The organism is Paracoccus versutus (assembly GCF_029909795.1).
Lineage (GTDB): Bacteria > Pseudomonadota > Alphaproteobacteria > Rhodobacterales > Rhodobacteraceae > Paracoccus > Paracoccus versutus.
This window is the reverse complement of the sequence record NZ_CP038196.1, coordinates 680,368-791,767: the sequence shown is the minus strand read 5'-3', so window position 1 is coordinate 791,767 and position 111,400 is coordinate 680,368. Positions and strand designations below refer to the sequence as shown.

General features: G+C 66.4%; 112 protein-coding genes, 1 tRNA gene, 2 pseudogenes and 1 riboswitch (2 of these 116 running past the window's edge). Of the genes and pseudogenes, 58 read left to right on the top strand and 57 right to left on the bottom strand.

Annotated elements, in window-relative coordinates; all coding sequences use genetic code 11:
• The 3 genes in view from deoC to E3U25_RS03890 are tightly spaced (at most 10 nt apart) and all read right to left on the bottom strand, a layout consistent with a single transcriptional unit that may run on beyond the window.
• Window positions 1-203, bottom strand: the beginning of a protein-coding gene (deoC, locus tag E3U25_RS03900) for a deoxyribose-phosphate aldolase (protein ID WP_116221142.1). The gene continues 742 nt to the left of window position 1, outside the view; 203 of the gene's 945 nt are visible here — the first part of the coding sequence; the start codon lies at window positions 201-203; its stop codon lies beyond the left edge, outside the window.
• 3 nt (window positions 204-206) lie between these two features.
• Window positions 207-866, bottom strand: coding sequence for a DUF1523 family protein (locus E3U25_RS03895; protein WP_036755708.1), 660 nt, complete (start codon window positions 864-866; stop codon window positions 207-209).
• 10 nt (window positions 867-876) lie between these two features.
• Window positions 877-1,158, bottom strand: a complete 282-nt coding sequence (locus E3U25_RS03890; protein ID WP_116221143.1) for a hypothetical protein — start codon at window positions 1,156-1,158, stop codon at window positions 877-879.
• A 104-nt stretch (window positions 1,159-1,262) separates the two neighbouring features.
• Here E3U25_RS03890 and E3U25_RS03885 point away from each other — a divergent pair, with 104 nt between their 5' ends.
• From E3U25_RS03885 to E3U25_RS03865, 5 genes are all read left to right on the top strand, one after another.
• A complete protein-coding gene (locus E3U25_RS03885; RefSeq protein ID WP_116221144.1) occupies window positions 1,263-2,531 on the top strand; it encodes an acetylornithine deacetylase/succinyl-diaminopimelate desuccinylase family protein in 1,269 nt (422 codons plus the stop codon).
• Between the two features lie 80 nt (window positions 2,532-2,611).
• Window positions 2,612-2,905, top strand: a complete 294-nt coding sequence (locus tag E3U25_RS03880; protein ID WP_036755717.1) for an FtsB family cell division protein — start codon at window positions 2,612-2,614, stop codon at window positions 2,903-2,905.
• 189 nt (window positions 2,906-3,094) lie between these two features.
• The gene (gene pdhA, locus E3U25_RS03875; RefSeq protein ID WP_036755720.1) at window positions 3,095-4,126 is read left to right on the top strand and encodes a pyruvate dehydrogenase (acetyl-transferring) E1 component subunit alpha; all 1,032 of its coding nucleotides are present in this window, start codon (window positions 3,095-3,097) and stop codon (window positions 4,124-4,126) included.
• A gap of 12 nt (window positions 4,127-4,138) precedes the next feature.
• On the top strand, window positions 4,139-5,509 hold the full coding sequence (locus E3U25_RS03870) for a pyruvate dehydrogenase complex E1 component subunit beta (RefSeq protein ID WP_116221145.1): 1,371 nt from the start codon (window positions 4,139-4,141) through the stop codon (window positions 5,507-5,509).
• Window positions 5,510-5,523: 14 nt separating this feature from the next.
• Window positions 5,524-6,828: a pyruvate dehydrogenase complex dihydrolipoamide acetyltransferase gene (locus E3U25_RS03865; RefSeq protein ID WP_116221146.1), complete on the top strand. Its 1,305-nt coding sequence runs from the start codon at window positions 5,524-5,526 to the stop codon at window positions 6,826-6,828.
• A 106-nt stretch (window positions 6,829-6,934) separates the two neighbouring features.
• Here E3U25_RS03865 and E3U25_RS03860 read toward each other — a convergent pair whose 3' ends face one another.
• From E3U25_RS03860 to E3U25_RS03850, 3 genes are all read right to left on the bottom strand, one after another.
• The gene (locus tag E3U25_RS03860; protein ID WP_114537230.1) at window positions 6,935-10,003 is read right to left on the bottom strand and encodes an efflux RND transporter permease subunit; all 3,069 of its coding nucleotides are present in this window, start codon (window positions 10,001-10,003) and stop codon (window positions 6,935-6,937) included.
• Window positions 10,000-11,166, bottom strand: coding sequence for an efflux RND transporter periplasmic adaptor subunit (locus tag E3U25_RS03855; protein ID WP_116221147.1), 1,167 nt, complete (start codon window positions 11,164-11,166; stop codon window positions 10,000-10,002). Before E3U25_RS03855 ends, E3U25_RS03860 begins: the two co-directional genes overlap by 4 nt.
• Window positions 11,167-11,235: 69 nt before the next feature.
• Window positions 11,236-12,018: a division plane positioning ATPase MipZ gene (locus tag E3U25_RS03850; protein WP_072460848.1), complete on the bottom strand. Its 783-nt coding sequence runs from the start codon at window positions 12,016-12,018 to the stop codon at window positions 11,236-11,238.
• A gap of 271 nt (window positions 12,019-12,289) precedes the next feature.
• Between E3U25_RS03850 and E3U25_RS03845 the strand changes: the two genes are divergently transcribed.
• Window positions 12,290-12,538, top strand: a complete 249-nt coding sequence (locus tag E3U25_RS03845; protein ID WP_036755737.1) for a hypothetical protein — start codon at window positions 12,290-12,292, stop codon at window positions 12,536-12,538.
• Window positions 12,535-12,741, top strand: coding sequence for a hypothetical protein (locus E3U25_RS03840; RefSeq protein ID WP_036755739.1), 207 nt, complete (start codon window positions 12,535-12,537; stop codon window positions 12,739-12,741). Before E3U25_RS03845 ends, E3U25_RS03840 begins: the two co-directional genes overlap by 4 nt.
• 123 nt (window positions 12,742-12,864) lie before the next feature.
• On the opposite strand, the gene rpmE is transcribed toward E3U25_RS03840, so the two are convergent.
• The 8 genes from rpmE to ffh are packed head-to-tail and all read right to left on the bottom strand — an operon-like array spanning window position 12,865 to window position 17,664.
• Complete coding sequence (gene rpmE / locus E3U25_RS03835; RefSeq protein WP_011750118.1) at window positions 12,865-13,086, bottom strand: 50S ribosomal protein L31; 222 nt, start codon at window positions 13,084-13,086, stop codon at window positions 12,865-12,867.
• Window positions 13,087-13,097: 11 nt separating this feature from the next.
• Window positions 13,098-13,478, bottom strand: a complete 381-nt coding sequence (rplS, locus tag E3U25_RS03830; RefSeq protein ID WP_024844932.1) for a 50S ribosomal protein L19 — start codon at window positions 13,476-13,478, stop codon at window positions 13,098-13,100.
• Window positions 13,475-14,347: a tRNA (guanosine(37)-N1)-methyltransferase TrmD gene (trmD, locus tag E3U25_RS03825; RefSeq protein ID WP_036755741.1), complete on the bottom strand. Its 873-nt coding sequence runs from the start codon at window positions 14,345-14,347 to the stop codon at window positions 13,475-13,477. Before trmD ends, rplS begins: the two co-directional genes overlap by 4 nt.
• Entirely contained in the window at window positions 14,344-14,847 is a 504-nt protein-coding gene (gene rimM, locus E3U25_RS03820; protein WP_036755743.1) for a ribosome maturation factor RimM, read from the bottom strand. The genes trmD and rimM overlap by 4 nt, the downstream gene beginning before the upstream one ends.
• Window positions 14,847-15,221, bottom strand: a complete 375-nt coding sequence (gene rpsP, locus E3U25_RS03815) for a 30S ribosomal protein S16 (protein WP_036755747.1) — start codon at window positions 15,219-15,221, stop codon at window positions 14,847-14,849. The genes rimM and rpsP overlap by 1 nt, the downstream gene beginning before the upstream one ends.
• 48 nt (window positions 15,222-15,269) lie before the next feature.
• Window positions 15,270-15,566, bottom strand: a complete 297-nt coding sequence (locus E3U25_RS03810) for a chorismate mutase (protein ID WP_036755750.1) — start codon at window positions 15,564-15,566, stop codon at window positions 15,270-15,272.
• Window positions 15,567-15,620: 54 nt separating this feature from the next.
• Window positions 15,621-16,163 (bottom strand): GNAT family N-acetyltransferase, encoded by a 543-nt coding sequence (locus tag E3U25_RS03805; protein WP_116221148.1) that lies wholly within the window; start codon window positions 16,161-16,163, stop codon window positions 15,621-15,623.
• A 4-nt stretch (window positions 16,164-16,167) separates the two neighbouring features.
• Window positions 16,168-17,664, bottom strand: a complete 1,497-nt coding sequence (ffh, locus tag E3U25_RS03800; protein ID WP_036755754.1) for a signal recognition particle protein — start codon at window positions 17,662-17,664, stop codon at window positions 16,168-16,170.
• A gap of 237 nt (window positions 17,665-17,901) precedes the next feature.
• On the opposite strand from ffh, the gene E3U25_RS03795 reads away from it, so the two are divergent.
• Window positions 17,902-18,471: a peroxidase-related enzyme gene (locus tag E3U25_RS03795; RefSeq protein ID WP_036755757.1), complete on the top strand. Its 570-nt coding sequence runs from the start codon at window positions 17,902-17,904 to the stop codon at window positions 18,469-18,471.
• Complete coding sequence (locus E3U25_RS03790; protein ID WP_116221149.1) at window positions 18,471-19,376, top strand: DMT family transporter; 906 nt, start codon at window positions 18,471-18,473, stop codon at window positions 19,374-19,376. Before E3U25_RS03795 ends, E3U25_RS03790 begins: the two co-directional genes overlap by 1 nt.
• 99 nt (window positions 19,377-19,475) lie before the next feature.
• Here E3U25_RS03790 and E3U25_RS03785 read toward each other — a convergent pair whose 3' ends face one another.
• Together E3U25_RS03785 and E3U25_RS03780 are read right to left on the bottom strand one after the other, a co-directional pair.
• Window positions 19,476-21,434: a protein meaA gene (locus E3U25_RS03785; protein WP_116221710.1), complete on the bottom strand. Its 1,959-nt coding sequence runs from the start codon at window positions 21,432-21,434 to the stop codon at window positions 19,476-19,478.
• A gap of 733 nt (window positions 21,435-22,167) precedes the next feature.
• The gene (locus E3U25_RS03780; RefSeq protein WP_116221150.1) at window positions 22,168-23,994 is read right to left on the bottom strand and encodes an ABC transporter ATP-binding protein; all 1,827 of its coding nucleotides are present in this window, start codon (window positions 23,992-23,994) and stop codon (window positions 22,168-22,170) included.
• Between the two features lie 761 nt (window positions 23,995-24,755).
• On the opposite strand from E3U25_RS03780, the gene E3U25_RS03775 reads away from it, so the two are divergent.
• From E3U25_RS03775 to E3U25_RS03755, 5 genes are all read left to right on the top strand, one after another.
• On the top strand, window positions 24,756-26,969 hold the full coding sequence (locus E3U25_RS03775; protein ID WP_281029271.1) for a TonB-dependent receptor: 2,214 nt from the start codon (window positions 24,756-24,758) through the stop codon (window positions 26,967-26,969).
• Between the two features lie 144 nt (window positions 26,970-27,113).
• The gene (locus tag E3U25_RS03770) at window positions 27,114-27,797 is read left to right on the top strand and encodes a Fe2+-dependent dioxygenase (protein ID WP_116221152.1); all 684 of its coding nucleotides are present in this window, start codon (window positions 27,114-27,116) and stop codon (window positions 27,795-27,797) included.
• A gap of 3 nt (window positions 27,798-27,800) precedes the next feature.
• Window positions 27,801-28,892 (top strand): alpha-hydroxy acid oxidase, encoded by a 1,092-nt coding sequence (locus tag E3U25_RS03765; protein WP_116221153.1) that lies wholly within the window; start codon window positions 27,801-27,803, stop codon window positions 28,890-28,892.
• Window positions 28,893-29,115: 223 nt separating this feature from the next.
• On the top strand, window positions 29,116-29,469 hold the full coding sequence (locus E3U25_RS03760) for a cupredoxin domain-containing protein (RefSeq protein WP_166435407.1): 354 nt from the start codon (window positions 29,116-29,118) through the stop codon (window positions 29,467-29,469).
• A 109-nt stretch (window positions 29,470-29,578) separates the two neighbouring features.
• On the top strand, window positions 29,579-30,052 hold the full coding sequence (locus E3U25_RS03755; protein ID WP_244294960.1) for an ABC transporter ATP-binding protein: 474 nt from the start codon (window positions 29,579-29,581) through the stop codon (window positions 30,050-30,052).
• Between the two features lie 34 nt (window positions 30,053-30,086).
• On the opposite strand, the gene E3U25_RS03750 is transcribed toward E3U25_RS03755, so the two are convergent.
• Window positions 30,087-31,174, bottom strand: a protein-coding gene (locus tag E3U25_RS03750) for an IS3-like element ISPbe1 family transposase (protein ID WP_076611590.1) whose coding sequence is annotated in 2 segments (ribosomal slippage) — window positions 30,087-30,919 and window positions 30,919-31,174 — 1,089 coding nt in all. Because the reading frame shifts where the segments join, the coding sequence is not laid out codon by codon here.
• A 104-nt stretch (window positions 31,175-31,278) separates the two neighbouring features.
• Here E3U25_RS03750 and E3U25_RS03745 point away from each other — a divergent pair.
• The 3 genes from E3U25_RS03745 (at window position 31,279) to E3U25_RS03735 (ending at window position 34,771) form a co-directional block, all read left to right on the top strand.
• A complete protein-coding gene (locus E3U25_RS03745; protein ID WP_244294961.1) occupies window positions 31,279-31,833 on the top strand; it encodes a TOBE domain-containing protein in 555 nt (184 codons plus the stop codon).
• 180 nt (window positions 31,834-32,013) lie between these two features.
• Window positions 32,014-33,045, top strand: a complete 1,032-nt coding sequence (locus E3U25_RS03740; RefSeq protein WP_116221155.1) for an extracellular solute-binding protein — start codon at window positions 32,014-32,016, stop codon at window positions 33,043-33,045.
• Window positions 33,046-33,124: 79 nt separating this feature from the next.
• The gene (locus tag E3U25_RS03735; protein WP_244294963.1) at window positions 33,125-34,771 is read left to right on the top strand and encodes an ABC transporter permease; all 1,647 of its coding nucleotides are present in this window, start codon (window positions 33,125-33,127) and stop codon (window positions 34,769-34,771) included.
• 18 nt (window positions 34,772-34,789) lie between these two features.
• Here E3U25_RS03735 and E3U25_RS03730 read toward each other — a convergent pair whose 3' ends face one another.
• Window positions 34,790-36,118: a sensor histidine kinase gene (locus E3U25_RS03730; protein WP_116221157.1), complete on the bottom strand. Its 1,329-nt coding sequence runs from the start codon at window positions 36,116-36,118 to the stop codon at window positions 34,790-34,792.
• Window positions 36,118-36,777, bottom strand: coding sequence for a response regulator (locus E3U25_RS03725; protein WP_036755782.1), 660 nt, complete (start codon window positions 36,775-36,777; stop codon window positions 36,118-36,120). The genes E3U25_RS03730 and E3U25_RS03725 overlap by 1 nt, the downstream gene beginning before the upstream one ends.
• A gap of 108 nt (window positions 36,778-36,885) precedes the next feature.
• Between E3U25_RS03725 and E3U25_RS03720 the strand changes: the two genes are divergently transcribed.
• The 5 genes from E3U25_RS03720 to E3U25_RS03700 are packed head-to-tail and all read left to right on the top strand — an operon-like array spanning window position 36,886 to window position 41,795.
• Complete coding sequence (locus E3U25_RS03720) at window positions 36,886-37,164, top strand: lipid-A-disaccharide synthase N-terminal domain-containing protein (RefSeq protein ID WP_116221158.1); 279 nt, start codon at window positions 36,886-36,888, stop codon at window positions 37,162-37,164.
• Window positions 37,161-38,726, top strand: coding sequence for an ArnT family glycosyltransferase (locus E3U25_RS03715; protein ID WP_116221159.1), 1,566 nt, complete (start codon window positions 37,161-37,163; stop codon window positions 38,724-38,726). The genes E3U25_RS03720 and E3U25_RS03715 overlap by 4 nt, the downstream gene beginning before the upstream one ends.
• Complete coding sequence (locus tag E3U25_RS03710) at window positions 38,723-39,502, top strand: glycosyltransferase family 2 protein (RefSeq protein WP_116221160.1); 780 nt, start codon at window positions 38,723-38,725, stop codon at window positions 39,500-39,502. Before E3U25_RS03715 ends, E3U25_RS03710 begins: the two co-directional genes overlap by 4 nt.
• Window positions 39,499-40,665, top strand: a complete 1,167-nt coding sequence (locus E3U25_RS03705) for a nucleotide sugar dehydrogenase (protein ID WP_116221161.1) — start codon at window positions 39,499-39,501, stop codon at window positions 40,663-40,665. Before E3U25_RS03710 ends, E3U25_RS03705 begins: the two co-directional genes overlap by 4 nt.
• Window positions 40,665-41,795 (top strand): NAD-dependent epimerase/dehydratase family protein, encoded by a 1,131-nt coding sequence (locus E3U25_RS03700; RefSeq protein ID WP_116221162.1) that lies wholly within the window; start codon window positions 40,665-40,667, stop codon window positions 41,793-41,795. The genes E3U25_RS03705 and E3U25_RS03700 overlap by 1 nt, the downstream gene beginning before the upstream one ends.
• 148 nt (window positions 41,796-41,943) lie before the next feature.
• Here the strand turns inward: E3U25_RS03700 and E3U25_RS03695 are convergent, their stop codons facing one another.
• Together E3U25_RS03695 and E3U25_RS03690 are read right to left on the bottom strand one after the other, a co-directional pair.
• Entirely contained in the window at window positions 41,944-42,099 is a 156-nt protein-coding gene (locus E3U25_RS03695; RefSeq protein ID WP_116221163.1) for an ATP-binding cassette domain-containing protein, read from the bottom strand.
• Window positions 42,100-42,830: 731 nt separating this feature from the next.
• Window positions 42,831-42,974: a hypothetical protein gene (locus tag E3U25_RS03690; RefSeq protein WP_342593589.1), complete on the bottom strand. Its 144-nt coding sequence runs from the start codon at window positions 42,972-42,974 to the stop codon at window positions 42,831-42,833.
• 324 nt (window positions 42,975-43,298) lie between these two features.
• Here E3U25_RS03690 and E3U25_RS03685 point away from each other — a divergent pair, with 324 nt between their 5' ends.
• Entirely contained in the window at window positions 43,299-43,961 is a 663-nt protein-coding gene (locus tag E3U25_RS03685) for a hypothetical protein (RefSeq protein WP_208861523.1), read from the top strand.
• Window positions 43,962-44,254: 293 nt separating this feature from the next.
• Here E3U25_RS03685 and E3U25_RS03680 read toward each other — a convergent pair whose 3' ends face one another.
• The 8 genes and pseudogenes from E3U25_RS03680 to E3U25_RS03645 form a co-directional block, all read right to left on the bottom strand.
• Entirely contained in the window at window positions 44,255-46,378 is a 2,124-nt protein-coding gene (locus E3U25_RS03680; RefSeq protein WP_116221164.1) for a helicase C-terminal domain-containing protein, read from the bottom strand.
• Window positions 46,378-47,481 carry a hypothetical protein gene (locus E3U25_RS03675; protein ID WP_116221165.1) on the bottom strand — a complete coding sequence of 368 codons (1,104 nt, stop codon included), beginning with the start codon at window positions 47,479-47,481 and terminating at the stop codon, window positions 46,378-46,380. The genes E3U25_RS03680 and E3U25_RS03675 overlap by 1 nt, the downstream gene beginning before the upstream one ends.
• Window positions 47,474-48,055, bottom strand: a complete 582-nt coding sequence (locus tag E3U25_RS03670) for a type I-E CRISPR-associated protein Cas6/Cse3/CasE (protein WP_116221166.1) — start codon at window positions 48,053-48,055, stop codon at window positions 47,474-47,476. The genes E3U25_RS03675 and E3U25_RS03670 overlap by 8 nt, the downstream gene beginning before the upstream one ends.
• Entirely contained in the window at window positions 48,052-48,777 is a 726-nt protein-coding gene (locus E3U25_RS03665) for a hypothetical protein (RefSeq protein ID WP_147304473.1), read from the bottom strand. Before E3U25_RS03665 ends, E3U25_RS03670 begins: the two co-directional genes overlap by 4 nt.
• Window positions 48,778-49,081: 304 nt before the next feature.
• Window positions 49,082-49,999: a MurR/RpiR family transcriptional regulator gene (locus tag E3U25_RS03660; RefSeq protein ID WP_244294965.1), complete on the bottom strand. Its 918-nt coding sequence runs from the start codon at window positions 49,997-49,999 to the stop codon at window positions 49,082-49,084.
• Between the two features lie 116 nt (window positions 50,000-50,115).
• The gene (locus E3U25_RS03655) at window positions 50,116-50,907 is read right to left on the bottom strand and encodes an ABC transporter permease (protein ID WP_036755798.1); all 792 of its coding nucleotides are present in this window, start codon (window positions 50,905-50,907) and stop codon (window positions 50,116-50,118) included.
• Complete coding sequence (locus tag E3U25_RS03650; RefSeq protein ID WP_208861524.1) at window positions 50,904-51,509, bottom strand: ABC transporter ATP-binding protein; 606 nt, start codon at window positions 51,507-51,509, stop codon at window positions 50,904-50,906. Before E3U25_RS03650 ends, E3U25_RS03655 begins: the two co-directional genes overlap by 4 nt.
• Before the next feature lie 707 nt (window positions 51,510-52,216).
• Window positions 52,217-52,314, bottom strand: a pseudogene (locus E3U25_RS03645) (IS5/IS1182 family transposase); the annotation flags it as partial.
• A gap of 245 nt (window positions 52,315-52,559) precedes the next feature.
• Between E3U25_RS03645 and E3U25_RS03640 the strand changes: the two are divergent.
• From E3U25_RS03640 to E3U25_RS03630, 3 genes are read left to right on the top strand one after another with little or no spacing between them, the layout of a single operon-like run.
• On the top strand, window positions 52,560-53,585 hold the full coding sequence (locus E3U25_RS03640) for an ABC transporter substrate-binding protein (RefSeq protein ID WP_116221168.1): 1,026 nt from the start codon (window positions 52,560-52,562) through the stop codon (window positions 53,583-53,585).
• Window positions 53,585-54,619 (top strand): FecCD family ABC transporter permease, encoded by a 1,035-nt coding sequence (locus E3U25_RS03635; protein WP_036755871.1) that lies wholly within the window; start codon window positions 53,585-53,587, stop codon window positions 54,617-54,619. Before E3U25_RS03640 ends, E3U25_RS03635 begins: the two co-directional genes overlap by 1 nt.
• On the top strand, window positions 54,616-55,380 hold the full coding sequence (locus E3U25_RS03630; RefSeq protein WP_116221169.1) for an ABC transporter ATP-binding protein: 765 nt from the start codon (window positions 54,616-54,618) through the stop codon (window positions 55,378-55,380). Before E3U25_RS03635 ends, E3U25_RS03630 begins: the two co-directional genes overlap by 4 nt.
• A gap of 429 nt (window positions 55,381-55,809) precedes the next feature.
• Here E3U25_RS03630 and E3U25_RS25010 read toward each other — a convergent pair.
• From E3U25_RS25010 to E3U25_RS03610, 4 genes and pseudogenes are all read right to left on the bottom strand, one after another.
• Window positions 55,810-56,084 (bottom strand): annotated as a pseudogene (locus E3U25_RS25010) (hypothetical protein); the annotation flags it as partial.
• Window positions 56,085-56,211: 127 nt separating this feature from the next.
• Window positions 56,212-56,964 (bottom strand): ABC transporter ATP-binding protein, encoded by a 753-nt coding sequence (locus E3U25_RS03620; RefSeq protein WP_116221170.1) that lies wholly within the window; start codon window positions 56,962-56,964, stop codon window positions 56,212-56,214.
• Window positions 56,957-57,997, bottom strand: a complete 1,041-nt coding sequence (locus tag E3U25_RS03615) for a FecCD family ABC transporter permease (protein ID WP_244294969.1) — start codon at window positions 57,995-57,997, stop codon at window positions 56,957-56,959. The genes E3U25_RS03620 and E3U25_RS03615 overlap by 8 nt, the downstream gene beginning before the upstream one ends.
• The gene (locus E3U25_RS03610) at window positions 57,994-59,037 is read right to left on the bottom strand and encodes an ABC transporter substrate-binding protein (protein WP_166435409.1); all 1,044 of its coding nucleotides are present in this window, start codon (window positions 59,035-59,037) and stop codon (window positions 57,994-57,996) included. Before E3U25_RS03610 ends, E3U25_RS03615 begins: the two co-directional genes overlap by 4 nt.
• Window positions 59,038-59,138: 101 nt before the next feature.
• Here E3U25_RS03610 and E3U25_RS03605 point away from each other — a divergent pair, with 101 nt between their 5' ends.
• On the top strand, window positions 59,139-59,885 hold the full coding sequence (locus E3U25_RS03605) for a substrate-binding domain-containing protein (RefSeq protein ID WP_166435410.1): 747 nt from the start codon (window positions 59,139-59,141) through the stop codon (window positions 59,883-59,885).
• On the opposite strand, the gene E3U25_RS03600 is transcribed toward E3U25_RS03605, so the two are convergent.
• The 13 genes from E3U25_RS03600 to E3U25_RS03540 form a co-directional block, all read right to left on the bottom strand.
• Complete coding sequence (locus tag E3U25_RS03600) at window positions 59,873-60,238, bottom strand: hypothetical protein (RefSeq protein WP_116221173.1); 366 nt, start codon at window positions 60,236-60,238, stop codon at window positions 59,873-59,875. The genes E3U25_RS03605 and E3U25_RS03600 overlap by 13 nt on opposite strands.
• A gap of 103 nt (window positions 60,239-60,341) precedes the next feature.
• A complete protein-coding gene (gene dmeF / locus E3U25_RS03595; RefSeq protein ID WP_116221174.1) occupies window positions 60,342-61,286 on the bottom strand; it encodes a CDF family Co(II)/Ni(II) efflux transporter DmeF in 945 nt (314 codons plus the stop codon).
• Window positions 61,287-61,311: 25 nt separating this feature from the next.
• Window positions 61,312-61,584, bottom strand: a complete 273-nt coding sequence (locus E3U25_RS03590; protein ID WP_036755880.1) for a metal/formaldehyde-sensitive transcriptional repressor — start codon at window positions 61,582-61,584, stop codon at window positions 61,312-61,314.
• A 283-nt stretch (window positions 61,585-61,867) separates the two neighbouring features.
• Window positions 61,868-62,392 (bottom strand): L,D-transpeptidase family protein, encoded by a 525-nt coding sequence (locus tag E3U25_RS03585; protein WP_116221712.1) that lies wholly within the window; start codon window positions 62,390-62,392, stop codon window positions 61,868-61,870.
• Window positions 62,393-62,414: 22 nt separating this feature from the next.
• A complete protein-coding gene (locus E3U25_RS03580) occupies window positions 62,415-62,888 on the bottom strand; it encodes a DUF411 domain-containing protein (protein WP_116221175.1) in 474 nt (157 codons plus the stop codon).
• 5 nt (window positions 62,889-62,893) lie between these two features.
• Window positions 62,894-63,511, bottom strand: coding sequence for an SCO family protein (locus E3U25_RS03575; protein ID WP_116221176.1), 618 nt, complete (start codon window positions 63,509-63,511; stop codon window positions 62,894-62,896).
• Complete coding sequence (locus tag E3U25_RS03570; protein ID WP_116221177.1) at window positions 63,493-63,969, bottom strand: copper chaperone PCu(A)C; 477 nt, start codon at window positions 63,967-63,969, stop codon at window positions 63,493-63,495. The genes E3U25_RS03575 and E3U25_RS03570 overlap by 19 nt, the downstream gene beginning before the upstream one ends.
• A 4-nt stretch (window positions 63,970-63,973) precedes the next feature.
• Entirely contained in the window at window positions 63,974-64,561 is a 588-nt protein-coding gene (locus E3U25_RS03565) for an SCO family protein (protein WP_116221178.1), read from the bottom strand.
• A gap of 11 nt (window positions 64,562-64,572) precedes the next feature.
• A complete protein-coding gene (locus E3U25_RS03560) occupies window positions 64,573-65,232 on the bottom strand; it encodes a DsbA family protein (protein ID WP_116221179.1) in 660 nt (219 codons plus the stop codon).
• A complete protein-coding gene (locus tag E3U25_RS03555; protein ID WP_116221713.1) occupies window positions 65,229-65,666 on the bottom strand; it encodes a disulfide bond formation protein B in 438 nt (145 codons plus the stop codon). Before E3U25_RS03555 ends, E3U25_RS03560 begins: the two co-directional genes overlap by 4 nt.
• A 163-nt stretch (window positions 65,667-65,829) precedes the next feature.
• Window positions 65,830-66,285 (bottom strand): signal peptidase II, encoded by a 456-nt coding sequence (lspA, locus tag E3U25_RS03550; protein WP_244294972.1) that lies wholly within the window; start codon window positions 66,283-66,285, stop codon window positions 65,830-65,832.
• Window positions 66,282-66,842 (bottom strand): methyltransferase family protein, encoded by a 561-nt coding sequence (locus E3U25_RS03545; RefSeq protein ID WP_244294974.1) that lies wholly within the window; start codon window positions 66,840-66,842, stop codon window positions 66,282-66,284. The genes lspA and E3U25_RS03545 overlap by 4 nt, the downstream gene beginning before the upstream one ends.
• Before the next feature lie 19 nt (window positions 66,843-66,861).
• Entirely contained in the window at window positions 66,862-69,075 is a 2,214-nt protein-coding gene (locus tag E3U25_RS03540) for a heavy metal translocating P-type ATPase (RefSeq protein ID WP_116221181.1), read from the bottom strand.
• Between the two features lie 93 nt (window positions 69,076-69,168).
• Here E3U25_RS03540 and E3U25_RS03535 point away from each other — a divergent pair, with 93 nt between their 5' ends.
• Window positions 69,169-69,603, top strand: coding sequence for a MerR family transcriptional regulator (locus tag E3U25_RS03535; protein WP_116221182.1), 435 nt, complete (start codon window positions 69,169-69,171; stop codon window positions 69,601-69,603).
• A gap of 99 nt (window positions 69,604-69,702) precedes the next feature.
• Here the strand turns inward: E3U25_RS03535 and E3U25_RS03530 are convergent, their stop codons facing one another.
• Window positions 69,703-70,284 carry a L,D-transpeptidase gene (locus E3U25_RS03530; RefSeq protein WP_338117741.1) on the bottom strand — a complete coding sequence of 194 codons (582 nt, stop codon included), beginning with the start codon at window positions 70,282-70,284 and terminating at the stop codon, window positions 69,703-69,705.
• Between the two features lie 203 nt (window positions 70,285-70,487).
• The gene (locus E3U25_RS03525) at window positions 70,488-70,928 is read right to left on the bottom strand and encodes a hypothetical protein (protein ID WP_116221184.1); all 441 of its coding nucleotides are present in this window, start codon (window positions 70,926-70,928) and stop codon (window positions 70,488-70,490) included.
• Between the two features lie 56 nt (window positions 70,929-70,984).
• On the opposite strand from E3U25_RS03525, the gene E3U25_RS03520 reads away from it, so the two are divergent.
• From E3U25_RS03520 to E3U25_RS03490, 7 genes are all read left to right on the top strand, one after another.
• Entirely contained in the window at window positions 70,985-71,458 is a 474-nt protein-coding gene (locus E3U25_RS03520) for a hypothetical protein (RefSeq protein WP_116221185.1), read from the top strand.
• Between the two features lie 122 nt (window positions 71,459-71,580).
• Window positions 71,581-71,748 carry a hypothetical protein gene (locus E3U25_RS03515; RefSeq protein ID WP_157034063.1) on the top strand — a complete coding sequence of 56 codons (168 nt, stop codon included), beginning with the start codon at window positions 71,581-71,583 and terminating at the stop codon, window positions 71,746-71,748.
• A gap of 55 nt (window positions 71,749-71,803) precedes the next feature.
• Window positions 71,804-72,760 (top strand): TniQ family protein, encoded by a 957-nt coding sequence (locus E3U25_RS03510; protein ID WP_116221186.1) that lies wholly within the window; start codon window positions 71,804-71,806, stop codon window positions 72,758-72,760.
• Complete coding sequence (locus E3U25_RS03505; RefSeq protein ID WP_140847959.1) at window positions 72,757-73,005, top strand: hypothetical protein; 249 nt, start codon at window positions 72,757-72,759, stop codon at window positions 73,003-73,005. The genes E3U25_RS03510 and E3U25_RS03505 overlap by 4 nt, the downstream gene beginning before the upstream one ends.
• A gap of 829 nt (window positions 73,006-73,834) precedes the next feature.
• The gene (gene ccrA, locus E3U25_RS03500) at window positions 73,835-75,124 is read left to right on the top strand and encodes a crotonyl-CoA carboxylase/reductase (RefSeq protein WP_116221188.1); all 1,290 of its coding nucleotides are present in this window, start codon (window positions 73,835-73,837) and stop codon (window positions 75,122-75,124) included.
• Between the two features lie 302 nt (window positions 75,125-75,426).
• On the top strand, window positions 75,427-76,788 hold the full coding sequence (gene gdhA / locus E3U25_RS03495; RefSeq protein ID WP_116221189.1) for an NADP-specific glutamate dehydrogenase: 1,362 nt from the start codon (window positions 75,427-75,429) through the stop codon (window positions 76,786-76,788).
• Window positions 76,789-76,878: 90 nt separating this feature from the next.
• Window positions 76,879-77,484 carry a gamma-glutamyl kinase gene (locus E3U25_RS03490; RefSeq protein WP_072462670.1) on the top strand — a complete coding sequence of 202 codons (606 nt, stop codon included), beginning with the start codon at window positions 76,879-76,881 and terminating at the stop codon, window positions 77,482-77,484.
• Here the strand turns inward: E3U25_RS03490 and E3U25_RS03485 are convergent.
• A complete protein-coding gene (locus tag E3U25_RS03485) occupies window positions 77,472-77,924 on the bottom strand; it encodes a type II toxin-antitoxin system RatA family toxin (RefSeq protein WP_036752698.1) in 453 nt (150 codons plus the stop codon). The two genes, E3U25_RS03490 and E3U25_RS03485, sit on opposite strands and share 13 nt — an antisense overlap.
• A gap of 58 nt (window positions 77,925-77,982) precedes the next feature.
• Between E3U25_RS03485 and E3U25_RS03480 the strand changes: the two genes are divergently transcribed.
• Window positions 77,983-78,171 (top strand): hypothetical protein, encoded by a 189-nt coding sequence (locus E3U25_RS03480; protein ID WP_036752516.1) that lies wholly within the window; start codon window positions 77,983-77,985, stop codon window positions 78,169-78,171.
• A 168-nt stretch (window positions 78,172-78,339) separates the two neighbouring features.
• Here E3U25_RS03480 and ypfJ read toward each other — a convergent pair whose 3' ends face one another.
• Entirely contained in the window at window positions 78,340-79,191 is an 852-nt protein-coding gene (ypfJ, locus tag E3U25_RS03475; RefSeq protein ID WP_116221190.1) for a KPN_02809 family neutral zinc metallopeptidase, read from the bottom strand.
• A gap of 127 nt (window positions 79,192-79,318) precedes the next feature.
• Here ypfJ and E3U25_RS03470 point away from each other — a divergent pair, with 127 nt between their 5' ends.
• The 4 genes from E3U25_RS03470 (at window position 79,319) to E3U25_RS03455 (ending at window position 84,424) form a co-directional block, all read left to right on the top strand.
• Window positions 79,319-79,915: a DedA family protein gene (locus E3U25_RS03470; RefSeq protein ID WP_116221191.1), complete on the top strand. Its 597-nt coding sequence runs from the start codon at window positions 79,319-79,321 to the stop codon at window positions 79,913-79,915.
• Window positions 79,916-79,967: 52 nt separating this feature from the next.
• On the top strand, window positions 79,968-80,462 hold the full coding sequence (locus tag E3U25_RS03465; RefSeq protein ID WP_036752529.1) for a disulfide bond formation protein B: 495 nt from the start codon (window positions 79,968-79,970) through the stop codon (window positions 80,460-80,462).
• 93 nt (window positions 80,463-80,555) lie between these two features.
• Window positions 80,556-83,297 carry a DNA gyrase subunit A gene (gyrA, locus tag E3U25_RS03460; protein ID WP_175562360.1) on the top strand — a complete coding sequence of 914 codons (2,742 nt, stop codon included), beginning with the start codon at window positions 80,556-80,558 and terminating at the stop codon, window positions 83,295-83,297.
• A gap of 56 nt (window positions 83,298-83,353) precedes the next feature.
• On the top strand, window positions 83,354-84,424 hold the full coding sequence (locus E3U25_RS03455; protein ID WP_116221192.1) for an AI-2E family transporter: 1,071 nt from the start codon (window positions 83,354-83,356) through the stop codon (window positions 84,422-84,424).
• Window positions 84,425-84,523: 99 nt separating this feature from the next.
• Here E3U25_RS03455 and E3U25_RS03450 read toward each other — a convergent pair whose 3' ends face one another.
• From E3U25_RS03450 to E3U25_RS03440, 3 genes are read right to left on the bottom strand one after another with little or no spacing between them, the layout of a single operon-like run.
• Window positions 84,524-86,947 (bottom strand): DUF3772 domain-containing protein, encoded by a 2,424-nt coding sequence (locus E3U25_RS03450; RefSeq protein WP_116221193.1) that lies wholly within the window; start codon window positions 86,945-86,947, stop codon window positions 84,524-84,526.
• Between the two features lie 8 nt (window positions 86,948-86,955).
• Window positions 86,956-87,987, bottom strand: a complete 1,032-nt coding sequence (locus E3U25_RS03445; protein WP_116221194.1) for a cysteine synthase A — start codon at window positions 87,985-87,987, stop codon at window positions 86,956-86,958.
• 46 nt (window positions 87,988-88,033) lie between these two features.
• Window positions 88,034-89,128 carry an NUDIX domain-containing protein gene (locus tag E3U25_RS03440; protein WP_116221195.1) on the bottom strand — a complete coding sequence of 365 codons (1,095 nt, stop codon included), beginning with the start codon at window positions 89,126-89,128 and terminating at the stop codon, window positions 88,034-88,036.
• A gap of 150 nt (window positions 89,129-89,278) precedes the next feature.
• On the opposite strand from E3U25_RS03440, the gene E3U25_RS03435 reads away from it, so the two are divergent.
• Window positions 89,279-89,368: transfer RNA gene (locus E3U25_RS03435), tRNA-Ser, on the top strand.
• Between the two features lie 100 nt (window positions 89,369-89,468).
• Here the strand turns inward: E3U25_RS03435 and E3U25_RS03430 are convergent.
• Window positions 89,469-89,633: a hypothetical protein gene (locus tag E3U25_RS03430; protein WP_166435412.1), complete on the bottom strand. Its 165-nt coding sequence runs from the start codon at window positions 89,631-89,633 to the stop codon at window positions 89,469-89,471.
• A gap of 162 nt (window positions 89,634-89,795) precedes the next feature.
• Between E3U25_RS03430 and E3U25_RS03425 the strand changes: the two genes are divergently transcribed.
• On the top strand, window positions 89,796-90,479 hold the full coding sequence (locus E3U25_RS03425) for a sulfotransferase family protein (protein ID WP_116221196.1): 684 nt from the start codon (window positions 89,796-89,798) through the stop codon (window positions 90,477-90,479).
• Between the two features lie 99 nt (window positions 90,480-90,578).
• On the opposite strand, the gene E3U25_RS03420 is transcribed toward E3U25_RS03425, so the two are convergent.
• On the bottom strand, window positions 90,579-91,805 hold the full coding sequence (locus tag E3U25_RS03420) for an OmpP1/FadL family transporter (RefSeq protein WP_208861525.1): 1,227 nt from the start codon (window positions 91,803-91,805) through the stop codon (window positions 90,579-90,581).
• Window positions 91,806-92,162: 357 nt separating this feature from the next.
• Here E3U25_RS03420 and E3U25_RS03415 point away from each other — a divergent pair, with 357 nt between their 5' ends.
• The 7 genes from E3U25_RS03415 (at window position 92,163) to E3U25_RS03385 (ending at window position 99,144) form a co-directional block, all read left to right on the top strand.
• Window positions 92,163-92,978, top strand: coding sequence for a DUF3100 domain-containing protein (locus E3U25_RS03415; RefSeq protein WP_036752587.1), 816 nt, complete (start codon window positions 92,163-92,165; stop codon window positions 92,976-92,978).
• 4 nt (window positions 92,979-92,982) lie between these two features.
• Window positions 92,983-93,480, top strand: coding sequence for a hypothetical protein (locus E3U25_RS03410; RefSeq protein ID WP_036752590.1), 498 nt, complete (start codon window positions 92,983-92,985; stop codon window positions 93,478-93,480).
• On the top strand, window positions 93,480-94,634 hold the full coding sequence (locus E3U25_RS03405) for an amidohydrolase (protein WP_116221198.1): 1,155 nt from the start codon (window positions 93,480-93,482) through the stop codon (window positions 94,632-94,634). Before E3U25_RS03410 ends, E3U25_RS03405 begins: the two co-directional genes overlap by 1 nt.
• 35 nt (window positions 94,635-94,669) lie before the next feature.
• Window positions 94,670-95,602, top strand: coding sequence for a LysR family transcriptional regulator (locus E3U25_RS03400; RefSeq protein ID WP_208861526.1), 933 nt, complete (start codon window positions 94,670-94,672; stop codon window positions 95,600-95,602).
• Window positions 95,603-95,665: 63 nt separating this feature from the next.
• Complete coding sequence (locus E3U25_RS03395; protein ID WP_116221200.1) at window positions 95,666-96,529, top strand: NAD(P)-dependent oxidoreductase; 864 nt, start codon at window positions 95,666-95,668, stop codon at window positions 96,527-96,529.
• A 10-nt stretch (window positions 96,530-96,539) separates the two neighbouring features.
• A complete protein-coding gene (locus E3U25_RS03390; protein ID WP_116221201.1) occupies window positions 96,540-98,084 on the top strand; it encodes an aldehyde dehydrogenase family protein in 1,545 nt (514 codons plus the stop codon).
• 166 nt (window positions 98,085-98,250) lie between these two features.
• A complete protein-coding gene (locus E3U25_RS03385) occupies window positions 98,251-99,144 on the top strand; it encodes a VOC family protein (RefSeq protein WP_244294976.1) in 894 nt (297 codons plus the stop codon).
• Between the two features lie 554 nt (window positions 99,145-99,698).
• Here E3U25_RS03385 and E3U25_RS03380 read toward each other — a convergent pair.
• Window positions 99,699-99,875 carry a hypothetical protein gene (locus E3U25_RS03380; RefSeq protein WP_166435414.1) on the bottom strand — a complete coding sequence of 59 codons (177 nt, stop codon included), beginning with the start codon at window positions 99,873-99,875 and terminating at the stop codon, window positions 99,699-99,701.
• A gap of 835 nt (window positions 99,876-100,710) precedes the next feature.
• Here E3U25_RS03380 and E3U25_RS03370 point away from each other — a divergent pair.
• From E3U25_RS03370 to E3U25_RS03340, 7 genes are all read left to right on the top strand, one after another.
• Window positions 100,711-102,123, top strand: coding sequence for a circularly permuted type 2 ATP-grasp protein (locus E3U25_RS03370; RefSeq protein WP_116221202.1), 1,413 nt, complete (start codon window positions 100,711-100,713; stop codon window positions 102,121-102,123).
• 14 nt (window positions 102,124-102,137) lie between these two features.
• Window positions 102,138-103,097 carry an alpha-E domain-containing protein gene (locus E3U25_RS03365; RefSeq protein ID WP_114536544.1) on the top strand — a complete coding sequence of 320 codons (960 nt, stop codon included), beginning with the start codon at window positions 102,138-102,140 and terminating at the stop codon, window positions 103,095-103,097.
• 12 nt (window positions 103,098-103,109) lie between these two features.
• Window positions 103,110-103,916 (top strand): transglutaminase family protein, encoded by an 807-nt coding sequence (locus E3U25_RS03360; RefSeq protein ID WP_036752622.1) that lies wholly within the window; start codon window positions 103,110-103,112, stop codon window positions 103,914-103,916.
• Between the two features lie 66 nt (window positions 103,917-103,982).
• Entirely contained in the window at window positions 103,983-104,708 is a 726-nt protein-coding gene (locus tag E3U25_RS03355; protein ID WP_036752624.1) for a proteasome-type protease, read from the top strand.
• Window positions 104,709-105,135: 427 nt separating this feature from the next.
• A riboswitch (cobalamin riboswitch) is annotated at window positions 105,136-105,348 on the top strand.
• A 200-nt stretch (window positions 105,349-105,548) separates the two neighbouring features.
• Complete coding sequence (locus E3U25_RS03350; RefSeq protein ID WP_116221203.1) at window positions 105,549-107,294, top strand: ribonucleoside triphosphate reductase; 1,746 nt, start codon at window positions 105,549-105,551, stop codon at window positions 107,292-107,294.
• A gap of 14 nt (window positions 107,295-107,308) precedes the next feature.
• Window positions 107,309-107,491, top strand: coding sequence for an anaerobic ribonucleoside-triphosphate reductase (gene nrdD, locus E3U25_RS03345; RefSeq protein ID WP_011749260.1), 183 nt, complete (start codon window positions 107,309-107,311; stop codon window positions 107,489-107,491).
• Window positions 107,484-108,107, top strand: a complete 624-nt coding sequence (locus E3U25_RS03340) for an anaerobic ribonucleoside-triphosphate reductase activating protein (protein WP_116221204.1) — start codon at window positions 107,484-107,486, stop codon at window positions 108,105-108,107. Before nrdD ends, E3U25_RS03340 begins: the two co-directional genes overlap by 8 nt.
• A gap of 107 nt (window positions 108,108-108,214) precedes the next feature.
• On the opposite strand, the gene E3U25_RS03335 is transcribed toward E3U25_RS03340, so the two are convergent.
• Window positions 108,215-108,910 (bottom strand): TetR/AcrR family transcriptional regulator, encoded by a 696-nt coding sequence (locus E3U25_RS03335; RefSeq protein WP_116221205.1) that lies wholly within the window; start codon window positions 108,908-108,910, stop codon window positions 108,215-108,217.
• 1,091 nt (window positions 108,911-110,001) lie between these two features.
• On the opposite strand from E3U25_RS03335, the gene dctP reads away from it, so the two are divergent.
• Window positions 110,002-111,042: a TRAP transporter substrate-binding protein DctP gene (gene dctP, locus E3U25_RS03330; protein WP_084196916.1), complete on the top strand. Its 1,041-nt coding sequence runs from the start codon at window positions 110,002-110,004 to the stop codon at window positions 111,040-111,042.
• 84 nt (window positions 111,043-111,126) lie between these two features.
• Window positions 111,127-111,400, top strand: the beginning of a protein-coding gene (locus E3U25_RS03325) for a GMC family oxidoreductase (protein ID WP_116221206.1). 1,358 nt of this gene lie beyond the right edge of the window; only the first 274 of its 1,632 coding nucleotides appear in the window; its start codon is at window positions 111,127-111,129; its stop codon lies off the right edge, out of view.

Sequence of the window (111,400 nt, the reverse complement as noted above, 5' to 3'; positions counted from 1 at the left end):
ACGCGATCGGGCGTATCGTCGCCCGCCAGCGTGGTCAGGTCGATGCAGCGCACCGCGTTCAGAAGCCAGGCCGCCTGCCATTCCTTTTTCAGGCTGCGGCGCGCGGTCAGGCTCGCGGCGCGGCGCTCGGCCGCCGGGGTGTTGACCTGGATGTTCTCGAACCAGTCGAGGCGAAAATCGGTGCCGGGGTTCTTGCGCTCCATCGCTCAGCGCCCCCGCAGCCCGTCCCACCAGCGCCGCATCCGCCCGCGCGCCCGGTCGCGCGCCGCGTCGGCGCGGGCGTCGAGCCGGTCCCATGCCTCGTCCGCCGAACGCACGGCCGGATCGATGGTGCGCTCGCGGAACTGGTTCCACATCCGCCAAAGCAGGAACAGCAGCGCCCCCAGGATCAGCAGGATGATCTGTGCCGCCCAGTTGAAGGGCTTCACCTCGGGCCCCGCCACCGGCTTGATCGAGATGGCGTTGGGATAGACCGAGAGCCAGGCGATGCGCCAGCCGTATGAGGTCACGCTGACCCATTCCGGGCTCGCCGCGGTCGAGCGCAGGTCGGTCGCCTGCGCATGCAGGTTCGAGCTGTCGTATTTGAAATAGGGCGGCCAGATCCAGCCGGTATCCTCGTTGCGATAGACATGGGGCTTGCCGTTCGGGCGCACCGTGTCGATGAAGCGCACGTCGCGCTGGCCTTGGGCGTTCTGCACCGTGCCGGTATCGGGCGAGGCATAGAAGAACGCATTGGCGCCGATGTCGGTCAGCCGGTTGTAGGTGTTGGTGATGCGGACCGTCTGCTTCGAGGGCAGCGTGTAGTCCAGAAACAGAAAGACCACGATCCCGAAGATCACCCCAAGGACGGTCAGGAACCAGCGCATCGGCGCCCCCTCAATAGTAGTTCACGATCACGATGATCACGATGATCGCGACCACCGGCAGGACCAGCACCAGCAGGGCAAGCCGCCCCCGCAGGGTCTTGCTGAAGCCCACCATCGAACGCCGCACGAACTCGGCGCGTTCCGGGGACGGGCCCGCGCGCTCGGGATGGCGGCGATCCCATTCCTTTTCAAGCTCCTCGCGCCGCAGGCTGCGGACATAGGTTCCGATGAGCAGGTAAAAGACCAGCTCGACGAGCAGGACCATGCCGATCAGGCGAAGAAAGGCGATCATCGGGCAGACCCTGGTTGCGAAAAGCCAGCCCCATGGAAGGCCGGCGCGCCGCGACTGTCAATGACCCCATTGCCGCGCCGCCGCGCCCGGCCTAGCCTTGCGCCATGGACGCCCTTGCCCTCGAGATCGAAAACCGCCGCGACGACCTGGTCCGCCTGACCCAGGATCTGATCCGCATCCCGACGCTGAACCCGCCGGGCCGCAACTATCGCGAGATCTGCGAATACCTGCAGGCGCGGCTGGCGCCGCAGGGCTGGGCCTGCGAACTGGTCCGCGCCCATGGCGCGCCCGGCGACAGCGAGGCCTTTCCGCGCTGGAACCTGGTCGCCCGCCACCGCGGCCGCCCGCCCGGCGAATGCGTGCATTTCAACAGCCATCACGACGTGGTCGAGGTCGGCCACGGCTGGAGCCGCAATCCCTTCGCCGCGGAACTGGACGGCGGCCGCATCTACGGCCGCGGCGCCTGCGACATGAAGGGGGGCTTGGCCTCCAGCATCATCGCCGCGGAGGCTTTCGTGGCGCTCTACCCCGACCATCCCGGCCAGATCGAGATCAGCGCCACCGCGGACGAGGAATCGGGCGGCTTCGGCGGCGTGGCCTACCTGGCAGAACAGGGCGCCTTCGCCCATGTCGGCCATGTCATCATCCCCGAGCCGCTGCACAAGGACCGCATCTGCCTGGGCCATCGCGGCGTCTGGTGGGCCGAGATCGAGACGCGTGGCCGCATCGCCCACGGCTCGATGCCCTTCCTGGGCGACAGCGCCATCCGCCACATGGGCGCGGTGCTGGAGGAAATGGAGCGCACGCTGTTCCCGCTGCTGATGACCAAGCGCACCGAGATGCCGGTGATCCCCGAAGGGGCGCGGAACTCGACGCTGAACATCAACTCGATCCATGGCGGCGAGCCGGATCTCGGCCCGGATTTCACCGGCCTGCCCGCGCCCTGCGTCGCCGACCGCTGCCGCATCACCATCGACCGCCGCTTCCTGATCGAAGAGGAACTGTCCGAGGTCAAGCGCGAGGTCACGGCGCTGCTGGAAAAGGTCAGGGCGGCGCGCCCCGGTTTCACCTACGAGATCCGCGACCTCTTCGAGGTGGTCCCCAGCATGACCGACCGCGAGGCGCCGGTGGTGCGCTCGACCGCCGCCGCCATCCGGCGGGTGCTGGGCCGCGAGGCGGGCTATGTCGTCAGCCCCGGCACCTACGACCAGAAGCATATCGACCGCATCGGCAAGCTGCAGAATTGCATCGCCTACGGGCCGGGCGTGCTGGACCTGGCGCATCAGCCCGACGAATGGGTGGGCGTGCAGGACATGCAGGATTCCGCCCGCGTCATGGCGCTGGTGCTGGACGACATCCTGCGCGGCGCTTAGGGGATTCCCCCGACGGGCCGCCTGTGGCATGATCCGGCCAAAAGAACGAGCAGCCCAACGAGCAGCCCCATGGCCCAAGCATGACCCAGCGCCTGTCGATCAGCGCCATCATTTTCTTCGTCGTGATGATCCTCCTGGGCGTCTATTTCGCCTATGCGGCGGTGCAGGGCCCCTCGGGCATCCTGCGCCGGGTGCAGCTGCAGGCCGAGACGCAGGAACTGGTCCAGCAGCGCGACAAGCTGCAGGCCGAGGTGGACCGGATGCGCAACCTGGCGCGGCGGCTGTCGGACGAATACCTCGACATCGACCTGCTGGACGAACGCGCCCGCGACGTGCTGGGCCTGGTGCGCGCCGACGAGATCATCATCCGCTGACGGGCCTCCGGTTTCTCCGTTGTCCAAATACCCCTGCGGCCGCGCCGCCGGCGCGACCGGCGACGGCTGGGGCAAGCGGCTTTCCGCATCTGCCCTCTGGACGGATGCACAACGCCGGTTTACTTCCCCCGAAAGCTTCGCCTAGAATTAGTTTAACGCTGAACTATCCCCGCCCCGAGGAGGAGGCCCATGGTCAGAAAGCCCGCAGCCAAGCAAAGCACGCCCAACGTGTCCAAGGATGAGCTGCTCAAATACTACCGCGACATGCTGCTGATCCGGCGATTCGAGGAAAAGGCCGGCCAGCTTTACGGCATGGGCCTGATCGGCGGCTTCTGCCACCTCTACATCGGCCAGGAAGCCGTCGTCGTCGGCCTCGAGGCCGCGGCGAAGGAAGGCGACAAGCGCATCACCTCCTACCGCGACCACGGCCACATGCTGGCCTGCGGCATGGAAGCCCGCGGCGTGATGGCCGAGCTGACCGGCCGCATCGGCGGCTATTCCAAGGGCAAGGGCGGCTCGATGCACATGTTCAGCCGCGAAAAGCATTTCTACGGCGGCCATGGCATCGTCGCGGCGCAGGTGCCGCTGGGCGCGGGCCTGGCCTTCGCCGACAAGTATCTGGGCAACGACAACGTCACCTTCGTCTATTTCGGCGACGGCGCCTCGAACCAGGGCCAGGTCTACGAGACCTACAACATGGCCGAGCTGTGGAGCCTGCCCGTCGTCTTCGTCATCGAGAACAACCAATATGCCATGGGCACCTCGATGAAGCGCTCGACCAAGTCGACCACGCTCTACGGCCGCGGCGAAGCCTTCGGCATCAAGGGCGAACAGGTGGACGGCATGGACGTGCTGGCGGTCCGGGCCGCGGGCGAAAAGGCGGTGGCGCATTGCCGCGCCGGCAAGGGGCCCTACATCCTGGAAGTCATGACCTATCGCTATCGCGGCCATTCGATGTCCGACCCGGCGAAATACCGCACCCGCGAGGAAGTGCAGAAGATGCGCGACGAACGCGACGCCATCGAACATGTGCGCGAACTGCTGCTGCAAGGCCAGCATGCCTCCGAGGACGACCTCAAGGCCATCGACAAGGAGATCAAGGACATCGTGAACGATTCCGCCGAGTTCGCCAAGGAAAGCCCCGAGCCGCCGCTGGAGGAGCTCTGGACCGACATCTACGCCCAGGACGTGCCGCAGGGCGGCGCGGAACAGAACGCCTGAGGGGAGGGAACCATGGCAACCGAAATCCTGATGCCCGCCCTGTCGCCGACCATGGAGGAAGGCACGCTGGCCAAATGGCTGGTCAAGGAAGGCGATAGCGTGAAATCCGGCGACATCATCGCCGAGATCGAGACCGACAAGGCCACGATGGAATTCGAGGCGGTCGACGAAGGCATCCTCGGCAAGCTGCTGATCGCCGAGGGCACCCAGGGGGTCAAGGTGAACACCCCCATCGCCGTCCTGGTCGAGGAAGGCGAATCCGTCGATGCCGCCCCCGCACCCAAGGCCGAGCCCGCACCCGCCGAGGCCAGGGCCGAGGCTCCGGCCACTCCCGCGCAGGCCGCGGCCCCCGCGCCGGCCCCGGTCGCGGACCAGTCGCCCGACTGGCCGGAAGGCACGCCGATGAAGACCATGACCGTGCGCGAAGCCCTGCGCGAGGCCATGGAAGAGGAAATGTCCGGCGACGAGACCGTCTTCCTGATGGGCGAGGAAGTCGGCGAATACCAGGGCGCCTACAAGATCAGCCAGGGCCTGCTGGACAAGTTCGGGCCCCGCCGCGTGGTCGATACGCCGATCTCGGAAATCGGCTTCGCCGGCATCGGCACCGGCGCGGCGCTGGCCGGGCTGCGTCCCATCGTCGAGTTCATGACCTTCAACTTCGCCATGCAGGCGATCGACCATATCATCAACTCGGCCGCCAAGACGCTTTACATGTCCGGCGGCCAGATGGGCTGCCCGATCGTCTTCCGCGGCCCGAACGGCGCCGCCGCCCGCGTGGCGGCCCAGCACAGCCAGGACTATGCCGCCTGGTATGCGCAGATCCCCGGCCTCAAGGTGGTGATGCCCTATTCGGCCGCCGACGCCAAGGGCCTGCTCAAGACCGCGATCCGCGACCCGAACCCGGTGATCTTCCTGGAAAACGAGATCCTCTACGGCCGCAGCTTCGAGGTGCCGGACCTGCAGGATTTCACCATCCCCTTCGGCAAGGCCAAGATCGTGCGCCCCGGCCGCGACGTGACCCTGGTCAGCTTCGGCATCGGCATGGTCCATGCGCTGGAGGCGGCCGAAAAGCTGGCCGCCGACGGCATCGAGGCCGAGGTGATCGACCTGCGCACCCTGCGCCCGCTCGACTACGGCACGGTAATCGAATCGGTCAAGCGCACCAACCGCTGCGTGACGGTGGAAGAGGGCTTCCCGGTCGCCTCGATCGGCAACCACCTCTCGGCCCATATCATGGAAAACGCCTTCGACTGGCTCGACGCGCCGGTGATCAACTGCACCGGCAAGGACGTGCCCATGCCCTATGCCGCGAACCTTGAGAAACACGCGCTGATCACCGCCGCCGAGGTCGTCGAGGCGGTGAAAAAAGTCACCTATCGCTAAGGGGAGGGCAGAAGATGCCGACTGAAATCCTGATGCCCGCCCTGTCGCCGACCATGGAGGAAGGCACGCTGGCCAAATGGCTGGTGAAAGAGGGCGACGAGGTCAAATCCGGCGACATCATCGCCGAGATCGAAACCGACAAGGCCACGATGGAGTTCGAGGCCGTCGACGAGGGCCGGATGGGCAAGATCCTGGTGGCCGAGGGCACGGCGGGGGTCAAGGTGAACACCCCCATCGCCGTGCTGCTGGAAGAGGGCGAATCCGCCGATGACATCGCCGCCGCCCCGGCGCCCAAGGCGGAAGCCCAGCCCGAGACGGCGAAAGCCGAAGCCGCCCCGGCAGCGACGGCCACCGCCGCCCCTGCCCCGGCCGCGCCGAAATCGGCCGAAGGCGGGCGCATCTTCGCCTCGCCGCTCGCCCGGCGCATCGCGGCGGAAAAGGGCATCGACCTTGCCGGCGTGACGGGTTCCGGCCCGCATGGCCGCATCGTCAAGGCGGATGTCGAGGGCGCGAAGCCCGGCGCGGCCAAGCCGGCCGCCGCCGAGGCGCCGAAAGCCGCCCCGGCACCCGCCGCGGCCGCAGCCCCGGCCGGCCCCTCGGCCGAAACCATCCTCAAGATCTACGCCGACCGCGAGACCGAGGAAGTGGCGCTCGACGGCATGCGCCGCACCATCGCCGCGCGGCTTTCCGAGGCCAAGCAGACCATCCCGCATTTCTACCTGCGCCGGTCCGCCAAGCTCGACGAGCTGATGAAATTCCGCGCCATGCTGAACAAGCAGCTGGACTCGCGGGGCGTGAAACTGTCGGTCAACGACTTCATCATCAAGGCCTGCGCCCTGGCGCTGCAAGAGGTGCCGGATGCCAATGCCGTCTGGGCCGGCGACCGCATCCTCAAGCTGAAGCCGTCCGACGTGGCCGTCGCCGTCGCGGTCGAGGGCGGGCTCTTCACCCCGGTCCTCAAGGACGCGCAGCAAAAGACGCTCTCGGCGCTCTCGGCCGAGATGAAGGACCTGGCCAACCGCGCCAAGACCAAGAAGCTCGCGCCCCACGAATACCAGGGCGGCAGCTTCGCCATCTCGAACCTCGGCATGTTCGGGATCGAGAATTTCGACGCGGTGATCAACCCGCCGCATGGCGCGATCCTCGCCGTCGGCGCCGGCATCCAGACCCCGGTGGTCGAGAATGGCGAGGTGGTGATCCGCAACGTCATGTCGATGACGCTTTCGGTCGACCACCGGGTGATCGACGGCGCGCTCGGCGCCCAGCTGCTGGAAGCCATCGTCGGGCACCTGGAAAACCCGATGGGCATGCTGGCCTGAACCCGGCTGCCAGGAACGAAGGAAAGGGGGCCCTCGCCGGCCCCCTTTTTCTTTCGTGTCCAAATATCCCGCGGGGGTCCGGGGGCGCGAAGCCCCCGGTCCGGCCTCACTCCCCGGCCGCCTCGGGTGCCGCGTTCAGCCCGATCCGCCGCCGCAGCCAGCCGCCGATGCGCACCTGCCCGCCATGCACGACGGAAAACAGCGAGGGCACGAACAGCAGCGACAGCAGCGTCGACAGCAGCAAGCCCCCGATCACCGCGATGGCCATGGGCGCGCTGAACTCCGCCCCCTCGCCGGTGCCGATGGCCGAGGGCACCATGCCCGCCGTCATGGCGATGGTGGTCATCACGATGGGCCGGGCGCGCTTGTGGACCGCGTCCAGGATCGCCTCGCGCTTCTCGACCCCGCGGTCTATGGCGCTGACCGCGAATTCCACCAGCATGATGGCGTTCTTGGTCACGATCCCCATCAGCATCAGGAAGCCGATCACCACCGCCATGCTGATGGAATTGCCGGTCAGGAACAGCGCCAGGATCGCGCCGCCGATGGCCAGGGGCAGCGACATCAGGATCGAGACCGGGGTGACGAAATTATGAAACAGCAGCACCAGCACGACATAGGTCAGCACCACGCCCGAAACCATCGCCACGGTGAAGGCCTGGAACACCTCGCCCATGATCTCGGCATCGCCCGAGGGCTGGATCTCGGTCCCGGCCGGCAGCTCGACCTGCTGCTGCAAGGCCGTGACCTGCGCGTTCACCGGCCCCAGCAGCGCGCCGCCCGCCAGGTTCGCCGATACCGTGGTGCGATAGCGCCGGTCGTAGCGGCCGATCTCGGTCGCCCCGGCCGAGATCGAGACATCCGCCACCACCTCCAGCGGCACCTGCCCGGCCGAGCTGGGCACCCGCAGGTTGCGCACCGTCATCAGGTCGCGCCGCGCCTCCTGGTCCAGCCGCACCATGATCGGGATCTGCTTGTCGCCGGTGTTGAACTTGGCAAGGTTCGATTCCGTGTCGCCCAACGTCGCCACCCGCAGCGTCGTCGCCAGCGCGCTGGCGGTCACGCCCAGCTGGGCCGCGACCTCGGGGCGGGGATGGACCTGGATCTCGGGCCGCTGCAGGCTGGCCGAGGATGTCACCCCCTCCAGCACCGGCAGGGTCTTCATCGCCGCCATCAGCCGTTCGGCCGCCTGGGCCGCGCCCGCCTCGCTGTCGCCCAGGACCGAGATCGACAGGTCGGCATTGCCCTCTTCGTTCTGGAAATTGATCCGCAGGTCGGGGATCTGCGACAGGTCGCGCTTCAATTCGTCCTCGATCACGAAGCTCGACCGCTCGCGCTCTTCCTTGGGGCCGTAATTGACCATCAGCTTGGCCTTGGCCACGTCGTCCTCGCCGCCGTTGACGAAGACCGAGCGCACTTCGGGCACCGCCTCGATGCGCTGCGAGATCATCCGCGCCGCGGCTTCGGTTTCCGACACCGTGGCGCCGGGCGGCAGCTCGATGCTGATCTGGCTGCGGCCGACATCCGAGGCCGGGATGAACTCGGTCGGCAGCAGCGTGGCGGAATAGATCGAACCGGCGAAGACCCCCAGCCCCATCAGCAGCGTCAGCCCGCGATGGCGCAGCGTCCAGGCCAGCACCGCCATCAGCCCGCGCAGCACCGGCCCGTCGCGTTCCTCGGCCAGGCGGGTGTTGTCGCGCAGGAAATAGGCGGCCAGCATCGGCGTGATCAGCCGCGCCACCAGAAGCGAGAACAGCACCGAGACCGCGACGGTCAGCCCGAACTGCTTGAAATACTGCCCCGGAATCCCGCCCATGAAGCTGACCGGGGCAAAGACCGCGACGATCGAGAAGCTGATGGCGATGACGGTCAGGCCGATCTCGTTCGCGGCCTCCATGCTGGCCTCATAGGCGGGAACGCCCATGTTGATGTGCCGCACGATGTTCTCGATCTCGACGATGGCGTCGTCGACCAGGATGCCGGTGACCAGGGTGATCGCCAAAAGGCTGATGCCGTTCAGCGTGAAGCCCAGCCAATGCATGACGAAGAAGGTCGGGATGATCGACAAGGGCAGCGCCACCGCGGCGATCAGCGTCGCGCGCCAGTTGCGCAGGAACAGGAACACCACCACCACCGCCAGCGCCGCGCCCTCGTAGAGCGTCTCCATGGTCGAGTGATAGCTGCCCGAGGTATAGGTGGTCGCATCGTCGATCAGGGTGATCCGGGTGCCGGGGTTGCGCGCCTCGATCTCGGCGATGCGGGCCTTGGTGCCGTCGCCCGCCTCCAGGTCGGATTCGCCCGAGGCGCGAAAGACGCCGAAGGCCACGACGGGCTGGCCGTCGAGCAGGGCGAACTTGCGTTCCTCGCTGGCGCCGTCGGTGACGCTGCCCAGCTGGTCGAGCCGCACCGTGCGCCCGCCCCCCTCGCCCGAGCCGATCAGGATCGGCGTCGCCGCCAGCCGGGCCACGTCGCCCGCCGATCCCAGCGCGCGAATGGAATATTCCGTGCCGGCCAGGTCGCCGCGCCCGCCGCCCATGTCGATGTTCTTGGCGCGCAGCTGCTCCGAGATCTCGGCCGCCGTCAGCCCGAAGGCCATGATGCGGTCCGGGTCCAGGTCCACGTTGATCTGCCGGTCGGCGCCGCCGATGCGGGTGATGCTGGCCACGCCCGGCACCGTGGACAGGTCGCGCGACACCACGTCGTCGACGAAATCCGACAGTTCCTCGATGCTCATGCCGGGATTGCTGACGGCATAGGTCAGGATCGCCATGCCGCTGACATCGACGCGATGGACCAGCGGCTCGACGATGGATTCGGGCAGGTCGGCGCGGACATTGGCCACCGCGTCCTTGACGTCGTTCACGGCGCGGTCGGTGTCGGTCTCCAGCTCGAACTCGACATAGATCCGCGCCGAACTGTCGGTCGCGGCCGAGGTGATATGCCGCACCCCGGTGATCGAGGCGATGGAATCCTCGATCGGCTGGATCACCTGCCGGGTCAGCTCGCTGGGCGCCGCGCCCGGCTGGTTGACCACCACGCTGACCAGCGGCAGGTCGATGTTCGGCATGGCCGTCACCGCCAGCCGGCTGAAGCTGTAGAACCCCATCATCACCAGCACGAGGAAGATCGCGATAGGCGGCACCGGATGGCGTATGGACCAGGCCGAGAAGTTCATGGCGCCGCCCGTACCTGGTCGCCGCTGCGGAAGAAGGCGCCGGCGCGGGCCACCACCGTCTCGCCCGATGCGACGCCCTCCAGGATCTCGCGCCGGCCCTGCCAGATCAGCCCGCTGCGGACCTCGCGCGTCTCGATCCGGCCGTCCTTGACCACCTGCACCCGCTCGCCCGAGGCATCGGCCAGCACGGCCGATGCGGGCACCGTCACCGCCTGCCGCCGGTCGGTGATGATCCAGCCGCTGGCGAACAGCCCGGTGCGCAGCCGCGGATCGGGGTCCAGCGCGATGCGCGCCGGCCCCAGCCGCGTCACCGGATCGACCGCCGCCGGCGCCAGCCGCAGCTTGCCCTCGACGCGGCCAAGGCCCGCGACCTCGATCTCGGCGGCATCGCCGGGCTTGAGCTGGCTCAGCGCGGTCTCGATCACATCCGCCTCAAGCTCGACCTCGCCGCCGGCGATCAGGGTGAACAGCGGCTCGCCGCCGCCGCCCGGAATGGCGCCTAGCCGGGCGGTCCGCGCCACCACCAGCCCAGCAACCGGGGCGGTGATGCGGGCATGGTCCAGGTTCAGCCGCGCGATGCGCCGCGCCGCATCCGCCTGCGCCACGGCCGCCCGCGCCACGCCCAGCCCGTCCGAGGCCGAGGCCGCCGCCGCGCGCGCCGAAGCCTCGGTGGCGACGGCCTGGTCCAGCACCGCCTGGCTGGCATTGCCGCTTTGCCGCAGGCTGCGGGTGCGCTCCAGCGCCGAGACCGCCTGGGTCAGGCTGGCCTGGGTGCTGGCGATCTGGCTTTCGGCCTGGCTGACACCGGCCTCGGCGCGCTGATATTCGGCCTCGGCCTGCGCCAGCTGCGCCGACAGCACATCCTCGGACAGCCGCGCCAGCACCTGCCCCGCCTCGACACGGTCGCCGACCTCGGCCTCGATGCTGGTGATCTCGTGCCCCGAGACGAGGGCATGGACCTGCACCTCCTGCCGGGCGACCAGCGAGCCCGAGACCGGCACCCGCGCCTCGATCCAGTCCTGCTGGGCCGTGGCCAGCGTGACCACGGGCAATTCGGACTGCTCGACCGCGCCCGCCGTCTCGGCCATGACCGGGCCGACCGGTCCCAGGGACAGGGCAAGCGCCAGCATCGCGATCCCGGTGATCCGGCAGGTTGCCGTCATCGTCCCCTCCAAACCAATCTGCGGCGCAACATAATGGCGCCGGCCATCGGCAACAATGCCGGCCGGGTTTCAGAACGAAACGCTGACGCCGGGTAGGTTCAACTCGCCGATCAGGTCGCGCAGTTCCTGCCGGGCGGCGATGTTGGACATGCTGAGCTGTTCCGTGCCGATGTCCTTGAGATCTAGCAGCGTCAATCCGCGCGGAAACAGCTCGCGGAAGATCACCCGCTCGGAAAAGCCCGGCGCCACGCGAAAGCCGATGCGCCTGGACAGGGTGGCGAGCGCGCCGCCGACCTTGCGCTTGTTGTGCATGGCCTGCGTGCCCAGCCGGTTGCGCAGCACCAGCCAGTCGATCGGCCCGGCCCCCGCCTCGCCGCGCAGCTGGCGAGCGGACCAGACCATCTCGGCATAGATCGAGGGGCCGAGGATCCTGCCCTCGGGCGACATCCGCGCCAGAAGGTCGAAATCGACGAAACTGTCGTTCATCGGCGTGATCAGCGTATCGGCCAGCGTATGCGCCATCTGGCTGAGCCGCGTGTGCGAACCGGGGCAGTCAAGCAGGATGAAGTCGCATTCCGCCTCGAGCGCGGCCACCGCCTGCGACAAAGGGTCCGGGCCGCCCTGGATCTCGGGCTCAAGGCGCCCGAGCAGGGGGGTGGGCAGGTCCAGCCCCTCGCGTTGGGCGAAGGCGGCACGATTCTCCAGGTAGCGGCCGAAGCTGCGCTGGCGCACGTCCAGGTCCAGCGCGCCGACCCGGTGGCCCATGCGGGCCAGCGCGGTCGCCACATGCATCGAGGTCGTGGACTTGCCCGAACCGCCCTTTTCGTTCCCGACCACGATGATATGCGCCACGAATCCCCCTGCGATGCCGGCCCGCGTCGCGCCGGACAATAGGCCGCGCTCGGCACGATGAAAAGCGCCGAGACCGGCCGAATCGCGGCCCGGCGCGCGCTTTTCGCTGCGGGACAGCCCTGCCCCGCCGGCCGTTCAACCATCTGTTCCAGCTTCATTCTTTCATCACGACAAAGCCGGTCGATATTTATCTTGCAAAAGACGATCAGCTATGTCGTTATATAGCCATGCCGGGATCTCCGGCCGGGTCAGTCAAGGGAAGGAGCCAAAGATGACCATGCTGAACCATCTGTCGGCTTTTGCCGATCGCGCGCTGCAGGCCGCCATGCCTGTCTCGCCTCGCTATGCCGTCAGCCTGATCGACCGGCGCACGGGCAAGCCGCATCGCATTTCCGACATTCCGCTGCGGCTGATCACCTGCGACCCCTTCGAGACCGCGCGCGACCTGATGCGCGACCGTGATCCGGCGCGCTGGGACACCGCCATCCATCGCCTCGACCGGAAAGGAGCGATCCAATGATCCACGCCGTTTTCTCCAAGCCGAACCGCGGCTATGCCACCATCGCGCTGTCGCCCTATCAAAGCGCGCAAGGCCCGGTGCTGCGCGAATATCGCGACGGCCGCGTGGTGATCGACACCGGCCGGGGCGAATTGACCGGCCTGGCGCTGAACCGCACGCCCAGCATGCCCGCCTGGATGCCGATCTTCGGCCTGGCCTATTGAGCCGCCGATCCGGCGCGGCCTGCCTGGCCCGACCGCGTCCCCTCCCCTGGGCCGCCCACCGCCCACGAACGAAAAACGCCGCCCCTTTCGGGGCGGCGTTTGCAAGTCCGGTCGGCAGCGGGATCAGAAGCCCAGGCCGGCGTATTTGTTCTTGAACTTCGACACGCGGCCGCCGGTGTCCATCAGCTTGGCCGAGCCGCCGGTCCAGGCCGGGTGCGAGTTCGGGTCGATGTCCAGCGACATGGTGTCGCCTTCCTTGCCCCAGGTCGAGCGCACCTGATAGGTGGTGCCGTCGGTCATCTTGACCTCGATCAGGTGGTAGTCGGGATGGATGTCTGCTTTCATGGCGCGTCTCCTCAGGCCTTGGCTTCGGCTTTGGGCTTGTAGTTGCTGACCTCGGCGATGCGGGCGGACTTGCCGCGGCGATCGCGCAGGTAATACAGCTTGGCGCGGCGGACGCGGCCACGGCGCACGACGGTGATCGAGTCGATGTTGGTCGAGTAGAGCGGGAAGACGCGCTCGACACCCTCGCCGAACGAGATCTTGCGCACGGTGAACGAGGCGCCGATGCCGCCGCCCTTGCGCGAGATGACCACGCCTTCGTACATCTGCACGCGCGTGCGGGTGCCCTCGGTCACCTTGTAGCCGACGCGAACGGTGTCGCCGGCCTTGAAATCGGGGATGTCCTTGCCGAGCGCGGCGATCTGCTCGGCTTCCAGTTGGGCGATCAGGTTCATCGCTTTGGTTCCTTCGGTTGCTCGCGGTAGTCCCGCGATTGGTCTGATGCGCCCGAGAGCTGTCGGTCCTTTGCCGGGTCCACATGAGCCTGCTCATATGCCCGCCACAGGTCGGGGCGGCGTTCCTTGGTCAGCCTTTCGGCCATGTCGTGACGCCAATTGGCAATAGCCGCGTGATTGCCGGACAAAAGCACGTCCGGGATCGCGCGGCCTTCCCAAAGGGCGGGCTTCGTGTACTGCGGATGTTCCAGCAGGCCGCCATGGTCCGGGGAAAAGGATTCCTCGGCCAGAGAGTCCTGATTCCCCAGCACGCGCGGTATAAGGCGAACCGTCGCGTCGATCAAGACCTGAGCCGCCAGTTCCCCGCCGGTCAGGACATAGTCGCCGATGCTGATCTCTTCGACGCCATGGGCGTCCAGCACGCGCTGGTCCACGCCCTCGAACCGGCCGCAGATCAGGGTCATGCCGGGGCCCTGCGCCAGTTCGCGGGCGCGGGCCTGGGTAAAGGGCCTGCCGCGCGGCGACAGATAGATCACCGGCAGGTCGGCCCCCGCCTCGCGCAGCGCCGCATCCATCACGTCGGCGCGGATCACCATGCCGGCGCCGCCGCCGGCGGGCGTGTCGTCCACGTTGCGGTGCTTGCCGATGCCAAAGGGGCGCAGGTCGATGCTGCGCAGGTTCCACAGCCCCTCGGTCAGCGCCCTGCCGGTCAGGGAAAGCCCCAGAACCCCTGGAAAAGCCTCGGGGAAAAGCGTGACGACCTGGGCGGTCCAGGCGCCCCTGACCTGCGGCTCGGCCATCAGGTCGCGCGGCTGCAGGCTGGCGCGGATCGACAGCCGGCCGTGGGATTTCATCGCCCCGCCGGTCATTCCTGCTCGTCCGGCGGGTCGGCGACGATGCGGCCCGCGGCCAGGTCCACCGTGGGCACGAAGGCACGGGTGAAGGGCAGAAGCAGCACCTGCCGCCGGCCGGGTCCGTGGATCTCCAGGATGTCGCCCGCGCCGTGGTCGTAGATCGCGCGGACCTTGCCGATCAGCGCCCCGCCGGTGTCATGGACCGACAGGCCGATCAGGTCGGCATGATAGAATTCGTCGTCCGGCAGGGCCGGAAGCTTGTCGCGGTCGGCCCAGAGCGTCACGCCCTTCAGCGCCTCGGCCTGTTCGCGCGTCTCGACGCCCGACAGCCGGGCGCCAAGCCCGCCCGTCACCGGCCGCGTCAGGCGGACGGTGAACGAGCGGCTGCCGTCTTCGGTATAAAGCGGGGCATATGCGGCAATATCGTTCGGTTGCGAGGTAAAGCTCTTCAGCCTCACCTCGCCCCGGACGCCAAAGGCGCCCGCGATCGCACCGACGCAGACCCGCTCGGTCATTATTCCGAAGCGGCTTCTTCGGCCGGGGCGTTGGCGGCGGCTTCACGCGCGGCGCGCTTTTCGGCGCGTTCCTTGGCGGCCTTGCCGGGCTCGCCCTTCTTCAGGTTCTTGCGCTCGGTCTTTTCCTTGACGCCGGCGGCTTCCAGGAAGCGGGCGACGCGGTCGGTCGGCTGCGCACCCTGCGAGAGCCAGTATTGCACGCGCTCGAGGTTCATCTTGATGCGCTCTTCCGAATCCTTCGGCAAGAGCGGGTTGTAGGTGCCCAGCTTCTCGAGGAAGCGGCCGTCGCGCGGCATGCGCGAATCGGACGCGACGATGGCGTAATGGGGGCGTTTCTTCGAGCCACCACGGGCCAGGCGGATTTTCATTGCCATTGCGTTTTCTCCTTTGGAATGGCGGGGTCGGCGGGGGGAAACCCCGCCTCAGGGGAGGAGTTTCTCGTGATGCCGGATCACTTCGGCGATCACGAAGTTCAGGAATTTGCGCGCGAATTCCGGGTCCAGGTCGGCCTCGCGCGCGAGGCGTTCCAGCCGCTCGATCTGTCTCGCCTCGCGGACGGGATCGGACGGAGGAAGATCGTGTTCGGCCTTCAGGCGGCCGACGGATTGGGTGTGCTTGAACCGCTCGGCCAGCGTATAGACCAGGATCGCGTCCAGCCGGTCGATGCTGGCACGATGCTCCTTGAGCAGGGTCGCGGCGCGGGCGGTCGGATCACTCATTCAGATCTCCAGGGATTGAAATGCGCAGCACCGCATCTACACGGGACGCGCCATTCATGCCGCGGCTCCGGCGGGATGGCGAAAGACATGCGGCGGGGCGCGGTCATCCCCGAAATGCGGCGCCTTGGCCTTGGGATCGCGCAGGGCGCCCAGCCGCCGGGCAAGCGAGATCGAGCGCGCATTGGCCTGGTCGATATAGCTGACCGGCCGCGACCAGCCGAGCGTGCGGATGGCAAAATCGCGCGCCGCCAGGGCCGCTTCCTGCGCATAGCCCCGGCCCTCCAGCCCGGCGGACCACAGCGTCCAGCCGATCTCATGCTCGGGCCAGCCGTCGGGAAACCACGGCCCGACCGCCCCCAGCGCCCGGTCCGATCCACGCTCGGTCAGCACGAACATGCCATAGCCGCGCAGCACCCAATGGCCGATGAAATGGCCAAAGGCGCGCCAGGACTGGCCGGGCTGCACCATCGGCCCGCCGACGAAGCCGGCGCGGTCGCTTTCGAAGAAGTCGCGCCATGCCGGCCAGTCGCCGGCCTGCGGGGCGCGCAGGACCAGCCGCTCGGTCGTCAGCACGGGCGTGTCGGCAAGCCGGATCATGCGTTCACTTCTTCCCGAACAGGCCGGAAAGCCCGCCCGGCAGGCCCATGCCGCCCAACTGGCCGCCCAGCCCCTTGGGGTCTTGCAGCATCCGCGTGGCCTCGGCCATCTTCTCGGGATCGACATTGGCCATGTCGGGCAGCCCGCCGCCCTTGCCGGTCATGGCGCGCATGGCCTGCTTGAGCATGCCGCCCTTGCCCATCTTGCCCAGCTTCTTCATCGTGTCGGCCATCTGCTTCTGCATCTTCAGAAGCTTGTTGAGTTCCGACACTTCCATGCCCGCGCCGGCGGCGATGCGCTTCTTGCGGCTGGCCTGCAGCAGGTCGGGATTGGCGCGTTCCTTTTTCGTCATCGAGTTGATCAGCGCGATCTGGCGCTTGATCGCCTTGTCGTCGAAACCGGCGGCCTCGGCCTGCTTGGCCATCTTGCCCATGCCGGGCATCATGCCCATGATCGACTGCATCCCGCCCATCTTGAGCATCTGCTCAAGCTGGTTGCGCAGGTCGTTCATGTTGAACATGCCCTTCTGGAAGCGCTTCATCATGCGCTCGGCCTGCTCGACCTCCAGCACCTCCTGCGCCTTCTCGACCAGGGCGACGATGTCGCCCATCCCGAGGATGCGGCCGGCGATACGCTGCGCGTCAAAGACCTCCAGCGCATCCATCTTTTCGCCCAGGCCGACGAAGCGGATCGGCTTGCCGGTCACGGCGCGCATCGACAGCGCGGCGCCGCCGCGACCGTCGCCGTCCATCCGGGTCAGCACGACGCCCGAGATGCCGACCTTGCCGTCGAATTCGCTGGCGACGTTCACCGCGTCCTGGCCGGTCAACCCGTCGACGACCAGCAGCGTCTCGCGCGGGCTGGCCACGTCGCGGACCGCCTGCACCTCGTCCATCAGCACTTCGTCGATATGCAGCCGGCCGGCGGTGTCGAGCATGTAGACGTCATAGCCGCCCAGCGTCGCCTGCTGCTTGGCGCGCCTGGCGATCTGCACCGCATTCTCGCCCGGCACGATGGGCAGGGTATCGACGCCGATCTGCTGGCCCAGGATCGCCAGCTGCTCCATGGCGGCCGGACGGTTGGTGTCCAGCGAGGCCATCAGCACCCGCTTCTTCTCGCGGTCCTTCAGGCGCTTGGCCAGCTTGGCCGTGGTGGTGGTCTTGCCCGAGCCCTGCAGGCCGACCATCAGGATCGGCGCCGGGGGATTGTCGATGCGCAGCGCATCGGGCGCGCCCTCGCCCTGCAAGACCTTGATCAGCTCGTCATGGACGATCTTGACGACCTGCTGGCCGGGGGTGATCGACTTGGTGACGGCCGCGCCGGTGGCCTTCTGCGTCACCGCCTTGACGAAGCTGCGCGCCACGGGCAGCGAGACGTCGGCCTCCAGCAGCGCGACGCGCACCTCGCGCATGGCGGCGGCCACGTCATCCTCGGACAGCGCGCCCTGCTTGGTCAGCCGGTCGAAGACGCCGCCAAGGCGGTCGGACAGGTTTTCAAACATCGGCGGCCCTCCAATGGTTGCCGTTTGCCCGAGGAACACGGGCGCGAATAAACAGGTGCGCCCCCGTGGGCGCAACGCGCTGACGGGGGGCGATCCCCGGACAAGGCGCGGGGACCGGAAGGACAGACCTTCCGGGAATCCCGGCGTGGATAGGGCCAATGCCCGCCAAAGTCAAGCGCGCCCCGGTTGACCCTGCCCCGGCTTTGGTGAAAACCTCGCGCCCCGGAGGACCGAGCCATGACCCATCCCATCAGCCGCTTTCCCGTGCCCTCGCTGGACGAGATGCCCGAAGACATCGCCCTGCGCATCCGCAAGGTGGCCGAGAAATCGGGCTTCGTCCCGAACGTCTTCCTGGCGCTGGCGCATCGCCCGGACGAGTTCCGCGCCTTCTTCGCCTACCACGACGCGCTGATGGAGCGCGAGGGCGGCCTCACCAAGGCCGAGCGCGAATTGATCGTGGTCGCGACCTCGGGGCTGAACCAGTGCCAGTATTGCGTGGTCGCGCATGGCGCCATCCTGCGCATCCGGGCAAAGAACGCCTTCATCGCCGACCAGGTGGCGGTGAACTGGCGCAAGGCCGACCTCACGCCACGCGAACGCGCCATGCTGGCCTATGCCGAAAAGGTGGCGCTGAACGCGCAAGGGATCGACGAGGCGGATCATGTCGCGCTGCGCGAGGCCGGCTTCGACCAGGACGAGATCTGGGACATCGGCGCCATCGCCGCCTTCTTCGGCATGTCGAACCGGCTGGTGAACGCGGGCGACATCCGGCCGAACGACGAATTCTACATGCTCGGGCGCGGCTGATGGCCGAGCTTTCGGCGGTGCCGCAGATGCGGCGCGAGGCGTTGCAGGGCCATGCGGCGATGCTGCTGTTCTCGGCCGCGATCGCGGGCTCCTTCTCGCTGGGCGCACGGGCGGCGAACCTGATCGACCCGGCGGCGATCTCGGCCGCGCGCTTCGCCATCGCCGCGGGCGTGGTCGGCGGCGTGGCCATGGCCGGGCCGGGCATCCCGCGGGAAACCTTCCGCGCGCCCTGGCGCTACCTGGTGCTGGGCGGGCTCTTCGCCGCCTATTTCGTGCTGATGTTCGAGGGGCTGAAAACCGCGTTGCCGGTCTCGGCGGCGGCGGTGTTCACGCTGACGCCGCTGATGTCGGCGGGCTTCGGCTGGCTTTTGATGCGGCAGCGCATGACCGGGCGCATCGCATTGGCGCTGGCGCTGGGGGCGGCGGGCTCGCTCTGGGTGATCTTCGGCGGCGACGCGGCGGCACTGATGCGGCTCGAGTTCCGCCGCGGCGAGGCGATCTACCTGGTCGGCTGCGCGGCCCATGCGCTCTATACCCCGATGGTGCGCCGGCTGAACCGGGGCGAGACGCCGATCGTCTCGACCTTCGCCACGCTCTGCGCCGGGGGGCTGATCCTGCTTGTCTGGGGCGGCCGGGCGATCCTCGACACGGATTGGGCGCATCTGCCGGCCATCGTCTGGGTCACGCTGCTCTATGTCGCGATCTTCGCCAGCGCGCTGACCACGGCGCTGGTGCAATTCGCCACCATGCGGCTGCCCTCGTCCAAGGTGATGGCCTATACCTACCTGACGCCGATCTGGGTGATCGGGCTCGAGGCCGCATTGACCCGCGGCCTGCCGCCGCTCGCCGTGATGCCCGGGGTGCTGGCGACCGTCGCCGCGCTGCTTTTGCTGCTGAAGGACTGACGGCGCGGTTGCAATATGGGTATTTGGACAACGAAGAAGCCGAGGGCGCGGTGCCGGACTTCTTCGTTGCTCAAATACCCATGCGGCCGTGCCACCGGCTCAGGCGGCCGCCTCCTCGGGCTCGGCCAGGGCCACGATGTCCATCATGATCCGGTTGAGCTCAAAATCCTTGGGCGTATAGACCCGCGCCACGCCCATCTTCAGCAGCCTGGCGGCATCCTCGTCGGGAATGATGCCGCCGACCACCACCGGGACATGCGCCAGGCCGGCGGCACGCATCCGCTCCATCAGATCCTCGATCAGCGGCAGGTGGCTGCCCGACAGGATCGACAGGCCGACGACATGGGCATTGTCGTCGGCGGCGCGGGTCACGATCTGCTCGGGGGTCAGGCGGATGCCTTCATAGGTGATGTCCATGCCGCAATCGCGGGCGCGGAAGGCGATCTGCTCGGCGCCGTTGGAATGGCCGTCGAGGCCGGGCTTGCCGACCAGGAACTTCAGCCGCCGGCCAAGGCGGCGGCTGACCGCATCCACGGCCTCGCGAATCGGCTCCAGCCCCTCGGTGCGGTTCGAGGGGCTGGCCGAGACCCCCGTCGGGCCGCGATATTCGCCATGCACCTGGCGCATCACCGCCGCCCATTCGCCGGTCGTGGCGCCTGCCTTGGCGGCGGCGATGGAAAACGGCATCACATTCTGCCCCCTCTGCGCGGCATCGCGCAGCGCGGCGAGGGCGGCCTCGACGGCCGTCTCGTCGCGCGCTTCGCGCCAGGCGCGCAGCCGGGCGATCTGGTCCTGCTCGACCGCCGGGTCCACCACCATGATGCCGCCATCGCCCGCGGTCAGCGGCGAGGGCTCGCCCTGCTGCCAGCGGTTCACGCCGACGACCACCGTCTCGTTCGCCTCGATGCGATTCAACCGCTCGGCATTGGATTCGACCAGCCGCGACTTCATGTATTCGATGGCGGCGATGGCGCCTCCCATCTCGTCCAGCGTCGCCAGCTCCGCGCGGGCGCCGGATTTCAGCTCCTCGACCTTGGCGGCGATCACCGGATTGCCGTCGAAAAGGTCGCCGTACTCCAGCAGGTCCGTCTCGTAGGCGACGATCTGTTGCATGCGCAGCGACCATTGCTGGTCCCAGGGCCGCGGCAGGCCAAGCGCCTCGTTCCAGGCCGGCAGCTGCACGGCGCGGGCGCGGGCGTTCTTCGACAGCGTGACGGCCAGCATCTCCAGGAGGATGCGATAGACGTTGTTTTCTGGCTGCTGCTCGGTCAGGCCCAGGCTGTTCACCTGCACGCCATAGCGGAAGCGGCGGTATTTCTCTTCCTCGATGCCATAGCGGTCGCGGCAGATCTCGTCCCAGAGCTCGGTGAAGGCGCGCATCTTGCACAGCTCGGTCACGAAGCGGATGCCGGCGTTCACGAAGAACGAGATCCGCCCGACCATGGCGGGGAAATCCTGCGGCTCGACCTTGGTCTTCAGGTCGTCCAGCACGGCGATGCCGGTCGCGAGCGCATAGGCCAGTTCCTGCTCGGGCGTCGCCCCCGCCTCCTGCAGGTGATACGAGCAGACGTTCATCGGGTTCCATTTCGGCAGGTGCTTCGCCGTATAGGCCGCGACGTCGGTGATCATCCTGAGCGAGGGCCTGGGCGGGCAGATATAGGTGCCGCGCGACAGGTATTCCTTGATGATGTCGTTTTGCACCGTGCCTTGCAGCCTGGCGATGTCGGCGCCCTGTTCCTCGGCCACGGCGATATAGAGCGACAAGAGCCAGGGCGCCGTCGCGTTGATCGTCATCGAGGTGTTCATCTGCTCCAGCGGGATCTGGTCGAAGAGCATGCGCATGTCGCCCAGGTGGCAGACGGGCACGCCGACCTTGCCGACCTCGCCGCGCGCCAGGACGTGGTCGCTGTCGTAGCCGGTCTGGGTCGGCAGGTCGAAGGCCACCGACAGGCCGGTCTGCCCCTTGGCGAGGTTGCCCCGATAGAGTGCGTTGGATTTCTCGGCGGTCGAATGGCCCGCATAGGTGCGGAAAAGCCAGGGTTTGTCTTTCTCGGCCACGATCTGCCCTCGCAACAATATTACGACTGGTGAAGCGATAACGTAATAATCATGCCCAGTCAATTCGCCGCAACGCAGAAAGGATTTTTTGCCGCGCTCCGCCTTGGCGCGGGCTGAATCGGCAGGCGATCAAGGCCCATTTTGGGGATTTCGCCGCCCATTTCCCAGGTCATTAGCGCCCACCCGATCCGCTCAATCAGTTATTGTGTTTTATTACAATTAGTTACCTGATCGACCCGAAACCGGCAGTTCGGGTCGCTCATCGCTCTGCCTGGCGACCACCCTGGCGCCTCTCCCGTTGACGAAGCAGCCCCTGCCGAAGATGGTCGCGGCATGCCCTCGGGGGTGGCGGCAATGCAGATGCAGAAGACCGCCACTCGCTCCGGGCCCCACCCGTTCCGACCCTCTCCGCCGGGAAAGCGCCGCTCTCCCGAACGGGAACGGCTTGTCTTTGAAGGTGCGCCGTCATGCCTGTCGATACAGCCTTGCCCATGACCCGCATTCCCTTCGTCGAACTGCGGTTTCCTCCGGAAGGCCGGTCCCAGGCCGAGATCCAGTCGCGCTTGCGGCGGCACTACCAGCGCCTGCGTGCCAGGCGCGACGGGATCGACCCGCCGATGAGGGCGGATGGACGGTCGATGAAACAGGCTGGCTGGACCGTCTGGATGACATTGATATCCCCTGGTCCGCGAGGCAACGCCTCCAGCGCCGCGCCGCCTGTCTGGCAGCGCGATCAGAGGCCATCTCCGGCCTCCAGCACCTCGCCCGGAAAGACCGCGAGAGGCTTGAGGTATTCCGTGAAGGGGCAAAGGCTGATCCGGATCCCCAGCGAGCATCGTGCCGATGAGATCGCTGCCGAAATCCACGCCGACATGTCGTGGATGGCACGGGCGACCGAAACGCCAAGGCGCATGTAGAGCGCACAGCGAGCGATAAGCTCCTCATGGCGGCCGCTGTCGATGAGGCGGCCAGCCTCGATCACCGCGATCCGGTCGGCGTGCCGGATGGTGTGCAGCCGATGCGCCACCACGACCACGGTGCGGCCCCGTTTCAGCACATCGAGCGCCGCCAGAACCTCGGCCCCGTTCTCGGGGTCGAGGGCGGCGGTCGCCTCGTCCAGAAGCAGCGCGGGCGCATCGCGCAGCATGGCACGGGCGATGGCGACCCGCTGGCGCTCGCCGCCCGAAAGGTTGCGCCCGCCCTCGCCGACCGGGCTGTCGAGACCCAGGGGCAGCACCCTGGCAAATCCCGTGACCTGCGCGCGCCGGGCCGCCTCATCCACCTCGGCATCCGAGGCCGAGGGCCGGCCCGCGCGGATATTCTCGCGGATGGTCGCATCGGTCAGCCATGCCCGTTGCAGCACGGCCGAGAACCGTGCAGGCAGCATGGCGCCCGGAATTCGCCGCAGACCGGCGCCGCCCAGGGTGATCCGGCCTGCATCCGGGTCCATCACCCGCAAAAGCGTCGTCTTGCCCGCCCCCGATGGGCCGACGATGGCGAGCATGCCCCCGTCGGGGACAGAAAGGCTGATATCCTGCAGGATCACCCTTTCGCCCGGCGACAGCGCCACCCGTTCCAGGGCAAGACTGTTTCCGCGCGGGACTCCGGCGGGCTCGAGTTGCTCCAAAAGGGGAATGCCGCGGATCTTGGCCATCCGCGCCATCGCGGCCTTCATCCGCCAGGTGAAGTTCCCGGCGGTAAAGATCAGCCGCAGGGCCGAGGCGTTCAGGCCAAGCAGCAGGATCAGCACCAGATCCTGCGCGGAGGCATCGCCGCCAAGGAAAACCGCTGCACCGACCGGAAACAGCACCAGCACGTTGCCGCGCAGCCCGGTATGCAGCAGGCTCATCTGCCAGAGCGACGCGGTTCCGGCGCGATACCCCGTCTCGCGCACTGCCGCGACCGCCTGCTCATGGGCATCAAAGCCGCGCTCGGCACCGACAAAGGCGCGGATTACCGCGATTCCGCCGACCAGATGGCGCGTAGCTTCGCGCAGCCGGGCCAGGGCGGCATACCAGCGACCGTAATCCTCTCGTGGGGCGCATATCGTCAGTGGATAGCGCCAAAGCAACAGCGGAAACAGCGTCACCGCCGCCAGCGCAAGCCGCCAATCGATCGGTGCAAGGGCTGCGAAGGTCAGACAGGGCAGCGCAATGCTCTGAGCCGGATCGGGAATGGCAGGGGCGATCGAATCCTCGATCTGGTCGATATCCTCGATCACGAGACGGCGCAGATCGGCGGTGCCCCGGCGGTCCGCGACCGCCCGCGGCAAGACCGCGATCCCGTCCACCAGCTCGTTGCGCAGGCGGAACAGCAAGGTGAAAGCCGCGCTGTGGGAAATGGTGGTGGAAGCTGACAGAAGCAGCGACTTCGCAGCCAGCGCCGTGATCGCCGCCAGCGTAGCCTGCAAGACCTGCGCCGCAGTCACCGGCTCCGCCAGCGCCTTGCCCGCGAGCCACCAGATCGCAAGAAAGGGGCCGAGCCCTGCCGCAGCCCCTATGATCGCCAGCGTGGCCGATATTGCCAGACGAATCCGAACGCCAGTGATCGGAGTCGCCACGCCGGCCCTCTCTCCTTGTCGAAATGGTTTTCGTCCCCATGCCAGCGCAAATCCGACACGGCTTTCGTGTGCCGGTATCTTGGTTTTGGCGCATCAAATGCCTGAAGCCGCGCCCCAAGCCCCGTCACCTTATATGGACCGCCATCAATCATTCGGTCGCGGCTGGAAAGAAGGCTCAGTGGGAGGTAAAGAGTTCCACGCATCGTTAGCGGCAGCAGTGATGCACGGGCCATTCAGCCTAGCCGTAGACATCACTCGAACTGAGCCGTTTCGAATCTTGAGCATCACCACGGAGCCAATGTAGCCTTGTGTAGTGCTCATTCATTGCCCGCATCCTACCTCGGCCAACTTGAAGCACGGGGAAGCCCGACCCGATCTTTCGCAAAATGATTTGAAATCAATTTATTAATGGCGCTCAAGGCAAGCCGGATGGTTTGATTCACAGTCCAGGCGGTTTTTCTGCATCGCTCGCGAATTGTCGCTTTCCGCCCCTTTACTGCTACATTTGATGATGGTGTTGGTCAGCGGTCGCATCGATCCTGTTGTCCGATTAAGCCGCCGGCGACGGAACGGAATATGCGACACCACCATTCGCCAGCAACTCGCCAGCCAGGTGCCCTTCATCCTCCGATCCCCGTATCGGGGGTATTTTACATCTGTTCCAGCGAAGGACACGAAAGCCTATGACGCCACCTAATTTATCCCTTGCAGCACAGGAAACGACCGGCTCACTGTTGCCTAGCCTTGGCCTGCTGCCAGCCGTGATCATCGCGGCCGCAGTGGGCGCTCCTGCGGTGGCGCAGGATGCGGAAGGCACGGTTGTTCTGGACACCATCGTGATCGAGCGTCAGACCGGCGCCCAGGCATCCACCGATTATCGCGTCACCGAGGGCTCGTCCCCCAAGCTGACCGCACCGCTGGTCGATACGCCCAAGACCATCTCGGTCGTCACCCAGCGCCAGATGGAAGAGCGGAACGCGACCTCGGTCCTGGAGGTGCTGCGCACCACGCCCGGCATCACCTTGGGTTCGGGCGAAGGCGGCACGCCGATGGGCGACCGGCCCTTCGTGCGCGGCTATCAGGCGGCGACCGACATCATGGTCGACGGCATCCGCAACCTGGGCCGCACCACGCAGGAAGCCTTCGCCACCGAATCGGTCGAGATCGCCAAGGGACCGGGCGGCGCCTATTCCGGCCGCGGTGCAACGGGTGGTTCCATCAACCTGGTGTCGAAACAGGCCCGCGAAGGCGAGACCTTCCACGAATTTTCCGGCCTTGTCGGCAATGCCAGCCAGAAGCGGCTGACCTATGACGGCAATGTCGACCTTGGCGACGGGCTGGCTGCGCGACTGAACCTGATGTGGCAGGATTCCGACGTTCCGGGCCGCGACGTGCTTCAGGACGACCGCAAGGGCATCGCCGCGGCTTTGTCGAAAAGCTTCGGCGCGTCCAAGCTGTCGCTGAACCTCTATCACAGCAAGACCGATGCGACGCCGGATCTGGGCGTGCCGATGAGCAACGGCGACTATCGTCCGGACCTCAGCGGCGGGCGGCGTTTCGGCAGCGGCACCAAGTCCGATCCCTGGCTGCCGATCGAACTGGCCGACAAGGACGCCTTCTACGGTTCGGCGCTGCGCGACTATCGCGAGGTCGAGAACCAGAGCGCGATGCTGCGCTTCGAGCATGAATTCAGCAACAGTTTCAAGCTGCACTCGACGCTGGCCTGGATCGGCTCCGAACAGGAATACGTCATGTCCCGGCCAAGCGTGGTGTCGCAGTTCATCACCGGCCGCGACGGCAGCGTCAGCCCCAACCCGAACTGGGACCCCACCCGCAACCTCGCCAACCGCGACCTGCGCTCGGGCAAGAAGGACAACTCGGCAGTGGCCTTCCACACTGCGCTGACCGGCGGTTTCCACACCGGGACCGTCAAGCATGACTTGGCAGTCGGCCTGGAAATGTCGCGCGAGAAGGTTCGCTCGGCTTCGTCCGAGGGCAGCCCGTCGGTGCCGGTCACCGACCTGGCCAACCCCAACCCCTGGGATCCGGTCACCGGCTCGCTGGTCTGGGGCGACTGGGGCACGCCGATCGAGACCACGTCCAAGGCGCTTTACATCTTCGACACGCTGACCTTCAACGAACAGTGGTCGCTGAACCTGGGCCTGCGCTATGACAAGTACGAGGTCAGCGACGGGACCATCTCACGCAAGGACAACCTGCTGAACTACTCGGCCGGCGTGGTCTACAAGCCGGCGCCGAACGGGTCGGTCTATCTGGCCTTCGGCACCTCCTCGAACCCGTCGGGCGAATGCGCGGGCATGGCCGGCGGCGCCGATGGCGCGGGGGCCTGCACGCTGACCAGCAACAGCGTTAACCTGGAGCCCGAAGAAAGCAAGAGCATCGAGCTGGGCACCAAGTGGGAAGTGTTGAACGACCAGCTCCTGCTGACCGCAGCCATCTTCCAGACCGAGAAGAAGAACGCCCGAGTCGAGGACGATCTGGGCAATGTCGCACTTCTGGGTCACAACCGCGCCCGCGGCTTCGAGCTTGGCGCAGCCGGCCAGATCAACGAACGCTGGGGCTTGTCGGCGGGCTATGCCTTTGTCGACGCCAAGACGATCGATGGCGGCTTCGACGACGGCGAACCCAGTGCGGATAACGGCAACTACCTGCAATTCGTTGCCCGGCACTCGTTCAGCCTGTGGACGACCTATGAGGTCTCCGACAGGTGGACCGTCGGCGGCGGTGCGACCTATACCGGCAAGCGTTACCTGAACGGCGAGAATACGGCCGCCCTGCCCTCGCAATGGCGGGTGGACCTGATGGCCGCCTACAAGATCAATGAGACGGCCGAGTTGCAGGTCAACGTCAATAACGCCTTTGACGAGCGGCTTTACGACGCCTCGCATGTCGGCATCTTTGCCAACCGCGCGCCCGGTCGCAGCGTGACCGCAAAGCTGAACTATCGCTTCTGATCCCCGAATCGGAAGCATCGGGGGCGGGTCCAATCGCCCGCCCCCCTCTTGCAGTGCGGGCGTCCCGAATGTCCGACAAAAACCCTTAACCTTCCTTGGCGCCGGTCCTATCCTGCGCCCGAATGCCACCGCTGGAGGACCGCCATGCTGATCACCATCCCGGACCTGCTGACGCCCGAGGAGGTCGCCTATATGCGGCAGATCCTCGAAGGCACCGACTGGGTCGACGGCCGCAGCACCGCCGGCGACCAGGCGGCCAAGGTCAAGCATAACCTCCAGGTGCCGGTGGACAGCCCCGAGGCGCGCGAGCTGGGCAATATCGTGTTGCGGGCCCTGGGCCGCAGCCCGGTCTATTCCTCGGCCGCGCTGCCCGCGCATATCCTGCCGCCGATGTTCAACCGCTATGACGAGGGCATGACCTTCGGCGCCCATGTCGACGGCTCGATCCGCGTCATACCGGGCACCGGCCAGCGCATCCGCACCGATGTCTCGACCACCGTCTTCCTGACCCCGCCCGAGGATTACGACGGCGGCGAACTGGTCGTGCACGACACCTATGGCCAGCACAGCGTCAAGCTGCCGGCGGGCCATGCCGTGGTCTATCCCGCGACCTCGCTGCATTCGGTGACGCCGGTGACGCGCGGCTCGCGCTGGGCCTCGTTCTTCTGGGCGCAGTCGATGGTGCGCGACGACTGGCGGCGGCACATGCTCTATGACCTGGACATGTCGATCATGCGCATCCGCGCGATGCTGCCCGACGACGATCCGGCGGTGACGGGGATCACCGCGCATTACCACAACATGATCCGCCACTGGGCCGAGACCTGACGGGTGGCCGGCCAGGCTGAGATCCCCGCCGATGTCGTGGCCCTGTGCGACTACGAGCGGCACGCGGCCGAGCGGATGCCCGCGCCCCTGCGGGCCTATGTCGACGGCGCCGGTGCGGACGGGCTGACGGCGCAGGCCAACCTGGCCGCATGGCAGGCGATCCGGCTGCAGGGCCGGGTGCTGGCGGATCTGCGCGGCGCCGATACCGGCCTGCGCCTGCTGGGGCTGGACCTGCCGCATCCGCTGATCCTTGCGCCGGTGGCCTTTCACGGCCTCGCCCATGCCGAGGCCGAACACGCGACCGCCCTTGGCGCGGCGGCGACCGGCAGCCTGATGGTGGTCTCGACCCAGTCCGGCCTGCCGCTGGAAGAGATCGCGGCCCGCGCGCAGGGGCCCTTGTGGTTCCAGCTCTACATGCAGCCCGAGCGCGGCGATACGCTGTCGCTGGTCCGCCGGGCCGAGGCGACGGGCTGTCGCGCGCTGGTCGTCACCGTGGACGCGCCGGTGAACGGATTGCGCAACATGGAGCAGCGCGCCGGCTTCCGCCTGCCCGAGGGCATCCGCGCCGTCAACCTGGACGGCATGCGCCCGCCGCAGATCCGCAGCGAACCGGGGCGGGCGGCGACCTTCCTGGGCCTGATGGATGCCGCCCCGCGCTGGGAGGACATCGCCTGGCTGAAGTCGCAGACCCGGCTGCCGGTGATCCTGAAGGGCATCATGTCGGCGCATGATGCCGAGCGCGCCGTGGCGGTGGGTGCGGACGGGGTGATCGTCTCGAACCACGGCGGGCGGGCGCTGGACACGCTGCCGGCGACGGCCGAGGCGCTGCCGGTCGTCGCCCGCCAGGTCGCCGGGCGCATCCCGGTGCTGTGCGACGGCGGCATCCGCCGCGGCACCGATGCGCTGAAGGCGCTGGCGCTGGGGGCATCGGCGGTGCTGGTCGGGCGGCCGCAGATCCACGCCCTGGCGGTGGGCGGCGCGGCGGGGGTCGCGCATATGCTGACCATCCTGCGCGCCGAGCTGGAGGTCGCCATGGCCCTGACCGGACGCCGCGACCTGGCCGGGATCGACGAAACCGTGCTTTGGGGAAGCTAAAAAAGTATCCGTCACAGATGAAATGTATCCCACTGATGATCATCTCTTCAATTTTCCATGGCCCGCCCTCATTTACGCCCGATGGCGCGCCAATCATTCCGACCAGCTGGACCGTGAACTCATGTAAAAGCCGCCGCTGTCTACCGCTCCGGCGCTGACTGCCGCCTCGGATCATGGCACCGGCAACGATGCCCGGATGCTGAACTTTGGCGAGGAAGGCAGCATGGCCATCGAGCCGGGGTTCCACAAAGTTGAGCCGAGCGATATCGTCACTTTCCTGCCCACCAATTCCGATCATTGGGTCAAGGATCTGATCCAGCCCGAGGGCACCAAGTTTCTGGCATGCAAGTTGGATGAGGCCTATACCGTGACACTGGCCGAGGAAGGTCTCCATGTCGATTCCTGTCCACCGCACTTGATGATGAGCATGGTCGGCGTGATCCAGTTGGGGCTTCGAATTTGGACCAAATCCGTGAGGAACTGCCCGGTCATACCCGCCGCATGTTCCAGAACAAGGGTCGGCTGGACACGTATCTTGGGCAGGTTGAGGAATAGGATGGCGAAGAAGCGGATGTAGGTTATGACAGACCAGAATATGGGCCCTGTCGGTCTGCAAATGCACGGAATCGGCGACGGGAAGAATCCAAGCCTATAGAAACAAGCGCCGTCAACGCTGGAGAAGGCACATGAATATGGAAAATCTTCATCCGCCCCGTCATCTCGAAATTAATGGCGTCTCCCGTAGTTTTGGCGGAGTTCCCGCACTGAATGATATTTCTCTTTCCGTGGCGCATGGAGAGCTCATCTGTCTGGCTGGCCACTCCGGTTGCGGAAAATCCACGCTCTTGCGTGTCATTGCAGGCATCGAGATGCCGGATCAGGGCCGCGTTCTGCTGGATGGGTGCGAAATATCCGGGCCGAACAGCTATGTGGAACCCGAAGAGCGCAATATCGGATTCATGTTTCAGGACTATGCGCTTTTTCCCCATCTCAACGTGCTGGACAACATCCTGTTTGGCCTGAAGCGCCTGACACGACCCGCCGCGCAAGCACGATGCCTGGAAATCGTCGAGCGTCTGGGGCTCGAACACCTTTCGCGCAGGTTTCCGCACATGCTTTCGGGTGGCGAGCAGCAGCGGGTGGCGTTGGCCCGTGGGTAATCCCCCCATTTTTAGCGGGGTGCATCCGTAGAATTCACGCGGCCATCTTCAGTTTCTGTGCGGGTGTGATGCCGCCGATGCCCATGTTCGGGCGGTCGTTGTTGTAAGTCCAGAGCCATTGCGTGGCGAAGTCCTGAGCCTCCTCGATGGTTTCGATGATGTATTGATCGAGCCATTCATGCCGTACGGTGCGGTTGTAGCGCTCGATATAGGCGTTCTGCTGGGGCTGTCCGGGTTGGATGTGCTGGATGGTGATCTTCCGCTTTTCGGCCCATTCCATCAGCTTGCCGCTGATGTATTCCGGGCCATTGTCGACCCGAATGGTGCCGGGTTTGCCGCGCCATTCAATGATCCTGTCGAGGCTTCTGATGACCCTTTCCGCTGGCAGTGAAAAGTCGACCTCGATGCCCAAGCCCTCCCGGTTGAAGTCGTCCAGCACGTTCAACAGCCGGAACTGGCGGCCATCCCCCAGACGATCGGCCATGAAGTCCATGGACCAGGTCAGGTTCGGCGCATCCGGCACGGCCAGAGCCTCGGGCTTCTCACGCTTCAGCCGTTTGCGGGGCTTGATCCGCAGGTTCAGTTCCAGCGCGCAATAGATGCGATAGACACGTTTGTGGTTCCATGGATGCCCCTTCACGTTGCGCAAATGCAGGAAACACAGGCCAAACCCCCAGGTCTTGCGGGCGTCCGTCAGCCCGACCAGCAGATCGGCGATCTCCTCGTTCTCGTCCTTCAGCTTCGGGCTGTAGCGATAACAGGTCTCGCTCACCCCGAAGGCCCGGCAAGCCAGCGCAATGCTGACCCCGTGTCGCGCCACCGCTTTCTCGGCCATCTCGCGGCGTTGAGATGGCCGCGTCATTTTTTTCCGAGAGCCTCCTTCAGCAAATCGGCCTGCATGCTGAGATCAGCGTACATCCGCTTCAGCCGCCGGTTCTCCTCTTCCATAGCCTTCATCTGGCTGATCAGGGACGCGTCCATGCCCCCATACTTCGCCCGCCACTTGTAAAACGACGCGCTGCTCATGCCATGCTCGCGGCACAGCTCGGCCACCGGCATCCCGCCTTCGGCCTGACGCAGGATCGAAAGGATCTGCGCTTCAGTGTATCTGCTTGTCTTCATTCAGAATCTCCTCGTTCATCTTGCCGAGAAAATTCTACTTATGCAGCCCCTTACTTTCGGGGAGGATTACCCGTGCGCTGGCACCGCAGCCGCAGATTCTGCTGATGGACGAGCCTTTCTCCAATCTCGACCGCGGTTTGCGGGATGGCATCCGCACTGAAACGATTTCCCTTTTGCGCGAGTTGGGCACCACCGTCATCATGGTAACGCATGACCCCGAGGAAGCCCTGTCCGCGGGTGATCGCGTGGTGCTGATGCGGGCGGGGGAGATCGTGCAGGAGGGTTCTGGCAGCGACCTCTATGACAGGCCGGCAAACGCTTATACGGCCGAGTTCTTCTCTACCTTCAACAAGGTCCAGGGCCCATGCTGGAATGGCTTTCTCGAGACGCCTCTCGGCAGGTTTGCGGCCCCCGGCTTTGCCGATGGACATACCGCCACCCTCTATGTGCGCCCGCAATGCCTACGCGTAAATTGTGGTGCCGAAGGGGTCGATTGCACGGTGGTCGATTGCGCCCTGATGGGCGAAATCGAACAGATCCAGGTATCCGTAGCAGCGCTTCCGGGGCCATTGAAAATTCGTTCGACAAAGCGATCACGCCTCCGGTCCGGGGATGTTGCGCGTATTTCCGTGACACCTGGGCAGGTTTTTGTCTTTTGAAATCATAGCGCTTTCTCTTCGCCGCCATAACTTTGACTGCCAATGGTGTCGCGTCGGATCGACGTCCCTCGTTGCGGCAGCAGAAGCAACGCCCGAAATACTTTACTGCTACAGTCGACTATGTTTGTCCCTCGCTGGTGGGCAAAAGCCTACTATTTTACTCACAATCCAAGGAGCGTCATGGCGATGGGATCCACGAAATTTGGCGGGGTCATGCTCGGGTCGGTGCTGTCTGTCCTTGCAGGCACGCAAGGTGTCCTCGCAGAGGAGCTCAACCTCTATACCACCCGCGAACCTGGGCTGATCCAGCCGCTGATCGATGCCTTCACGCAGTCGACCGGGGTCACGGTCAACACCATCTTCTTGCAGGACGGGGTCGCCGAGCGCGTCATCGCGGAAGGTGACAAGTCGCCGGCAGATGTTCTGATGACTGTCGATGCCGGCGTTCTCGTCGATCTTGTCGAGAAGGGCCTTACGCAGAGCGTCGAGTCGGAGGTCCTCAGCACCACGATTCCCGAGACGCTGCGGGATGACGATGGCCACTGGTTCGCTCTTTCGATGCGTGCCCGCGCGGTTTATGTGACCAAGGACCTCGACCTGACCGGGATCACCTACGAGCAGCTTGCCGATCCCGCCTGGAAGGGTAAAGTCTGCATTCGCTCCGGCCTGCATCCTTATAACGTCGCGCTGACCGGCTCGTTCATCGCACATCATGGTGAGGAAGCGGCCGAGAAATGGCTGACCGGCCTCAAGGCCAACCTCGCCCGCCCTGCGGCGGGCGGCGATCGCGATGTCGCGCGCGATATCATGGGCGGCCTTTGCGACATCGGCGTTGCGAATTCCTATTATGTCGGCCTGATGCGCAGCGGTGCCGGTGGTCCCGAGCAAGAGGAGTGGGCCAAAGCGATACGGATGATCCTGCCGACCTTCGAGAACGGTGGCACGCAGGTCAACATCACCGGCGCTGCCGTCGCCCGTCACGCACCCAACAAGGACCAGGCGGTCCAGTTCCTGGAATATCTCGTCTCGGACGAGGCGCAGGCGATCTACGCAAAGGCGAATTTCGAGTATCCGGTCAATGCGAATGCCGCCGTCGATCCGCTGATCGCCGAATACGGTGCGTTGACGCCGGACACGATCGACATCGTCGAAGGGGTAAAGTTCCGCGCAGCCGCCAGCCAGATGGCTGAGCGGATCGGATTCGACGACTGATCAAGAAGCTCTCGGCGACGGCCTCCTGCGGGGACCGTCGCTCCTTCCCCAACTTATGAAGCCTGCCGAACCGACCTTGATGAATCAGATACCGCGGCGCCGTTCAGGGGCCGGATGGCGGTTTGGCGCGGTGCTTATCGCGGCGCTGGTCTGCCTTCCCGTGCTTGCCCTGCTCTTGATCGCGTTCCAGGGCAGTGCCGGGCTTTGGCCCCACATGCTCGCCAATGTTTTGCCGGCAGCACTGAAGAACACGGTCATTCTGCTGGCCGGCGTGGGCATGCTGGTGACGTTGATCGGCACCACAACCGCCTGGATGGTGACGGCCTACGACTTCCCCGGCCGGCGCGTTTTCGAATGGGCACTGCTGCTGCCACTGGCGGTGCCGACGTATATTATCGCCTATGCCTATCTCGATATCCTGCATCCGGTAGGTGCGGTGCAGGGTGCATTGCGAAGCCTTCTGGGCTATTCCAGCCCGCGCGAGTTCCGCCTGCCCGACATCCGCTCGATGGGGGGCTGTATCCTGCTGCTGGGGCTGGTGCTCTATCCTTACGTTTATTTGACCACCCGAGCGATGTTCCTGACGCAGGCGGCAAATCTGGTCGAGGTCTCCCGCACGCTCGGAACACGTAGGGGCAGCGTCTTCCGCCGGGTGGCGCTTCCCCTGGCGCGGCCAGCGATCGCGGTCGGCGCCAGCCTGGCGCTGATGGAAGCGCTGAACGACATCGGCGCCTCGCAGTTCCTGGGAGTCAGGACACTGACGCCGTCGATCTATTCGACCTGGGTCAACCGTTCGGACATGCCGGGCGCTGCGCAGATCGCGCTGGCCATGCTGGTGATCGTGGTCCTGCTGGTGCTGGTCGAGCGCTATGCGCGCCGCAACCAGCGTTACGCGGCTGCGGCGCAAAGACCCCGCGCGATGTCTCCCGCCCGGCTGCGAGGGTGGCGCGCCGCCGGCGCATTCTGCCTGTGCCTTTTTCCGGTCGCGCTCGGCTTCATCGCACCGGCGGCTTACCTTTGTCGGGAGGCTTGGAAGCGCGTCAGTTTCGCCGGGATCTCCCCGCGCATCTGGGGCGAAATCGTCAACACCGTCACGGTATCGGCCGTCGCTACCCTGCTCGTGCTCCTGTCCGGCCTGGTTCTTGCCTATGCCGCCAGGACCTATCCCGGCCGATCCACATCGCTGGCCGCACGTGCTTCGACGCTGGGCTATGCCGTGCCGGGAACCGTCCTGGCCATCGGCCTGCTCTATCCGGTCGGCCTATTCGATCGCTTCTGGGCCGGCGGGGTCGAATGGCTGATCGGTGCCGCGCCCGGCCTTCTGCTGCTGGGATCGGGGGCGGCGCTGGTGCTGGCCTATTCCGTTCGATTCATGGCAATCTCCACCGGCGGGATCGAGGCAGGGTTCAGCCGCATCCCACCCTCGTTGGACCATGCGGGACGGATGCTGGGCCGGTCCTCTTTGGGCGTCTTCCGCAGCGTGCATCTGCCTCTGTCAAAAACCGCCATCGCTTCGGCAGGCCTGTTGGTTTTCGTGGATTGCATGAAAGAGCTGCCGGCGACGCTGCTGCTGCGGCCGCTGAACTTTGAAACCCTGGCGACCCATCTTTATGGCGAGGCCGCCAGAGGCACCTATGAGGAAGCCGCGATTGCCGCCCTGCTGATCGTGCTGATCGGCATCCTGCCGGTCGTCGTGCTGTCGCGGCTGGGGCGGGTCGAGACCTGATCCGCATCCGGCCTGCGGTCAGTGATCCCGGACCGGCGGCGTCAAGGTGACGCGCGCGACAAAACCTTCCTGACTGGCAGGCGCGGGCGAGATGATTTCAAGCCTTCCGCCGGCCGCCGACACGATCTGCTGGCAAATATGCAGGCCCAGGCCGAACCCATCGCCACGGTGCCGGGCAAAGCGCCGCGTCAGCCCGGCCAGGTCGGCGGCGGCGACGGCCCTGCCCTCGTTCGCGACCTCGAGCACGGCGCCCTGCCGCAGACGAAGCCGAACCGGGCTGCCAGGCGGGCTATGCTGCAGGGCATTGTCGATCAGGTTGGACAGCACGATGGCAAAGGCGTCCGGGTCGATGCGCGCCATGACCGGCGCGGGCGGCAGTTCGTCCGCCAGCCGGGCGGCTTCCGACGGTGCGCGCTCGGCGACGACCAGCCGGGTCAGGACCGCAAGATCATGCGCTTGCGTGGAATCGCCGATCCCCGCATCGGCACGGGCCAGTTGCAACAGCCGCGCGACCAGCCGCCGCATTCGCTGCAAGGCACGTTCAAGCGCATCCAGGCGGGCGATCTGAGCCGGCGTGGTCGCGTTCTCCCGCATTTGCTGGGTCTGGGCCAGGGCTATGGCGACAGGGGTGCGCAATTCATGCGCGGCATTGGTGGCAAAGGCACGCTCGGCCTCCAGCGCCTGCGCCAGACGGGCGATGAAGCCATTGACCACGCTGGCGATCTGCATCAGGTCCTCGGGCCAGTCGCCGGCGTCGATCATGTCGAGCCGGCTGCCGTCGCGGGCCGCGATCTCGGCCCCAAGTTCACGCAACGGCGCCAGCGAACGTCGCGACACCCAGCCGACGATCAACCAGGTCAGCGGCAGGAGCGCGACCATCGGCAGCAGGAAACCTGTCATCCCTTCGCGAAACGCCTCGCGGCGCTCGGCCAGCGGCGCGGCGATCTGCAAGGCCTGGCCGGCGGCGTTGAAGGGCGTGGCATAGAGCCGGTAGCCCGGCGCGGAAGCGACCCGACCGGGGAAGAGGTCGGCGGCGTCGGGCAGGACCGCCCGACCGGCCAATTCCGATTGCCGCAGCACCCTGCCGTCCCGCGCGACCAGCCGATAGAGCAGCGCCTCGTCCATCGGCACCGCGGGCTGGGGCACCTCGACCGCAATGCCCTGCATCTCCATGTGCGAGACCAGCGGCAGCAACGCATGGGCCGTTTCCACGAGTTGCTGGTCGAAAAGCTCGTCCTGTTCGGACCAGAGCACCGCCGCCATCAACACCACCGCCCCGGCCCAGACCGCCGCCAGCCCCAGCGTCGTGAACAGCGCGACCCGCCGCGACAGGCTCGCGCGCCGCATCAGGCCCGCCCCATGCGATAGCCGAAGCCGCGTTCGGTCACGATGGCGTCCCGGCCCAGCTTGGCGCGCAGCCGGCTGACATGGGCCTCGATGGCATTGCTTTCCACCTCGTCGCCGAAGCCATAGAGCGCGTCCTCCATCTGTGCGCGGCTGGTGGTCACGTCGGGGCGTCGGCTCAGCCGCTCGATCAGCGCCCATTCGCGCAGCGTCAGGTGGACGGGCTGGCCATCCAGCAGCACCTGCCGCCGCTCGGGCAGGATCAGCAGCCGGCCGAAGCGCCGCTCGACCTCGGCCGCTCCGGCGGCTCGACGGTGAATCGCCAGAATGCGGGCATGCATCTCGTCCAGGTCATAGGGCTTGACCAGATAATCGTCCGCACCGGCCTCGAGCCCGGCGATCCTTTCGGTGATGCGGTCGCGGGCGGTGACGATCAGCACCGGCACCCGCGCGCCGCGCCCACGCAGATCCCGCAAGAGCGCCAGCCCGTCTCCGTCTGGCAGCCCCAGGTCCAAGAGCACCAGATCGTAATCGGTCACGGTCAGCGCCGCCGCCGCGTCCTCGGCGTGCCCGGCAAGGTCGACGGCATGACCCGCGGCGCGCAGGTAGGCGCCGACGGCCTCGGCCAGATCCGGCTCGTCCTCGACGACAAGCAACCTCATCGGCGACCTCTCTTCCTTCGTAAGCGAACCGTAATGTTGGCATCCCAGGAAGCACGCCGGAAGCCCCCGCGCCACAGCATCGGCCGGGCGGCACAAGGATGACGCACGATGACGGCAAATACCATCTGGCTCGGGATCGGTTTCCTCGGCCAGCTCCTGTTCACCTCGCGCTTCCTGGTGCAATGGATCGCCAGCGAACGCGCCCGCCGCAGCATCGTGCCCCTGGCTTTCTGGTGGTTCAGCCTTGCCGGCGGTGCGACGCTGCTCGCCTACGCGATCTGGCGGCACGACCCGGTCTTTGCCGTCGGGCAGGCGAGTGGCCTGGTGATCTATACCCGCAACCTGATGCTGATCGGACGCGGAGCGCGCCAGGGAAAACCGGCATGATCCGTCGTCATCCGGTCGTCCTGGCCATGCTATGCACGCTGCTGGCAGCGCTGCTGGGGCTGCTGCTGCGCCCGCTGACCCCTATCGACGAGACCCGCTACCTCGCCGTCGCATGGGAGATGCACACGACCGGCAACTGGCTGGTGCCCAGCAAGAACTTCGCGCTCTATAGCGACAAGCCGCCGCTCTTGTTCTGGGCGATCAACCTCGTCTGGCTGGCGACCGGCGTCAGCGGTTTCGCCGCCCGGCTGGTGGGGCCGGGTTTCGCCTGCCTGGCCATCTGGCTGACGGCGCGGCTGGCGCATCGCCTCTGGCCCGAGGATCGGGACGCGGGCGGCCGGGCGGCCATGGCCCTTGCCGGGCTCACGGTCTTTGCCCTGTCGGGCAGCCTGACCATGTTCGACGTGCCGCTGGCGACCGCGGTCCTGGCCGGGCTGATCGCGCTGGACGCCGCCGGGCCGGGCGGCTGGCGGGCATGGGCCGGCTTCGGCGCCGCCATCGCACTGGGCGTGCTGACCAAGGGGCCGGTGATCCTGTTCCACTTGCTGCCCGCCGCGCTGTTTTTGCCATTATGGAGCCGGAACGGGATCCGCTGGCGCGTCCTTCCGGCGCGCCTCGGCTTCGCGGTCGCGGTGGCACTGGGACTGGTCGCGCTGTGGCTGGTCCCGGCGGCCATCGCCGGCGGTCCGACCTGGCGCGAGGCCGTCCTGTGGCATCAAAGCGCCGGGCGGCTGGCCGAATCCTTCGCCCATGCCCGGCCCTGGTGGTGGTATCTGGCCCTGCTGCCGGTCTTAGGCTTTCCGCTGTTGTGGAGCCCAGCCCTATGGCACGAAGCCCGGCAGACCTCGTGGCGGCAAGACCGCGGGCTGAGGCTCTGCCTGATCTGGGCAGGCGCGGCGCTGGCACTGTTCAGTCTGACCAGTGGCAAGCAAGTGCATTACCTGGTGCCGGACCTGCCCGCACTGGCGCTGGTCGCTGCCCGGCTCGGGCGGAACGCGCCCGGCTTCGGCCTGCAACCGGCGATCATCGCAATCGGCCTGGTCGCGCTGGCGGCGGCGGTGGCTGGGTTCGGCCCGTTGCCCCTGCGGGTGCGGATGCTTTTCGATCCTGCCAGCACCTTTCTGGCCTGGGCGCTGCTGGCAGCGACGCTGTGCTGGCTGGCGGCGCGGCAGCGGGGCGCAGCCGGCGCGATGATCCTGTCGCTGGGCCTGCTGCTGGCCACGAACCTGCTGATCGGCACGACCCGCACGGCGCAGGTCTATGACGCCGCCCCCATCGCCGCCCGACTGTCCGCGCATCGCGCCGAAGGACTGGCCTTCACCGGCGCCCCCTATCATGCCGAGTTCAACTTTGCCGCCCGGTTGACCGAACCGGTCGCCGAACTGCCCGACCCGGCCGCGTTGCGGTCCTGGGCCGCATTGCATCCGCAAGGGCTGATCGCCGGCCGGACCGATCGCTTCGCCCCGCCCTGGCCTCCGCGCGAGACGATCGTATTCCGCAATCGCGATTACGGGATCTGGTCCGTCGCCGATGCTCCCCTGGCTGAAAGGAACCCCCAATGAACAACATGCACCCCTCGGTCTCGGTGGTCGTCCCCGTCCGCGACGAAGTGGCGGCCATCGAGCCGCTGATCCACGAAATCGCCACCGCGATGGCCGACCGCGACTACGAGATCATCGTGGTCGATGACGGATCGGAGGACGGCACCGACCGCATCCTGCAAGCGCTGGCGGCGCGGATGCCGCGGCTGCGCCTGCACCACCATCCCCGTTCGCGCGGGCAATCCACGGCAATCCGCAGCGGCGTGCGGCTGGCGCGGGCATCACTGGTCGTGACGCTGGACGGCGACGGGCAGACCCCCCCCGACCAGATCCCGCTGCTGCTTGCCCCCTTCGCGACCGACGTGCCGGGCCTTGGGCTGGTGCAGGGTCAGCGGGCGGTGCGGCGCGACAGCGCGGCGAAACGGTTGGCCTCGCGCTTGGCCAATGGCATCCGGGCCGCGCTGCTGCACGACGGGGTGCGCGATTCCGGCTGCGGGCTGAAGGCGTTCCGGCGCGAGGCCTATCTGGACCTGCCCTTCTTCGACCACATCCACCGCTTCATGCCGGCGATGATGCTGCGCGAGGGTTGGCGGGTAGAAACGGTCAATGTCACCCATCGCCCGCGCCTGAGTGGCCGCTCGAAATATTCGAACCTTGCGCGCGGGCTGGTGGGCATCCCCGACCTTCTGGGCGCGGCATGGCTGATCCGCCGCTCGGGCCGCCAAGGGCTGGCCGCACCCGAACCGCCGCAGCCCCGCCCTGCCGCCCTCGGCTGCGAAGATGTGGCGCGGCCATGAGGATCGCCGTGGCGGGGCTTGGCTATGTGGGGCTGGCGAATGCGGTGCTGCTGGCGCAGAACCACGAGGTGACGGGCGTGGATCTGTCGCCCGAACGGGTGGCGCAGGTCAATGCCGGGAAAAGCCCGGTCGTGGATGACGAATTGACGGACTGGCTGCGCCGCCGCAATCCGCGACTGCGGGCGACGCTGGACGGCGATGCCGCCTATCGCGGCGCGGATGTCGTGATCATCGCCACGCCCACGGATTACGACCCCCTCGCCCATTCCTTTGACACCTCCAGCGTCCGTTCGGTGATCGCGCAGGTGGCCGCCGTGAACCCGCAGGCCGCCATCGTGGTCAGATCCACGGTGCCGGTCGGGTTCACCGCCGCGCAGGCAGAGGCTTCGGGCGGCGCTCGGATCGTCTTCGCCCCCGAATTCCTGCGCGAGGGCATGGCGCTGCACGACAGCCTGCATCCCAGCCGCATCGTCGTCGGCGAGCGTTCGGACCGCGGGCGCCGCATCGCCGCCCTGTTTCTGGAAGGCGCGCTGCGCAACGATGTCGAAGTGCTGCTGACCGACCCGAGCGAGGCCGAGGCGATCAAGCTCTTCTCGAACACCTGTCTTGCCATGCGCGTGGCCTTCTTCAACGAGTTGGACAGCTATGCGCTGGCCCGCGGTCTCGACAGCCGCCAGATCATCCGCGGCGTCTGTCTCGATCCGCGCATCGGCGCGCATTACAACAACCCCTCCTTCGGCTATGGCGGCTATTGCCTGCCCAAGGACAGCAAGCAGTTGCTGGCCAATTACGGGCAGGTGCCGCAGAACCTGATCACCGCCATCGTGGATGCCAACCGCACGCGCAAGGATTTCCTGGCCGAGCAGATCATCGCGGCCGCGCCCGCCACCGTGGGCATCTACCGGCTGGTGACCAAGGCGGGCTCGGACAATTTCCGCCAAAGCGCCGTGCAGGGGATCATGAAGCGCATCAAGGCCAAGGGGATCGAGGTGATCGTCCACGAGCCCGAATTGCACGAGGATCGCTTCTTCGGCTCGAAAGTGCAGCCCGACCTGCAAAGCTTCAAGGCGGAATGCGACCTGATCCTGGCCAACCGCCACAGCCCGGCGCTGGACGACGTGCAGGACAAGGTCTTCACCCGTGACCTTTTCGGAGCCGATTGATGCGCCGCGCCCTCGTCACCGGCTGTTCCGGCTTCATCGGCTTTCACCTTTGCCGCCGCCTGCTGGCGGACGGGTTCGGCGTGGCCGGCATCGACAACCTGTCGGACTATTACGACCCCGCCCTGAAGCGGCAGCGCCAGGCGATCCTTCAGGCCGACCCGGCCTTCTCGGTCGTCAACGACAGCATCGAGACCCCCGGCCTGCTGGAACGCATGTTCCGCGACCACCGGCCCGAGATCGTCGTCCACCTGGCCGCGCAGGCCGGGGTGCGTCATTCGATCGACCATCCGCGCGCCTATCTTTCCAGCAATATTGCCGGAACCTTCGAGTTGCTGGAGGCCGCGCGGGCGGTGCCGCCCCGGCACATGCTGCTGGCCTCGACCTCCTCGGTCTACGGCCCCAACGACCGGATGCCCTGGCGCGAGACCGACCCGACCGACCATCCGATGTCCTTCTATGCGGCGACCAAGAAGGCCACCGAGGCGATGGCGCATGCCTATGCCCATCTCTACGGGCTGCCGGTGACCATGTTCCGCTTCTTCACCGTCTACGGCCCCTGGGGCCGACCCGACATGGCGCTGTTCAGGTTCACCCGTGCCATCCTGCGGGGCGAGCCGATCGACGTCTACAATCGCGGTGAGATGCGGCGCGACTTCACCCATGTCGACGACCTGGTCGCGGCCATCCGTGCCCTGATCGACGCGCCGCCCCCGCCCGAAGGGAAAGAGCGAGACGAGGGCGTTTCCCCGGTGGCGCCATGGCGGGTCGTCAATATCGGCAACTCCCATCCGGTGATGCTTGGCGAGCTGATCGCAGCGGTCGAACAGGCGACGGGGCGATACGCGATCCGCAACCTGCTGCCCATGCAGCCGGGGGACGTGCCCGCGACCTGGGCCGATACCTCGGCTCTGCGCCGGTTGACCGGCCTGTCGCCCAGCACGGAGATCCGCAAGGGCGTGCAGGATTTCGTCGACTGGTATCTGCACTATTACCACCAGAATGCCGCCGGGATGGCCTGTCGTGGTAAGAGCACTTCCGATGCCTCACCTTCCGAAAACAGGAAGGAACAGGACCTGCTTGCCGATCCCCCCGATATCAATCGGAAGACATTTCACCGGAATCCCATATAGCTGCTCGAGATTGGAGGCCGAAAACACCGCATCCGCTGGTCCGCAGATCGTTTGCAAGCCATCGAGCATCAACAGGACATCGTCGGCGCATAAGAGGCATGTTGTGGGAAATGCGTGGAAAAGAGGATTGCATGTCGCCCGTCCTCCTTCAAACGGCTGAGCACAGCCGCAGGGACTGGTTGGCGAGATCAAGCGCCAAGGCCGGCTCGTCCAGAACCAGCAATTCCGATCCTGTCACCAAGGCGCGTGCCAGCATGACGAGTTGGCGCTCGCCCCCCGAAAGCCGATCGAAAAGGCTGGGCATAGGCCGCTGCGTCGACGCGCTCCAGTGCCTCTTCTGCTGCGCGATAGTCCTCCCTGCCAGGGGAGCCGAACACTCCCAATGCAGCAGCGCGTCCCATCACCACAATATCCAGGCAGCGATATGACAGCGAAACTAGGAAGGGCGGGGGAACATAACCGACGATCCGAGGCGCCCGCAGCGAGCCTTTCGCGACGGATAGCAACCCGCAACCGTCTTGATGAGGCTTGTTTCTCCCCGGCCGTTAGGCCCCAGAATGGCCAGACATCTTCCATTTTGACCTGAAAGTCGACATTGCGGAAGATCCATCGCTTTTTGCGTCGGAAACCGGCGTTTTCCAATTTGTCATGTCCCGATCTCCTGTCGACGCTTGCGCCGCAGAAGCAAGACATCCTGGACCACGTCGACGGCGCTAGCCGGTCCTACCCTGCGGTGGCAATGCGCTCCAGACGGCCCCGTTCTGCCCGGTAAAGCTCCTCCAGTTGCGGCGCCTTTACTCTTTCCATCCAGTGCGCCCAATGCGGATTTCGTTGACCGGATGTCAACTGGCTGTGGAATGATAACCCGATCGGTCCATATGTACCTGTCTGATTTTGTCAAGTTTATCCTGGTTCGTATCGGAGGCTGCCATGCCCTTGCCGAGCAATATGGGCCTTGTCCTCTGACGATGAGGCTGCCCTTGCGGTGCGGGTGGCGCCCGAAGGTGTCAAGGTCCGGCACGGTAAGGCGAGCGGTCATGTGATTGTCCTGGCGCAGGATCGACAGCCGCCGCGCCAGCACGTCGCCGGGCGCTGACGGCGGACAGTGGCGACATCCAGCCAGTCCACGCTGACTCTGCCCGTATCGGGCAAAGACAACCGTTTGATGATCCATGGCAGGCTGGTTTTTCCCTCGCCACTCGGTCCGATGATCGAGGTGACGCGCCCGCCGGCAGCGTGACCGCTACGCCGTTGACGACCGGGGGCGCCAAATCACCTGCTGACTCCGCTTGCGATGATCATCTGGTGGCGCGGCGGCATGTTCGGCGCCTGTAGCAAGAAAGTAGTATTGGCTGCGCGCAAGCCCGGTTCGGCGGTGGTTCGTCCTGCCCTGCGACCCAGGTTCCGGTCCCTTCCAAGAGCAGGATCGAGGCGTTGCTTGTTGCACTTCCTCATCCAGAGAAGCAATATAGCGGTTCCCCCAGACGCATATCGGAGAGAGACGTGGCCTTGTTTCGAATCACGGCATATCTCGGCACCCCTGTCTGCCTAGGGAAAACCTATCTCACGCTTGATGCGATTCTTTACGGGATATTGGCAGAAATGCGGGAGGTGCGAAGGGTCGATACTGATCCGATTAAGGATATCCCGCTGAGGCAAGTCGACGGCTTGTTTCTCTCAAGCCGTGCCTACTTCAATAACCCGGTCCATCATGGTGAGATAAAAACCGGCGGAGTCAGGCTGGCGAAGGATCTGGCAGATACGCCGCTGTTCTTGCAACCATCGCGTGATCGTTATTACAAGGTCAACACGACGAATGGACCCCTGAAAGCTCATCTGACCCGCTACCAATGCATTGCTGCGCAATCGGTTTCATGGATCGCAGAGGGGGACGCGGCCAAAGTGCAACGGCTGCTCGAGTCCGCTGATGGTATCGGCGCACGCCGAAAGGAGGGTTACGGCGTCCTGCGGCGGATCGAGCTTGAATCAGCTGATGGGCTTTCTCCCCTTCTCGACGAAAAGGGCGAAGCCCGACGGCCGATCCCGGTGCGATTTTCGGCGCATTCGGCACCGGCAACTGCCTCCCTTACCGCCGTGGATACTTGGCGACCCCCTTATTGGGATGCGTCTAACGCAGAGGAATGCCATATTCCCCGCCCCGCCTGATCTTGAGAGGGCTACGGCCCCACCGTCAAGGCAGGGCCGCAGCTTCATGGACAGGACCGCTCTGAACGACATGCCGGCAAGAAATGGATCAGAATGGTGATCGATCCCTGGGCCTCGTCGACCCCTGCTGAAATGCGGGGCTGTTCTGCTTGGTGATCATGTTCATCACACCGCCGTTTTCGACCCCGACCCGTGGTCGGGGCTAAGAGACCATCCTGCACGCCACGTCGCGCGTCACTCCGCTCTGCCGAGGGCGGAGCGCGCCCCCTTTATTCCTCCTGTTGGAAACTGTTTCAAGCATCATGCGTGTTCTGACCCATCTCAAAGCGGGGCGCTGAACTGGCGATCTTTCTGAAACGCCCCGGCACCGCATTCAGCATGGCACCTGACCACGGCCTCGGCTGGTCAAGAAAAAGCATATCGGCTTCTTCCTGATTGAGCGGCCAGCGCGGATCACCGATCCAGATCTTGACGCTATCATCATGCGCCCGGATGCCACGTCCGATTCCCTGCCGCAATCGCCTGCGCGCCTCGGCCAGTTGCCTGCCGAAAACCATCGCTCTTCCCACCCTGTCCCCACCCGTCACATCCACCAGATACCGTTGCAAGACACTGTCCTCAAAGGTTTGCGGACGAATCGGGAAACGCGGAATGATCACATGCGCGATCGCATGAGGCAGGCTTACCCCCTCCCACGCCGAGGCGGAGAGCCATATCGAATCGGATCTCGACAGGAACTTTGTGACAGCCATGGTCATGGGCACGCCGGAGCGTTGCGCCATGAGCCGCGGATCGTCTGGGCCGAAGAGCTGCGAAAGGGCAACGACATCCCGTATCGCGGGCAAAAGGACAAGGCTACGCCCACCCTCACGGCTTGCCGCGTCGATCATTGCCTTCCAATAAGCCAGAGCGGCATCGTCGAGTTGCGCGCACCCGTCATCAGGATCAGCGGCCGCCAATGATGTAAAGGCGGCGGGCGCATCAAGGGAAGGCCGCGCGAAGCGCATTGTCCCGAACTGCTGAGGCGCGATCAGGGCACAGCAGGATGCGTCGATCCTTTCGGCCTCGAAACCGCAGGTCGCAATGAACCCCGCCATGGCGCGCCGCGCATCCGTGCCCTCGCCCTGCGCCAGCGTCGAAAGAGTGGCCGAGGTGAAAAGCAAGCCTTCAATCGGTGAGGCCGGTTGGTTCCAAAGCCTCTTGGCGATGATCCGTGCCGATCCGTCCGAGATATTGGCAATGCCCGGATAGCGCCGGACCGGAGAATGATAGATCACGGTCCTGGCCAGATCACCATATTCGGCCTGCCTCAGAATCCGCTCCAGTGCGATCCCATAGGTATCGAGCGCAGCAATATCATCGCGCATCGCAGCCGGAGGACGCGGATGTTCGATGCGGTATTCGCGCGTCATATGTGCGATCTGGTCCCGAAGATCCTTGATCGCCCCCAGGACCAGATCCCGCTCCGGGCCGGTCAAGCTGGTGAGGGGAACGACGTCCCTGTTGCTTCCCTTGGCCAGAAGCCGGTGGTTTTCAAGAACCGCACTGAAGCAGGCAATCGTCTCGGCGATTGCCGAGGCTTGCCTTCCATACGCAAGCCCGCTGGCAAGGCTGCGCAACCGTTGCAGCGGCACTGCCGAGCGGGTCATGTCCTCGACGATCCGCGGCAGGCGATCGGCCTCGTCCACGACAACATAGGCGTGGCGATCTTCAGCCCAGAGGAAGGGGCGAATAAGATGCCGTGCCAGAAGATGATGGTTTACAACGAGGAAATCGGCCTCGGCGCATTCCTCCAGCAATGTCTGGAAAAGCGCGCCGGTCACATGGTCCGTGCCTTCAGTGTTCAGGCCGATGAGTTCCGCCGAAAGCCAGGGATGCGAGGCGGTTATCCGATCCGAGAAGGCCGACAGAAGCGCATGGCGCATTGGCAGTTCGCCCCGCGCCAGCGCCATTTCGCACCAGTCGATCATATCGTCTGCCAGGAGCCTGTCGCGGTCCGTGCCCAGTTCCTCGACAGCGGCGTCCAGCGCCCCCGGATCGATCACCTGCTGCTTGCCTACGCGCATCGCCGCGCGCAATTGTTTTCCGGTTATCCGGGCAAAGGCTTCGATTACGATCGGCAGATCGGTCTCGATGATCTGCCGTTGCAGGGCGACATTCGCGGTCGAGATCACGACGATGGGCCGGGGGCCTGCGGCCCGCCGGGCACGATCCAGCACCGGCACCAGATAGCCAAGCGTCTTTCCCACCCCGGTTTCGGCATCGATGAAGGACGGGCGCCGAGCGTCGAGGCAGGCTGCAAGATGACCGGCATAGGCCAATTGCGCGGGCCGCGGCGCCGGGTCCAGCCCCCTCGCACGCAGAGCGTCCGCAAGCGGGCCGTCAGAACCAAAGCCTATCCTGTCCGGCGGAACCATTATTTCGCCTGTGTTCCAATTTCCGATGCCAGGCGGAAATCGAACGCCCCTTGCTGGAACGCTTCCCGGAACGCGGACATGAATTCGACGAACCGTTCCGGCACGCATGAAAGCCCGGAGACTGGCTCGGCAATCATCGTGCCAAGCGAGACGGCATTCGCCTGCCCTATGGCAAAGGGATCGTCAGAGCGGGCGGGAGACAGGTAGGCGTCATATTCCCCGCGCAGCAGGCCATAGCCAAGGCTCTCATGCTGACCCAAGGCCGGTTTGCTTTTCATCCAGTGATTCATCGCGGCAATGAACAGGCCGGCCTCGGCAGCGGTGACGGCGCTGAGTGTAATCCTATGCTGCATCCTGACGCCGGCCGGAATCGCCTCATGCTGAAGCGGCATGGATACAGGATTTGTGCTCAGCAACCCTACCGTCTCCTCGCGTTTGGCAAGTTCGCCTAACTCGGCCTCCAGCCTGGCCACCTCCTCGGCACTGCCGTTCTTGCGGGCGGCGCGCAGGGTCGCATTCAATTCCCGCATGGCCTTCTTGTATCGGGTCCGAGCGGAGTTTGCGTTGGCCATCGCGTGCCATTGTTCAAGCGCATCGGCATCCAGCTTTTCGAAAAACGATCCGTCGCGACGTCCGTCATCGGACCGAGCCCCACCAATCAGGTCCGTCTCGACCGGACCCTCGGGTATCGCGTCGCTGATCGAGGCCCTGCTGATCATCCAGGGCGATCCTGCACCAAACAGCGCGAGAACCGGGTTCTTTTCACGCAGGGTTATTCGAAGCTGGACGTCGAAAGATGCCTCGGATTCGCTGCCCTTGATGCCGCCGATCGCATTCTGATGCCACTGGGCAAGCGGCACCCGGTCGCCCGTCATGCCCCGCACCACCTCGACCGCCGAACGACGCAGCCGGCCACGCAGGGTCGAACCCGGAACAACCGGCCTGCTTTCGCGCAAGCCGTCCTGGTAGATCGTCCTGCGGCTGATCCGGCGAAATTTGCTGCCGTCCGCCCTCGTCACCTCGTCCGCGCTGGGAGGGATCACGCAAAAGGGCGACAAGGTTTCCAGGCTGCCGACCAGCCGGATATCCCAGAGATCAGTCAAGATCGTCTTCCCTGTTCATGATGCTGACCAGGCCGAAGCCATAGGCTTTGGCGGCACCTATTCCGGCAGTCAGGAGCGCCATCAGCACCGGTTCATTCGTAATTGTGCCCGAGAAGGAAATCCGCCCGTAAGCCCGACCAAAGCGCTCGCGCCCGCGCTCCATGCGTGCGATCCCAATGTCGGGATCAACGGAATAATCGGCCAGATCGACGGCGGGAGCAAAAACGTCGCGATAACGTGCAAGCCCTGCAAGCACCCTGTCCTTCAGATCGGATTCCTTGCGGAAAACCCTGGCCTTCATGGCGACCCATGCCGCCGCCTCGATCTTCCGCCCTGCATCGAGCATTGGCGTGGCGGCTTCGGCAACAAACCCGCGCGCAACTTCAGGAGCCGCGCCGATGCAGGCCCGCACACGGACCCATGGACCATCCATGACCAGCGGATCGGGGGAGAACAGATAGCGCGGGCGGCCCGCTTCATACCTGTCCCCGAATAGGGCCGCGACTGCGTTCTTCAGCGGGGTCCTTTGCGACAGGTCCATGTCGGCCGGAACGCGGAGAATGTAATCCCTCATGCGGCAATTCTGCCGGCGTGCCGGGTTTCCGCCGCATATGCAGCGAGCCGGGCAAGAAACCTGTTGGCACAGCCAGGAAAGCCGTGCAGCAATGCTGCATCGGCCTTTAGCTGCCCCAGGGCAAGCCGAGCCTGAGCTCCGGAAATTAATCCGATCTGAAATCGTTGCTTTATCTCACGGCTGCGCAATACATCGCCGGCAGTAACGCCTGTTGAGGAAAACCATTCGATGGCCTCGAGAAACCGTTGGCGTTCGACTGGAACGATATGCTCGCCTTCGAAAAGCGCAGCGGCACCACCGAAAACAATAAGTTCCGCTGAAGTCGTTATTCTCCAATAATCGGCATCAGCACTCGACAGCCCTATCGAGGCCGCCAGGAAGGGAGTATCAGGCGGATCAAGGATCACGTCAATGATCCAATCCCAACGCTTTCTGGCACTTGTCGGCTGAATAGAGACATGATCGGGGAGTTCAGCCTCGGGGCGCACCGGCGCCCAAGCTTTGGCGAAGGATTCACAAATCAGGAATCGCGCCGGTTCGGAACCGCCAAGCCTGGCCCTGACTTCTCGCGCCGGATCGGAATGAGGGTATTTTCCCATCAGCGCCTTACGCCATCCAGAAGCGCATGGCGAGAAAAACCTGCCAAACCTTCGAAACCAGAAATCCGGGGGATCTGTCAATTCACGGCTTTTTTCCTGCACAGCAGGTCGTAGGGTATCCATATTTTTTCGCTATTCGCGGATAAGCTTGATATTTGTATCGGTTTTCTCCACAGGCCAGCCCAATCCCCCAAGAAACGCACCCCTGACCGCTGCCTGACTTCATCAGCAGCATGAAAAAATGTAGCAGTAAAGCTGCGTGACCAGCCGTATCTCTCCCAACTCATCTGGCGTTGATGAGAACCCATAGGCGGCAGAATCTCTGGCAAGCACCTGAGAATATTATCCGTTCACACAGAGCTCGGGTTGCGGACGGAGTCCCGTGGTGCCAGCGGTGTAGCAGTTCGGGTTGCGGCTCCGGCAAATGTTACTCATTTTCGCTATCTGTGGACATAACCTGGCGGCCCGACCTCAGCATCTGTCTCAGCCGCTCCAGATCCGCCAGCGCTGCAAGGGCTTTCCCCGAGTCGCCGGAGGCGAGTCCGAGCAGAAGCATTTCGAGACAGAAGACAGTCACACCGTGCAGGGCAACCCTCTCGTTCTTGCCCCTCGGAACGGCAAGGACAACACGGGCCCGGCTGGAAAGCTCACTTTGCGCTGAATCGCTGATCAGGACCACCGGCAGGCGGAGTCGCCTCGCTTCGGCAAGGGTCACGTTGGCTTCCTTGTAAAGAGAACCGTAGGCCAGCATGACGACCGCATCGCCGGACTCGAGTTCGAGCAGCTGATCCGCCAGCCCCGGTCCCGTTCGGTTAATGAGCCGCTGCTGCCTTCCCTTACGCCGGAGTCTCGCGGCGAAATATGCGGCGATATGTGCGGTGGGGCCAATCCCGAAAACGAATATCCGTCGTGCATCGTGCAGCACAGACAGCGCCTTCATAAGGTTTTCCCGAAATTCGGGCGAGCGGAGCACTTCAAGTCCCGCGGCATAGACGTCGAGCAGATCCTCAACCGCGGCATCGATCTGCTCTTCCGCACCGTCGAGGGTCCGCTTGAGATTGTCTGCCGGGGTGGTCCGCTGTCCAAGACCGGCGGCAAGCTCCCGGCGCAGTTCCTGCAAGCCCGCGAACCCCAGCGCCTGCACGGTGCGGATAACGGTTGCATCAGATGTGCCCACCGCCCGCGCGATTTCGATGGCCGATGAGGTCAGGACCGCCAGCCGGTTGGCATCGATATAGCCGGCCACCCGCTGAAACGCCGGAGACAGCCGGTCGCGGCGACGCTCATAGCGGTCGCTGAACAGATCGCGTGCCTTGCCGGTCGGTTTGCGCCTTGCTTGCACCATCGGGGAGGTAGACTGTCCTGCTGCTTTCGTAGTGATCACTACTTGGAAAGCGCAAGAAAGTAAACGCTACACGCTGAAAGCGTAGGTGATCCTCTCCGATGGTTGAGCGATGGCGATCAGCTGCCGAGCCGATCAAGCCTCAGGCGCTGGCGATCATCGGTGATGCTGCGGATGAACAGCCACCCCGTCAGTGCCACGCAAACGACCGAAGCCAGGGCAAGCAGCGCCATGAGGAAGATCTGGTAGATCGCCGCCTGTGTCGGATCCTGGCCCGCCAGGACCTGACCGCTCATGATGCCCGGCAAGGTGATGATCCCGGCACCCGCCATCTGGTTGATGATCGGTATCGTGCCGCTGACGATCGCGCTGCGCGACAGATCGCGGGTTGCCTCGCCCATGTCCCGGCCCAGGGCAAGCTGCGCCTCGATCCGGTTTCGGGCACCGGCGATCTGGCTCTTGAGCGCATGCAGGGTCAGTGCGGCCGAGTTCATCGCCGTCCCGAGAATGATGCCGAAAACCGGTATCACATGCTGCGCGTCGAAGGCCGGGCCCGATCTTGAAAGGCCGGTCAACCCAAGCAGCGCCACGCCGGCGGCCGATATGCACAGAATCAGCAGGTTGCGCAGGAATTCCGACCAGCGCCGCGGCCCAGACTGGCGCGCGCCGATCTCATGGGCAGCCGCGGCCAGCATGACGACCATGACCAGTCCGACCAGCAGGCCGTTTTCGGACCGAAACAGCAGGCGCAACAGATAGCCCACCGCAAGCAGTTGCAGCGACATGCGCAGCGCCGCCCAAGCAAGCCGGCGTCCGATTCCCATGTGCAGCGCCAATGACAGGCCGGCCGAACAGGATATGAGGCCGCCAGCGATCGCGATCTCACCGCTGCCAAGAGTCAGGACGCTCATGCCGGAACCCTTTCCAGCACCAGGGTATCGGTCGCCATCCGCTGGATCTGCGCGTCGTCATGGCTGACCAGAACCAGGATACCGCCCTCGGACAGAAACTCCCCCAGCAGGTTCTCGACACGCAGAACCGCATCGGAATCCAGCGCCGCGCTGGGTTCGTCGAGCAGCAGCACCGCAGGCTTGCCCAGCAGCGCACGGATCAACGCAAGGCGTTGCCGTTCGCCCGTGGAAAGCCGGTCGGGGGCGGCATCCAACAGATCGCGCGGCAGCCTCAACCTGTCCGAGAAATGCGTGGCATCGCCCTGGAAATGATCTCGCACCCTTGGCGCCCACCAGGCGCTGTCCGGGGCAACATAGGTGACGCTTCGTCGCCAGAGCGGCGCCGCCATATCACTCTGCGCCTGGCCATCCAGCCAGACCTCTCCGGTGTGCGGCACGAGATCGGCCAGAATGCGCAGGAGCGTGCTTTTGCCCGCCCCGGACCGCCCGGCCACGCACAGACACGCGCCATGGCCGATGGACAGATCCACGGGGCCGACCGACCCGGAGCCCACCTTGCGCGCGATCAGTCCCTGGCCATCGGTCGGCAATGCCTGCCTCACCTGCATTCTCCGCTGTTTTTGCTGCCCTCTTTTCGTGGCATCCAATGCTGCGCCGGGCGCGCTAGTTCTGCGCGAAGACCGTTTTGAATTGCAAGGCTTGTCGAGGCTTCGGTTCGTTCTTGCCCGAGCGGGCAAGGGTGTTGACAGGCGCCGCCGCGCATGACCCGCGGCCGGACCTCGCACCCGGTCCACTGACCGCCTGCCCCGCGGCTGCGCCAATTCCTTAGAGATCCGGGCCAAGACGCCTCTCTGGGAATAGCGAACGAGCCGGCTATGCAGGGTCTTGCAGGGACCATGGAACGCGTTCTGACCGGCCCTTGAATTCGGTGGCGAACTCAGCCCTCACCAATCTGCTACCGCAGCCCATACCGCTCGAGGCTGATGATCCCGCTCGGCACTTTGCCGCGCTCGCCCCCGGAGAATGAGGAATCTCGCAGAACAGTTCGCGAGGTTGCCGCCGCGTCTGTTGCAAACTCAGCCGGAAGGACCGCCCTCACGACCAGCGTCGATCACTCAGCCTTCCGGCTCGCAATAGAAACCGTTGGGGACCGACACCAGAACGTCTGAGTCGCAGGATCCCTGCCTGATAGCGACCGCGGCAGCCAACCTGCGATACCTGCCTTCTTCTCGTGCCAGCTGCTCATCGTGGCTGCCCTGTTCGACGATGCACCCGCCCTCGCCCACCATGATGCGGTTGGCAATCGAGGGTGGCAACCTTGGTGCGTCGCCGACATCGCTGGTGGTGAACTCGGCGGCGCAGATTTCCAGGGTTTCCTCGTCGATTCCCGATGTGGATCTTGCGCCATCCGCATCATGGCGAATCCTGCATCACCTGCGAGTAGCCGTCGCCGCGCCAGCTGAACTTTCATGGCTCTCGCGACCATCCGCGTGATACGCAGCGGCATCAGCCCTTCCGGACCTGCCGCAGCTTGTCGAACGTCGCCGATGCTGCCACTCGCTGACAAATAGCCGACAAAAACAATCGACAGTTAAGGGGAGCCGTTATAGGGAAGGGCACTGCAAGCTGGACAAACCCGAGAGCGCCCTTCCATGACTTCGACCCAAGCGACCCGATCGCTCCATATCGCCGCCGTCGCCTGTATCTTCGCCGCTCCGGCGGCTGTTGCGGCACCGACCAGCTACCCCCTGACGATCGAGAATTGCGGTGAGAGCCTGACCTTCGAAAGCGCCCCGCAAAAGGCTGTCGCCCTTGGCCAGAACAGCGCCGAGATCATGCTGCTGCTGGGTCTTGAGGACCGCATGGCGGCGACCGCCTTCTGGCCGAACAAGGTGCTGCCGGAACTCGCCGAGGCCAATGAAAAGGTCGAGCTTCTGACGGTCGAGTTTCCGACGCTCGAAAGCGTGCTCGCGACCGAGCCGGATTTCGTCGCGGCTCAACTGCCGACCCTGCTCGGCAACGACAGCAAGGTGGCGAAGCGGTCGGATTTCCACGACCTGGGGATCCCGAGCTATCTGTCGCCAAGTGCCTGCTCAACCTTGCAGAACACCGGGGACGCCTATGGCAGCCGCGAGAGCCTTTGGAACATGGAGCTGATGTATCAAGAGATCGACGAGCTTTCGCGCATCTTCGACGTCGCAGATCGTGGACAAGCGTTGATCGCAGATTTCCGTGCCCGTGAAGCGGCGCTTCGCGAAACCTTCGGTCGGAACGACGACCTGACATTCCTGTTCTGGTTCTCCAGTCCCTCCCCTTCGGACGACGCCTATCTGGGCGGCGGCAACGGTCCCTCGGGCTATATCGCGGACATTCTGGGGGGCCGTAACGCCATCGAGACCGAAACCGAATGGCCGACCGTCGGGTGGGAGGGCATCATCGCTGCCGATCCGACCGTCTTTGTCGTCGCGCAGGTCGATCGCAACCGTTGGGATCTGGACACGGCCGCGAACAAGCGTGACTTCCTGACAAACGACCCGACGGTCAGCCAACTGGACGCCGTGCGCGAGGGCCGCATCATCGAAATGCGTGGGGCGGCGATGAATCCGGGCATCCAGACGCTCTATGGCGCGGAAGAGGTTGGGCGCAAGCTTGAAAAACTGCTCCCGGCCAAGGAATGATGACCCGCCTCTTTCGGGGCGAGACCGCAGGTTTTGCTCTTTTCCTTCTTCTGTCGCCAGCGGTCCTGCTGCTGGCGATCGCGGTTTCCGCAGCGATTGGCGACTATACGATTTCGCTGCGCACCGTCGGCCTGGCCGTGACCAACGGGCTGGGCCTGACCGATGCGGAACTCCCCAGGATCGCGGAAAGCGTGGTCTGGAGCCTGCGCCTCAGCCGTGCGCTGGTTGCGGCGCTTTGTGGTGCGGGACTGGCGCTCTGCGGTGCGATCCTGCAGGCGCTCCTGCGCAATCCGCTGGCCGAGCCCTTCGTTCTGGGCGTGTCGGCCGGTGCCTCGACCGGCGCGGTCTGCGTCATCGTGCTGGGGATTGGCGCGGGAGCCATTTCACTCTCGCTCGGGGCTTTCGCCGGGGCATTCGCGGCCTTCGCCTTTGTTGCGCTTCTGTCGAACGGGGCAACCAGCGGGCCCAATCACACCATTCTCGCCGGGGTCGCGGCCTCGCAGCTCTTCAATGCGCTGACATCTTATATCGTGTCGACCTCGGGGAACGCCCAGCAGGCGCGCGATGTCATGTTCTGGCTTCTGGGCAGCTTCGGCGGCGCGCGCTGGCCGGATTTTCACCTCTTGCTCGTGGTGGTGCTGGCCGGTCTGGCGATCTGCATCTGGACCGCGCGCGCCCTTGATGCCTTTACCTTCGGGGATGAGGATGCAGCCTCGCTCGGCATTCCTGTGACACGGATCCGGCTGGTCCTGTTCGCGGTCACGGCAATGATGACCGCGACGATCGTCAGCATCGTGGGCGCGGTCGGCTTCGTCGGGCTGGTCGTGCCCCATGCGGCGCGGTTCATCGTCGGCCCGATACATATGCGGCTGCTGCCCGCCTCGGCTGTTGTCGGGGCAATCTTCATGGTGCTCGCTGATATCTTCTCGCGTGTCGTGGTGCCGCAGCAGACCGTGCCCATCGGCGTCGTCACCGCTCTGATCGGCGTCCCGTTCTTTGCCATTCTGCTTTACCGCGCGAGGCCGCAGAAATGAGCGTTCGTGCCGAGAATCTGGTCTGGGGCGTCAAGCGGCGCGTCATCGTGGACGACGTGTCGCTGGTGGTTGAGCCGAATGAAACGCTGGGGCTGATCGGGCCGAACGGGTCGGGAAAATCGTCGCTTCTGCGGCTGCTGGCAGGGTTGCGCCGTCCGGCACGCGGCACGGTCGCAATCAATGGCAAGCCGATTGCCGGCTATGGGCGCAAGGAACTGGCGCGTATCGTGGCCTTCGTGCAGCAAAGCGCCTCGACCGATACGAATGTTGCGGTCGAGGACGTGGTGCGCCTGGGACGAACGCCGCACCGCTCGGCGCTGGGAGCCTGGACGCCTCTGGATGGGGATGCGGTGCGGCGAGCACTCGAGCAGGTCGACATGTTCACGCGGCGCGGCCAGAGGTGGCAAACCCTGTCGGGCGGCGAGCGCCAGCGCGCGCATATCGGACGCGCCCTGGCGCAGGAACCGTCGATCATGTTCCTCGATGAGCCGACCAACCACCTGGATATTCACCATCAGATCGAAATCCTGCGGCTGGTGCGCGATCTGAAAATCACCAGCATCGTCGCCTTGCACGATCTCAATCTCGCGTCGCTGTTTTGCGACCGGATCGTGGTGCTGGAGGCGGGCCGCATCGTGGCTTCGGGCCGTCCCGAAGCGGTATTGACCGAAGACCTGTTGCGAGACGTGTTCAAGGTCGAGGCTCGGGTCAGGCGCGGGCTCGATCATGGCAAGCCGGAGATTTCATTTGCTGTAGCATAGGACAGGGGAAGCCGAACACACTGGCGGCAGTCCTGGAAATATTGCCCCAGAACACGAACTGTCAGCTCTTCGCCGCCACGCTGCTGGACGAGGCAGTGATGGCCCCCTGCCTTCACTGCTCACGCGGTCTCATCCCACAGCGCAGGCATGGTCCTCCCAACGGGTGGAATGGGCTGGTTTTTCCAAGGTGCCTTCCTCGGCCAAGCAATATGGCCTCCGCCGGCAGGCATGTCCGCAAGGGGGGCTTTACGATCATTGTGCCGGCCGCGGACACCGATGGGCAAGACCAAGGGCAGCACCTGCAGGACACCGAGCCTGGACGTGGAGCGCAAGCCGAATACCGCGGAGAGCGACCTCCTCTCGGGCGACCGGATCGACATCCTCTTTGAGCGGGGGAAGGAGTTCGCGCGACGACATCCGGCGCGGGGGCTACCAGTGCGTGAAGCAACGGGAGGTGATCAGCCGCGATTGAGGCGGTGCGGCGACAGCCAGTTTCCTGGCGACGGCGACCAGCGCCACGTCGGCCCTTCGTTTGCATCAGCCGCATTCCCCGGATTTGATCTGGGATCCGGCAATGGTCCGCATGAGCAGAAAACTCGCCGCCGCGTAGAATGTTGACCGGACATCGCGGTCGCCCGCTCGCGATTATCCGCCTCCGCCGACTGGTATCGGCGCAGCCCCAGCCCAGAGTGGGCGACAGGCCGAAAACCCCCGTAACGGCTCAAGGACGAAGCAATGTAGGCCAGTGGCGAGAGCGGCGGCTCTTACCCGAGTAAAAAGCAATCTGCGCTACGCCGCTGCCTTAACTCATTACCAGCAAGCGTCTCTTTCCTATGCGCCGTAGAGCGGCACGATGGAGCGGAACCCGCGCTCCTCCGCCTGCACATCCAGGATCTTCACCGGCAAACCGTAAAGCATCTCGATCCGGGTCTCGGTCAAAGCCTCATGGCAGGGTCCAAAGACCGCGCCCTCCGGCAGCATCAGCAGCGCCGTGTCAGCAACGGCCAGCGCGTGGTTGGGCTGATGCGTGGTCATGACCACCGCCAGCCCGCGGTCGGCCAGCCTGCGCACGAGGCGCAGCACCCGGTCCTGGTTGCCAAGGTCCAGCGCCGAGGCGGGCTCGTCCAGAAACAGCGCCGCAGGTTCGGCCGCGATGGCACGCGCGATCAGCACCATCTGACGCTGGCCGCCCGACAAGGCGTCGAAACGCTCGGCCGCCTTGTCGGCAAGGCCGATCACCGCCAGTGCCTCCAGCGCAATCTCGCGGTCGCGGCTGCCCGGCATGCGCAGCAATCCGATATGGCGCGCGCGGCCCATCAGCACCATGTCGATCACGCGATAGGGGAAGGCGCGGGCGAAATCCTGCGGCACCAGCGCCGCGGTGCCGGCCACGGTGATCCGTCCCCGGGTCGGGGCGCGCAGCCCGGTAGCGACCCGCAGCAGCGTGGACTTGCCGCAGCCATTGGCGCCCAGCACGGCCGCAACCTGACCCGCCGCGACCGCAAAATCCAGGTCGCGGAACTGCCAGCGGGTGCCGTCCCAGGAATGCGCGGCGCCTTCGGCGCGGATCAGCGGCTCAGCCATCCATCCGCCTTTCCCGCGTCCGCCACAGCAGGACCGCGAACATCGGCGTGCCGATCAGCGCGGTCAGGATGCCGAGGGGTATTTCCGAGGCGCTCATGCTGCGCGCGGCATCGTCCACCAGCAGCAGGAACGATCCGCCAAGCAGCGCCGAGGCCGGCAGCAGCACCCGGTGATCGGCACCGACCAGCATTCGCGCCAGATGCGGCACCACCAGCCCGACCCAGCCGACCATGCCGGACACCGCGACCTGCGCCGAGACGATCATCGCCGTCAGCGCCAGCAGCAGCCAGCGCAGCCCCGTGACCGGCAGCCCCAAGGCACGGGCATCCTCGTCGCCCATCGACAGGATGTTGATCCGCCAGCGCAGCGCCAGAAGCCCCGCCGCGCAGGGCAGGACCGGCCCCGCCAGCAGCGCCGCCTTGCCCGCATCGGCGGTGGCAAAGCTGCCCAGCAGCCAGAACACGATCACCGGCAGCTTGTCCTGGCTGTCGGCGGTGAACTGCACCAGGCTGACCAGCGCCCCGAAGAAGCCCGAGACCACGACCCCCGCCAGCACCAGAACGAGGATATTGCTGCGCGACACGACCGAGGCAAAAAGCCAGACCAGCGCCAGCGCCGACAACCCGAAGGCGAAGGCCGCGCCCACCAGCCCCAGATGCTGCCAGCCCAGCAGGATCGCCAGCGTCCCGCCGAAGGCCGCGCCCGACGAGACGCCCACCACCTGCGGGCCGACCAGCGGATTGCGGAACAGCCCTTGCAGCGAGGCCCCCGCCAGCGCCAGCCCCGCCCCGGCCAGCACGGCCATGGTGACACGCGGCAGGCGGACCACGACGATCACGCTCCATTCCAGCGGCGTGACCGGCTCGGCCGGCGCGAGCCAGGGCGAAAGCAGGATCCGCAGCACGCGCCCCGGCGGAATGTCGATGCGGCCGACACCGAGTGAAGCGATGGCTGTGGCGACCAGCACCGCCGCCAGCGCCCACAGGATCCGGGTCTCGCGTCGTGCGGCGGCGACGGACAGCGCGGCGGTCACGGCTGATAGGGCACGCGGTAGAAGCGGCGGTAATAGCCGTCGGCATGGGCTTCCATGTCGATGTCCTCGAAGCGTTCGGGATAAAGCGTCTTGGCCATCCACAGCTCGCCCAGGGCCATGGCCTCGGGCATCGGATAGCCCCAGGCCTTGGCATATTCCGGCATCAGCCAGACCCGACCTGCCGTGACCGCGTCGATGGGCTGCCAGGCCGCGCCGGACTTGATCTCGTCCACCACCTGCGGATAGCGGTCCTGGACGAAGATGACCTGCGGGTTCCAGCCCAGGATCTCTTCCATCGTCACCTGCTTGTAGCCCTGGATCGAGTCCGCCGCGACGTTCTTTGCCCCGGCATAGGCCATCATCAGCCCGGTATATTTGCCGGTGCCATAGGTGGTCAGGTCCGGGTTCGCCATATAGGCGCGGACGCGATCGCCCTCGGCCACGTCGGCCAGCCGTTCGGCCACCAGCGCCCGCGACTCGGTCGCCGCCGCGATCAGGTCCTCGCCGGCCTCGGCCTTGCCGAATACTTCGGCGATCAGCCGCACGCCTTCGCGGAAGCCGGTGTCATAGGCCGCGGCCTCGTCGCCGCTAACCACGGGGCTTTGCTTGACCGCCTCCTCGGGCGGCACGTCAAGAAGCGAGATCGCCACCACGGGCAGGCCGACGGATTCGATCTGCTCGCGCATCTCGGCCGGGGCGTAATTGGTGACGAAGACGATATCGGGCTTCAGCGCCAGCAATTCCTCGATGTTCACGCTGGTCAGGCCGCCGGGCGTGCCGAGATCCTCGATCCCCGGCGCCAGCCGCGCGAAACCGGGACCGAGCTGCTTTTTCCATTCGTCCAGCACGCCGGCGACCTGGCCCTGCGCATCAAGCTGCACGGCGATGTTCAACGTCTGGTGCTGCAGGACGACGGCACGCTCGACGGTGTCGGGAATGGTCACCTCGCGCCCGATCTGGTCCGTGACGGTGCGGTCGGCAAGCGCGGGCGAGATAAGCGCGAGCGACAGGCCCAGGGCAAGCGCAGGCCGCGATGTCATTCGGCTATCAAAACATGTCATCGATGTCCCTCCGGCCTGTCATGCACAGGCGATTCGATATATCTAGTTAAGCATATCGCGTGACGCAGGACAGGATGGGAATGCCGCAAATCACTTTCGCCGTGGCGGGCAGCCTGGCCGCGGCGCTGACGGACTTCGCCCGCGCCTTTACCGCCCGTACCGGAGATGCCGTCGACATCCGCCATGGTCCCGCCGGCCTGTTGACGGCGGCGATCCGGGAGGGCCTGCCGGTCGATGTCTTCGTCTCGGCCAGCCCTGATGGGCCGGAGGCGCTGCATCGCGAGGGCCTTTTCAACCCGCCCTGCACCATCGCCCGGAACCGCATGGTGCTGGTGGTTCGTCCGGGGCTGTACGCGTCCGCCGAGGATCCTCTGGCCCTGCTGACCGATCCGCGCTGGCGCATCGGCATGTCAACGCCCCGTGCGGATCCCGGCGGCGACTATGCCGCAGCCTTCCTGGAGAGGCTCAAGACCGAAGATCCCCGACGCTGGCAGGATCTCGGCCCGCGTTGCGTCAGCCTTTACGGCGCCGTGCTGCCGGACCCGCATGAGCCGCTCCGCAGCCCGGCGCTCGCGGCCTTGATCGAGGGCCAGGCCGACATGCTGATCGTCTATGCGACCACGGCCGACCGGATCGCGCAGGCCCTTCCCGGAACACGGGTCCTGCCGCTGCCGCTGGAACTGGCGCCCCTGACCGAGATCTGCGCCTGCGTGCGATGCGACGGCCCCAAGCCGGCACACCGTTTCTTCGAGGCATTGCAAGGCGCGGATTGCAGGCTGATCCTGCGCCAACACGGCTTTCTCGCCGTCCCCGGTCAGCCCGGATAACCGAACCGCCCCTGCGCGTCCGGCCATGTCCAGATGCGGTCGTCGGCGAGGATCGCATCCACGACCGCTTCCGCCCTTGGCCGGGCGGATGGGTTGTCGCCCATCCCCATATGCTCGGTCTCGATCTCGACCAGGAACGCGACGACATCGTCGCGCGGCGTTCCCCGGCGCAGTTGCGAGGCTGCCGAGATCAGATAGCTGTCGTATTCGTCCGCAAAGGACAGGTTGGCCTCGTCGTCCCATCTGCCCGGCCGGCTTTCCGGGTCCAGCAAGCCGATGGGATCCCAGAGCGTCCAGCCGATATCGCGCAGCTTCGACAGCTTGATCCGGGGTTGCGGTGCGATCTCGGTCATGGGTCCGCCGGGGCAAGGGCTGGAGGATGGGCCAGCTTCGCACAGCCCGGCGAATGGTCGCAACGGGTTCCGGAATCCGCGGCCGACCCACCATGGCATCATCTCAGGCGGCGCTCACCCGCTCGACCTCGACGGTGACGTGGGAAAGCGCGTGGATCCGCGCGAGGCGCGACTTGTAATGCGAGGGCGCCTGCGGATCGCTCGACACCAGCGAGACGATGGCGGCGTGATGGCCCGGCCCGACCTGCCAGACGTGCAGGTCGGTAATGCGGTCGGTCTCGGTCTCGATCGCCGCGCGGATTTCGCCAGGCAGGTCCTCGTCTTCCGGCACCCGGTCCAGCAGCACGGCGCCGGAATCGCGGATCAGCCCCCAGGACCAGCGCGCGATCACCAGCGCGCCCACGACGCCCATCAGCGGATCGGCCCAGAGCCAGCCATAGCTGCGCCCGGCCAGCAGCGCCACGATGGCCAGGATCGAGGTCAGCGCATCCGCCAGCACATGCAGATAGGCGGCGCGCAGGTTGTTGTCCCGCGCATGGCCATGGTGGTCATGATCGTGGTGATGATGCCCATGCCCGTGGTGGTGGGAATGGTCGTCCCGGAGCAGCCAGGCACAGGCAAGGTTGACCACCAGCCCGACCACCGCGACACCGATGGCCTGTCCGAAGCGGATCTCGACCGGGTTGGCCAGCCGCAGCAGGCTCTCCCAGCCGATCAGCAGCGCGATCAGGGCCAGCACGACGGCGCTGGCGAAGCCGCCGAGATCGCCCAGCTTGCCGGTGCCGAAGCTGAAGCGCGTGTCGCCGACATGGCGGCGGGCATAGAGATAGGCCAGCGCGGTGATCAGCATCGCCCCGGCATGGGTGGACATGTGCCAGCCATCGGCCACCAGCGCCATCGAGCCGTAGAGCGTGCCGGCGGCGATCTCGGCCACCATCATCGCGGCCGTCAGGACGATGACCAGCCAGACCCGGCGCTCATTGCGCCGGTGGTGCTGCCCCAGGAAGTCGTGCCTGTGGGTATGGGCGGAGATGTCGATTGCGGACATGGCCGTTGCTCCCGCCGCCGCGCGGCTATTTCATGTAGGTTCGGATGACGTCGATCAGTTCCTCGCCGCCCTGCCGGCGCTCGGCCTCGGTCTCGGCGTGAAGCACGTGCTCGCGCAGATGGTCCTCCATCACCTCCGCCGTCAGCCCGCTCATCGCGCCGCGGGCCGAGGCCAGCTGGCGCAGGATCTCGCCGCAGGGCTTCTCGGCCTCGAGTGCGCGCTCGATCCCCTCGATCTGGCCCCTGAGGCGGCGGACCCGCGCGATCAGCTTTTCCTTGTCGCGGATGGTGTGGGACATGGCGGCGGCGATCCTCGGCTTCATATGATATGGGGGACTATACTATATAAGGCGAGGTCGGGGAAGCCGGGGAATGGATGAGGGCTAACGATGCCTTCGCTGTCCGCTATTCCACGGACGATGGCACAGACCATCTATCGATCACAAAAGTCCCCTGTTTTTATGCAGCCCGTTTAGTGAACAGAGGTCGACCGGCAATTCCTGCGTCCAACCGAGGGCTGCGCAAATCACATGAGAGCACAAAGATGTCCAACATCAAAAACCGCATCTCTCCACCTCCATCTCACGAATAGATCACGACCGGCGCGCCGGGTTGCAGCATGGCGTAGATGTCCTCGATCTCCTCGTCGGTGACGGTGATGCAGCCGGCTGTCCAGTCCCGATTCTTGCGGACCCGTTCATTGCCTTCGGGCCCGCGGCCGTGGAACATGATGTCCCCGCCCGGATCGCGTCCCAGTCGTTCAGCGAAGGCACGGTCCCGGTCGTTCGGATAGGAAATGCCCACGGAGAGATGATAGCGGCTGCGGGGGTTGAAACGGTCAATGAAATAGAGCCCTTCCGGCGTCTTGCCGTCGCCCTCGAACTGCTTGTGGCCGATGGGCTGGAAGCCCAGGCCGAAATCGTAGGATTTCAGCACCGTCTGGCCGCTCACCAGGTGCAAGCGGCGCTGGCCCTTGTAGACCACGACCTGGGTGACCGGAGGACCGGAATAAGACTTGAACTGCGGTCGCTTCGGCTGGGGCGCACCACAGGCTGCGAGGGCGGAAAGACCTGCCAGGGAAAAATGGCGCCGGTTCAAGGAAATCATGCGGTATTGCTCCTGAAACGGGTCAGCGGCCATCAGAAGCGGGATAGCTGCTGAAGACCTCGGTGCTGCCGTCCTTGCGGATCAGCAGGACATCATAGGCCTCGCGTTCAGATTCCGGTCCCATGCCGGGGCTGCCGTAGGGCATGCCCGGAACCGCCAGCCCGGCGGCGTCGGGTCGATCCTGCAACAGCCGGCGAATATCCTCGACCGGAACATGCCCCTCCAGGAAATACCCGTCGATCTCGCCGGTATGGCAGGAGGCGTGCTCGACCGGCACACCCCTGTCGATCTTGTGCTTCATCAGAAGGGTGCCGAAGCGCTTTTCCGAGGTCACCTCGAAGCCTTGCTGGCGCAGATGGTTCGTCCATTCGACGCAGCATTCGCAACCCTGCCCTTCGACGACATGGAGGGCCGGGTGCAGGTTCTGCGCCGTGGCGGCAAGGGGGACGGCCAGCAAGGCAACGGCGATCAACGCGCTGCGGCTCGCGGTAGACATGGTTCTCATTCGATGGCCCTGCGGATCTTCGGGACCGCGAACTGGCGATCCTCGTGGAAATCGATGATGCTCGACAATGCGCCCGACGGCCGAAAGACGTAGACGCCGGATGTATGATTCATCGTGTAATCGCCATCGTCACGCGGAACACGTTCGTATTTGACGGCAAAGCCGGCGGCCGCCTTGGCAATGTCCTCGGGCGATCCGGTCAGACCCCGGATGCGGGGATCGAAGTTCGACAGGTATTCGCCAAGGACCTGCGGACTGTCGCGTTCGGGATCGACGGTGATCAGGCTGACGCGGATGCGGTCGGCATCCGGTCCCAGGTCGTCCAGCCAACCGGAGATGTCCATCAGCGTCGTGGGACAGACATCGGGACACCAGGTGAAACCGAAGAAGACCATGCTGGCCTGCCCGAGCCAATCGCGCGGCGCGACGCGAGTGCCGTGATCGTCGGTCAGCTCCCAGGCCATGCGGGACAGGTCCATTCTCTCGCCATCGCGGGCGCCCTCGCCCCCTCTCGGCGGGGGCGGATCACCGCCGCGCCAGGTACCCAGCCCCATCATGAAGCCGAAGGCTCCCGCCAGGCCCGCCGCACCCAGGATCAGCCCGCGGCGTCGCATTCCGCCCCCTGTGCGCGTATCGACAGGACCCGGGCGTCGATCTCGACCGAGCCGGCCCGTTCGAACCGCAACGCCACCGGAAAGGTCTCGCCTTCGGCAAGCGGCGCGGTCAGCTCCATCAGCATGCCATGATAGCCGCCGGGAGCCAGACTGACGGTCTCGCCAGCCGGAATGTCGATCGCCTCGGCATGCGGCATCGAGGCGACGCCGTCCTTGACCACGGTCCGGTGCAGCATCGGCATGGCGGCGACCGGGGTGTCGATCCCCGTCAGCCGGTCGCCGGTCTCGCCATCGTTGCGGATCTCGACATAGAAGACCGCCGGGCGGGCGGTGCCGATGGTGGCGCGCGACCAGGCACCGGTGACGGTCAGGTCGCCCGCCGAGACGCTGGCGCATTCGGCCGCGGCGGCCAGGGGCAGCATGACGGCAAGCCCAAGCACAATTGCGAAGCGTTTCATCGGTTCAGATCCTTTCCTGGATATCCGCCAGAATCTCGGCTGCGGGGGTCTCATGGGGGAATTGGCGCAGCCATTCGCCATCCGGGCCGATCAAAAACAGCCCCGGACTATGCGACATGGTGTAGCCATCGGGTGCGGCCGGGGATTCCTCGCGCTCGAAATGGATCCTGAAGCTCTCGGCGGCCGCCTGCGTCGCGGCCCCGTCGCCGGCAAGGCCGAGGATCGCCGGATGGAAGGCCGCCAGATATTCGGACAGCCCCTGCCCGCGGTCCCGTTCGGGGTCGATGGAAATGAACAGCGGCTGCACCTTGTCCGCCTCCGGTCCCAGGTCGTCCATCACCAGCGCCACCTCGGACATGGTCGTCGGGCAGACGTCGGGGCAGTTGGTGAAGCCGAAGGAGACCAGCGCGAACCTGCCGCGGAAATCCTCCATGCCATAGGTCCGCCCGGCCGCGTCCTGCAATGCGAAATCGGGACGGAAGGCAGCTTGGGATGGCTCGGGCCGCCTTCCGGCCCAGTGCAAGGCAAGAACACCCGCCAGCGCCACGGCCACCAGCGCCCAGAGGACCAGCCTGATCCGTCGCAGGTTCATCGGCGGCCCCCTTACTGCGCGTTCACGGCGTCGGTGACGGCCGCGCGCAGTTTTTCGATGCTCAGATCCGTCAGCCTTTCGCCATTGATGAAGAAGGTCGGCGTGCCCCGGATTTGCAGCACCTCCACATCCGCCATGTCCTGGTTCAGGACGGCGGTTATCGCCGGGTGCAGCCGGTCCGACCCGGCCTTGGCAAGATCCAGCCCCGCTTCGCCAGCGACCTGCCAGGCCCAGTCCAGCCGCGGAGCACCGTGTGCCGCCCAGCGGGGCTGCTGATCAAGCAGGGCGTCGAGCACGGGCACAAACCTGTCCTGCATCCTTGCGGCTTCCAGGATGCGCACGGCCTCGTCCGATCCCTGGTGGAAGGGGGCATAGCGCAGCACGACGCGCAGCTGTTCGGGATGGTCCCGCAGCAGCCGGCTGACCGCGGGATGGAAAGCGCGGCAGGCCTCGCAGGAGGGATCGAAGAACTCGACCAGCGTCACCGGCGCATCCGCGGATCCAAGGATCGGGGAATGCGGTCGGACCAGCGCATCGGGCTGGGCTTGCAGGGTCTCGGCGATAGCGGCGGTCTGCGCGGCCTCGCGCCGCCGGGCGACCTGCCAGGCCCCACCTGCGAAGGCAGCCGCGCCGAGGACGAGGCTGCCGATGACGATGGTTCTGCGGTTCACGTTGGTTTTCCTTTCCCGAGGCCAAGGCACAGCGCGATCCCGGCGAAGGCGCCAAGCGAGAGATAGGGGATCGGCAGGCCGATGATGGTCATCTGCGCCCGGTTCGAGCAGGAGGGGCCGTCCCTGGTGCAGGGGCTGGCGGTCTCGGGGATCAGCCCGGCGTAAAGGCCGGAATGCCAGAGCGCGATGGCCAAACCGGCCGACACCAACGGCAGGGCATAGAACCATGCGCCCGCGTCCCCGCGCCACAAGCCGATGGCCAGCACCGGCACCAGCGGGAACATCGCGATCCGCTGATACCAGCACAGGGTGCAGGGCATCTGGCCCAGCACCTCGCCGATGAACAGCGCGCCCAGAGTTGCCGCCAGAGCAGTCAGAAAAGCAGCAAGCAGCTGTATTTCGGCGGCGGAAGTGACAGCGCGGTTACCCTGCATCATGCGCTCAGGCCCCTGGATCGCGGAAACCTTTGTTCGTCCGGCCAATGGCGTGGGAACCGGGCAATTGCGAGACTTGAGCGCAGCACGGTTTCCCCAGATATACAGCCCAAGATAGGCAACGAGTATGAGCGCGGCGGCGATAAGAGTTTCCTTCATGGCGCTAGGTCCTTTTCGCCATGGGGAGCAGGAACAGCACCGCGCCCAGAAAGATCGCGATGTCCGCGCCATTGAAGGCCGGCCAATGCTGGTCGCCCCAATAGAAATCCAGGAAATCCGTCACCCTGCCTTGCCGGAGCCGGTCCAGGACATTCCCTGCCGCCCCGCCCACGATCAACGCATGACCCACCGCCTCGAACGGATGGCGGGCACGCAAGGCCATGAGGGCGAAGAAGACGGTCAGCGCCGCCGTCAGCGCGGCCATGGCCAGCGGCCGTGTCGCCATGATTTCGGCGAGCAACCCGAAGCTTGCGCCGGTATTGAAGCCAAGAGCGAGGTTGAAACCGGCAAAGACCACGACGGGCCGTCCCTGCTCCAGCAAGGACAGCGCCGCGGACTTGCTCGCCTGGTCCAGCAGCAGAACCAGCAGGGCGACCAGAAGAAGGCTGTGCGGTCTCAAGTCCGTTCCTCTCGGCGAAGGCCGATCCAGCGCGGCACCTGCCGCGCCCATCGGTCATAGGCCTCGCCATGACGGGCGCGCAGCAGGCGCTCCTCGCTGCGGATCTGGACGGATGCAGAGGCGGCGAACAGCGCCAGCCCGGCCAGCGTCAGCACCGACGGGCTGGCCAGCAGGACACCGGCCAGAAGCAGGAACTGACCCAGGAAGGTCGGGTTGCGGCTGATCCTGAACGGTCCGGTGGTGACCAGCGGCCCTTCCTCGCCAGCGCGCAGCCCGACGCGCCACGACGCCCCCATCGCCATCTGCGCGCCGAAGGCCACCGCCATGCCGAGGGCGGCCAACGCGACGCCTGCAACCTGCAGGCCCGTGGGCAGGGCCGTGGAACCGGCCACGACCGGGCCGACCAGCGCCAGCAGGAAGCCCAGACGAAAGCCCATGGCCGCCAGGCGGTCGCGGCCCCGCGCATGGGCGAACAGCCAGACCGGCTGGCCTGCCGCGCGTCGCGCCTCGGCCGAGCCCAGAAGAACAGGGCCAGATAGCAGATCAGGATCAGCCATGCGGCCAGGGCGAGCGACATCAGGTCTGCTCCGGGCGGAAGCCCAGCAGGCGCAGGGCATTGAGCGTGACCAGCACGGTCGCGCCGGTGTCGGCCAGGATGGCGATCCACAGCCCGGTGATGCCGAGGACCGAGGTCACCAGGAACACCGCCTTCAGCCCCAGCGCGATGGCGACGTTCTGGCGGATGTTGCCCATCGTCGCCCGCGCCAGCCGGATCAGCGCCGGAACGTCCGCCACCCGGTCGCGCAGGATCGCCGCATCCGCCGTCTCCAGCGCCACGTCGGTGCCCGAGCCCATCGCCACCCCGACGCTCGCCTGCTTCAGCGCCGGGGCGTCGTTGATGCCGTCGCCGATCATCATCACGCCCCCCTGCGCGGCCATCTCGCGGATCGCGGCCAGCTTGCCTTCGGGCAGCATCCCGGCGCGATGGTCCATGCCAAGGGCGCCCGCGATGGCCTCGGCGGTGCGCGGGTTGTCGCCGGTCAGCATGACCGCGCCGACATCCAGCGCGCGAAGCTGGGCCATCGCCTCGGCGGCATCGGCGCGCGGCTCGTCGCGCATGGCGATCAACCCCAGGGGGCGGCGCGCGCGAAAGACCGCGACCACGGTCTTGCCCTCGCTTTCCAGCGCGGTGGCGCGGCGGATCGCATCGGCTTCGATTCCGCCCTGCTCGGCGGCATGGCGGGGCGAGGAGACCCATGCGGGCTCGTCCGCGACGACCGCCTCGACCCCCCGGCCCACCAGCGCCCGCGCCTCGCGCGCGGGCAGCGGGGCCACGCCCGCCTCGGCGGCACGCGCCAGGATGGCCTGCGCCAGCGGATGGCTGGAGCCGGCCTCGACCCCGCCCGCCACCGCCAGCAGCCCGGCCTCGTCCACGCCGGCGGCCGGCACCAGGTCGGTGACCACCGGCCGGCCATGGGTCAGCGTGCCGGTCTTGTCGAAGGCGACTTGGTTGACCTTGGCCGCGGCCTCGATCACCGCGCCGCCCTTCATCAACAGCCCGCGCTTCGCCCCGGCCGAGAGCGAGGAGGCGATCGAGGCCGGGACCGAGATCACCAGCGCGCAGGGGCAGCCGATCAGCAGCAGCGCCAGGCCGCGATAGATCCAGCTCCCCCAGTCCGCGCCGAATGCCAGCGGCGGCACCAGCACCACCAGCGCCGAGACCGCCACCACGGCGGGCATGTACCAGCGGCTGAAGCGGTCGATGAAGCGCTCGGTGGGGGCGCGGGCTTCCTCGGCCTCCTCGACCAGGCGGATGATGCGGGCGATGGTGTTGTCCGCAGGCTCGCGCATGACGCGCACGCGCAGCGCCGCCTCGGTATTGATCGAGCCGGCGAAAACCCCGTCCCCCGGTCCCTTGGTCACCGGCACGCTCTCGCCGGTCACCGGGCTGTCGTCGATGCCGCTCGTGCCCTCGGCGATCGCGCCATCGGCGGGGATGCGGTCGCCGGGACGGACCAGCACGACCTGGCCGATCTCCAGGCTGTTGGCGGGAACCTCCCGCGTCTTGCCGTTCACCTCCAGCAGCGCGGTCTTGGGCACCAGATCGGCCAGCGCCCGGATGCCGTCGCGCGCACGGCCGGCGGCGACGCCCTCCAGCACCTCGCCCAGGGCGAACAGGAACACGACCAGCGCCGCCTCCTCGGCCGCACCGATGAAGAGGGCGCCGACGGCGGCGATGGTCATCAGGCTTTCGATGGTGAAGGGCTGGCCCATGCGCAGCGCCGCGAAGGCGCGCTGCGCCACCGGGGCGACGCCGATCACGCAGGCCAGCAGGAAGGCCCAATAGCCCCATTCGGCCGTGGTCAGCAGTTCGAAGGCCCAGGCCGCCGCCAGCAGCACGCCGGTCATGACGACCAGCCGGCCCTTGGCGGTGCGATGCCATCTCTGGCCGCGGGCAGCGCCATGGTCGTGGCCATGCGTGGCCGGGACGGCTGCCGGTGCCACGGCCGCCGCAGGCGCGGCATCGGGCAGCACGAAGGCCTTCTTGCGCGGTGCCTCCTGCCCGCGCGGCGCGATGCCAAAGCCCAGGCGCCGAACCGTGTCCTCGATCTGGTCGCGGCTTGTCCCGTCCGGGTGCAGCGTCAGCGACAGCTTCTCGGCCATCAGCCCGACCGAGACCTCGCCCACCCCCGGCATCCGCTCGACCGCCGCGGCGATCTTGCGGGTGCAGGCGGCGCAGTCCATGCCCGTCACCGTCCATTCGACCCGTTCGGCATTTTCGTCACGCATCGTTCATCTCCTGCCCGCGCAGACCGCGGACCCTTGTCCTCGATGATTCGGGAACCTAGGTGCTCCAGCAACTAGAGCTTCAAGGGGTTTCTCATGCTCTCCATCGGAAAACTCAGCCGGGCGACCGGGGTGAAGGTGCCGACGATCCGCTATTACGAGCAGATCGGCCTGCTGCCCCAGCCCGAGCGGACGGCGGGCAACCAGCGGCTTTACGCGCCGAAGGTGCAAGAGCGGCTGGCCTTCATCCGCCACGCCCGCGACCTGGGCTTTCCGCTCGAGGCGATCCGCGAGTTGCTGAGCTTGTCGGACCGGCCGGACATCCCCTGCGCCGCCGCCGACGAGATCGCCGGCCGCCAGCTTGCGGCGGTCAATGCCCGCATCGCCCGGCTGACGGTGTTGCGCGACGAATTGCAGCGCATGCTGGCGCAATGCGCCTGCGGCACCATCGCCGACTGCCGGGTGATCGAGGTGCTGGGCAACCATGCGCTTTGCCTGCATGGCGATCATGGCGACACGGATCCCTCATAGGCGCGGTTTCGCACCGCCATCGAGACATGGGCCGGGCTGATCATCCGAGAGCCTCCTGGTTTCACATATCGCCGCGGGCTCGCGCCTGCGGCGAGGCTTCTAGAACACGGCGACCTGCGTGCCGATCTCGGCGAGGTCGTAAAGCTCGGTGACATGCTCGTTATAGAGGCCGTAGCAGCCGTTCGATGACAGGCGCCCGATCTTTCGGGTGTCATGCGTGCCGTGGATGAGATAGGCGGGCCAGGACAGATAGAGCCCATAAGCGCCAAGGGGATTTTCCGGCGTGCCGCCTTCGACGCGCAAGGGCAGGCTCGGATCCTTTTTGCGCATGTCGGGCGTGGGGGTCCATGGCGGGTTCTTCGCCTTGCGGACCACCTCGGTCTTGCCGCGCTTGGTCAGCTCCTCGGTCACCGGCACCGAGCAGGGATAGACCCGATAGGTGGCTTCGCCGGCGGACCAGTAGTGCAGCGCCCGCGACGAAACATCGGCCAGGATCACCCCGACCCCCAGGTCGCTGAAATGATCGCTCCAATGCCACATGCGGAAGGCGGACAGGTTCCGGCGCCGATCGGCGTTCGGATTTACCTGCCAGGCGCCGATATCGGGTGCCTGCCCCTGGCCCGCACCGCCATAGACCATGTTCCCCGTGCTCGGGTCGAACTGCTGCGCAAACGCGCCCATGGCGCCGCTACCGGCACATATCAGCCCGCCGACAAATGCCCTGCGATCAAGGCCGGAGCCTTTGAATCCCTTATCCATGTTGATGACTCAATCCGTTCTGTCTGTGATCACATCAGCCCGGAAACCGCGTCGGGGTGGGCCATGACGACCGCACCCGGCGGGATTTTGCCAGGCTGATGGCGAATTGCGCCCGAGGCGCAGGATCAGACGAAGAGAGTTCTCGGAGGCCGCTCTTGCTGCAGCGGTCCCGTCGTTCGCCAGGACGAGACGGCAAACAGCCGCTCGAGCCTGCTGGCGTGCTGTGCGGCCCCATCTTGCAAGGACGCCGTCTCGACGGCGGCATGCGAGGCACAGGTCCAGTCGCAGGCTGTTCCATCGCTGCTGCAACTGCCGCTCAGCATGCAGGACGCATTGCCTGGGGCGGAAGAAGGCTCGGCCTCCTGCCCGGCTGCGGCTTCCATCGCCAATTGCTGCGACGCTACCACGCCGTCATGCGCCACCGACAGGATCAGGGCGGCGTTCATCACGGCAAAGGTGAACAGCAGGGCGAGCAGGCGCATCATGCCATATGGGTAGGATGGCCCGCCCGCGAAGTCCATCGGGATGTGATCGCAAATGCGTGTGTTCAAGGACGGGATCACCATTCTCGGCATCCGGTATCATTCGGATGATCTCGCGACCTGGTTCCGGTGGGCAGACCGTGGACATCCGCTGGGACCATGCCGACATCGGCGCCATCGAAGTCTGCCTCGACGGGAACTGGGTCGAGGTCGGGACCATGCATGCCGAGACGAGTGAGGGCCGCCTGTTCGACGGGCTGCACGCACAGGAATGGATCGCGACCCGTCGCGCCCTGCGCACCCGTGCCGAGAAACAGAGATCCTGGAACGAGGCGGTCGTTTTCGAGGCGCTCAAGGCGATCCGGGACATGAACACCACCAGCAAGCTGGCCTTCGGCCTGATCGACAAGAACTGGACGGTGGAGAACCTGCAAAAGCTCGAATCCTCCCTGTTCGACAGCTTCAAGGTGGCTGCGAACACCGCCCGGACCCAGAGGTCGGAAGATGGCTACGGCCGCTCCATCGAACCCCGTGCTCCCCGGAACACGGAGACCGATGCCGCGCCCCAGCAGGCCCCGGCACGCCGCGCCAACAACTTCGAGATGGAAGACTGATCCATGACCGCCGATACCCCGCAGTCCCGACGCCGGCCGCCCCCAAGCCCGTCGCACAGGTCATCGCCGGGCTGCGACGCATTCATATCGAGAGCGACCGCGACAGGGACCTGAAGCTCCAGTTGCAGCGCCTGTTCCAGACCGATGACGAGGGAAACCTCCTGCCCCTGCCGGCGCGCTTCACCGCCGGGCAGGAGACCCGCGGCATCGCGCTGATCGAGCCCGCCGGTGGTGGCAAGACCACCGCGATCCGCACCGAACGCCAACGCAAGCAGCTGTCGAGGTCCTGATCCATGCCGCTTCTTCCCTTCCTTCCGCTGGCCGCCGGCGAATCCCTGATGTCCTATGTCGCGCGCATGGCCCGGTTCCATGCCGGGATGGCGGCCTTCCGTTCATGGCTTTTCTGGATCTGGCTCGCCAATCCGTCATGCCAGCGGCGCCCGAGACCGTGGAGCGCATCGCGGCGCTCAGCGGCATGCCTCGGGCCGGATTGCTTCGCGCCGCGATCCTGCCGGCCGGCAAGGCGGCCATGAGCACCGGGGACAGTTGTTCGACATCAGGTTTCTCGATCGTCGGCGGATCACCTTCTGCCCCGCCTGCCTGCTGGAAGATCGCCAAATGGCGGCCGGAAGCCATGGACAACGCGTCGGACGGCTGCACTGGATGTTCGCCCCTGTCAGGACCTGCCCGCGCCATGGCATCCCCCTGATCCGCCGCAAGGCCGCTACGGAGGAGGAGCGATTCCAGTTGCCGGGCGCGCTCGCCGAATCGGATGACGCGCTCGAACGCCTGGCCGCGGAAACCCCTCGGCATGGGGTCTCGCCGCTTCAGGCCTATGTCGCAGCCCGTATTGACGGGCAGGCAGGCCCCCAGTGGCTCGACAGCCAGCGCATCGATCAGGTCGCCCGTGCCACGCAACTGCTCGGCGCCTGCCTCTTCCATGGCACGCTGGTGAAAGCCTCCTTGTTGACCCAAGAGCGATGGGACGAGAGCGGAAAGGTCGGGTTCGGATTCATCTCACGGGGGCCTGACGGCGTTCGAGACGGCCTTGAGGAAATCTTCAGCGCCGTGAAACGGCAACAGCCCGTGTCGACGCCGCGATCCGCATACGGCCCGCTCTACTCCGGTGCCCTCTCCGATCCAGATGGCATCGGCCGACCGAGGACATCCTGCGGAGCCATATCCTTGACAGCATGTCGATCGCCGCCGGAGAAACCTTGCTCGGCGAAGTGGCAGCCCAGCGGCGGCGCCATAGCATCACCTCGCTCTGCGATGAAACGGGTGTTCCACGAGGTTCGTTGACGACGGTCCTGATCGCGTTCGGCCTGCCGGCCGACAGCGAGGATAAGTATTTGCATGTCAACGACACCTTCGCGGCACACGCCCAGGGACAGGCAGGTTTCGATTCGATCCTGATCGATGAAGAGGAAATGACGGGCGCTCTCTACGCACCGCGCATGCCCCCGGATCAGCAAGGACGAAGCCGCCGAAATCCTCGGCATCGACGACGGCGCCGTAGCCAGCCTGCTGCGGCTGGCCAATCATGACGGCACCCCCTACTGAAGCGCGTCGTTCCGATCATCGGCGACCGCGAGGCGCCCTGGCATATCGAACTCGACAGTTTCTATCGCTTCCGACCCGCTCATGTCTCGCTCGCAACCCTGGCGCGACAGCGCTCGCTCGAAAAGGAGGAACTCCGACGACAGTTGTGGACGCGCGGCATCCGGTCGATCCTCCACGGCTCGAATCGCGATTGCGGAATCTATCGGCTCGCGGATCTTTAGTTAGCAATCGCAGCATTTCATCGGCCAGGCCGTCCCTCGGGGCGGCTTTTTTTTCGGGAAGTTTCGATGAGCGCCAATGGCCTTGGCAAATGGGCAAAGTCACCGTCCAACCACACTTGGGATGGCGGAAAACAAGGGATTTCCGGGCTTCCATCGCCTGTCGTTTCAGGCCTTGCCCCCGGAAATGCCGGGAAAATTCGGCATTTGCGCCCGGCAATGCAGGTGCAGCGCGGATCGCAGCGAGGGCTGGCCTAGAGGCCGGAAGGCGAAGAACCGCGGCCGCGCCTAGGCAGGGGGCGGCAGGAAATGCGGGCTGGGCCCATCCGACGGCCCAACCCCGCCCGCTGCGCCACCGATTCGGCGGGCAAGCGCCGCCTTGAGCCCGGCAGGCCCTGCTCCGACCCAGCCATCGGGGCGCCGGGTTCCGCTGCACTGCGGCGGTTCGCGCATTCGTTACGACAGATTATTACAATTTCTACATCAGTAATATTGCAATGTTGCGCAGTCATCCTTACAACGGGCGCTGCAACCCGCGCTGATTCTGCGCCGCGGCGGAAACCCGGCGCCGAAAGCGGCAAAAGAGGACTCTGAGATGGCCCTGGACCAACCCACCCCGATCGCGCCCTATGACGCACCGGAAAAGGATCTCTACGAGATCGGCGAGATGCCGCCTCTGGGCTATGTGCCCAAGCAGATGTACGCTTGGGCCATCCGCCGCGAACGCCATGGCGAACCCGACAAGGCCATGCAGGTCGAGGTGGTCGAGACGCCGCCGATCGACAGCAACGAGGTGCTGGTCCTGGTGATGGCGGCGGGCGTCAACTACAACGGCATCTGGGCCGGCCTGGGCGTGCCGATCAGCCCCTTCGACGGCCATGGCGCGCCCTATCACATCGCGGGCTCGGACGCCTCGGGCATCGTCTGGGCGGTGGGCGACAAAGTCAAGAACTGGAAGGTCGGGGACGAGGTCGTCATCCATTGCAACCAGGACGACGGCAACGACGAGGAATGCAACGGCGGCGACCCGATGTATTCGCCCAGCCAGCGCATCTGGGGCTACGAGACGCCGGACGGCAGCTTCGCACAATTCACCCGCGTCCAGGCCCAGCAGCTGATGCGCCGCCCCCAGCACCTGACCTGGGAGGAATCGGCCTGCTACACGCTGACGCTGGCCACCGCCTACCGCATGCTCTTCGGCCACGAGCCGCATGAGCTGAAGCCGGGCATGAACGTGCTGGTCTGGGGCGCCTCGGGCGGGCTTGGCAGCTTCGCCATCCAGCTGATCAACGCCGCCGGGGCCAATGCGGTCGGCGTCATCAGCGACGAGGACAAGCGCGAGTTCGTCATGAGCCTTGGCGCCAAGGGTGTCATCAACCGCAAGGACTTCAAGTGCTGGGGCCAATTGCCCAAGGTGAACACCCCCGAATACAAGGAGTGGTTCAACGAGGTGCGCAAGTTCGGCAAGGCGATCTGGGACATCACCGGCAAGGGCAACAACGTCGACATCGTCTTCGAACATCCGGGCGAGGCGACCTTCCCGGTCTCGACCTTCGTCTGCAAGAAGGGCGGCATGGTGGTGATCTGCGCCGGCACCTCGGGCTTCAACTGCACCTTCGACGTGCGCTACATGTGGATGCACCAGAAGCGCCTGCAGGGCAGCCATTTCGCGCATCTGAAACAGGCGTCTGCGGCCAACAAGCTGATGCTCGAGCGCCGCATCGACCCCTGCATGTCCGAGGTCTTTCCCTGGGCCGAAATCCCGGCCGCGCATCTGAAGATGCTGCGCAACGAACACAAGCCCGGCAACATGGCGGTGCTGGTGCAGGCCCCCGTCACGGGCCTGCGCACCTTCGAGGACGCGCTGGAGGCGGGGCGCCGCTGACCCCGACCCCGGCGCAACTGGACCGTCCGGCGCGAGGAGGCGCCGGGCGGTCTTTTGCTTTGCAAGGCAGGTGTCATTGCAAGCGACATGTCATGGCAAGAAGCGTGGCAAAAAGCCGCTGCCCGCAGAACGGGCAGAACGAAAACCCTCTAGCCATTGATATTACGTGATTTATCCCTGGGATAACTTGGCATTACGCCAAAAACTCGGGCATTTTGCCCGAATATTGCTCTTGCCCCATTCAAACTGCCCGCACCTTGGGCTAAGGAGCCCTCCGACCCCAAGGGAAAGGATTCCGCGACATGCCGCAGATCGACGACAAGCTTGCCCCCATCTATGAGGAGGTGGTCCGCCGCAACGCAGGCGAGCCCGAATTCCACCAGGCGGTGCGCGAGGTTCTGGAAAGCCTTGGCCGCGTCGTCGCCAAGCGCCCCGACTATCTGGAGGACGCCCTGATCGAGCGCATCTGCGAACCCGAGCGCCAGATCATCTTCCGCGTGCCGTGGACCGATGACAAGGGCCGGGTGCAGATCAACCGCGGCTTCCGGGTGCAGTTCAGCTCGGCCATGGGCCCCTACAAGGGCGGCTTGCGCTTCCACCCCTCGGTGAACGTGGGCATCATCAAGTTCCTGGGCTTCGAGCAGATCTTCAAGAACGCGCTGACCGGCCTGCCCATCGGCGGCGGCAAGGGCGGCTCGGACTTCGATCCCAAGGGCCGCACGGACGGCGAGATCATGCGCTTCTGCCAAAGCTTCATGACCGAGCTTTACCGCCACCTGGGCGAATACACCGACGTGCCGGCGGGCGACATCGGCGTGGGCGCGCGCGAGATCGGCTACATGTTCGGCCAATACAAGCGCCTGACCAACCGCTACGAGGCGGGCGTGCTGACCGGCAAGGGCCTGTTCTACGGCGGCTCGCTGGCGCGCAAAGAGGCGACCGGCTACGGCAACACCTATTTCACCCAGGCCATGCTGAGGACCGGCGGCACCGATTTCGACGGCAAGACGGTCGTGGTCTCGGGCTCGGGCAACGTCGCCATCTACACCATCGAGAAGGTGCAGGAATTCGGCGGCAAGGTCATCGCCTGCTCGGACAGCTCGGGCTATATCGTGGACGAGGGCGGCATCGACCTTTGCCTCCTCAAGGAAATCAAGGAAGTGCGCCGCGGCCGCATCTCGCAATACGTGCGGATGAAGGGCGAAGGCAACGGCGCCTATTTCGTAAAATCCGGCGAGGGCTCGATCTGGGACGTGGCCTGCGAGGTCGCCATGCCCTCGGCCACGCAGAACGAGCTGACCGGCAAGGACGCCGCCAAGCTGGTCAAGAACGGCGTGACCGCGGTCGGCGAGGGCGCGAACATGCCCTGCACCCCCGAGGCGATCCGCACCTTCCAGCAGGCCGGCGTCAAGTTCGGCCCCGGCAAGGCGGCGAACGCCGGCGGCGTCGCCACCTCGGCGCTGGAGATGCAGCAGAACGCCTCGCGCGACCGCTGGAGCTTCGAAAAGACCGAGGCCAAGCTTGCCGAGATCATGCGCGACATCCATGACAGCTGCTACAGCACGGCCGAGGAATTCGGCGCACCGGGCGATTACGTCATCGGCGCCAACATCGCCGGCTTCATCCGCGTGGCCGAACCGATGCGTGCCTTCGGCGTGATCTGATGCCGCAGCAGGCGGGCCGCATCCCGGCCCGCCTTGCCAGCACGGGCCGGGACCGCTAAGCGGCACCATGCCCCTGCCCATCGCCCCCTCATGCTGATCTTTCTCCAGCCCCGCATCGTGCTGCTGTCGGTGCCCAAGACCGGGACGACAGCGCTGGAACAGGCGCTGGCACCCAGGGCCGAGATCGTCTTTCGCACCCGGCCCGAGATCAAGCACCTGAACCTGCGGCAATATCGCAGCCGCATCCGGCCGCTGCTCGAGCCGCTGGGCGGGCCCGCGTTCGAAACCGTGGCGGTGATCCGCGAACCGCTGGACTGGCTGCGCAGCTGGTATCGCTTTCGCGCCCGCGACGAGCTGATCGGCCATCCGAACAGCACCGCCCATGTCAGCTTCGAGCGTTTCGCGGACGACTACCTGCGCCCCGGCGATCGCCCGGCCCATGCCCGGCTGGGCCGGCAATCCGATTTCCTCGTCGACAATGACGGCCGGATCGCGGTCGATCACCTCTTCCGCTACGAGGCGATGCCGGCGCTGACGCAATTCCTGGCGCAGCGCCTCGGCAAGCCGGTCGCGCTGCGGCGCAGCAATGTCTCGCCCCCCGCCGTCACCGACCTGGCGCCCGAGGCCGAGGCACGGCTGCGCGCCGCCCTGGCCGCCGACCACGCCATCTGGCAGGATGCGCGTCAGGCGCCGTAAAGCGCCTTCGCCCGGTCCTCGAAGGCGCGCACGATACGCATCATCGCCTCGCCGAAGACCACGCCGATCACCTTGCCCAGGATGGCGTTGCGGAACTCGAAATCGACGAAGAACTCGACCTTGCAGCCGCCCTCCGGCAGGTCGGCGAAGCTCCAGCCGCTGCGCAGGTATTTGAAGGGCCCGTCCAGGTATTCGGTGTCGATGCGCTTCGTCTCGGGCCATAGCGTCACGCGCGAGCCGAAGCGCTCGCGGAACACCTTGAAGCTGATGACCAGGTCGGCCTCGACCACCTCGCTGCCCGAGGCGCCGGGCCGGCGCGCGCGAATACGCGCGGCGGTGTTCCAGGGCAGGAACTCGGGGTATCTTTCTATATCGGCCACCAGCGCATACATCTGGTCGGCGCTATAGGGCAGGATTCGGCTGTCGCTATGCTGAGGCAAGAGGTCGTCCCGGCGCATTTTCGGTTTCCGGGGGCAGCACTAGCAAAGGAACGGGCGCATGAACAACCTCATCTGGCTGATCCGGGCCGCCCGCTGGGCGCGAAACCCGCCCAGCGCCCGAACCGTCGCGCTGGTCCTCGGCGTCATCGCGGCCGGCCTGCTGCTTGCCGGGCTCGAACATTTCGGCCTCTGGCCCGATTGGGCCACCACCGAACGCCCGCGCGGCATCCAGCTGCAGCGCCCCTGACCGCCGCCGCGACAGGTTGGCGCACCCCGCCGCGGCACCGCCTTTCACCGTTTCCCAAATACTCCTGCGGCCGCGCCACGGATAGCGGCCGGCCCATCGGGGGCACCACCCCTGCCCTTCTCTGTTCTGCAAATACTCCCCGCGGCCGTGCCACCCGCGCCGCCGCCCCTAATTCCCCAAAGCCGCGAAACTGTCGCATTGCGCCATCTGCCCCGAGGCAAAGCCGCGCTTGAACCAGGTCTGCCGCTCGGCGGCCGAGCCATGGGTGAAGGCGTCGGGCACCACCGCCCGGCCGGCGCTTTCCATCAGCGTGTCGTCGCCCACCGCGGCAGCGGCATTGATCGCCTCGTCGATGTCACCCTCCTCGATGGTGCCGAACTGCTCGCTGGCCTGCCGCGCCCAGATCCCGGCATAGCAATCCGCCTGCAATTCGGTGGCGACCGACAGCCGGTTCGCATCGCGCTCGCCCAGCCGGGCGCGCAGCCCGTTCACCTCGGAAAGCGTGCCGGTCAGGTTCTGCACGTGATGGCCGACCTCATGCGCGATGACATAGGCATAGGCGAAATCGCCCCCCGCCCCCATCTTGCCGGCCATGACCCGAAAGAAATCCGTGTCCAGGTAGACCTTGTGGTCGCCGGGGCAATAGAACGGCCCCATCGCCGCCGAGGCGCCGCCGCAGGCCGATTGCACCGCGCCCGAAAACAGCACCAGCCCCGGATCCTGGTAGCGCATGCCGGCCTGGTCGGGCAGCACGCCGGCCCAGACCTCCTCGGTATCGGCCAGCACGACCGAGACGAACTGGCCGATCTCGCGCTCTTCCTGCGTCAGCTCGCGCGACTCGCCGGGCGCGCCGCCCTCGTCCAGGGCGCCGACGATGGGCGAGATGTCGATGCCGAAGAAATACCCCACCGCCAGCACCACCAGCACGCCGACGACGCCCATGCCGCCCGCGCCGGCGGCCCGGCCCATGCCGCGCCGATCCTCGACATTCCTGCTGCCGCGCCTGCCCCGCCATTCCATCGCGCCGTCCTCCCCGCCGTGATCCCGCCTGCCGAGCTTATCGCAACCCCGCCACGGCGCAACACGCGCGCAGGCTTGACAGTTCCGGCCCCAGCCCGCAGCACGTTCCCAAACGAAAGGGGCAGGCATGTTCGACTGGGTGGTTTCGACGATCGAGAGCTGGGGCTATCTGGGCGTGCTGATGCTCATGGTGGCCGAGAACGTCTTTCCGCCCATCCCCTCCGAGGTGATCATGCCCCTGGCCGGCTTCCTGGCCGGCAGCGGGCGGATGTCGCTGACGCTGACCATCCTGGTCGGCACCATCGGCTCGGTCCTGGGCACGCTGATGTGGTATTACATCGGCCTGTGGTTCGGCGAGGAGCGGCTGAAGCGCTTTGCCGCCCGGCACGGCCGGCTGCTCACGCTTTCGCCCTCGGACATCGACGCCGCGCATGAATGGTTCCAGCGCCACGGCGCCATGGCGGTGTTCTTCGGCCGCATGATCCCGGCGATCCGCACGCTGATCTCGGTCCCGGCGGGGCTCGCGCGGATGCCGATGTGGAAATTCCTGCTCTATACCGTGATCGGCAGCGCGCTCTGGACCGGGGTGCTGACCTTTGCCGGGCTGATGCTGCATGAAAACTATGCGCTGGTCGCGGATTGGGTCGATCCGCTGTCCAAGCTGGTGGTGGCGGCGGTGGTGGCGATCTATCTTTACCGCGTCGTCACCTGGAAGCCGCATTGAGTTCACGCGATTGGCACTTGCCGGCCGCGAGGCGCGGTCCTAACCGGAAGCCATGAACGGATTTTCAAGCAAGCATGTCGCCGTCACCGCCGGCGCCGGTTCCGCCGCGCTGCTGGCCGCCGCGCTGACCTTCCAGGCCCTGGGCTATGCGCCCTGCGAACTGTGCATCCTGCAGCGCTGGCCGCATCTGGTCGCCGCGATCATCGGCGGGCTGATCTGGTTCTTCGGCTGGAAGCGCTGGCTGGCGGCGCTGGGGCTGCTGGCCGCGCTTTGCGCCACCGGCCTTGCCATCTATCACGCGGGCGTCGAATTGCAGGTCTGGCAGGGGCCGCAGCATTGCTCGGGCGGGGTCTCGGGCCTGGCCAGCATGTCCACGCAGGATCTGATGGCGGCGCTGGAAAAGGCGCCGGTCGTGCGCTGCGACGAGGTGGCCTGGAGCCTGTTCGGCATTTCCATGGCCGGCTGGAACGCGATCCTCTCGGCCGGGCTGTCGGCGCTGTGGCTGGCCTCGGTCCGCGGCCGCAGGCGCGAGGCCGGGCTGGCCTGAGCCGCAATTCCCGCACCGGGGCGGCCCGTCAAGATTGCACCCAAGGCGGGTATGGGATAGACCCGTGCCCAACAAGATCTTGAGGTTTTCCCCGTGGCTGACATCCCTGAAAACGACGACGATACCCCCGAGAACGGCGGATCGGAGCGCGCCGTGATGCATCACGACGGCCCGGTGATCGACATCGCGCACGAGATGCGCTCGTCCTATCTCGACTATGCCATGTCGGTCATCGTCAGCCGGGCGATTCCCGACCTGCGCGACGGGCTGAAGCCGGTGCATCGCCGCGTCCTCTTCGCCATGCACGAGACCGGCAACACCCATGACAAGCCCTATCGCAAGTCGGCCCGCCCGGTCGGCGACACCATGGGTAAGTATCACCCGCATGGCGACGCCTCGATCTATGACGCGCTGGTGCGGATGGCGCAGGACTTTTCCATGTCCCTGCCGCTTCTGGACGGCCAGGGCAACTTCGGCAGCATGGACGGCGACAGCCCGGCGGCCATGCGCTATACCGAGGTGCGGATGGACAAGCCCTCGGCCTATCTGCTGATGGACATCGACAAGGACACCGTCGATTTCCAGGACAACTACGACGGCAAGGACCGCGAGCCGACCGTCCTGCCGGCGCGCTTCCCGAACATGCTGGTCAACGGCGCGGGCGGCATCGCCGTCGGCATGGCCACGAACATCCCGCCGCACAACCTGGGCGAGGTGGTGGATGCCACCCTGGCGCTCATCGAGAACCCCGACCTGCCGACCGAGCGGCTGCTGGAGATCGTGCCCGGCCCGGATTTCCCCACCGGCGGCATCATCCTGGGCCGTTCGGGCGCGCGCAAGGCTTACCTTGAGGGGCGCGGCAGCATCATCCTGCGCGCCAAGACCCGGATCGAGGAAACCCGCGCCGGCCGGCAGGCGATCATCCTGGACGAGATCCCCTTCCAGGTGAACAAGGCCAGCCTGATCGAGAAGATCGCCGAGCTTGCCAAGGAAAAGCGCATCGAGGGCATCGCCCACGTCCAGGACGAATCCGACCGCGTCGGCGTGCGGGTGGTGATCGAGCTGAAGCGCGACGCCACCGCCGAGGTTGTGCTGAACCAGCTGTTCCGCTTTACCCCGATGCAGACCAGCTTCGGCGCCAACATGCTGGCGCTGAACGGCGGCCGCCCCGAGCAATTGACGCTGCGCGACTTCCTGACCCATTTCCTGACCTTCCGCGAAGAAGTGGTGGCGCGCCGCACCGCCTATGAATTGCGCAAGGCGCGCGAGCGCGCGCATGTGCTTTGCGGTCTCGCCGTGGCGGTCTCGAACGTCGACGAGGTGGTGGCGACGATCCGCAGCTCGGCCGATGCCGCCGAGGCGCGCGAGCGGCTGATGACCCGGCGCTGGCCAGCGCATGAGATCGTGGTCTACCTGAAGCTGATCGACGACCCGCTGCATCCGGTGAACGAGGACGGCACCTACAACCTGTCCGAGACCCAGGCCCGCGCCATCCTGGAGCTGCGCCTGCAGCGCCTGACCCAGCTGGGCGTGCAGGAAGTCACCGACGAGCTGAAGACGCTGGCCGACGCGATCCGCGAATACCTGGCCATCCTCGCCTCGCGCGAACGGATCATGGGCATCATCTCGGACGAGCTGCGCGAGGTGAAGCAGCATTTCGCCGTGCCGCGCCGGACCGAGATCACCGACTGGGCGGGCGACCTGGACGACGAAGACCTGATCGAGCGCGAGGACATGGTCGTCACCATCACCTCGGGCGGCTATATCAAGCGCACGGCCCTGGCCGAGTTCCGGTCGCAACGCCGCGGCGGCAAGGGCCTGTCCGGCATGGCCACGAAAGAGGACGACGTCGTCACCACCCTGTTCGTCGCCAATACCCATACCGAGCTTCTGTTCTTCACCACCGACGGCATGGTCTATCGGCTCAAGACCTGGCGGCTGCCGCTGGGCGGGCGCACGGCCAAGGGCAAGGCCATCGTCAACATCCTGCCGATCCAGTCCGGCGTCTCCATCGCCGCGCTGATGCCGGTGGATGCCCCGGAAAAGGATTGGGACGACTACCAGGTGATCTTCGCCACCTCGGAAGGCGACGTGCGCCGCAACGCGCTGTCGGATTTCACCAATGTCATGCGCAACGGCAAGATCGCCATGAAGCTGCCCGAGGGGGTGGAGCTGATCGGCGCGCGCATGGCGACCGAGAACGACGACGTGATGCTGGTGACGGCCGCGGGCCGGGCGATCCGCTTCCCGACCACCGACGTGCGCGTCTTCAAGGGCCGCGATTCGACCGGCGTGCGCGGCATTCGCCTGGCGCCCGGCGACCGCGTGGTCAGCATGTCGGTGATCCGGCATTTCGAGGCCGACCCCTCGGAACGCGCCGCCTATCTGAAGATGCGCCGCGCCGTCGAGGGCGCGCTGGACGACGGCGCCGAGGCCGATGAGGACGAGGACGCCGTCGCCGAGGCCGCGATCAGCCAGGAGCGCTATGCCGAGATGTCGGCGGCCGAGGATCTGATCCTGACCATCACCGCCCGCGGCGCCGGCAAGATCAGCTCGTCGCACGACTATTCGGTGCGCGGGCGCGGCGGCCAGGGCGTGATGGCCATGGACAAGGCGATGCGCGGCGGACCGCTGGTCGCCAGCTTCCCGGTAGATCGCGACGACCAGATCATGCTGGCCACCTCGACCGGGCAGTCGATCCGGGTGCCGGTGGACGGCATCAGCTTCCGCTCGCGTTCTGCCGGGGGCGTGCGCGTCTTCAACACGGCGCCGGGCGAAGAGGTGGTTTCTGTTGCCCGCATCGCCGAGAATGGCGAGGATGAGGCCGAAGCCTGAGACGAGGCAGGGCGCGCAGGCCGCGCCCCGCCGCCGGAAAGAATGAGGGGACGCGATTGGACGGGCGGGACTCGCATCTGAGCGAGCGGTTGCAGACCGGCTTTCTGGGCGTGATCGCCTTTGGCCTGATCCTGTTCCTGCTGGTGCAGGCGCGTTTCATCCTGATCTGCCTGGTCTTTGCCATCATCATCTTTTCGCTGACCAGCGACGCGATTTCCGCCTTTGCCCGGCTGAAGGTGCCGAACTGGCTGGCGACCACGCTGGCGCTGATCGCCATCGCCATCGGCCTGCTCTGGACCGCGACCGCGGTGGTGGCGCAGGTGAACGAGGTGGTCTCGACCTCGATCGCCTATGCCGACCGGGCACAGGCGGCCCTGGCGCGGCTCAGCCAGCGCTGGGGGCCGAACGTGCAGGAGGCCATCGGCACCTTCATGGGCAGCATCGACGTCGCCGGCTGGCTGCGCTCGGCCGCGGCGCAGGCGTCGAACCTGATCTCGGCCTCGGTGCTGATCCTGACCTTCGTCGGCTTCATGTTCAGCGAGCGGATCTGGTTCCCGGTCAAGATCGAGCGCCTGACCGGCGATCCCGCCCAGGCCCGGCAGGTGCTGGAGACGGTCCACAAGATCATGCGCCGGGTGAACCGCTACCTGGTGGTCAAGGCGGCGATCAGCGCGGTCACGGCGGCGCTGATCTGGGCGATCTTCCGGGTGCAGGGGCTTGACCTGGCCGGGGCGGTGGCCATGCTGACCTTCATCCTGAACTTCATCCCGACGCTGGGCTCGATCGCGGCCACGGTCATCACCATCGCCATGGTGCTGGCGCAGACCGGCGATCCGGCGGTGACGCTGACCGTGGGCGGGCTGACGGTGGCGGTGCAGTTCATCATCGGCAATGTGTTCGATCCGATGCTGCTGGGCCAGACGCTGCGGCTGTCCTCGTTCGGGATCGTGCTGTCGCTGGCCTTCTGGGGCGTGGTCTGGGGCATCGCCGGCACCTTCCTGGCCGTGCCGATCATGGTGGCGATCATGATCGTCTGCGCCCAGATCCCCTGGCTGCGCCCGGTGGCGATCATGCTGTCGCAAGAGGGCCTGCCGGAACAGGAACCGCCCAGCGGCCTGCGCCGCTAGGAGTATTTGGGGAACGAAGAAGCGCAAGGTGCGGCGCCCGGCCTGGACCGGACGGCCTCCGCGGCGCGGCCCGTGGAACGCGCAAGGCGCGGCGCCTTCTCAGCTGCTGCGGCCGGGCCGGTCCTTTTCGTCCTGCGCGTCGGCGAGGGAAAGGGCGGCGGGCGCCTCGGCCTCGGCCTGGTGCAGGTAGATGTCCTGCGCACCGCGCGCGCTGCCGGGCAGGACGATCCCCGCGGCGGCAAAGCGTTCCAGGATCTGGTGATTGATCTCGGACACGATCGAGCTGCCGCCGTTGATGTCGGAAAGCACGGCGCGCAGTTCGAAATTCTGTCCCGTCGGCGTGATGCTGCGCAGAAGGACCGCGGGGGCCGGGTTCACCAGGACCGTCGGCTGGTCCTCGGCGATCTCGCGCAGGAGCGCGGCCACCTGCCGGCTGTCGGCCGTCACCCCCACCGTGATCGGCACGATGATCCGCCCGGCCAGGCTGCCGCGCGTCCAGTTCGTCACCGGCTGGGTGATCAGGTTCGAGTTCGGCACGATGACCTGGGTGCGGTCGAAGGTCTGGATCTGGGTGGCGCGCACCGCCATCTTCCTGACGATGCCCTGCTGGCCGCCGACCTCGATCCAGTCGCCGACGGCGATCGGCCGCTCGACCAGCAGGATGATGCCCGAGACGAAGTTCGACACCACCTGCTGCATGCCGAAGCCGATGCCGACCGAAAGCGCACCGGCGACGAAGGCCAGCGAGGTCAGGTCGATCCCCGCCGAGGTCACGGCAAAGACCGCCGCCAGCGCCACGCCGACATAGCCGATCATCGAGGTGACGGCGTTTTGCCCGCCCGCATCCAGCCTCGTCTTGGGCAGGATGGAGCTGCGGAAGGCGCCCTGCACGAAGTTGGTCAGGAAATAGCCGATGGCAAAGACGATCAGGAAGGTCAGCAGCGCCATCGGCGACAGCCGCACCCCGCCCAGCGAAAAGCCCTGCTGCGCCTTGGTCCAGGCCTCGGCCAGGTCGCTGGCGCGCGCGCCCCAGATCAGCGCGAACACCGGCAGCGACAGCAGGATCAGCGCAAAGCCGATCAGCACCGGCATCAGCGCATCGCGCGCCGAGCGGTCGCCGCCCTTGGCCAGCGCGTAGAGATCGGCGATGAAATCCTGCAGGATGATCAGCAGCCCGACCAGCGCCAGCGTCATGATCGCGGACCACAGCAGCGCATTGCCCGCGGTGACATAGCCCGCCGCCACCAGCAACGGCGCGATGACCGCCACCAGCCGCCCCATCATCGCCAGGAAGCTGACCACGCGGATGCGGTAGTCGGGCGTATCGGCGGGCTCGGGCTGGCGCAGGCCGCGCAGCACGTTGCACAGGCGCAAAAGGCAGAAGGCGCCGAACAGCACCAGCAGGAAATGCCAGACCCCCGCCGAGGCCTCGCTGAGCCGCTGGGGAACGGTGTCGCTGTCGTTCTGGCTGTGAAAGCCCGAAAGCGGCAGGACCGAGCGTGCGAAAAGCTGGTGCAGCGCCAGGGAAGCGGCCAGCAGCGTCGCGCGAAAGCGCGCCTTGGCGCGGCGTTCCTCGCCCATGGGCAGGGGCGGCTCGACGGCGGTGTCGGGCGCCGGGAACAGCCGCCGCGCCAGCCACAGCCCGGAAAAGAAGGACACGCCCGCCCCGGCCAGCGACATCACCAGCGGCAGCCCCCATTCCGCGAACAGCCCCGAGAACATCAGCGCCGAGGCGAACAGGATCAGCCCGACCAGCGGGATGGCGATCTGGCCCAGCGAGACGCCGAAGACCAGCGCCGCGCGCGATCGCTCGCTGGCGCGGGCCGACAGCCGCGAGGGCAGCGAATCGACCCAGCGCCGGCCACGCGAGAGCAGCAGCAGCGCGACCAGCAGCAGCCCGGCAAAGACCGGCAGCCGCTCGGAAAAGCCCGACGCGCCGGCGGTGCTGTCCCAGCGCCCCCGCGCTTCGGCATAGATATGGCTGGCGACCTGGCCCGCCTCGGCCACGGCCGGACCCCAGTTCGCCGGGTTCAGCGGCGTCGGCGTCTTGCGGATCAGCGCGAAGGTCTGGCGCGCGCGCAGGGTCTGGTCGATCTGCGCGACGATGCCGTCGGCGCGGCCATAGGCCTCGACCGCCTGCAACCCCGGCGCCTGCAGCGTGGCAAGCTGTTCGCCCAGTTCCTTGCGGCGGGCGGCGATCTCCTCGGGCTCGGTCTGGCCCTCGGCCGGGGCCGGCCCCAGCGCGGCGATCTGGTCCTTGAGCGTGGCGATGCGGGTGGCGTTGACGCCCTGGGCGGCCTTCAGCCGCTCGCGCCATTTCACCACCTCGTCGCGGATGGTCTGCAGCCGGACGTCGTTGGCCGAGCCCGATTCCAGGATCTGCTCGGCCTGGTCGGCCAGCTTGTTCCAGGCGGCCAGGTCCGGCGCCTCCTGCTCTGGCTGGGCCAGGACGGGCTGGCCGAGCGCCAGGAACAGCGCAAGGATCAGCAAGGCGAGCCGGGGCAGCACGGCAAATCGGGGCATGGTTCGGTTCAGTCCTGATAGACCTCGGGCAGATCGGCGGGCGTGCGGGCCATCCATTCCGGCACCGGCAAGCCCTTGGCCCGCAGGAACTCGGGGTTGAAAAGCTTGGTCTGGTAACGCGTGCCATAGTCGCAAAGCACCGTCACGATGGTGTGACCGGGGCCCATGTCCCTGGCCATGCGGATCGCGCCGGCCACGTTCACCCCCGACGAGCCGCCAAGGCACAGCCCCTCGTATTCCAGCAGATCGAAGATCACCGGCAGCGCCTCGGCATCCGGGATGCGATAGGCGAAGTCGGGCGTGAAACCTTCCAGGTTGGCGGTGATGCGGCCCTGGCCGATGCCCTCGGTGATCGAGGAGCCGGGGCTTTCGAAGACGCCTTCGGTGTAATAGCTGTAAAGCGCCGCGCCCTCGGGGTCGGCCAGGCCGATCCTGACGCCCTTGGGTTGCAGCGCCATGGCCACGCCCGCCAGCGTCCCGCCCGAGCCGACGGCACAGATGAACCCGTCCACGCGCCCGGCGGTCTGCTCCCAGATCTCGGGGCCGGTGGTTTCCAGATGCGCCTGGCGGTTGGCGACATTGTCGAACTGGTTGGCCCAGATGGCGCCGTTCGGCTCGGACCTGGCCAGTTCCTCGGCCAGGCGGCCGGAATAGCGCACGTAGTTGTTGGGGTTCTTGTAGGGCGCCGCGGGCACCTCGACCAGTTCGGCCCCGGCCAGGCGCAGCATGTCCTTTTTCTCCTGGCTCTGCGTCTCGGGGATGACGATGACCGAGCGGAAGCCCATCGAGGCCCCGACCAGCGCCAGGCCGATGCCGGTGTTCCCGGCCGTGCCCTCGACGATGGTGCCGCCCGGCTTCAGCTCGCCCCGCGCCACCGCGTCCTTGATGATGTAGAGCGCGGCGCGATCCTTGACCGACTGGCCCGGATTCATGAACTCGGCCTTGCCCAGGATCTCGCAGCCCGTCTCTTCCGAGGCGCGGCGCAGCCGGATCAGGGGAGTATTGCCGATGGCAGAGGCGAGGTCGGGGCAGATGCGCATGGGCTTGGCCTTTCGCAGGATGTTCCCGCCCGGTTTACACGCCGCTTCATGACGGCGGCAACCCCGCCGGGACGGTCTTGGCTTCCTGGGCCAATTCGCGGCGGATGTCCTGGTGGCGCAATTCCAGCCACAGCGCCAGGTTCAGCAGCGGCCCGTTGCGGATCTCGCCGGCCAGCGCCATGCGCGTCAGCTCGGCCCGCGGGATCAGGTGCGAGCGGATGTCCTCGTCCTCGGTCGCAAGCCCGCCCAGGCCGGCGCTGCCGTCTGGCAGCTCGGCGATGCCGACATAGAGATACAGGTATTCCGCCACCGCTCCGGGGCTGGGATAGTTGTGCGGCGCGGCGAACAGGCGGGAAATCGCGATGCCGGTTTCCTCGACCGCCTCGCGCCGGGCGGCCTGCTGCGGCGTCTCGCCGGCATCGACGCGGCCGGCCACGGTCTCGTAAAGCCAGGGCTGCGCATCGCCGCGCGCCAGGGGGCCGGCGCGCAGCTGGTCGATCAGCATGACCCGGTCGCGCAGCGGATCCCAGGGCAGGACCACCGTCGCATCGCCCGAGACGAAGACGGCGCGGGCCAAGGGATCGGTCCAGCCGCCGTCGTTGCGGTGCTGGCTCAGCCGGATCGCCTCGACCGAGAAATATTCCGCATAGGGTTCCTCGACCGAATCGATCCTGACCCGCTCGGCCGCGGCGGGGCCGACATGGGGCAGGCCCTGGGTCTCGGCCCCGGCGCGTTGGCGCGAGGCGACCCAGGTCGCGATCATCGGCAGGCGCCTGCGGATCGCCGCGGCCGGACGGTCCTCGGGCAGGGCCAGCAGCCAGTCGGCCATGGCGGCGGCGAGTTCGGGCTGCCAATCGGGCGCGTCGCTTGCCGGCTCGCCCAGGCCCAGCAGTTCCCGGCCATAGTGGCCCTGCGGCTCCAGCCCGAAGATTTCGGCATAGCGGCGCAGGGCGGGCGTCCAGTCGGCCTGCCAGAGCGGCAGGTCGTCATCGCCGGGCGCCAGCCGCGGCCAGGCGTCGGCGGCGATCCCGGCCAGCCCGCCGCCCTCCATCCGGCCTTGCAGCGAACCGGCCCCGGTCGCCTGCGGGGCAAGGCGGGTGCGGATGAGCGGGTGGGCCAGCGGTCCGATCAGCAGCGGCATGGCTGCGGCCCCTTGGCGCTGGCGATCCGCCCTGCCCTGCGCATTCCGCCCATGATTCCCCCGAGAGACAAATTTTTCGCGGTTTTGACGCGAAGGCCCTTGCGCTTCAACCCCCGCCCGTCTAAATCGCCGCCACCACCCGAAAAGCGCGGAGAGGTGCCGGAGTGGTCGAACGGGGCGGTCTCGAAAACCGTTGAGCCTTCACGGGTTCCGTGGGTTCGAATCCCACCCTCTCCGCCACTTCCCTTTGATATTGCTTGGTAATTTCAGATTCGGGCGAATACGCCCGCCGGACGGATTTCCCGGTCGGCCACCCCGAGCCAGCGATGCCTGGGCAAGGTCAGAAGGGTCGGTAGACCGCGATCAGCGCCGCCATCACCCAAAGCGCCACCGCCGCAGCCATGCCGCCGAACCCAAAGGCCAGCAGACGCGCGGCTCCCCTGCGGTCGAGGCCGACAAGGAACGCGGCAAGCGCGGTCATGGACAGAAAAAGCGTCGCTCCCATGCCGGCAAGTTTAGCGCGCCGGCCCCGCCGGCGGCAGCCGCGGGCAAATCGCACGGCCCGTTCCTGCCCAAACCGCCCCGGCGGATGCGCAAGATCTTGCCCGCACTGGCAGCGCCGGGCCTGATGCATTAATGGTCCCGAAGCAGGATTTTCCAGGACGCGATGACCGACGACCCCCTCATCCTCAGGCAGATTTCCGAAGGGCGCGACCGCACGAGGGCCTATCTGCACATCGGCAAGACCGGCGGGACGACCTTCCGGGCGGCCGCCGAAAGGGTGGCTGCGGCCGAGCCGTCCCGCGTCCCGCTGATCTTTCATCACGACTGGACCGTCCCCAGGATCAGGGCGGCGTTTCCCGGAATCAGGATATCCTTCGTGCTGCGCGACCCGCTGGAGCGCATCGTCAGCGGGTTCATGTCGCGCCTGCGGCAGGGGCGCCCGACCTACCAGAGCCCCTGGACCGTCGAGGAAGCCACCGCCTTCCTGCATTTCCGCGACGCGCGCGCCTATCTCGACGCCATACTGTCGGGCGGGGAATACGAAATGTCCGCCGTCGATTTCGCCACCCGGTCGATCGCCCATATCCGGCGCGGCTATCGCTTTCACATCCCGAACACCGCCACCGCATCGAAATGGCTCGGCTCCGTCGGAACCCTGGCGAGCCTGGAGGGCTTTGCGCAAAAGCTTCTTGGCGGCCCGGTGGAGCTGGGGCATGCGCATGTCAACCCGGTCCCGGCCAGGGGCATCCTGAAACACTACGAGGCGGACGAACTCGACCAGCTGCGGCGGCATTTTGCGGATGAATACCAGGTGTTCAACGAAATGATGCAGGCGGCCGAGCCCTGAGAGAGGATCGGCGCCGCCGCGCGCGATGCGGCCGCCATGGGGTTTTCCCGAAGCGGACTGGACAAGGGGCGCCCCCGGCAGGGGCGCCCCCCAAGGCGGCTAGAAATCCCAGCTGATGCCCATGGAGACCTCGTCCTGCTCCATGAACAGGGTGGTCTGCTGGCCCAGGCCCGGCGTCCGGTTGGCGCCGGACTTCGATTCGCGGAAGGCATGGGTGTAGCTGCCGGTCAGCGTGGCCCGCTCGCCCAGCCTGTAGCTATACCCGATCGAGGCATGCCAGCGCGGCGTCGCCGGGGCCATGATGTTCAGCAGCACCTCGTCGCCCTGGTCGATGAAGCTCGAGGCATGGCTGATGCCGCCGCGAAGCGTCAGCCTGTCGTTCACCCTTTGGGCGGCGGAGACGCGGACGACGTCCATGTCCTTCCAGCCGAAACCGGGGCCGCCGGCGCTGCCAAGGGGCGCGGCCAGCATCGCCCCGCTATTGGCCAGCGAGGGGACCGAGCCATAGAAGATGCGCTGATATTCGGCGGTCAGCGTCAGGCCGGGGCGGTCGGCCGGGCGGAAGGCGACGCCCAGCGTCGCCATCGCCGGGATGTCGAATTCGCCGCCATCGGCGAAAAGGCCCGCATAGTCCTCGAAGGGCTGCATGTCGATGCGGCTGCGCCAGGACGCGCCCAGGGTCCATTGGCTGTCCACCTGGTAAAGCACGCCCAGCGACACCCCCAGGCCGGTCGACCAATCGTCGCCGCCATGGGTCACGGCGCCGGGCGCGGCGGACATGCCGGCAAAGGCCCCCAGCCCCGTTGCGCTGAACCGCTGCACCGCAAGCACCGGCCCCAGGCCTACCGACAGCTGGGGGGTCAGCTTGCGGGAATAGTTCAGGCTGATGAAGGCCTGCTCCAGATTGATCCCCAGCGGATCGGTGGACGCAGACGGGTCAAGGGCGGCAAAGGGGTTGGTGCCGTATTCCACGTTCATGCCGCCATTGCCGAACATGAAGACGGCGACCGAGCTCTGCTCGTCCAGCTTGTAGTTGAACCCGCCGCAGGGGATCCAGAAAAGGCTGTTGCCGCTGGTCTGGCTGCCGGGCGCCAGCGGCCCGCCGGGGGCGATGCTGAAGCCGCGCTCGGGCCCAAAGCCGGTCAGGCAAATCCCCGCCTGGGTCGGCAACGCGGTGCCCGTGGCGGGGTTCTGGGCCAGGCCCAGAATGCCGGTGGGTATCGCGACCCCCGCCCCCGCCATCCCCTTCGAGGTGCCGCCATAGCCATTGGCGAAATAGCCGTTCGTGGCCTCGGCCGCAGTTGCGCCAAGGATTGCCGTCAGCATCGCGCCTCCGGCCAGTGCCGCAAGGCGGCCTGGTTCTGTTCCGTTCATTCGTTCCTCCCTGATCCGGGGCCTCCCCGCCCCGCTTGCCCCTGCGGCCCCCGCTCTCCCTTCGGGAACGACAGAAGATGCATACATTCGTATGTAAAGATATTGCCATACGTCAAGCGAATGTCGCGAAGGGCGCGCACCAAGGCCGCGCAGGGCGCAAGACGGCAAGGCCCGCCGGCGCTGGCCCGTCCCGGCCAGGGGGCTTTCGTTGCTGTCCGGGCAACGCGATGTTCCAGTTCCCGGACTGGTCGATCCCGCACCAAGATTTCATAGTCCGTCGAAAAACCGCCACAACAGAGAGGAAATCCCATGCGGGACACCCCTGCCTTCAGCCCCGGAACCTGGGCGCTGCACGCGACCGTGCTTGTCATCGTCTGCATCGCCGAGGCGATCGGCGTGCTGAGGCTGCCCATCGGCATCGCCGCCATCATCCTGCTGCCGATGCTTTATGCCTTCGCCATGGGCATCGTGCTGAACCCGAACATCACGCGCGCGACCGGACGGCTGCTGACCCCCGGCGTGCAGAAATTCGCGGGCGGCATGATCACCATCGCCATCACCCCCTTCGTCGCCAAGTTCGGCACGACGGTCGGCCCCCAGATCCAGGCCATCATCGACGCCGGCCCCGCCCTGGTCCTGCAAGAGATCGGCAACCTCGGCACCATTGTCATCGCCTTCCCGGTCGCCGTCTTCCTGCTGCGGATGGGGCGCGAGACCATCGGCGCGGTCTATTCCATCGACCGCGAGCCGAACCTGGCCCTGATCGCCGAGAAATACGGCCTCGACAGCCCCGAGGGCGCGGGCGTCATGGGCGTCTATGCCACCGGCACGCTGATCGGCACCTTCGTCTTTGCCATCATGCCGCCCCTGATCCATGCGCTTGGCGTCTTCGACGTCCGGGCGCTGGCCATGTCCTGCGGCGTCGGCTCGGGGTCCATGCTGGCGGCCTGCACCGGCGCGCTGGTCAATGTCATCCCCGAGCAGAAGGATCTGATCCTGGGCCTGGCGGGCGCCTCGAACGTGCTGACCTATGCCACCGGGCTTTATGTCGGCATGTTCGTCGCCCTGCCCTTGACCGAATGGCTGTTCCGCAAGGCCCGGCCCGAGCTTTACAACCAGGGATGAGATCATGAGCAAGACCGCTGAAAACCTGCCCCTGGGCAACGAGGAACTGGACGAGCGCCGGATTCGCATCGGCGAAACCGCGATCCTGCTGCTGATCGCCTGCGTCATCGGCACGATTGCGAACTATGTCTCGACCGGCACCGGCGCGTTCGAGGCGCTGCCGGGCATGGCCTTCCTGTATCTCTGCTCGGTCGTCGGGCTGATGCTGGCCCGCTTCGTGCCCTTCTACCTGCCGGCCGTCGCCTGGGTGTCGCTGATCGCCATCGTCGCCACGATCCCCGGCGTTCCCGGTTCGGACTGGGTGGTGCGGCAGGCCGACAAGATCAACTTCCTGTCCCTGGCCACGCCCGCCCTGGCCTATGGCGGGCTGGCGCTGTCGGCCAAGGAATTTGCCATCGCCAGAAGCTCGGGCTGGAAGATCGTCATCGTCGCCATTTGCGTCATGCTGGGCACCTATATGGGCTCGGTGGTGATCGCCGACCTGACGCTGAGGCTCTTCTGATGCGCGATCTGCCGGCAGAGGTGGTGGCCGATGCGGTCGCATGGCGCAGGCAGTTGCACCGCAGCCCCGAGCTGGGGTTCCAGGAGCATGAGACCGCCGGTTTCATCGCGGCGAAGCTGGCGGAATTCGGCTATGAGGTCCGGCGCGGCATCGGCCGGACCGGGGTGGTCGGCAGCCTGGCGAAAGGCAGCGGCAATCGCGCCATCGGCATCCGCGCCGACATCGACGCCCTGCCGATCGCCGAGGCCAGCGGCGTCGAATGGGCCTCGGGCAATCCCGGCCGGGCGCATGCCTGCGGCCATGACGGCCATACGGCGGTGGCGCTGGCCGCCGCCCGCCTGCTGGCCGGGATGCCGTTCGAGGGCACGCTCCGCTTCATCTTCCAGCCGGCCGAGGAGAACGAGGGCGGCGGGCGGGCCATGGTCGAGGACGGGCTGTTCCGCGACTGCCCGGTCGATGCGGTCTATGCGCTGCACAACTGGCCCGGCCTGCCGCTCGGCACGCTGGTCGCGCGCGATCGCGAGATGATGGCAGCCTTCGGCACCTTCGAAATCCGCCTTCTGGGCCAAGGCGCGCATGGTGCCATGCCGCATGAGGGGGCGGATACGCTGCTGGCCGCCGCGCATCTGGTGGCGGCGCTGCAATCCATCGCGGCGCGCAACGTCAGCCCGCTGGACAGCGCCGTCGTGTCGGTGACGCAGATCCATGGCGGCGACGCCTGGAACGTGCTGCCCGAGACGGCCGTCATCCGCGGCACCACCCGCTGGTTCGATCCGGCCGTCGGCGACCTGATCGAGGCGCGGCTGCGCAAGCTGGCCGCATCGGTAGCCGAGGGTTTGGGCTGCACGGCCGGGATCGACTATGAACGGCGCTATCCCTCGACCCTCAACACGCCCGAGAACGCCGCCCTGGTGCGGAAGATCGCGGCGGCGGGCGGGCTTTCGGTCGTCGATGCCCCGCCCAGCATGGCGGCCGAGGATTTCGCCTTCATGCTGAACCAGGTGCCGGGCTGCTATTTCTGGATGGGGTCCGCCTGCCACACCGGCGACAATCCGGGCCTGCATTCGCCGCGCTTCGATTTCAACGATGCGCTGATCCCGCCTGCCGTCGGCTTCTGGCTGGACCTGGCGCTGGCAGAGCTGCGCGCGCCTTGACTCGCGAGACGGACGGTCATCATCGTGAGGCGATGATGACCCTCGACCGCCGCGACATCCGCATCTATCTGGCCGTGCATCGCTATGGCTCGATCCGCGCCGCCAGCGACCAGCTTGGGCTGGCGCCCTCGGTCGTGTCGCGCCAGATCGCCGACCTCGAGGCGCAGCTGGGCGTCACGCTGTTCGAGCGCAGCTCGAAAGGCGTGCGCCTGACCGATGCCGGGAACCTGGTGCTGGAACATGCCCGCCATGTCGTCGAGGAGGCGGGCTTCCTTCAGGAACAGCTGGCCGACCTGCGCGGCATCCAGCAGCGCAACATCCGCATCCATTGCGGCGAGGGATTCCTGGCGGATTTCATCCGCAACGGCCTGGCCGGATTCGTGTCGCGCAGCCCGCATGTGCGCTATGAGCTGCTGATCGGCTCGACGGACACGGTGGTCGCGGCGCTGGCCAATGGCGAAAGCGACATCGGCATCGCCTACAACCCGCCGGTGACGGGATCGGTGCGCAGCATCGTTTCGGCCAGCCACCCGCTTTGCGTGGTGATGCCGCCCGGCCATGCGCTGGCCGGCCTGCCGCAGGTCCGGCTGGCCGATTGCCTGGCCTTTCCCCTGGCGCTGCTGCCCAGGGGGCACGGCACCACCGACCTGCTGGCGCGGGTCGCCTCGGACAGCGGGCTTGCGCTGGCGCCGCAGCTGATGACCACCTCGATCGACGCGCTGCGCCGCTTCGTGACCGCGGGGCTGGGGCTTGCCTTCCTGCCCCGCGCCTCGGTCGCCATGGACCTGGCCGAGGGCGCGGCCGTGGTGCGCGAACTGGCCGACCTGGCGCTTCTGGGGGCGACGGCGCATCTGATGGTGCGGGCGCGGCGGCGGCTGCCGGCCTCGGTGGCGCAACTGGCCGGACATCTGGAACGCAGCATGGCCAGCTTTGCCGATGTTGCGCAGGGGGCAACACCTCGTTCGTAATCCGACCGCTAGCGCCGGCACCCCGGTTGCGGGAATTGTCGGGCATCAACAGGAGAGGATCACATGACAGAAACATCCACCGTCGGCGTCGTGGGCCTGGGCGCGATGGGCCTTGGCATGGCAGCCTCGGCCGTCCGGGCCGGTTTCCGCACCCTGGGGTTCGACCTGTCCCCCGAGCGGTCCGAACAGGCCCGCGCCGCGGGCGTGGAGCCGGCGGGCGATCTGGCCCAGGTCTTTGCGGCCGATCACGTCGTCTTTTCCCTGCCCACGGCGCGCGATGTCGAAGGGGTCATCGACCAGGTCTCGGGGGTGCTGCAGGCCCGGCCGCGGATCGTCGTCATCGACACCTCGACTTCGGAACCCGCGGTGTCGCGGGCGCTGGCGGCACGGCTGGCCGCCATGGGCCACGGCTTCCTGGACGCCCCGGTCTCGGGCGGGCCGGCGGGGGCGGCCAAGGGGGCGCTGACCATGATGATCGGGGGTTCCGCCGCCGACCTGGCCGATGCCCGGCCCGTCATCGACGCGCTGTCGGCCAAGGCGATCCATGTCGGCGACAGCGGCGCGGGCAATGTGGCCAAGCTGGTCAACAACCTGCTTTGCGCCGCCCATATGCTGACCACGGCCGAAGGGCTGCGCCTGGCCGAGGCGGCGGGCATCCCCGCGCAATCGGTGCTGGAGGTGCTGAACGCCGCGTCCGGCAGGTCCATGCTCAGCGAGGTGCATTTCCCCAACTGGGTGATGAACGGCGCCTTCGACAGCGGCTTCACCATGGCGCTGATGCAAAAGGACGTGCGGCTGGCGCGGCAACTGGCCGAAGAATGCGGCGCCCGGCTGCCGCTGACCGAAAAGGCCGCGCAGCTTTGGGCCGATGCGCCCTACCAGGGCAGCGACGATTTTACCCGCATGGGCGACTTCCGGGCGAAATGAGGTAAGGGACATGAACGTGACGACAATCGACGCCGCCGAACAGGCCGACCGGATCCTGGCGCTCTATCGCGAGATCTTTCCGGGCGCCGACATCGGCAGCCTGGTCGGCGGGGAGATCCTGCCCGGCTCGGGCGCGCAGCTGGAGCTGACCGACCCGGCCTCGGGCCAGGTCTTCGCGCGCTATGCCGATGCCGGCGCGGCCGAGATCGACGCCGCCATGGCGGCGGCGGCCCAGGCGCAGCGCGAATGGATGGCGATGCCCGCCGCCGCGCGCGGCCGGATCATGTGGGCCATCGCCGACCGGATCCGCGCCCACGCCCCGCTCATCGCCGAGATCGAAAGCCGCTCGGCCGGGCGCCCGATCCGCGATATCCGCGGCGAGGCGCTGCGCGTGGCCGAGATGTTCGAATATTACGCCGGCTGGTGCGACAAGCTTTACGGCGACGTGATCCCGGTGCCCTCCAGCCACCTGAACTACACCCGGCACGAGCCGATCGGCGTGGTCATGCAGATCACCCCCTGGAACGCGCCGCTGTTCACCGGCGGCTGGCAGATCGCGCCCGCCATCTGCGCCGGCAACGGCGTGGTGATCAAGCCCTCGGAACTGACGCCGCTGTCCACGCTGATCCTGGGCCGGATGTGCGAGTTGGGCGGCGCGCCGCGCGGGCTGGTCAACGTCCTCGCCGGGGCCGGGCCGACGGCGGGACAGGCCGGCGTCACCCATCCCCGGACGGGGCTGGTGGTCTTTGTCGGCTCGGCGCAGGCGGGCTCGGCCATCGCCGCGGCGGCGGCGCGGAAGACCGTGCCCTGCGTGCTGGAACTGGGCGGCAAGTCGGCGAATATCGTCTTTCCCGATGCCGACCTGCCGCGCGCGGTCATCGGCGCCCAGGCGGCGATCTTTGCCGGCGCAGGGCAAAGCTGCGTCGCGGGCTCGCGCCTGCTGGTGCATCGCAGCATCAAGGACCGTTTCGTCGCGGCCTATGCCGAGGCGGCGGAACGGATCGCCTTGGGCCATCCCCTCGACGAGGCGACGCATGTCGGCCCGATCAACAACCGCCGGCAGTGGCAGAAGATCGCCGAGATGGTCGGCGCCGGCGTGGCCGAAGGCGCCCGCATCGCCGCCGGCGGCGGCCGGCCGGCATCGCTCGAGGCAACCGGCGGCTTCTACTTCGCCCCGACGATCCTCGACGACGTGACGCCGCAGATGAGCGTGGCGCGCGAGGAAATCTTCGGCCCCGTCGTCTCGGTCCTGGGTTTCGAGACCGAGGAAGAGGCCGTCGCCCTGGCCAACGACAACCCCTATGGCCTGGCGGGCGCGGTCTGGACCGCGGACGTGGGCCGGGCGCATCGCATGGCCGCGGCGGTCCGCGCCGGCACCTTCTGGGTGAACGGCTACAAGACGATCAACGTCTGCTCGCCCTTTGGCGGCTTCGGGCGCTCGGGCTATGGCCGCTCGTCGGGGCAAGAGGCGCTGCTGGCCTATACCCAGACGAAAAGCATCTGGGTCGAGACCGCGGCCGAACCGCAGGTAAGCTTCGGCTACGCGCCCGGCTGATCGCGGGAAGCGGTCCGTGACACGGGGGATCGGTCGCAACCCGCGCCGATCCCGCGCGCATCCCGCAGTGGTCGCCCGCCCCCTGCGGCACGGTTTGACCGCGCCCATTCCCCGCGACTATGCTGCGTTCCGGCCCGCCCCTGGGCATTTTCCTGCGGGAGTCTGCATGATCCGTTCGCTGGGCATCGATCACGCGCTCGTTTGCGTGAACGACATCGTCGCGGTGCGCGACAGCTATCTTCGGCTTGGCTTTCTCAGCCGCGGCTTCAGCCAGCATCCCTGGGGCACCAGCACGACGGTGCTGATCTTCAGGGACCAGCTTTTCGAGATCGTCGGCATCGGCGACCCCGCACTGCTGGATGGCCATGAGGCCGGCGGCTTTCGCTTCGGCCGCCATGTCGAGGCCCATCTGGCGCAACGCGAGGGCGTCTGCCTGACCGCGCTCAACTCCGCCGATGCCGCCGCCGACGCGGAGGCACTGGGGCGGCGGGGCGTGACCGTCACCGGCACCATCGACTTCGGCCGCGCCGTCACCCGCTCGGACGGAACCCCGGACCGGACGCGGACGCAGCTGAAGATCCTGGCAAACGACCGGCATCCGCGGCTTTCGCTGTTCGCATGCCAGCAGTTCCGCCGCGATCTCATCGAATATCCCGAATGGATGGATCACCCGAACGGCGTCACCGGAATTGCCGGGCTGACGGTGGTCGCCGATCCCGAAGACACCGCCGCGGTCGTCGACTGGTTCGAGCGCATCCATGCCGCAAAGGCGGAAAGGCTGGACCCCCGGACCTTGCGGATCGCCACCGCCAGGGGCGGCTGGACCGTGACCGACCGCGCCGGGTTCATCGCGCGGCACGGCACCATCCCGAACATGCTGGCCGATGCGACCCTGCCAAGCGTCGCGGCCATCGACCTGATGACCGCCCGGCCTGCCGATGTTGCAGAGAAGGCGGCAGCGGCCGGCCTGGAGGCGCATTGGATCGACGACGCGCTGGTGCTGCCGCAGGCCGACCGGCTCGGCGGCGTCGTCCTGAGGTTCGGCCGCTTCGGGACGTGACGGCCGGCTGCGGAAGCCGCTGGCAGGAACCCTATCGGCAGGCCGGCGGGCGGGCCAGCGCCGCCGCTCCGGTCGATGCGGCAAGGCGCAGGAAGGACAGCGCGGCAAGCCCCCCGCCAGGCCCATGGCCAGCAAGACCGCGCGGAAATCGGCCAGCGCCGCCCCGGCGCCGCGACCACCCCACAGTTGCGACAACCGGATCGCCCCGACCGAACAGGCGACTGCCAGGACCATCGCGACCCGCTGGGTCATCGCCGGAAATGTCATCGCGGACGGGCGGTCGTCCCGCCCGATCTCTCATCATCGCCCTTGATCCCGGATCATCGGCGGCACGGACGCCCTGCCCCATATCGAGCGCCTGGCCGCAGCCATCGAGGCGCAGCCGCACGCCCGCATCCCCGGATCAAGGCGCATCGCCCTGCGCCAGGCCGCCGCCGCCAAAGGCATCGACCTGCCCAAGGCGCTGCTGTCCCGGATCGAATGACGGCCCCGCGCAAGACTCCCCAAGGGGCCATGCGATCATCAGCACGTCGCGACGGCCGGGCCGGGGCGCTTCAGCTGGCTCCCTGCCCGCTGAACGCCACGCCCGGCAAGGCGGCCTTGCGCCTGAGCGTCTCCAGCACCGCCGACCCGCCGCGCTGCCCAAAGCCATCCGCCCGCGACATCGCATGGACCGGGAAGGCCGCGGCGCCGGCGCCCAAGGGCAGGTTCAGGCTGGCGGCATAGATCAAGGCAAGGTTCAGATCCTTGGCCGCCAGCGCCAGGCCGAACTGGAGCGAAATATCCCGCCGAGGATCTTGCGGTCATAGGCCCCGGACCGGAACCCCTTGCTCGTCGTATTCGATCGCCCTCGGCAGCGGGGCCGGGCTCATCCGTTCCCCGTCCGTCCGGCTGGGCTGATGGCCGCCGCCAGATCCTCGATCACCGGCAGGTTCCGCAGCGGACCTGCAGCCTGCCAACCGCCAGCACGCGCTTGGCATGCGGGCAGCAGGTCCGGTGCGGCCGGCCGTCGACCATCCCGCACATGCCGAGGCGGCAGGCAGAGCGACAGGTCAGGGACGGATCGACGGTCCGCTGGATCCCGCTGACGACGTCGAGCACGGTCTGGTTGCCACGACGCCCCGGTCCACCAGACCCGCGCCAGACCGAAACCTCCATCGTCGTTGCATTCTCGCTCACGGCACAGTTGGCGGCTCACCTTGTGAACCCGCCGGATATCCGCGGGTGAAAGGATTGCGCACGCCCGTCGAGGATTTGCGCCGCCGCTGACAGCCAGATAGCCAGACTGACTCAGATGCGGGCTGCCGGGGGGTGAGAGCGGGGCATCGGCTTCCACGCCGTTTGCGCCGCCTGGGCGCGCTGCCCGCAAATCCGGCAGGGACGATGCGGCCCCATCGCAGGGCTTTCCGGCGCTTTCAGCGGGCGAGGTTCGCTTTCTGCCTATTATTCCGCCAGAAAATGCCCGACGCTCGTCAAATCCTGATTTCGCTTTGGCCGCAGGCGGCCCGGCTGTGGACAGTGCCCGCCCAGATGCGAAGATCATGGGCAGAGGCAAGGGTGGCGGCGATGACGATGTATTACAATGAAATGGTCGATGGCGGCCGGGTCCGCGAACCCTATGCCATGCTCTCGGACTGGATCGAGGCCATGCCTGCCGAGATCCGCCAGATGAAGCAGGCCGAGGCCGAGGCGCTGTTCCGCCGCATCGGCATCACCTTCGCGGTCTATGGCGAGGGCGGCGACCCGGACCGGCTGATCCCCTTCGACATGATGCCCAGGGTGTTCCTGCAAAGCGAATGGCGCCGGCTGGAACGCGGCATCAAGCAGCGGGCGCGGGCGCTCAACGCCTTTCTGCGCGACGTCTATGGCCGGGGCGAGATCGTGCGCGCCGGCCGCATCCCCGCCCGGCTGGTCTACCAGAACGCGGCCTATGAAAAGGCGGTGGTCGGCTTCGTGCCGCCGCGCGGGGTGTTTTCGCATATCGTCGGCATCGACATCGTCCGCACCGGCCGGGACGAGTTCTACGTGCTCGAGGACAATTGCCGCACCCCCTCGGGCGTCAGCTACATGCTGGAGAATCGCGAGATCATGATGCGCATGTTCCCGGCGCTGTTTCGCAACAATTGCATCGAGCCGGTGGACCAGTATCCCGAACTGCTGCGCCGCACGCTCGCCTCGGTGGCGCCGGCGAAATGCGATGGACCGCCGACCGTGGTGATCCTGACGCCCGGCCATTACAACAGCGCCTATTACGAACACAGCTTCCTTGCGAACCTGATGGGCGTCGAGCTGGTCGAGGGCAGCGACCTGTTCGTCGATGGCGGCTTCGTCTACATGCGCACCACCCAGGGGCCGAAGCGGGTGGACGTGATCTATCGCCGCATCGACGACCAGTTCCTCGATCCCTTGTGCTTCCGCCGCGATTCCATGCTGGGTGTGCCGGGCTTGATGGATGTCTATCGCTCGGGCGGGGTCTCGATCGCCTCGGCGCCGGGCGCGGGCGTGGCCGACGACAAGGCGGTCTATACCTTCGTCCCCGAGATGATCCGCTTCTACCTCGGCGAAGAGCCGATCCTGCGCAACGTCCAGACCTGGACGCTGTGGAAGGACGAGGATTACCGCTATGTCATGGCCAACCTCAAGGATCTGGTGGTCAAGGAGGTGCATGGCTCGGGCGGCTACGGCATGCTGATCGGCCCTTGCGCGACCCAGGCCGAGATCGAGGCCTTTGCCCTGCGCATCCAGGCCGACCCCGGCAATTACATCGCCCAGCCGGTGCTGGCGCTGTCCACCAGCCCGACCTTTGTCGACGAGGGGGTGGCGCCGCGCCACGTCGACCTGCGGCCCTTCTGCCTCTGCGGCGACCGGATCGAGCTGGTGCCGGGCGGGCTGACGCGCGTGGCGCTGCGCGAGGGCTCGCTGGTGGTGAACTCGTCGCAGGGCGGGGGCGTCAAGGACACCTGGATCCTGTCGGAATAATGGGAGGGTCAGCCATGCTCAGCCGCACCGCCGCCAACCTGTTCTGGATGGGCCGCCACCTGGAACGCGCCGAAACCGCCGCCCGCCTGCTGGACGTGGGCGCGCGCATCACCCTGCTGCCCAATACCGCCGAGGGCTATCGCAACGAATGGGAATCGCTGCTGCGCGCCTCGGGGGCGCAGGCCGCCTTTGCCGAGCGCTACGGCGACGAGATCACCCAGGAGAACATCGAAAGCTGGCTGTTCTTCGACCATGCCAACCCGTCCTCGGTCGCCTCCTGCATCGAGCGGGCGCGCGAGGGCGGGCGGATCGTGCGCACGGCGCTGACCAGCCAGGTCTGGGATGCGCTGAACATGGCCTATCAGGAGCTGCGGGCGCTGGAGCGGCAGCCGCGCGCCCGGCTGGATACCGCCATGCTGACCGATTTCACCACCCGGCACGGCTCGACCGTGCGCGGCGCGATCAATGCGACCCAGCTGCGCAACGACGGCTGGCATTTCGTCAACCTGGGCTATTCGCTGGAACGCGCCGACGCGACCGCGCGGCTGCTGGACGTGAAATATTTCGTGCTGCTGCCGCGGGTGGAGTTCGTGGGCTCGGGTCTCGACAACTATCAATGGCAGGTGATCCTGCGCGCGCTTTCGGCGCATCGGGCCTTCCACTGGGCCTATGGCGGCGAGGTGACGGCCGGCAAGGTGGCGGATTTCCTGATCCTGAACGGCGAGAGCCCGCGGTCGCTTTTGACCTCGCTTTACGAGGCGGTCTGGCATCTGGACGGCCTGGTGCGCCGCTATGGCGCCGAGGTGCCGGCCAGCGCCTCGGGCCGCGCGCATGAGACGCTGGAGCAGCTGATGGCGCGCGACATCGAGGCGATCTTCGACGAAGGGCTGCACGAGTTCCTGTCCTGGTTCATCAACGAGCTGGCCAGCATCTCGAACGCCGTGCATGACGATTACCTGAGCGGGCGGATGTAGGGGGCAGATGTCATGCGGCTGAAGATCATCCATGAAACCAGCTATTTCTACGATCCGCCGGCGCAGGGGCTGGTGCAGAGCCTGCGCCTGACCCCCTCGGTCCACCAGGGGCAGCGGGTCTCGGGCTGGACCATCTCGGTCTCGGGCGGCCAGCGCGGCGCGAGCTTCCGCGACGGCGCCGGCGACTGGATCGAGGGCTGGACCGTGCGCGGCCCGGTGCAGGAGGTCGTGGTCTCGATCGCCGGCCAGGTCGAGACGCGGGACACCGCCGGCGTGCTGCGCGACCATCGCGAGACCGTGCATCCGCTGGTCTACATGCGCCCGACCGCCGTGACCGGGACCGATCCGGGGCTATGCGAGCTTGCCCGTTCCGTGCAGGGCGAGGATGCGCTGGACCTGGCCCACCGGCTGGCCGAGGCGGTATCGGCCGCCATCGCCTACGTCCCCGGCGTGACCGAGTCGCACACCACCGCCGCCGAGGCGCTGGCGCTCGGCCAGGGCGTCTGCCAGGACCATGCCCATGCGCTGATCGCCTGCGCCCGCGAACGCGGTATGCCGGCACGCTATGTCTCGGGCTATCTGCATTCCAACGCCGGGGGCGAGCCGCATGACGCCGCCCATGCCTGGGCCGAGGTCCATGTCGGCGCCCTGGGCTGGGTCGGCTTCGATGCGGCCAATGCCTGCTGTCCCGACGACCGCTATGTCCGGCTGGGTTCGGGTCTGGATGCGGATGACGCGGCGCCGGTGCGCGGCACCACCTTCGGCACGGGCGAGGAAAGCCTGGACGTGCGGGTGCAGGTCGAGGAGATGGAGCAGTAGCCCTGCCTGTTGCGCCGGGCGCGGGGCGGTCGTATCCCTCGGGGGATTTGGTGCCATGGAACGGTCATGACCTATTGCGTCGGCTTGAAGCTCAACGAGGGGCTCGTCCTGCTCTCGGACACCCGGACCAATGCCGGGCTGGACAACATATCGACCTATCGCAAGATGTTCTTCTTCGAGCAGCCGGGCGAGCGGGTGATCGCGATCATGACCGCCGGCAGCCTGTCGCTGACCCAGACCACCATCGCCCGCCTGCAAGAGGCCATCGAACTGCCCGAGGCCGATGAAGAGACCTCGATCATGCGCGCGTCCACCATGCTGCAGGTGGCGACGATCATCGGCCGGACGCTGAACCGCACCCGGCGCGAGATCGTGGACCAGTGCCGCGACCTGAACCAGCAGGCCAGCGCCAGCATGATCGTCGGCGGCCAGCGCGCCGGCGGCGAGATGCGGCTGTTCCTGATCTATCCCGAGGGCAATTTCATCGAGGCGACCGAGGACACCCCCTTCCTGCAGATCGGCGAGCACAAATACGGCAAGCCCATCCTCGACCGGGTGGTGACGCCCCAGACCTCGCTGGCCGATGCGCAAAAGGCGGTGCTGCTGTCGATGGATTCGACGCTGCGCTCGAACCTGTCGGTGGGGATGCCGCTGGACCTGGCGGTGATCCGCAAGGACGACTGCCGGGTCAGCCACAAGCGCCGCATCCTGGAAGGCGACCCGGCCTTCATGGCCATGTCCGCCGCCTGGTCCGCGGCGCTGCGCGACAGCTTCGTCAAGGTGACGATCTAGCAGACTGTGGAAAAAGGGCCATGACAGGGCGTCGTGGCGGAATTCGTTCTGGATTCGGCGAATATCGGCCTGAAAACCGGGCATTTCCGGCAGAATTGAGGCGAATTTCCCGGTTCCCGGCCCAAGCTCTCCTGTCGCACGGATTTTTTCAGCAGCCTGCTAGCGCCCCTGTCAGCCAGGCTGGCAAAGGCATCCATGCCGGCCGTTCCTGCCCAAGGTCATTCCGGTGCCGGCCCTGCCTACGGCCATGGGCACAAAGGCCGGGGGACGATCCAAAGCTACGTGCAGCGCAATCTCGCAACCAGCCCGCCCAAGGCCGTGCCCCGGATCGGGATCGGGCTTCGTGGTCCCTGCCCAGGCGGCCGGACTATCCTGCACAAAATGTCGCAGGTCCCCACAATATCTTGACGGATACGGCGCCGTCATCCCTATATGTAGGCATCACGGTTTTTTCGGGTCGATCCGGTCCGAAAGCGAAGAGGGAAGCCGGTGCGCCTTTCGGGGCAAGGCCGGCGCTGCCCCCGCAACTGTAAGCAGCGAGCCTGCGCCGGATCACGCCACTGGTGCCGCACGGCATTGGGAAGGCCGGCAAGGGCAGCGACCTGCGAGCCAGGAGACCTGCCGTGATGATGACGATGAACCACGGGCGGGGTGTCCCGGCGGTGCGCCTGGCAATGCGGCCTTGTCGCCGCAGGGCTCCATGCGTCCTGGCCTGCCCCGCCCCCAGCAGCACGGGGAACAGATGCGGCCATCCTTCACCACCAGACCTGCCAAGGCCGGCGCCGCCGTCCGCAGCACCGCAAGGGCGGCAGCAAGCCGCAGGCAAGGGAGGGCGCGTTGATGCCGGCGCCGCTTACGCCCCCGCCCGCCGCGCCGGCAAGGGATGTCGCCGTCGATGTCGCCTCGTCGGTCAACGAATACCTGGACCGCGCCGATTGGCGGGTGAATGCCAATGCCAACCAGGACTATTCGCTCGGCGGGCTGATCCTGAACGTCTCGGGCAAGGTGGTGGCCAATTACTGGCTGTCGCATGTCTATCCGCCCGCCGTGGGCGAGGCGCATCGTCGGGGCGACCTGCATATCCACGACCTCGACATGCTGGCCGGCTATTGCGCCGGCTGGTCGCTGCGCACCTTGCTGACCGAGGGGTTCAACGGCGTCCTCGGCAAGGTCGAGGCCGGGCCGCCGAAGCGCCTGTCCAGCGCCATCGGCCAGATCGTGAACTTCCTGGGCACGCTGCAGAACGAATGGGCCGGCGCGCAGGCCTTCAGTTCCTTCGACACCTATATGGCCCCTTTCATCCGCAAGGATGGGCTGGGCTATGCCGAGGTGCGGCAGGCCATGCAGGAGCTGATCTTCAACCTCAACGTCCCCTCGCGCTGGGGCACGCAGACCCCGTTCACCAACCTGACCTTCGACTGGGTCTGCCCCGAGGATCTGCGCGACCAGGTGCCGGTCATCGGCGGGCAGCCGATGAATTTCACCTATGGCGCCTTGCAGGCCGAGATGGACATGATCAACCGCGCCTATATCGAGGTGATGGCGCGCGGCGACGAAAAGGGCCGGGTCTTCACCTTTCCGATCCCGACCTACAACATCACGCCGGATTTTCCCTGGGACAGCGAGAACGCCAAGCTGCTGTTCGCGATGACGGCGAAATACGGCCTGCCCTATTTCCAGAACTTCCTGAACTCGGACCTCAAGCCGAACATGGTGCGGTCCATGTGCTGCCGGCTGCAGCTTGACCTGACCGAGCTGCTGAAACGCGGCAACGGGCTGTTCGGCAGCGCCGAGCAGACCGGCTCGCTGGGCGTCGTCACCGTCAACTGCGCGCGGCTGGGTCATCTGCACAAGGGCGACGAGGCCGGGCTGCTGCAACGCCTGGACGAATTGCTCGACCTGGGCCGCGACAGCCTGGAGATCAAGCGCCGGGTGATCCAGCGGCTGATGGACGACGGGCTGTTTCCCTATAGCCGGCGCTATCTGGGCACGCTGCGCAATCATTTCTCGACCCTGGGCGTCAACGGCATCAACGAGATGATCCGCAACTTCACCGACGATGCGCATGACATCACCACCGAATGGGGACATGGCTTCGCGCTGCGGCTGCTCGACCATCTGCGGGCGCGCATCACCGCCTTCCAGGAACAGACCGGACATCTCTATAACCTGGAGGCGACGCCGGCAGAGGGCACCACCTATCGTTTCGCCAAGGAGGACCGCAGGCGTTTTCCCGGCATCCTCCAGGCCGGCACCGAACACGAGCCCTATTACACCAATTCGAGCCAGCTGCCTGTCGGCTTTACCGACGACCCGTTCGAGGCACTGGAGCGGCAAGAGGCGCTGCAGCGCAAATACACCGGCGGGACGGTGCTGCATCTCTACATGGGCACGCAGCTGTCCTCGGCCGAGGCCTGCCGCAAGCTGGTGCGCCGGGCGCTGGAGAATTTCGGCCTGCCCTATATCACCGTCACGCCGACATTCTCGGTCTGCCCCAGGCATGGCCATATCGCGGGCGAACACGCGTTCTGCCCGCGCTGCGACGAAGAGCTTATCGCGAAAAAGCGGCAATCGGCCGCGCATTGAGGAAGGAAAAGACCATGTTCGACGACCGGAAAACCGGACCGGAAGAAATCCTGCTGGCGGATGAGGAACGCCAGCCCTGCGAGATCTGGACGCGGGTGATGGGCTATCACCGCCCGGTATCCTCGTTCAACCGCGGCAAGAAGGGCGAATTCCGCGAGCGGCTGTATTTCAGCGAGCGGCGGGCCGATCTTGGCTGAGATCCGCATCGGCGGCCTGCAGCGCCTGTCCAGCTGCGACTGGCCGGGCGAGCTGGTCGCCACCCTTTTCCTGCAGGGCTGTCCCTGGGACTGCCCCTATTGCCACAACCCGCATCTCATCCCGCCCGAGGCCGAGGGCGCGCTGGATTGGCAAGAGGTCCTGGGCTTTCTGGCGGGACGGCGCGGCCTGCTCGACGGCGTGGTGTTCTCGGGCGGGGAGCCGACGCTTCAGCGCGGCCTGCCCGAGGCGTTGCGGGCGGTCCGGGCCCTGGGGTTCAGGACCGGCCTGCACACGGCCGGCCCCTACCCCGCCCGGCTTGCGGCGGTGCTGCCGCTTTGCGACTGGGTCGGCTTCGACGTGAAGGCGCCGTTTTCCGGCTATCGGCGGGTGACGGGCGCAACCGGCAGCGGCGACAGGGCCAGGGAAAGCCTGCGGCTGCTGCTGGCCAGCGGCACGGCCCACCAGGTGCGCACGACGGTCGATCCCACCCTGATCGACGGGGCGGCCTTGGCGCGGATGGGCGCGGAACTGGCGGCGCTGGGTGTCGCCGACCATGTCCTGCAGCCCTGCCGCAGCACCGGAACACCCACGAGCCGTCCGGTGCGCAAGGGCTGAAAGCCGGCCTTGGGGGCCGGCATGCCGTGGCGAAGGAACCGGGGGCAGCGGGCTCGTCTATGCCGACGGTATCGACCGCATCCGGCCGGTGGGCTCGGGCCGAACGGCTATCTTTGCGGCCGGCCGGAGCCGTGCCCGATGCCTTCCTCACCTCCGGCCTCTGCCGATGCGGGTGTCAGCGAAAGCCCGGCGGGCAGGTTGTCCGGTTTCAGATACCCATGGCAAGCAAAATTGATGATGGCCGAGGTGACATCTTCCACCGAATGCCGCCCGCCGGGGCGATACCACTTATACATCCAGAGCGTCATCCCCAGAATTATGCTTGCAGCTATATGAGGATCGACATCCACGAAAACCCCCTTTTCGACGCCCTCCCGATATATCTGCTCTACCGTGCGCAGGTATGATTTCTTGACTTCCCGGACCTGGACCAGCGCGCTTTCCGGAAGCTCGGATTCGTTTTCGATATATACGGCAAGGTCGGCCATGTTCGAGGAAAACATGTCGATCCGGCCGCTCATGATCCTGACCAGCTTTTCATGCGGGCCAATATCCATTTCCAGGATTTCATTGAGCTGCGCCGTCGACATCTCCATGAATCTCTGGTGTATTTCCAGAAGGATGTCGGACTTGCTCTTGAACCAGTAATATATCGCGGGCCTGCGCACGCCGAAGTGGTCGGCAACCTCCTGGAGACTGGTGCCGCGATACCCCTTCTTTCGGAACAGATCCGCCGAAACCCGCAAAATTTCGTCCCTGGTCAGGTTGGGCCGCGCATTCGGAGTTCTTGAGATCGGCGTCATGGTCGTGGCTTCTCGTCATCAAGGAATTATTGTTGCTCGTCCGTCGCGCGGCCATGATGGCATTTGCCCCATGAACAGCGCCCATTGATCTTTCGGGCGACAGTTTCCCTGCCGAGCCATGCAACCCCGCTTGAACTGCGCACAGATCGGTTCTCAATCTCGTTTTTCGGACGACGGCTGTCCTGGTTGAACCGCCAGCAACCGGGTCGTTTCGTTCGGTTCACCTTATAATCGTCGAGGATCAGGGGGCTGTTATAAGGAAGGATCACCGGACCGAACCTAACCGCCCGAGGCGCGACTGGCAAGCGCCCAGCCGCCGCGGGGCGGAAGGTCGCGCCGAGGATTCCAGCATCAGAGGCCCTGACGGAGAGAGGTCCCCCTGCGGAATACTACCTAGCGAAAACAGTAAACTAACTTCATGATGGTCAGCCCTGCGCCGCGACATGAGACCTGGGCGGCTCCGCGGTATACGCCCAAAGATTCCGCCCTGCAAAATGATGTTGACACGAATCGAAACGAGGTTTACTTACTAGAAAGTAAGCGTGGGGGAGATGTGGATGAGCCCGCAGGGATAGGCTGCGCCCGGCGGGAAACCGACCGGAAGGCGATCTCTGCAATTCGGAAAGTTTAGGCGTATCCTTAATACGGATATGCGCCCGACCATTTCGGTTGCGCAGACCGAAAAATACGAGATGGCTTCCTGCGACAACTATGACGTCATTGGCGCGAAAAGCCGCGCCGTATTCGCATATCGAAGACAAGTGCCCGAATGGCCTTGTTCGATAACCCCTCCCTGGGATTGACAGGGAACCTTGCCCACCTTCTTGCTGACGATCGCCGCCGCTTCATGCGGGCGATGTGCTGCATCCTTGATCCCCGCCAGCATTGCCAAAAACCCTGCCTTGCCGGCGCTTTGCAAAATTTACAAAAACGGCATCAAATTCCGTATTGCAAAACACATTTCCTAAAAGTAATTTCCCCAAGGAAGGCGACCTGCCGGGCCTCGGCCGCGCGCTTTCCGCGCCAAAGCGAAGGGCGCGCCCTGCCCCGCCGGCAGGTTTCTTGCATTTCATCTTGGGGAGGAGAAAGACATGAAACAAACCATCTCGCTGGCAAGGACAGCATTGCATGCGGGAACGGCGATGGCGTTCCTTGGCATGGCGGCCGGTTCGGCCGCATATGCGCAGGAGGTGACGCTCAAGCTGGGCAGCGTCCTGCCCGCCGGGCACTATATCCACCAGCACCTGGTCGATGTCTTCATGGCGGATGTCGAGCAAAAGACGAACGGCGCGATCAAGTTCGAAAGCTATCCCGCCGCGCAGCTTGGCAAGGACGTGCCCGCCACCATGGGCAGCGGCTTGCTGGACCTGGGCGTCGTCATCACCGGGCATCATGCGGCCAAGTTCCCGCTGTCCTCGGTCGGGGAACTGCCGGAAGGCGCCGGAAGTGCCTGCCAGGGCTCGGCCAAGATGTGGGCGCTGACCCAGCCCGGCGGCATCCTGGACCAGGCGGAGTTCGCGCCCAAGGGGCTGCGCGTCCTGAACGCCAACATGCTGGCCCCCTATGTGCTGTTCACCGGCAGCCGCAAGGTCGAAAAGCTGGACGACGTGCGCGGCCTGAAGATCTGGTCCAGCGGCCCGGCGGCCGAAAAGGCCATCGCCGAGATGGGCGGCGTGCCGATCAAGGTCTCCTCGACCGAGCTTTACGATTCCGCTACCCGCGGCACCGTCGACGGCGCCGTGTTCCCCTATTCCGGCCTAGTCCAGTACGAGCTTGAGCCGGTGCTGAAATATGCGGTCGACGGGGTCAACTTCGGCTCGGGCGTGTTCTTCATAACCGTCAACCAGCGCAGCTGGGACCGCCTTACCGAGGAACAGCGCGCGGTGATGAGCGAGGCGGCGCTGGCCGCGCAGCAGTCGTTCTGCGCCTATATCGATGAAAACAACAGCGAGCTTCGGGACCAGGTCGCGGCGCGGGACGGCTATACCGTCACCACCCTGGAAGGCCCCGCCCAGGAGGAATTCGTCGAACGGCTGAAGCAGGGCGCGGTCCACTGGGCCGGGGTCATGGACAAGGCCGGCCTGCCGGGCAGCGAGGTGCTGAGGGCGCATCAGGAAGCCGCAGCCGATTGACGCGACAGCGGCCGGTCCCGCCGCGACATCCGTTGCGGCGGGACGGATCTCTTGTCGCCGGGGCATCAACGCAAGGGCAGGGCATTGGAAGAATTCGACTATGTTATCATCGGCGCCGGCAGCGCGGGCTGCGTCCTGGCGCATCGGCTGACCGAGACGGGCAACCATAGCGTCTGCGTGATCGAGGCTGGCCCGCCGGACCGCAACCCCTTCATCCATATCCCCGCCGGATATGTGAAGAACGTCATGAACAAGGATCTGACCTGGGGCTTCGTCAGCCAGCCGGTCCCCGGCATCGGCGGGCGCTCGGTGGGGCTGCCGCAGGGCAAGACGCTGGGCGGCTCCAGCGCCATCAACG

Bases quoted from the DNA above. Each gene is read 5' to 3' on its own strand.
- E3U25_RS03895 (WP_036755708.1), bottom strand. From the start codon at position 866: ATGCGCTGGTTCCTGACCGTCCTTGGGGTGATCTTCGGGATCGTGGTC.
- E3U25_RS03890 (WP_116221143.1), bottom strand. From the start codon at position 1,158: ATGATCGCCTTTCTTCGCCTGATCGGCATGGTCCTGCTCGTCGAGCTG.
- E3U25_RS03885 (WP_116221144.1), top strand. From the start codon at position 1,263: ATGGACGCCCTTGCCCTCGAGATCGAAAACCGCCGCGACGACCTGGTC.
- E3U25_RS03880 (WP_036755717.1), top strand. From the start codon at position 2,612: ATGACCCAGCGCCTGTCGATCAGCGCCATCATTTTCTTCGTCGTGATG.
- pdhA (WP_036755720.1), top strand. From the start codon at position 3,095: ATGGTCAGAAAGCCCGCAGCCAAGCAAAGCACGCCCAACGTGTCCAAG.
- E3U25_RS03870 (WP_116221145.1), top strand. From the start codon at position 4,139: ATGGCAACCGAAATCCTGATGCCCGCCCTGTCGCCGACCATGGAGGAA.
- E3U25_RS03865 (WP_116221146.1), top strand. From the start codon at position 5,524: ATGCCGACTGAAATCCTGATGCCCGCCCTGTCGCCGACCATGGAGGAA.
- E3U25_RS03860 (WP_114537230.1), bottom strand. From the start codon at position 10,003: ATGAACTTCTCGGCCTGGTCCATACGCCATCCGGTGCCGCCTATCGCG.
- E3U25_RS03855 (WP_116221147.1), bottom strand. From the start codon at position 11,166: ATGACGGCAACCTGCCGGATCACCGGGATCGCGATGCTGGCGCTTGCC.
- E3U25_RS03845 (WP_036755737.1), top strand. From the start codon at position 12,290: ATGACCATGCTGAACCATCTGTCGGCTTTTGCCGATCGCGCGCTGCAG.
- E3U25_RS03840 (WP_036755739.1), top strand. From the start codon at position 12,535: ATGATCCACGCCGTTTTCTCCAAGCCGAACCGCGGCTATGCCACCATC.
- rpmE (WP_011750118.1), bottom strand. From the start codon at position 13,086: ATGAAAGCAGACATCCATCCCGACTACCACCTGATCGAGGTCAAGATG.
- rplS (WP_024844932.1), bottom strand. From the start codon at position 13,478: ATGAACCTGATCGCCCAACTGGAAGCCGAGCAGATCGCCGCGCTCGGC.
- trmD (WP_036755741.1), bottom strand. From the start codon at position 14,347: ATGACCGGCGGGGCGATGAAATCCCACGGCCGGCTGTCGATCCGCGCC.
- rimM (WP_036755743.1), bottom strand. From the start codon at position 14,847: ATGACCGAGCGGGTCTGCGTCGGTGCGATCGCGGGCGCCTTTGGCGTC.
- rpsP (WP_036755747.1), bottom strand. From the start codon at position 15,221: ATGGCAATGAAAATCCGCCTGGCCCGTGGTGGCTCGAAGAAACGCCCC.
- E3U25_RS03810 (WP_036755750.1), bottom strand. From the start codon at position 15,566: ATGAGTGATCCGACCGCCCGCGCCGCGACCCTGCTCAAGGAGCATCGT.
- E3U25_RS03805 (WP_116221148.1), bottom strand. From the start codon at position 16,163: ATGATCCGGCTTGCCGACACGCCCGTGCTGACGACCGAGCGGCTGGTC.
- ffh (WP_036755754.1), bottom strand. From the start codon at position 17,664: ATGTTTGAAAACCTGTCCGACCGCCTTGGCGGCGTCTTCGACCGGCTG.
- E3U25_RS03795 (WP_036755757.1), top strand. From the start codon at position 17,902: ATGACCCATCCCATCAGCCGCTTTCCCGTGCCCTCGCTGGACGAGATG.
- E3U25_RS03790 (WP_116221149.1), top strand. From the start codon at position 18,471: ATGGCCGAGCTTTCGGCGGTGCCGCAGATGCGGCGCGAGGCGTTGCAG.
- E3U25_RS03770 (WP_116221152.1), top strand. From the start codon at position 27,114: ATGCTGATCACCATCCCGGACCTGCTGACGCCCGAGGAGGTCGCCTAT.
- E3U25_RS03760 (WP_166435407.1), top strand. From the start codon at position 29,116: ATGGCCATCGAGCCGGGGTTCCACAAAGTTGAGCCGAGCGATATCGTC.
- E3U25_RS03755 (WP_244294960.1), top strand. From the start codon at position 29,579: ATGAATATGGAAAATCTTCATCCGCCCCGTCATCTCGAAATTAATGGC.
- E3U25_RS03745 (WP_244294961.1), top strand. From the start codon at position 31,279: ATGGACGAGCCTTTCTCCAATCTCGACCGCGGTTTGCGGGATGGCATC.
- E3U25_RS03740 (WP_116221155.1), top strand. From the start codon at position 32,014: ATGGCGATGGGATCCACGAAATTTGGCGGGGTCATGCTCGGGTCGGTG.
- E3U25_RS03735 (WP_244294963.1), top strand. From the start codon at position 33,125: ATGAATCAGATACCGCGGCGCCGTTCAGGGGCCGGATGGCGGTTTGGC.
- E3U25_RS03730 (WP_116221157.1), bottom strand. From the start codon at position 36,118: ATGCGGCGCGCGAGCCTGTCGCGGCGGGTCGCGCTGTTCACGACGCTG.
- E3U25_RS03725 (WP_036755782.1), bottom strand. From the start codon at position 36,777: ATGAGGTTGCTTGTCGTCGAGGACGAGCCGGATCTGGCCGAGGCCGTC.
- E3U25_RS03720 (WP_116221158.1), top strand. From the start codon at position 36,886: ATGACGGCAAATACCATCTGGCTCGGGATCGGTTTCCTCGGCCAGCTC.
- E3U25_RS03715 (WP_116221159.1), top strand. From the start codon at position 37,161: ATGATCCGTCGTCATCCGGTCGTCCTGGCCATGCTATGCACGCTGCTG.
- E3U25_RS03710 (WP_116221160.1), top strand. From the start codon at position 38,723: ATGAACAACATGCACCCCTCGGTCTCGGTGGTCGTCCCCGTCCGCGAC.
- E3U25_RS03705 (WP_116221161.1), top strand. From the start codon at position 39,499: ATGAGGATCGCCGTGGCGGGGCTTGGCTATGTGGGGCTGGCGAATGCG.
- E3U25_RS03700 (WP_116221162.1), top strand. From the start codon at position 40,665: ATGCGCCGCGCCCTCGTCACCGGCTGTTCCGGCTTCATCGGCTTTCAC.
- E3U25_RS03695 (WP_116221163.1), bottom strand. From the start codon at position 42,099: ATGCCCAGCCTTTTCGATCGGCTTTCGGGGGGCGAGCGCCAACTCGTC.
- E3U25_RS03680 (WP_116221164.1), bottom strand. From the start codon at position 46,378: ATGGTTCCGCCGGACAGGATAGGCTTTGGTTCTGACGGCCCGCTTGCG.
- E3U25_RS03670 (WP_116221166.1), bottom strand. From the start codon at position 48,055: ATGAGGGATTACATTCTCCGCGTTCCGGCCGACATGGACCTGTCGCAA.
- E3U25_RS03665 (WP_147304473.1), bottom strand. From the start codon at position 48,777: ATGGATACCCTACGACCTGCTGTGCAGGAAAAAAGCCGTGAATTGACA.
- E3U25_RS03660 (WP_244294965.1), bottom strand. From the start codon at position 49,999: ATGGTGCAAGCAAGGCGCAAACCGACCGGCAAGGCACGCGATCTGTTC.
- E3U25_RS03655 (WP_036755798.1), bottom strand. From the start codon at position 50,907: ATGAGCGTCCTGACTCTTGGCAGCGGTGAGATCGCGATCGCTGGCGGC.
- E3U25_RS03640 (WP_116221168.1), top strand. From the start codon at position 52,560: ATGACTTCGACCCAAGCGACCCGATCGCTCCATATCGCCGCCGTCGCC.
- E3U25_RS03635 (WP_036755871.1), top strand. From the start codon at position 53,585: ATGACCCGCCTCTTTCGGGGCGAGACCGCAGGTTTTGCTCTTTTCCTT.
- E3U25_RS03630 (WP_116221169.1), top strand. From the start codon at position 54,616: ATGAGCGTTCGTGCCGAGAATCTGGTCTGGGGCGTCAAGCGGCGCGTC.
- E3U25_RS03620 (WP_116221170.1), bottom strand. From the start codon at position 56,964: ATGGCTGAGCCGCTGATCCGCGCCGAAGGCGCCGCGCATTCCTGGGAC.
- E3U25_RS03610 (WP_166435409.1), bottom strand. From the start codon at position 59,037: ATGACATCGCGGCCTGCGCTTGCCCTGGGCCTGTCGCTCGCGCTTATC.
- E3U25_RS03605 (WP_166435410.1), top strand. From the start codon at position 59,139: ATGCCGCAAATCACTTTCGCCGTGGCGGGCAGCCTGGCCGCGGCGCTG.
- E3U25_RS03600 (WP_116221173.1), bottom strand. From the start codon at position 60,238: ATGACCGAGATCGCACCGCAACCCCGGATCAAGCTGTCGAAGCTGCGC.
- dmeF (WP_116221174.1), bottom strand. From the start codon at position 61,286: ATGTCCGCAATCGACATCTCCGCCCATACCCACAGGCACGACTTCCTG.
- E3U25_RS03590 (WP_036755880.1), bottom strand. From the start codon at position 61,584: ATGTCCCACACCATCCGCGACAAGGAAAAGCTGATCGCGCGGGTCCGC.
- E3U25_RS03585 (WP_116221712.1), bottom strand. From the start codon at position 62,392: ATGATTTCCTTGAACCGGCGCCATTTTTCCCTGGCAGGTCTTTCCGCC.
- E3U25_RS03580 (WP_116221175.1), bottom strand. From the start codon at position 62,888: ATGTCTACCGCGAGCCGCAGCGCGTTGATCGCCGTTGCCTTGCTGGCC.
- E3U25_RS03575 (WP_116221176.1), bottom strand. From the start codon at position 63,511: ATGCGACGCCGCGGGCTGATCCTGGGTGCGGCGGGCCTGGCGGGAGCC.
- E3U25_RS03570 (WP_116221177.1), bottom strand. From the start codon at position 63,969: ATGAAACGCTTCGCAATTGTGCTTGGGCTTGCCGTCATGCTGCCCCTG.
- E3U25_RS03565 (WP_116221178.1), bottom strand. From the start codon at position 64,561: ATGAACCTGCGACGGATCAGGCTGGTCCTCTGGGCGCTGGTGGCCGTG.
- E3U25_RS03555 (WP_116221713.1), bottom strand. From the start codon at position 65,666: ATGCAGGGTAACCGCGCTGTCACTTCCGCCGCCGAAATACAGCTGCTT.
- E3U25_RS03545 (WP_244294974.1), bottom strand. From the start codon at position 66,842: ATGGCTGATCCTGATCTGCTATCTGGCCCTGTTCTTCTGGGCTCGGCC.
- E3U25_RS03540 (WP_116221181.1), bottom strand. From the start codon at position 69,075: ATGCGTGACGAAAATGCCGAACGGGTCGAATGGACGGTGACGGGCATG.
- E3U25_RS03535 (WP_116221182.1), top strand. From the start codon at position 69,169: ATGCTCTCCATCGGAAAACTCAGCCGGGCGACCGGGGTGAAGGTGCCG.
- E3U25_RS03530 (WP_338117741.1), bottom strand. From the start codon at position 70,284: ATGGGCGCGTTTGCGCAGCAGTTCGACCCGAGCACGGGGAACATGGTC.
- E3U25_RS03525 (WP_116221184.1), bottom strand. From the start codon at position 70,928: ATGGTGATCCCGTCCTTGAACACACGCATTTGCGATCACATCCCGATG.
- E3U25_RS03510 (WP_116221186.1), top strand. From the start codon at position 71,804: ATGTCGCGCGCATGGCCCGGTTCCATGCCGGGATGGCGGCCTTCCGTT.
- ccrA (WP_116221188.1), top strand. From the start codon at position 73,835: ATGGCCCTGGACCAACCCACCCCGATCGCGCCCTATGACGCACCGGAA.
- gdhA (WP_116221189.1), top strand. From the start codon at position 75,427: ATGCCGCAGATCGACGACAAGCTTGCCCCCATCTATGAGGAGGTGGTC.
- E3U25_RS03490 (WP_072462670.1), top strand. From the start codon at position 76,879: ATGCTGATCTTTCTCCAGCCCCGCATCGTGCTGCTGTCGGTGCCCAAG.
- E3U25_RS03480 (WP_036752516.1), top strand. From the start codon at position 77,983: ATGAACAACCTCATCTGGCTGATCCGGGCCGCCCGCTGGGCGCGAAAC.
- ypfJ (WP_116221190.1), bottom strand. From the start codon at position 79,191: ATGGAATGGCGGGGCAGGCGCGGCAGCAGGAATGTCGAGGATCGGCGC.
- E3U25_RS03470 (WP_116221191.1), top strand. From the start codon at position 79,319: ATGTTCGACTGGGTGGTTTCGACGATCGAGAGCTGGGGCTATCTGGGC.
- E3U25_RS03465 (WP_036752529.1), top strand. From the start codon at position 79,968: ATGAACGGATTTTCAAGCAAGCATGTCGCCGTCACCGCCGGCGCCGGT.
- E3U25_RS03450 (WP_116221193.1), bottom strand. From the start codon at position 86,947: ATGCCCCGATTTGCCGTGCTGCCCCGGCTCGCCTTGCTGATCCTTGCG.
- E3U25_RS03445 (WP_116221194.1), bottom strand. From the start codon at position 87,987: ATGCGCATCTGCCCCGACCTCGCCTCTGCCATCGGCAATACTCCCCTG.
- E3U25_RS03440 (WP_116221195.1), bottom strand. From the start codon at position 89,128: ATGCCGCTGCTGATCGGACCGCTGGCCCACCCGCTCATCCGCACCCGC.
- E3U25_RS03430 (WP_166435412.1), bottom strand. From the start codon at position 89,633: ATGGGAGCGACGCTTTTTCTGTCCATGACCGCGCTTGCCGCGTTCCTT.
- E3U25_RS03425 (WP_116221196.1), top strand. From the start codon at position 89,796: ATGACCGACGACCCCCTCATCCTCAGGCAGATTTCCGAAGGGCGCGAC.
- E3U25_RS03420 (WP_208861525.1), bottom strand. From the start codon at position 91,805: ATGCTGACGGCAATCCTTGGCGCAACTGCGGCCGAGGCCACGAACGGC.
- E3U25_RS03415 (WP_036752587.1), top strand. From the start codon at position 92,163: ATGCGGGACACCCCTGCCTTCAGCCCCGGAACCTGGGCGCTGCACGCG.
- E3U25_RS03410 (WP_036752590.1), top strand. From the start codon at position 92,983: ATGAGCAAGACCGCTGAAAACCTGCCCCTGGGCAACGAGGAACTGGAC.
- E3U25_RS03405 (WP_116221198.1), top strand. From the start codon at position 93,480: ATGCGCGATCTGCCGGCAGAGGTGGTGGCCGATGCGGTCGCATGGCGC.
- E3U25_RS03400 (WP_208861526.1), top strand. From the start codon at position 94,670: ATGACCCTCGACCGCCGCGACATCCGCATCTATCTGGCCGTGCATCGC.
- E3U25_RS03395 (WP_116221200.1), top strand. From the start codon at position 95,666: ATGACAGAAACATCCACCGTCGGCGTCGTGGGCCTGGGCGCGATGGGC.
- E3U25_RS03390 (WP_116221201.1), top strand. From the start codon at position 96,540: ATGAACGTGACGACAATCGACGCCGCCGAACAGGCCGACCGGATCCTG.
- E3U25_RS03385 (WP_244294976.1), top strand. From the start codon at position 98,251: ATGATCCGTTCGCTGGGCATCGATCACGCGCTCGTTTGCGTGAACGAC.
- E3U25_RS03370 (WP_116221202.1), top strand. From the start codon at position 100,711: ATGACGATGTATTACAATGAAATGGTCGATGGCGGCCGGGTCCGCGAA.
- E3U25_RS03365 (WP_114536544.1), top strand. From the start codon at position 102,138: ATGCTCAGCCGCACCGCCGCCAACCTGTTCTGGATGGGCCGCCACCTG.
- E3U25_RS03360 (WP_036752622.1), top strand. From the start codon at position 103,110: ATGCGGCTGAAGATCATCCATGAAACCAGCTATTTCTACGATCCGCCG.
- E3U25_RS03355 (WP_036752624.1), top strand. From the start codon at position 103,983: ATGACCTATTGCGTCGGCTTGAAGCTCAACGAGGGGCTCGTCCTGCTC.
- E3U25_RS03350 (WP_116221203.1), top strand. From the start codon at position 105,549: ATGCCGGCGCCGCTTACGCCCCCGCCCGCCGCGCCGGCAAGGGATGTC.
- nrdD (WP_011749260.1), top strand. From the start codon at position 107,309: ATGTTCGACGACCGGAAAACCGGACCGGAAGAAATCCTGCTGGCGGAT.
- E3U25_RS03335 (WP_116221205.1), bottom strand. From the start codon at position 108,910: ATGACGCCGATCTCAAGAACTCCGAATGCGCGGCCCAACCTGACCAGG.
- dctP (WP_084196916.1), top strand. From the start codon at position 110,002: ATGAAACAAACCATCTCGCTGGCAAGGACAGCATTGCATGCGGGAACG.